This window comes from Lactobacillus kimbladii (assembly GCF_014323605.1).
GTDB classification, from domain to species: Bacteria; Bacillota; Bacilli; order Lactobacillales; family Lactobacillaceae; genus Lactobacillus; species Lactobacillus kimbladii_B.
The window spans coordinates 1-115,343 of the sequence record NZ_SCMB01000004.1 but is presented as its reverse complement, the minus strand read 5'-3'; the positions used below and the strand labels follow the sequence as shown (position 1 = coordinate 115,343).

Genomic DNA, 115,343 nt, shown 5'->3' with positions numbered 1-115,343 from the left:
TATGCTACTTGAACCAATAAACTGACGTATTACTCTTTTTGAAATCAATAAATTACTATCTAAATCATAAAAACTCATAAGGTTGCAGTACAATCTTAAACTATCAGAATTAAAATGAGAAACGTCAAACGTTCTTTCTTTCAATCTATCTATAACGCCACTATCAATACTGGAAAGATTTTTGTTAATTATTGCAATAAAGATATCAATTATATCTAATTTATCTTTTTTATTTGGAAAATCACTTTCTGCAACAAAATTTCGTATTTGCTGCAGATCATGCAAAGAATTTTGATAATATGCTTCATTAACCATCCTATCAATTTCTAGATTTTCATCATGTACAGTCTTCGCCTGGTGGTTTAACTTATCGAAGAAATCAGTTAATGAAATTTTGTTAACGTTTAATAGCTCAATTAAATTATCTGTTGAAATGCTGCTTAAATTTTTTTCAACTTTTGCATAAAATGACGGGCTTACCACATCATTAGCCCATTGCCTTTGTGTTTTCTTTTGCTGAATGCGATAGTCTTTTAGTAATTCACCAATTGTCATTTAAATTTCCTCAACTATTTGATTAACTATCAAATATTAAATTTTTTAATTTTATTATAATCTATTATAATCAAAAAATATAAAAGTATCATTAAATTAAAAATGAAAATTATATAATGCTGAGGTAAATTGGGTTATTATCTATCTGACTACGACAGGCTCTTATCGTTAAATTGGTATTGATTAAAATCAACAACTACATCATACTTTTGCAGTTCTTCTGGATCGTAATGATGAATAACTTCAACAAAAGTAAAGTTTGAATCAAAAATATATTGGTGAATTGCCTTTGATGAAGTTTTATCAAGTGAAGCATTAATTTCATCCAGTAATAAAATTGGTCGATTGGCTAAAATAGCCCGTGCTACCTCAATTCTGGACAATTGGCCACCAGATAGTTGATCTGCATTGTCACCTAATTGATAATCAAATCCCTTTTCTTTAATTAATTGTCCTAACTGTAGTCCTTGACATACCTCAAGAACTTTTTCTTTAGCTATATTGGCTCCTAGAGTTAGATTAAACCAAAGCGTATCAGAAAAAATAACTGCACTCTGGCTGGAATAGGCAAACAACTTAGTAAACGATCCTGCCGCTACTTCGTTATGATCAAGTATAATTTTTTTAGATTTACCATACTTACCATACATTAGAAACTGTAACATCGTAGATTTCCCTGATCCTGAGGGTCCGATGACCGCAACTTTTTGGCCAGACTTAATATCAAGATTAATATGTTGTGCTAATACCTTATCCTGACGCATTAAATCTAGGTCTTGCACTTGTAGTTCATTAAATGTAGGATCATTGGTTTGTTCACGCTCCACATTATCTGCTTTTTGTATATATTGCTTTATCTTTCGAACAATTGGCTTTGTAGTAGACAAATTATTTCGTTCTTGCAAAATTTGTAAAATTGGATTTACAAATGAATTAGATAATTGCGTTATTGCAAAAAGAGCACCTAAAGTAGTTTGACCTTTAATTACTAATGCAATACCAATTGCAAACGGCAATAAATAAGTACCCATAATTGCAATTGCATTAAGAAAAGCGCTGGTATTAATATTAAGCACATTCATCTTGGCTAATTTTTCTTCTAATTGGTTAACTTTATACTGATTTTGTTTAACTGCATTATCCTGCTTATCATATAAATTAAAGGTAGCAGTACCAGATAACAAATTTTTAGTTTGATTAACATATTTATCATTAGCATTTGTCCAAGCTTCTGCAGCATTTTGAATAGGCTTTTGGAAAAAGGTGGAAACAATTGTTGGTATAACCGAACCAATAAAAAATATTATTGTAAGCTGCCAATTTAGATACAAAGCGAATACCATAGCAAATACGACGGTGTATGAATAAATCAGAATTCCTATTTCAGCATCATAGCGATTTGTTTCCAAAAGTTTAAAATCATTAGTTAAAAAACCTAAATTAGAAGCATCTTCTTGCTCATCCGAGAGCATACCCCTCATCACTTTAAGCCTTAACTTAGTATTGACCTGCTTAGCAGCGTCTGCTTTAAGATAATCAAAAATTAAAGTGGCGACTAAAATTAAGATCAATAACAAAATATTTTTACCAAAAAAGACTGGAATAGCTGCAAAATTTTTAGCTGTTGCCAAATTAATTAACGAACCAACAATGTATGCTGTAACAATATTCTGCATACTGGAAATTAATCCGAAAATATTTAAACAAAAAAACTTAAAGTGCGAGTAGTATTTGTAAACCATGATTTTCTCCTTAATTTGCTTTAATCTCACTTTGCATGTAATGGAAAAATACCTAAATACTTCCCAATAAGTTTCTTTTCCATTACTACATGTAGAGTATTTACCTTCATGTCTCGACCACGCTGTATGTTGATATAAATAATATAATTGCCTTTTTATTTTTATTAATAAAACTGTCATATTTGACATAAATAAGCTGGATATGACAAATCCAAAAACTAACAGAATTTATTTCCTATCCACTTTCACCTGTACCAAAGCAACTTAACATAATGCCATTATTATTATCAGCATCGTGTCTACATATGAATTAAGCAAGCAAAAAGGCAAGAAATTTTCATGAAATTTCTTGCCTTTTATTAAAAGTTAAAACTTTAAAACTATTTATTCGGCTCCGATAATTTCGGCCCAACTAGATACTTGATATCTGAGGCTTTAAAGAAACATCTAGGATTATCTGCCTGCTGATAATATAGCTCCTCTTTTTTGCTATCTGGATTAATTATTTTAACAGCCGTACTTACTGATATGCTTGTTCCTTTTCGAAGGAGTGTACCCGTAAATGCTTTGCCATCTTTATCATAATATTTTACTACAATATTAGCATGTCTATAACAAGGTACGGGCTTGATTACATGATTAATAGAAGGATAGCCTATAGCAACTAATAGATAATCAATCTAATAAAAAAGCGACAGCCACTATCTGACTATTACTCCTTCTTATCTTGATTTTATATTCTCTTTGGCACGTAACAAATAAAACATTGCCGTGCATGGCAATGTTTTTAATACTATTGGTTATCACACAATTATTTACTTTCGTGTGATTTTTTACAGGAAATTAGTTCTTTTCTAAATAAAGTTATATTTGAAAAAACCATAGTGGGCTAGTTCTAAATAATTTCGTTATATCGATATGTCGATTTCTCCTTTCTAACGTTTTTTAATTGTATTACTTTATAAAGTGATGATTTTAAATTCTATCAGCACTCCATTTGTAATTACCTGATGTTTGATTTTTCGTCGTTTTTTTTTCATCCTTGTTACTCAGCTGTGAATGATAACGACCCAACCAAAAGTTGATGTACTTCATCTCCTCTGTTTTAAACTTTGTAGCTTAAGTATATTTTCAATTTAACAGAAGATAATAAAAAAGTCGTATTTGAATTTTAAATATCAAATACGACTTTTTTAATTTTTCCCATATTTATCAAGAATATCTTTCATATCTTTACTATACTCCGGCATGCCTAACGAACTAATGTGATCAATTGCCATTCGAGCTTTATTTAAATACTCATCTTTTCTTCCATAGTGATAATTCACTATATTTTTAAGTATAAAAATGCAGTTTTTATAAAAAAACAAGTTCGGTTTAGTACTAATTTGATCAGCTGCCTGAATAAAGAATTTTGTTTCTTCATATCTACTTTTTTCAATACACATAATTAACATGTTTATCGCTATTCCTAATATTGTTTCTTGAACATTCGAACTTCCAGAATGGCGAAACTGTGTGATCACTCGCCGACTTATTAACAAGTTGCTATCGAGATCATAAAATGGCATCAAGTTACAATACAAATCTAATTTATTTTCGTCAAAATTAGAAATATTAAAAATCTTTTCTTTCAACTTAATTCGTTCTTTTTCATCAAGATCTTCTACGTGATTACCAACTAAAGCTATTAGTGCATCTATAAATAGCAACTGATCTTCTTTATCAACTATTTCGCTATTTGCAATGACATTTTTAATATCCTTAAGCTGATCCTTATCATTATGATAAAACGCTTCATTAATTGCCTCGCCAATGTCTCTGTTTTCGTCATATTTTACTTTATCTTCTTGACTAAGCTTGCCAAAAAATTCCCACAATTTAATGTTATTAGCACGCAGTAATGCAATCAAATCCTCAGCTGTAATTCTGTGCTGATCTTTTTCAACTTTTGAATAATATGATGTACTAATCGTATTACCAGCCCATTCTTTTTGAGTTTTCAAACTCTCAATTCGATATTGCTTTAGCAATTGTCCTATTGTCATTAGTGATCCTCCTTAATTTCATTCAAATTTGGCGTTTAACATTCAAATACGACATTTTTGATATTCCTTATTATAACCACGTTATAACTTAATATATAAAATATTTAATTTAGGAGTTATAAAATTATGGACATTTTTATAAAGAACAAGGATTATAGAAAATTTACAATCGCCAGTTTTTTATCTGGTGCAGGCAATATTTTGTTTTACTTAGCACTTATTACTTATGCAAGTAAATTAAGAAATTACGCCTTGGCTATTTCATTGATTTCAATTTCAGAATCAGTACCTCAAATTTTTCAAGTTTTTAGTGGATATTTAGCTGATCGTACAAAAAACAAATTCAAGCTAATGGTTTGGTTAGCCACTATACGGTTTGGACTCTATCTAATCGTCGGATTACTTTTCGCTAGTGGATTTGCTGGCTGGAACCTTGTTTTAACTGTTATTGGCATTAACTTAGTATCGGATATTGCTGGCTCATACTCTGGTGGCCTTCAAACGCCTCTAATTGTTAACATTGTCGGAAATGATGAAGTTGCTGAAGCCGAAGGATTTGTTAGTGGAATCAACGGTATTATCAATATGATTGCACAATTCATTGGTTCTGGTTTATTACTTTTCATGTCTTATTCCAGCCTAGCAATCTTCAATGCCTTAACATTTCTAGCGGCAGGTGCCCTTTTTGCCAGCGTCGGTCGTAATTATTACAAAACTCGTCCCCAAGAAGAAACTACTTCAGTTAATGAAGAAGGGTTCTTTAAAACAATTGCTTTATCATTCAAACAAGTAAAAAAAGCAAGGGGATTGTTATCAGTCGTTCTAGTAATTGCTTTATTAAATGGAGTTTTAGGAACAATTGAACCTTTAATTTCAATCGTAATCGCCGGCAATAAGTCTTCTATGGTCATTGGAACATACAGTTTTACGATTGCCCTAATAGGAGCTGTAATGACTGCTGGTATGGCACTTGGTAGCATTGTAGGCACAAAATTATTCAAGAACATGTCATTATTCACTATCGCAATTATTTCAACAGCTTTAAGTATCGCAGTTATTGGTACAATGCTTATTAAAAATATTTTCATTTGTCTGCCTGTCATGGCAAGCCTTGCAATATTTATTGGTACGGCTAGCCCTAAATTAACACAGTGGCTTGTTGAAGCAGTCGATCAAAACATTTTGTCATCAACTATGGGAATGCTTAACACGATTTTAATAGTGACTGCGCCAGTTATGACAACTATTTTTACTACAATTACTGCTTCGTTCGGCATTACTATCGCATTAACACTATTATGTATAACTTGTTTAATTATTTTAGTAGCAATAGTTGGGGTAGCCTATTCTACTAATAAAAATGCAGCTATTAATGAGGCATAACTAGAAACAAATTTATTACATTTACCTGTCCTTAATTTATGCCAAAGTAAAATAATTCCATATATATCAAAGCAACTTAATATAATGCAATAAAAGAGCCAGTTAAAAAAATGAACACTGGTGGCCAAAAACCTTTAAATAATTGGGCATAAGATCTCCAGACATGTTAAAATCGCCTCTAACTGGTTTATAATTATTCGCTAACAATAGAGAGCTTAACGTTTAAAAGTAATGTATTCAAAATTATTTTGACAATAATTGCACCTACTATAATGATGATTTCTACTGTATTTTTAAAATAGCAATCAATATTTCAAATGACTTGTAAGAGTCATTTTTATTTTGTCTTTTAGTTATTAATCTTTGAAAAATTTGATAATTTTATATTATCAAGCACAAATTAACTGGATATTTAACGAACTATATGTTTATATATACATGATTATTTTTTAATATTATTTATTGACAAATTTTAATACCGAACTATGGTTTTAATATCAATGTCGACATTGACCAAAAATATTATGAAAGGCGTACTATTATGAAAAGTACCATTAAAAAATTGGGAATTTCTCATGCAGCAGCAAGTTTTACAGGAACGACTATGGCAACAACTGTAGTAAATACATTTGCTGCTACGGATAACTCCGTAAGTACTTCCAATGAAAATCAAAATGACAGTTTATATGCGGCATTGTATGGGTTCATTAACTAAAGATCAACAAGATGAGTTTGATCAAATTGTTAATGGTACTGGACTTAATGAGGAGCAACAGAATACTCTCTTACAAGACAAAATTACTGAACAAAACAATAATCTGACGCGTAGTTTAAAGTTAGAAACAATTAAAAAAATTGCCAAATATGTTGCTAAAATTACTGGTAACAGTTTAAAAGCTAAATCACTAAAAGCTTTTATAAACTTTCTAACTAATTATGAAGGTAAAGCTGAAGACGGTTACGGTATGCACTAATTCATTATCTTCACTTTAACAGCACAGTCGCTTACTGGACTGCACGAACAATCGTATTTATTTATCTTTAAAATAATTTAAAAGGTGTGACTATAACATGAATACTACTTTAGTAATAATAATTATTTTAGCTTTAGAGCTTCTGCCAATTGATACTTGGCTTATTAAGTATAATATAGTGATTGCTAAACCTATATTTTTTAGTTTAGCGTTGATTGCCGTGTTTGTTCTCTCTAGTAGGCTTTTCAAAAGCTTTTCATTGGTATGATTATCTATTAGCGGTTATTGCATGTATTTATGAGTGGATAATATTCTTCAGAAATGCCAAAAAATCAGCAAAAACAAACTAATTAGCTATGCTAAAGATGATAGATTTAAATTTTATCTTGTTTAGATAATTTAGACATAAAAATACTCCCAAATTTGTCCTAAATTTGGGGGTTACTTCAAAATCAAACATGACTTTTTTAAGTTTATTTATTTGCAACTAAAAGCTCTTCTAACTCCTTACCATAATCTGGCATTCCAGCTAATTTGATACTTTTAATTATTATTTCTGTTTCATCCAGATATTTTTTATCATGATTATCTTGATATTTAACTATATTATAAAATGCCGGTATCAGCAGCTTATAAAAGAAAACCTCCGGTTTTGTTTTTATTTGATCCGCATAATTAATAAATACCTCAGTTTCTTCAAATCGCTTATTTCTAATGCAAAAAATCAGCATATTGATAATGATAGCCAAAATTTTGTCTTGTATTCTGACACTGCTTGATCCAACAAGCTGTTTTATTATCCTTTTAGATAGCAATAAGTTGCTATTCAAATCATAAAAGCTCATGAAATTACAATATATAATTAATCCATCTTCATCAAAATTAGAAATATTAAAAACTTTTTCTTTCATTCTGTCTATAACTTCTTTATCTAGCATTGTAAGGTCTTTACTAATTACCGCAATATAGGCATCAATAAGGAGTAATTCATCATTTTTATTAGGCAAGTCACTTTCAGCGATTAAGTCTCGTATCTGTTGCAACTCTTCTTTCGAATTTTGGTAGTAAGCTTCATTAATTAGTCGATTTATTTCTAATTCTTGTTGATGAAAAGATTTATCTATTTGATTTAATTTACTGAAAAAGTTAATCACTGGAATTTGATTAGAATGAGGTAATTCAATTAAATCTTCTGCTGATATCCGACTTAAATTTTTCTCTACTTTCGCATAAAATGAAGGGCTTATCACATCTTTTGCCCATTGTTTCTGCGTCTTTTTTTGACTTATCCGATAATCTTTTAGCAACTCCCCAATTGTCATTTTTATTCCTCCTAGTTTTATGCTGTCAAATATGACATTCCCTCTTTTTCATTATAGCCAAAATATATCGTTAAGTTATGAAGAGAATTAAAAATGTGACCATCTTTTTAAAGAATAAAAACTACAGAAAATTTCCCACCATAGCTGGCACAATCAATGTTAATTATGCCCTGTACGGTATCTTGGGATTTAGTGCAATCGTCTTCACTGTTACTTTAACTGTAATGATAAAAGTCAACAAAACAAAACAAGCTAAAATTGCATAAAAATTTATTGATGTTTTTACCTAAAAAAATCCAGATTAATCCAACATTAAATAATGGAACCTATACCAATTTTTCGCATACTAGGGATAAAAGCTTCCCCCAATTAAGATTTTGTGAAATTAAAGTCTTTTTTACCGGGTAATTTTGCACAATTTGAACAATTAAAAAAATCGTATCCAAAAGGACACGACTAGACGAAAAAAATAAGCATTAGTCTAAGCGACTTCTGCTTATTTTTTCATGAGATGTTGCGTGAATTCCCACCAATTAAAGAGTTACTATTTTGATTTTGAAAATTTATTTCAAAATCCGGTCTTTTTATAATTATTTATTTGTGAGTACAATTTTTTCATATAATGTAACTGTTAACAAGTAATAACCCAGATAAAGCACAATAAAAATTGTAAATGGAATCCAGATATTATGGTATGGAGATATCAGCAATGTTTTAAACAGTTGTAAGCCACAAAGGACATCTACTATGCCTAAAATAGCAGGCATGGTGAACAAAGTACCAATTTCTTTTCTGATTGAACTGCGCAATAATTGTGGCCTGGCTCCAATTTCATGTAGCATCTGGTAGCGTACCTTGTCACTGGCGGCACCACTTAAAACTTTAAACATTAACGTTGAAGCGAGCATAGTCAGAAATGCTATTCCTAAGAAAAAGCCCATAAATTCAAACGCACTGGTAAAACCAATCATATTGCTATAGTTATATGATTTTGAAGAAAGGTAAATATCCTGGTAATTGCGATTTTCCTTCAGTTGCTCTTTTTGAATTTGTTTAATCACTGGAAAATCATGGACAAAGTCTTTGACATTAATATAACTGACGAATTTTTTCTGACCATTAAGTGTATTCCATCTTTGCTGTGAAACTAGCTTAATTTTTTTAGGAATGCCGTTAGGCACCATTTGGCTAAAAATGCTGTTGGCAGCTGTTTCCGGTTTATCCAGTTCGGCAGTAACCAGTGTTTTCACTTTATATGTAGGTAAATTGTCTTGATTGTTATGAAAATAGATTTCTATTTCTTTCAGCGGCTGTTTTTTAAATTCCGCGCGGTTAAAGTAGAGGTGCATCCCCTTTTCTTTGTAGTGATAAGTCTGCTTATTGGTAATGGTTAACTTAGCTTCTGCTTTTTTAACTGCTGGCGTCTGACTAACAATTGTAGCATCATAATAAAAGCTTTTTTGCGTCTCATCCTTCATGGAGCCAAAATTAAGTCCCACGGTAATTGCACCTAAAGCCAAGGCAAACAGAATTGAAATCATAGTTAATATCTTGGTGTAGCTTTGCAAACGAAATTTCAACTGACCAAGAGTAAATTCATTAATACCACGATATGAAAAAGATTTTTTATTAAGTAAATAATTAATTATAGCTGTAAAGACGCCATTAAAGACGAAGAAAGAGCCAGCAATAATTGTTACTAAGGCGGTGGGAATAAGAAAGTAAATATATCTGGTGGACAGAGTCATTACATAGTAACCGACTGCTAGCAAAAGCACACCGCAAATTGCTTCAATTCCCCGCAAAAGTGGATGATGATTAAGATTAATTGGAGTTTGATCTTCGTGTAAAAGATCAATTACTGGAGTATGTGTAAGTTTGTGCACATTGCTCAGTGCACCCAAGAGAAAAATAATAACAAAGAAAAGCAAAGTCCCTATTATTGCGCTGGGTAATATTGCCTTAAAGTGAGTAATTTCCAGCCCTAGTTTACCTATCAGCACCTTGGTAACTATTGTGGTCAACCCTAGCCCCAGTAGTATTCCCAGCAGAACTGCTAAAAAGCCGGTTAGCAGAGTTTCAGAAAAAATTAGTAAACCAATCCGCGTGCTTTTGGCTCCAAGCATCATATACATGCCATAGTCATGCTTACGCATACTTAACAAAAACGAATTGGCATAAACAAGATAAACCGATGTAATGATTACTAACAAAATAATGCCAAAGGTAAAAATATAAGTCAGGTATGCCGTTCTACCGTAGACATCTTTACTAATAAATACAGGGTTAGTAGCAATTGACAAGAACATGTAGAAAATCATGCTGGCAACAATTAAACCAGAAAATAATACCAGATAATCTTTTAGTCTATTCTTAATCCCCGTCACAGACAGTTTCCAAATCATTACTGCTCCTTTCTTTAATTAAAAACAAGAATCTATTTACTGCTCCCAATTTTACTCACGTTCCAGGACGATTTTTTCATATAGTTTTACGGTTAATAAGTAATAAATCAGGTATAGCACGATAAAAATTGTAAAAGGAATCCATAAGTTCTGGTATGGGTGTGGCAAGAGCAACTTAAACAGCCTCAACCCAAAGAGCACATCAATTACGCCTAATACGCCGGGCAGAAGAAACAGCACGCCAATTTCATTTTTAATAGATTGACGCAAAACTTTTGCCCTTGTGCCAATTTCAAATAACATTTGGTAACGCACCTTGTCACTAGCTGCGCCACTTAAGACCTTGAACATTAAGGTTGAAGCCAGCATGGTCAGGAAAGCGAAGCCTAAAAAGAAGCCCATAAATTCAAAACCGCTGCTGAAATTCTTAATTAACTGGTAACTGCCAGCCTTGCTGGAAGTATAAATATACGAATAAGCAGAATTTTCCTTCAGTTGTTGTTTCTGCAATTTTAAGATGGTGGGGAAATCCTGATCAAAGTTTTTCACTTTTACAAAGCTGACAAACTTGTCTTGTCCTTTTTTCTCGGTCCATTTTTTTGGTGAAACCAGGCGAATGATTTTAGCAATACCATCAGGAACCATAGCACCAAAGGCATTATTAGCGTATGTTGCTGGGACGTCTAATTTCTCAGTGGGCAAATTGACCTTCTTGTATGCCGGTTTACCATTTTTCATGTAAAACTTGACGTTTTTGACCGGGTTATTGTTAAATTCACTGCGGTTAAAATACAAATATTTACCCTGCTCTTTATAATGATAGGTTTGCTCACGAGTAATCGTCAGTTTGCTTTTAGCCTTTTCAACTTTGGGAGAGTCACTGATAATAGTAGTGTCATAATAAAAATTGTCTTCAAGTTGCTCACTGAGCGTGCTGAAGTTAAGCCCTACAGTAATAGCTCCAAGTGCCAAGGCAAAAAGCAGTGAAGCAACTGTCAAAATTCGCGTATAATCATGCAATCGAAATTTCAACTGACCTAAAGTAAATACCCGAATGCCATGATAAGAAAAGCTTCTGCGGTTAAGCAAAAATCCGATTAAGGCGCTGAAAAAAGCGTTAAATGTGAAATAGGAACCAGCGACTATTGTCACCAGCGCCGCTGGAATAATAAATAAAATAGCACCGCCTGGAAGACCCAAAATAAAGTAGCCTGCAGCTAAAAGTAACAGACCCAGTATTCCTTGAATCCAGTGCAAGACCGGCCGGTGTTTGTAAGCAACTGGCTTTTGGTCATCGCGTAATAGTTCAATTACTGGCGTCTTGGTTAATTTACGGACATTTTTCAAAGCTCCGAATAAGAACATGATAATGAAGAAGATAATCGTCCAAATGATAGCGTTTGGTAAAACAACAGCAAAATGTTTCACCGTCAACCCTAAGCGAGATATCAACAGCTGTGACACTATTGCAGTCAGACCAAACCCGAGCACAATACCCACTAGTGTAGCTAAAATGCCAGTTATTAGAGTTTCCAAAAAAATTAATAACCCAATTTTGGTACTCTTAGCTCCCAGCATCATGTACATGCCGTAATCGTGTTTGCGCATGCTCAACAAAAAAGAATTGGCATAAACAAGGTAAACCATGGTAATGATTATCAGCAAGATAATACCAAAGGCAAAGGTGAACCGAACATAGTTACTTGGTGCTGAAATATCATTTTTGATAAAAGTGGGGTTAATTGTGATCGTAAGGAACATGTAAAAGATCATGCTGGCAACAACCAAGCCGGAAAATAAAACCGCATAATCTTTAAAACGACTTTTGATTCCCGTTAAGGACAACTTCCAAACCATTTTAGTTCTCCTTATTCGTCAGTATCTAAGTGGTCAATTAATAGATGGTAAAATTCTTGTCTGGACTGACCGTTTTTCAACATTTGCTCACCAATCTTGCCGTCTTTAATAAATAAAATGCGACTGGCAAAGCTGGCAGCAAACGGATCGTGCGTAACCATCAGAGTGGTAATACCATCGTTTTGATTCAAATCAGCCATAGTATAGAGCAATTCGCGGGCGCTCTTTGAATCTAAGGCACCCGTCGGCTCATCGGCAAGCAAAATTGCAGGTTCATGTACTAACGCCCTGGCAGCTGCCACTCTCTGCTTTTGCCCACCTGATACTTCAGCGGGATACTTGGGCAAGATTTCTTTGATGCCTAGTCTAGTTGCAATTTTGTCAACCAGCGGATCAATTTTTCTGGGAGAAATACCCCTTAAACTTAAAGGCAAGGCAATATTTTCACGATTAGTTAAATTTTCCAGCAAATTAAAGTCTTGAAAAATAAAGCCGATTTGCTTACTTCTAAAGTCAGCTAATTGATTGGCATTTAAAGTGCTGTTATCCTCATGGTTAATAAAAACATTGCCTGTTGTCGGTTTGTCCAAAGTTGACAAAATGTTAAGCAAAGTTGTTTTACCGGAACCAGAGGCGCCCATAATGGCTACAAATTCACCTGAATTAACCGCGAAATTAATGCCTTTGAGAGCCTGATACTGCTTTTCGCCATGCTTGCCGTATGTCTTAGTAACTTGGTCTACTCTTAAAATTTCAGTCATTTGTAAGATCCTCTTCGCAATACTTCTGTACTATTTATCTAATACACTAATTCTATTATTAACTTTTGTCAATAAAAAAATAAGCCTTTCCGATTTTGAAAGACTTATCTGAATACTTTTTCCTTGTTTTTAGCGGTCAATTAAGAATATTAAGTTTTTCTTAAAAACACTTCTATTTTCTTAGCCTACTCTGCGTAATACCTTGTTGAGCGGCGTCACAATAATTGGCGTCACAATTGCAGTGAATACTGCCTCAACCAGACCATTCAGACCCAGGGCAATTATTAACGCTGTAATTAAAGGCGTCCCCTGAGCGAAGCTGCCCAAATGGCCTAGCAGTTTGGCAGAGTTGCCCATGAAAACCAGACTGGTTAATAGAATTACAAAAACAGTGTTAGTTAAAGAAGTCACTGCTCCCGCAACCGTGTAGCTTACTTCTTTAATGCTATTTTTCTTTTTAGCAGTTAATTTTCCAATCAGTCCTGGAAAAAGACCCGCCAAAACACTAGGAATTACGGCAATCGCAAAGTTTTGAAAGAGCATTAAGCTGACAATATCCCCAGGTTGCGTATATGCCTGCACCATACGCGCAATACCCCAGAAAATACCAAAAAATGTGCCGGCAATTGGTCCCATAAGCAAAGAATAAATGGAAACAGTCAAAGGAATAGTAGTTATAGCCGGCAAAGTTGGCAATATGCGAATATAACCGATATTAGGAATGAAAGTTTGCAATAAAAAGATTGCGACAAATATGGCAGTAATAGCCAGGTTCTTAGTTTCTTTTCTGCGCATTTGCGTCCTCCTTAAAAAAACACCTTGCTATTATATTGCTTAGAATTATTTGTCGCAAATATTATCTCTGCTAAGTATTAGTTTTAGCAATAATTACTTCAATAAAAGCTATATTTTAAATCCTTTCTCTAAAACTGATCCAGACTCAAAAAAGCGCTTGAATTTTTCAGCTTCCGTAAGTAATTTTTCCCGATTATCTACCTGTGAAAGCTTATAGCCGACAAAATATGGCGAAGCTGTGTAGCGTAAAATCAATTTCGCACAAATCCCCTGATCAAAACGAGGATAAAAGAACAAATTGTAGGAGTCACAGCGACCATTGGACAAAACTTCCAGCATGTATTTAGCACCACTTTGAATCCAGTCAGACCAGTCATCAATACTTTTTTCGTCAAGCAGATTAAAATCTAATTCGATATAGCCTTGAATCGGATGGGTGCCAACGTTAACCTCCAGCCCGTTGTTGTTAAAAATACTAATGCCTTCAAAATTATTGGGCTGCAGATACTTATAGCCGTTCATCTTTTTCAAGCCAACGATTTGCATGTGTGGGTGCTCAAGTGAACCTCCAGAATTTTTGCCAAAATTCTTGTACCACAATACTGATCCGAACTCAGGTGAATCATTCATTTGCTTAAAACATGACAGTGAAAAGCGCATCAAAGCCCGATTATATTCAGGTGAATAGGTAGTGATATCTCCCGCATGTTTATTAGATTCAATCAAAACTGTCTGAACAGTATCCAGCAATGTGGGATATTTGTTATCAAGCCAAATCATCCCTCCCTGCCTTTTTATAATATTAGTCAGTTCCGCCACATTACAAAAGGGACAACCAGAATTGTTTTTCACTTTACGGTAAGAATTAGGCTTTTCTTTAGCTATGTTAACATCAAACACTAATGGGTCATTTTCCATTGGGCAATCCCTCCTAAAAAATTTTCTTAAATCTTGCATTTTACTAGAGCCGCAATAGATGGTAAACTGTAACCGCAATTATTTTTTAAAAAATTCCAACGGTGGTAGAACTATGCAATCAAAAAGAAATTTAAAAAAATACAATAACCGCAATAATATGTTTCTGATTATTATCGGAATAGTTCTGATTTTAGCAGTTATATTTGGCGTGGTTCTATATAATAATCACGTTGAATCGCAAAAGCAGGCTAAAGCATTCGCTATTAATCATTTTAACCCTAATGTTAATATTTATGGAGTTGAAGTTGGAAACTTAACAATTAATAAAGCAACGGCCAAGATTAATCGGAAAGCCAACAATATCGTTTCCCTAGAAAATGGTAAAGTTGCAATTGAACGCGATCCTAACATTGATACGATTAAGAAAAAGGAAGTTGCGAATTACTTTAATAAGCAGCATACAACGATGCCAGATAAGCAAAATTATGAATACCGCAATACTGATTTAGATGCTGCCAATAAAAAACTGCAGGCTGTGAGTCACGCTGTAGTCAATTACCATGTAGCCGGCAAAGACTATCAGCTTAAAGCTCAAAGTCTCATTAATCAGGCAATTTACAAAAAAGGCAAATATTCGTTTCTTAATTCAGAAAATTTAACAGCAAAACTCAATAAAATTGATCAGGAAGTTTCAACTATTCACCAAAGCTACAAGTTCACTGTGCCAAAGTGCAACAAAGTTGCAGGAAGCAAAATTACCGTCAAAAACCAAAGCTATGGCTGGGGTGTTCATGTCAAAAGGGCTCAAGCCGCTGTCGAACAAGCATTTTTAAACGGGACTAAAAATCTTGATGGTAAAGATTACATCTATGGCCTGGGTTATAGTACTTATGGTTTAGGCTATGGTAAAAACAATCATGGCATAGGAAATAACTATATTGTTGTTTCACTTAAAAAGCAGGAAATGTGGATTGTAAAAAATGGCAAATTAGTCGTACATTTGAATGACATTGTCACTGGTACGAGAGATGGCGTTAAGGGTAACAGTACCCCTCAAGGTGTTTGGTATATTCACTATAAGCAAGGTCATGCTGTATTGCGCGGACGCAATAACGACGGCTCTAAATATGCCTCACCAGTCAGATACTGGATGCCGTTTACTTTAAGTGGCTGCGGTTTCCATGATGCGAGCTGGCGCGGCGATTGGAGTAAAAAAGCATATCTACGTGGGGGTTCTCACGGCTGCGTTAATATTAAGCCTAGAGAAATAAAACAAGTTTGGCATAATGTAAGCAAGCATGAACCGGTAATTGTATATGATTAAGTAATTTAATAAGAAATTAAAGGACAAGAATTTAAAAAACTTGTCTTTTTTTGTTATGCAAAAACCTGTTAACTTAATATCAAGTTCACACTCGCTTTAGTTAACAGGTTTTGCAATTTTAAATATTAAATAATTTTTACTTATAAAGCTTCCTTAACAGCCTGATTGACAGCATCCTTTTCAGCATTAATCACGTCAACCTTGGATTCGATATTCTTGGTATCCATTCTGATCTCACGGCCAAGACCCGGCTGATCAACCTTTGGCTCAAAGAATTCTTTGAATTCTTCCAATCTCTTTTCAGTATGGAAAATGTTTGAAGCCACAGTAATATAAGTGGTAAATTCCATATCACCACCGACTGTTTTTTCCAGCCATGACCATTGGTCCCGTAACCAGTCCCAAGCAAATTGTTCGCCTTTTGGATTGGCTAAGACATTCGCAAACCAAGAACGCAAATCTTGAGGCTTAACAACTGCAGCATTCTCAAAATTCTCAATAAGTTTCTTGATTTCAGATGGATTCTTGGTGTTGGTAATACCATCAGTAAGATCGTCCTTATAGTTAGGATCGATGGCAGCTTGATATTCTTTCAGCAAACGATCAACTAGACCCGGTTTATTATAGTTTTTAACTTCATTCATTAAAACATACGGCCGAACTGAAGCATCAATTTCGTTTAAGTTTTGATCGTGCTCAACAAAAATTTGGTGACCATCTTTTATCACAGCAGGATTTTCGGCATACAAAGCTAAGGCTATTTCTAGTGGTCGAATCCTCTTATCATCATCTGTATCAGAATCTTCTGCTTGCCAGCCTAAACGTTTAACTTGCTCTTGGGTTAATTTATTAACAAACGCCTTCAAATCTTTTTCTTGAGCTGAATCAGGTGTAACAAATTTAAATAATGAACGGATACTAGATAACAAGGCACTAATGACAATGTATGATTTAGAATCCGCAAATTTCGGCAGCAATGGTACAATTTCAGCGTATGAGATTTGCTTGCCTTCTGCTAAAAGTCCTAAATCTTGCAATAGTTGTAATTGATCTACCGGTTTAAGCTGATCAAATTCAGCCATAATATCGTTCATCAAGGTTTCATCATAATTAACAATGAAGTGTGAACTATTGCCTACGTTTACACGCAAAGCGTGACCAGCTGCACTGCGTAATTTTTTGTAATCTCCCAGATCCAGTTCTCGTTCAGACATAATCTGCGGTGCCTCAAAGTTTGCGTTCAAAGGAATAGCCCACTTGCGTCCAACTTCTTTGCCTTCACCAACGAAGAACTGCTTTTGACTCAAAATTAAGTGACCAGCTGAGTTTACTTTAGCGGAAACAACAGGGTAACCGGGTTGATCAAGCCAAGTATGCATGATTTTACCAATATCTAAATCAGTGGCAGTCGAAAGAGCATTCCACAAGTCATCACCCGTAGCGTTGCCATATTGGTGCTGTTCAAAGTAATACTTAAGTCCCTTACGCAAAGCATCATCTCCCAAGAGTGCCCGTACCATAACTAGCATTCTTGAACCTTTAGCGTAAACAATCGCACTATCAAAAATCGAATCAATATCAGCTGGATGCTCCACATTAACGTGAACGGATTGGACACCATCAGTGGCATCACGTTTTAAAGCTGCTGGCACCTCAGAAATTTGGTAAAGATTATCCCAAACATGCCAGCTCGGCTCCAAAGCATCAACTGAAACATATTCCATCATGTTAGCGAAACTTTCATTGAGCCACAAGTCATCCCACCACTTCATGGTAACTAAGTCGCCAAACCATTGGTGCGCCAATTCATGAGCGATAACCGTTGCCACATACGCTTTTTGATAAGGAGTAGCATTATCAGGGTCAAGCAAAATTGCGACTTCACGGTATGTGACTAAGCCCCAGTTTTCCATTGCTCCGGCAGAAAAGTCAGGCAGCGCCAATTGCCAAGAATGTGGCAGCGGGTACTTGGTTTGATAAAATTCTTCGTAAAATTCAATTGCCCGTTTTGCGATATCCAAAGCAAAGTCTAATTCCTTGGCTTGATGTGCTTTAGTCGCAAAAACTCCCACTTTAACGCCGTCTTTGGTTTCGGTGATCTTTGATTGTAATTCACCAAAAGCAAAGGCAATCAAGTAGCTGGACATTCTAACCGTTTGTTCGAAGTAGTGCACGCCATCTTCAACTTTAACTTCCGGCATGTTGGCAATCGTAGTTTCACCTTCATGCTCATCATACTTAAGTGCTAAAGAAAAAGTAGCTTTGGCTTCCGGCTCATCAACACATGGAAAAGCCTGACGCGCAGCTGTTGTTTCAAATTGAGTACCGATAATCTGTTTTTGAACACCATCAACTTGATAGTATGACGGATAAATTCCCATCATAGAATCAGTCAGCGGTGCCGAATACTTAATCTCAACTGTGACTTTACCGGTTTGACCCAGTTCAATAGCAATTGCTTCTTTGTCCTCATTGACAGTGAACGGTACATCCTTGCCCGCACTGGTAACAGAAGTAATTTTCATATACTTCTGATTAATTAAAATAGTATTTTCGAGTGCCTCACCTGTAATTGTTGAAGTACCGTTAATAGTTTTCTGTGCCCGATTAATATCTATGAACAAGTCATAGTGTTCAGGGTGAAAAGTTTCATAAAAATGTTTAGCAGCCATATTTACCTCCTAAAATAATAGTTACTATCAATTTTAACAGACATATATGGAAATAACATTAAAACATAATTGCGCCTAGGATTTGTTTCTCGGAGAATAGCAATACCATTACGGTAGTTTCATGTAGTATACTGATAAAAGAAGACAGCAGTTTACTCTCAGTTCGGTTAGGTGCCTTTCTGCCTGTGAAACAATTAATTTTTTATTATAAGGAGTGAAAAAAATGAAGAAGAATAAATTATTCCCCAAATTAGCAATTGCTCTTTGTGGTGTGACTATAACTACAGTTAGTGCAACTGCTATCATTAATAACACTGTTCACACTATTAATGCTACAACTAACCACAAAGGCTATAATAATTGGATTCAATATGGAACGTTAAAATATGCTCTCAAGGGACCAGCTGGCATAGTTTATCCTGCTGGTACACAAGTTGCAAGGTACATGGGTACTCTGAAGAAACCTACTAAACTTTCCTATCCTGGGCGAGCCTTTTTATTATCATTAAGCATCACTCCTTCCCCAGTAGGTATTACACAATTTGGTGGTGGTGAAATTGCAGAAACTTACGTCAATTATGAAGATTGGCAAACATTTCCTGACCCAGATTTAGACAGCTTTGGTATTGATATTGTTGAAAGCTCATCTGATATGACTGATCTGGCCTCTGGTGATTTTCACCCTGTAGATAGCAGCAAGCCTGATGTACCTTATGCTAATACCGACAAATTACATGCTGCATATAACAATTTGGATACAACAGTTAAAAAAAATAATACAAAAAAGGATTATAAAATTCGTACTACATTAACTAACCGCTATCTTGCGGCTACAGCAATGGGAGTTACTCAAGAAAGTGTAGATAAGTTAACACAAGATATTACTAAAGCTATTGCACAATTCAAAAAAACTGGTCATTTAGCCGGTTACAATAAATATAGTAATTCTAATTCAAATACAAATACCAATAAATCATCTAAAAATAAGAGAAAATCGAAAACTATAACTAATCCTGTAAAACACAAAGTAAAAACTCGTAAAGTAAGATTACTTAAGTCCTCTTATTGTTATGACCACAATGGTAAACGTGTATCCGATAAAAAACTCACCAAAGGTATTATCATTCAAATTAACCGCAAGATTTACCACATTAAAGGTAAAAAATACTACCGTATTATCAAGAACCTATACATTCGCGTTACCAATGTTGTAAAAAAATAAAACTTAAATAAAGCAACCTACTACTATAATTAGGATGCTTTATTTTTCAATAGTGGCAAAATTATTAAATTTTTAAAAAATATTGTAAGAGTTGCGTGTTCTTTCTGTAACAACAATGACACATTGACTGTGTATTATTATCCATAGAATTAATACAGTTAATTGTGGGGATTGAAATATATTGAAGAACAGTAAAAGTTTAATACTTAAGTTAATTACAGCACTGGCGCTTTCATTTAGTTTTGTCACTGCTATAAATAATGAAACAAACAATAATAACTCGTGTACACAAACAGTACAAGCCGCTCGTAAAAAGTCAAAAGCTGAACGTGCAGCTAAAAGATGGATTGCTATGCGTGAATCAGGTGGTAATTATTACGCACGCAATGGTGTTTGTTATGGTAAATACCAACTAAATATTGCTTACCTAAACGGTAATTACTCTAAAAAGAACCAAGAAAGAACGGCTGACACATACGTTTACGGTCGTTATGGTTCATGGGTTAACGCCAAGAACTTTTGGTTAGCCCACCACTGGTATTAATAAATATCTCTTTAATACAAATATCCCATTATAAAAAATAGCCTAACAATTAGTTAGGCTATTTTTTATATGAATTTAGATGTTAAAACAAAAGAAATTTAATTTTCTTCATTATGAGTCTTTGACAAGAACGGTGCCAAGGTCTTTAACTCTGGTCCCTTACCGCTGGGAATATTTTCTGCACGAGAGACAATAATTGGATTAAGTCCTGTGTGAGTCAAAATGTAGAATTTATTTTCTTCTAATGCCTTGAACACAATTCCAGGTATTTTATCTATTGGCATGCCCGTCACAATATCTTGTTTAGCACGTTCTTGACCTTCCTTAAATGCTTCACTTGAATAGTAAGGATCATTTTTATCAGTGTATTTAGCTGGTCTGTGATTTTCAGTATGATATAAGTCTGTCTGGACAAAGGCAGGACAAAAGACGTGCATGCTAATGTTAGCTTTTGCAACCTGCATATCATATTCCACTGCCTCAGTCAGTCCCACAGACGCAAACTTAGAAGCAAAGTATGATGGCATGGAAGGACTGGCAACTAGTCCAGCAATTGAAGCTACATTAATAATGTCACAATGATCTTTTTGTTTACGCATAATTGGTATTACGCGTTTTAATGCCCAAACCTGACTCATTAAGTCAGCATGCAAAATCCATTCCCAATCACGAGTAGGAAGTTCACAAATACCACCAGGTACCGCAATCCCGGCTGAATTAATTAATAAATCAATTTCATGATATTCAGCTACTGTCTTTTTGACCATGGCATCAACTTCATCTTCATCGGTTACATCAGTAGGTATACTAATAACATCCGCTCCTAAATCTTTGATATCAGTTTTTGTCTTGCTCAACGCTTCATCATCTATATCAGCAATAGCAAGTTTCATCCCTCTTTTTGCTGCTTCTAATGACAGTGCTCGTCCAAATCCATGCGCTGCACCAGTAATTAATGCAACTTTTTCTTTAAATTCTTTCATAATGCAAGCCTTTCTATTTAATTGTTCAATACTGAACTAACTTACATTATTAATATTAAGCGCTTACTGTATAAATAAAAATATATAATATTTAAAGTTTGTTAGATATTTAACAATTGTGCATATCTATTAGGCAAATTAGCTTTTATGACTTTGATTAGCCATCTTTAAACAATGAACTATTACATCTTTTTGTGTTCTGTGAAACATATCTCTCATTTCCTCTGGAGTCTCTTTTTGTCCATTATTAAGCCAGTCAATAATTATTTCTGTAAAGCCACCAGTAAAGAAATGGGCTATAAAGTCACGGTCTTTCTGACTTACATTTAATTTTTCTTTGCTTATTACTTCATCAATATAGCCAAGAAGTATACGATTTTGTGGTTCCCTAAAAATTGCATTAAATTGTTTAATATCTAAATTTTCATAAATGGCTCGTCCCAAGGTTGGATTAACAGCAAAATATTGAAAAATTTGATATAAATCGTCGTACCATTTTTCATAACCTTTTGACTGCTCTAATAAATTAATTATCTCATCCTGGACAGTCCACTTGATTAAATCAGGTACATCCCTAAAGTGATAATAAAAAGTAGGTCTACTTTTATTAGTTAAAGTAAGTAATTCACAAACAGTAATTTTATTTAAAGGCTCTTTTTTGAGCAACTTCTTTAATGCCCGCGCAAATTCTCTTTTTGTATTTAGTGAAATCTCTTTATTTTTCATTTTATTTGCCACACTGTAACCCAATAATAAAAATTTCCAGCAATTATTTGTTACTTGCCACTATTTTTTTTAATTTTTGCAAAGCGCTCATCCCACTCGTTAACAATTAAATCATCATATTCCTGCTTTAATAAAAAGTTGAGCAAGTCTTTTTTATCAGGCCGGTCTAAAAACAGGTAGCTTTGCGGAATAACAATCTGAGGCAAAACAGTGCGCAACTGGTTAAGTGAAATCTTTTTAACAGCACAAGATTTTAAAATTGGAATAATACAACCATCATCTTTAGGCATAAAATAGTCATAAATTTCGTCATAATCATCATTTTGAATTTCCCGACCTATTTGAGCTAATGTCGTCGCATTGTTACGAATCAAAGGGGCGCACTTGATAAATAACTGAATTCCGCCATTATTGCCTGTAGTATAAACAAAGGCTTGAAAACTATCTTTAAAAAATCTCTTGCGATATTCAATTATTTTTTGTCCCGTTAAAATTTCTTTGACATACTCCTTATGCAAAGAAGTTAGTAAAGTAGGTAAAAACGGATCATAAACTTCATCTTCTATCTTACACATTAATTATTTTCCTTTTCTTTGTTCTTACTTGTGCAAATACTTATGTTTATCATAAATATCTTCGGTTAAACAAGCAACTGAATATTTAAAATACCAGATTAGAAAAACTGAATTATTTTAGACACAAAAAAGCTGAGCTGCACTTCAACCATTGAAATACAGCCCAGCTTTTCTAATCATCTTACGCTCTGTGTTTTAATAAATGAGCCTTTGCAGGTTCACCTTTTAACCAAGTCGCAAAGAATGCATAGCCGAAGACCATCAAAGCAACTACAGCTGCCAAAATAATCATATTATTATTGTTCAGCGTAATTGTCTGTTCCTCATCTAGCAGATTCTTTGACTCATTAACTTGATTGCATAATCCAAAGAATAACATGATTAGACTGCTTAGAGTTAGTAAGCCATTAACTGCCGTTAAAATTTTCATTTTCGTTAACTTCAAAAAATCATGTCCTTTCTTTCGATTTAAATACCAGCATTATATACCCTTTAAAAATAAATGCAAGGCCTTTGCTTAAAATAATTTAAATTTTTTGTTTCCAATATGAATATTATTATAATTTTATAATCAAATCTTCTAAAACCCGAACAAAAAGGAGTACAGCATCTGTACCCCTTTTATTGCCATTCACTTGCCAGCCATTCCTGTGCCAGTTCGAACCAGTGGGCAGCATGTGGATTCTCTTGCCATTCTCTACCCTTAACCACCATATCTTTACGAGCTAGAGAAAAGCCGTGACCACCACGATTGAATATATGGGCTTCACAGGGAACCTTCTTGTCATGCAAGGCTTCCACATATTCAAACGTATTGATTACAAGTACAACTGGATCATCCCAAGCATGGAAGATAAAAGTTGCCGGAGTATTTGCAGTTACACCTAATGAACTATCCTTAATAAATTCATCTTGGGGTACTTTATCTTGTTCATCTTCTGGAATGTCAAAGCCAATTTTAGTCAGATTAATTAAGGGATAACCCAAAATAGTCTTATTAGGCAGAACTTCTGCACTCTTAAAACCAAACTCTTTTTGATATTTTGCAGAGTTAGCCATACTGTTGGCAAAACTGGCAACGTGGCCACCAGCAGAAAAGCCGATTGTGACTATTTTATCTGGATCAATCTGATAGTCTTGCGCATGCTCACGAAAGTATTTAACCGTGCTTAAGACATCAAGCCCGGCATCCGGATAAATGTCACCTTCGTCTTGCACGAGGTTGTATTCCATGACCACGCTGTTAAAGCCGCAATTATTGAAAGCCAAGGCAACCGGCTCTCCCTCTCTTTTAGACAAATGGTCAAAACTGCCACCTGGAACTACTATCGCCAAAGGGTGTTTTGGAGTTACCAATTCACCAATTGAACCCAAGGTGTATGTGTGCAGATTGAACTTGCGCTGGTTAAAATTAGTTAACGCTAAATCATTTACTTTCATTTTCTTCCCCCACTTTTACCATATTTTTTGCTAAAAATGTTGTTGCTAATGGTACTGTTAATAATACACCAATTAGAGAGTACATTATAATCAAAGCCTCATTGACAAACATTTTTTCGTTTAATACCTCACCTAACGTATAATTCAAACGAATGTACCATAAGAATAACGAAAGAAAGCTGCCGAACATCCCAAATAAAATAGTATTCATAGCTGTCCCCAGAACATCGTTGCCGATTTTAGCTCCACTTGCTTTGAGATCGTCATATGATATATCTGGATTATGCTTTTTAATTTCTAAAAGTCCTGAACTCATAGCAACAGCGGATTCGGCTACAGCACCCAGCGTTGAAAATATAGCTACCGCAACTGCAATTAAAGGATAGCTTAACCCCGGCATCTGGGACAATCCTACCAAAATTTCACCTGCTTCAGGTCCAAGACCAGCAGCTTGCGCCAACCATTCAAAACCCATAATTATTACACTAGTTGCCAGGCACACAATCAGTGAAGAATAAAAAGAGTTTTTAGCAACTTGATAATCATGCGTTCCTAAGAAAATAATGGTTACCAGCTTTAACGGGACAAAAATTAAAATCAGAAGTGGAATATTAATCCCCCATGAAATCAGAATAGCAACTAAAATTAATAAGAAAGTATTGATTAAAACACTAAAGAAACTGCGAATCCCTGTTTCACCGCCAACAACAGTCATCAAGATTGCAAGCACAATTAGTAAGGCAGTTAAGGTACTCATTTTTTAATCCCCGCTTTCCGCTTTTTTTCTTCTAAAAACAGCAGGCTGCAACCCGTGGCAAAGACCACCGTCAAAACAATCCCAATTGCGGAAATGATACTTTGTGTGACACCGAGGGAAAGGGTGAAGCCAAAAGTGGATCGCAAGCTGTTGTTATCCCGCAAATAGATAATCGTCATTGGCAATTCTTCTGACATAAAGATTAATACCAAAACGTTAATCAATGGTCCCATTATTTCTTGTCCCATTGTGCGTCCGCTTTGAATTAACTGCTTGGCAGTTAAATCGACCTTAGTCTGGATCAATTCATAAAGACTGGAAATAATGTCGGTGGCTTCGTCCATCACGGCTCCTAAAATTCCCAGTAATGTTTGTGCTAAAAAGATGCCACGAGGATCCTGCGTCGCATAATCTCCCGTTTCGTATTTAATTTCCGATTCTCCTGTCAAACGCATAATTAAGTAGCACAATGCAAAAGAAACAAAAGTGCCTAAAATTGTTGCCAGCCACGTTGCCAGCATCTTGCGGTTAAAACCTTGGACAACCAATAAACTAAAGAATGAAAAAACAATATCAGCTAAACCAAAGAGTAGAACGATATAAGAGCCATTTAGTTTAATATCAAGCATAATCACAAGGTAGAAAATTACCCAGCTGAGTATCATTGATGCAATTAAACCAAACGACTTTTTACCTGAGACTGCCACCATCATCGTGGACATTACTGTCATTGCCAAAACCAAAACCCAGTCTCGTTTAGGATCCTGAATAACCGGTTCACCGTGTTTAACACTGACAAACAGGCGCTGACCTGCACGAAACTTTTGTGTGACTAACTGCGAAGGATAATACATGTTAGTGGTTTCGTAGGTTTGACCTTTAAACTTACCAGACAGGACTTTTAAATGAAGGACCTGTTTTCTAGTTTCGTCTTTATTACCATAGACATCCGTACTTTTTTCTTCCAAAGTATCCTTAATCTTAGTATCGGTAATTACAGCCACATCATTTTTAGAATAAATATCTGTTGCAAAATAGGTGCAGGTAGTTAAAATTAACCCCACAACTGCTATTAATACCGCAAATAAGTAGCGTTTTTTAATTTTTTTCAATCAAATCATTCCAATCGATTTATACTTACCTACTGTAACTTAAAAACAGTTATCAGACATTAATTTTAAGCTAAATTTGTAAAATTTAAATATTATAAAAACCGCTGCCACCAGTGAGTTTTTTCCGGTTCGATCTGCATATCTGCTAACGTGCGGTGGGCATTGGCATTTGCACTTTTTTCAGCATTTTCCTTAGCTTTAGCCAAAATCTCTTCATGCATCTGCTCACTTGATTTTCCCTCATCCTGCGCTACCTGAGCCCGTTTTTCGGCTGCGGTTAGAGGCTTCGTCTCTGGCATTTCCTGCACATCAGTTATGTCATCACCGTTATCGGTAACAATTCCTGAAATATCCGGTAAAATGCTAAAATCTTCTTCAGCATTAGTTTTTTTAGCTGCAGGCTGCTGTAATTGCTTTTGCTCTTTGAGCAGCTCTTTATTCTGCTTTTCAATCTGATCCAATTGCTTTTGCAAGTTACTCAGTGCTGTATTCTGCTGACCAATGGTTTGTTGCAAAGCATTCAGCAATTTCACCATCTGAGAAGTAGACATTACCTCCTGCTTTTTACCGGCATCCTTATGCTGCGATCTGTCTTTTTTATCAGTAACAGCAAAAACTTGTTGAGCAGCCTCTTGCAAAGTCAAGCCATTATCTTGCGCTAATTGGTGAAAGTCTTGGAGGTCTTGCACATCCTGCTTGCTATATAAACGTGCATTTTGCTTAGTCCGTGCATAGTAATCCGATTTACCGGTAACCTTTTCTACAATCAAAGAATATTTACGTAAAGTGGCAACACTAATGTGTAATTTTTTAGCCGTCGCAGAAGGCGCGGTTAATTCTTCAAAATTATGCTTATCTTCGTTCATTAGATATACTCCCCAGCACAACCAAATTAACCAATTTTGTGTAACAAATTTTTCTTATGGTCAAAACGCTCCTGCGCCTTGACAATTAAACGAGTAATTAGTTCAGAATAAGAAATTCCTGCTTCTTCAAAAAGTTTAGGATACATACTAATATTGGTAAACCCAGGCAAGGCATTAACTTCCGTCAGGATCACCTGCTGATCACTTTCACGCAAAGTGGAATCAACCCGGGCTAAGCCACTACATTCTGTGACTTGATAAACTTTTAAGGCGTTTGCTCTTACCTTATCTACAATTTCTTGAGGTAATTTGGCAGGGATTTGCAAAGTAGTGGTGGAATCATCGTCGTATTTATTTTCATAACTGTAAAAAGTACCCGCCGCATTAATAATTTGTCCTACACCGGAAACGATCGGTTTGTCATTGCCTAAAACTGCAGTTTCAACTTCTGTACCATGAATGGTTTCTTCAATTAAGACCTTATCATCATATCTAAAAGCGTCAGCCAGAGCTTCAGCAAATTCTTCTTTATTAGTAACATGATGAACCCCAACTGAAGAGCCTTGATTAGACGGTTTAACAAAAAGGTCACTGCCCAGTTTAGCACTCACTTTGTCATAATCACGTTTGGCATTATTGGCATCTTCATATTCAAAACGCTTAATTGCTATCCAATCAGCCACGGGCACACCAACAGTTTGTGCCAAAATTTTAGTAAATTCCTTATCCATGGTCACGGCAGAAGCCAGCACGTCGTCACCAACAAAAGGCTTGTTTAAAATTCTGAACAGTCCTTGCAAACAGCCGTCTTCACCTAAATTGCCGTGCACAATCGGAAAGAAAACATCAATTTCCGGTAAATTCTTTAGTTGAATTAAATTTGAAATGTTGGCCACTTCATGCGGATTCTCAATAGTATATTTTGGATCCTTTAAGACTTTAAAGGAGTCCTCTTCACTGGCTAAATAACCATCATTGGTAATCCAAATTGGATGGACGTCAAACTTATTTTGATCGATCGCATTATAAATGTTGTGGCCGGACATAATTGAGACTTCATATTCGGATGAATTACCACCAAAAATTAAACCAACTTGTGTTTTCTTAGTCATTATTTTTACCTCTTAGTCATTGTTTCTAACTTTTAATTATACGGCAAGAAAAACCCGAAGAACTGTAAATTAGACAATTTTTTAGGAATATTTTTTATTATAAGCAAAAAGTCTTGTATAAAGCAAAATCAGTAAGCAAAAATTTATACTATATTAAAAATTGTTACTCGTTTCCCAGGTAATTTTATAAAGTTGATTGATTTTGGTTGGATGTTTGCCTAAAGCGGTGGGATCAAAGGACTGATGATAGGCTACGGTTAAATAAAGGTCATTAGCTGCAACTAGTTGAATGCCCTCAAGCTCAGTATAATAGCCCGGAATTTCCAGTTTACTTTCATTGGCTAAATTTACCAACTCCCAAAAAGCGGGATCAACTGCTCCCCAAGGGATTTTAACAATTTTTCTATTTTGACCTAGCTTGTTGTCCGCAAAATGACTGGAAACATAGATTGTGCGGTTATTATCAATGGCAAAACCTTGCAGCGAACCAATTAAGCCGACTCGTCCAGAAAATTGTGGTATTTTAAAGGCGGCTAAACTGTTTATTGTTCTGATATCAACGTATTTGCTTGCAGTTGCAGCTTCATCAAGCGCCTTATTAATTTCAGCTAAATAATAGAGTGCAAAATAACCAGTATAGTCGTTATCACCATAAGCGAGCAGAAAATAACGCAAATCTGGTGAAACTGCAGCTTCTACCCGGGCAAATTGATTGCCTGCACAGCCTACGCCTAAATCAGCTCCCGCATAATTTAAATTTGATAATCGTGGTTGCATTTTGGTATTAGCTGCAATCCTAAAATAATGCGGAATTTTTATGCGCGCAATTTGTTTAGACCAAGTAGACCAGGTGGGATTTAAGTCGTTTGGCTTTGTGCCTACGAACCACTGTCCTGGTCTTCCAGCATACTCCAGTGTTTGAGTATGACCTGCAGCAGTGCCGGTTAAATGCAAAACAGGAATTTGCTTATTAAAAGAGACATTATTACCATTTTGACCGCGATAAACAAAGTTGTCTCCTGCTACGTGTTGCAAAACATAAGTATAGCCGTCAATAATGCTGGTTTTCTGCACTACCACTTGGCGCAAGTCCTGATCTACTGGTCCAGTTACCCCATCCCAGTCGTCTAACTTGCTTAATAAAGCAATTTTGACGTTTTGTGCTGCCTGCATCTTTTCCTCATTAGCCAAGACTGTCATTTCCTCACTAAATTTTTCCAAAAACTCAATCAATTTATTAAATATAATTATTATTTTAAAAATTAAATTCTACTCAGTTTTATTTTGCCTTATAATTTAGGCTAAAGAAAGGAGAGCATCTTAAATGATAAAAAAATTTTACACTGCCCTCTTCTGTTTGCTTTTCATTTTTCCTTTTAGCAATACGCAAGTTTTCGCTGCAGAACTTACTCCAAGTGAAATGAAGGAAGTGAGTCGTTTGCAGCAGGAATATGCACAACTTGATAACACTATTTATAATCTTAATAACCTTTATTTAAACAAGCCACGGTTTAAAACTAAATTTAAGGCGGGCACACTTGTGCCGGACTATCTTAACAGTCAATTGGCATATACAAACTATTATAGAAAGTTATTTAATTTGACTCCTGTTAAAGAAAATTTTCAAGATAATATTGCCGCGCAAAAAACTGCTGCCGTTTTAGCCGCTCTCGATGCTAATCCGATGGTCAATCAGCATAATTTGCCTTACGAAAAAAGGCCGAAAATAATTAATAAAACTACTTGGCAATTAGCCCGCAACATTTCCAGCAAGGCCAATCTTAATTTTAATACCAGTGACCAGACTGCAGGTGAAGTTATCACTGACTTAATTACTGATCGGTACAACTTGACCGGTGCTGACACCGGTCACCGTGCATGGCTGCTATCAACGCGCTTAACTACGACAGGCGCAGGTGCTGCTTACGGCAAAAATGGTTATCGTTATTCTGTGCAAAAAGTTTTTAACCCTGCTGATGTCTTTCGTACTCCCAGTCGAGAAACCGTAACTTATCCCAATAGGGGCGTCTTTCCCATTGAGCTTTTACAAGGTCAAAATATTGCCTGGTCAATTTATTTCTCTAATAAAATTTATGCAGGCACACCAAAAATTACCATTACTGATAAAGATACTGGCAGAACTTATCAAGCAGAAAATGTACGTAATTATAGTCATACAGGCTATGGCAATTTTGAAACTATTATTACCTATTATCCAGGCTCAATTCCACTAGTTCTCGGTCACGAATATGAAGTAAAAATCACGGGTTTAACTAGTTACACCTTTAAGCTGTTTCAACTTCAAAACAAGTCAACAGAATAATAAAAACCTCGAAGAATTATTTTCCTTCGAGGTTTCGTATGTTTTATTATGTGAACTGAGTTAATTTTAAATATAGTTGGCTACGGCAGCTAATAAATCTTTTTCATTATTAACTATGGTGCCATTAAGTTTGATCAGCCCAGTAGTATACAAGTTAACATAATGGAATTGGTTTTCAGCAATTTGGGTCAAAGCTTGTAGCTTCTTTTGGTTAGTAGCTCCCTGCTGACGAGTATCTGTGTATAAACCAATTATCGGAATTTCTTTTGCATAAGCTACGCCTATTTCACTCGCTACACCATTGTCAATGCTGAGGCCGTCAAGAACGGCAATCATCAAATCGCTATTAAGCAGCTTTTCAGTATCAGCTTGAGCAATCATTTTAGAATCAGCGTAAGCCTGTTTATCATTAATTGACGCGTTTTCCTGGGGCAAATATAAATCAATTGAATTATCTATTTGACGTATTTTGGCCGCTAATTGCGCGTTGTAATTAATTTCTGCTTGCGAAAACAGAGCATTTGCAAAATAAATTTTCATATATGTTTCCTTTAAAAAACGATTAATTATTTTAAAACAGAGAGCCTAATTGTTTGGAGAACTAATTTCCCACGGAATTGCACTTAAAATATAAAGAACAACTCCTACAATAACAAAGTCCAGAAAGATACTGCTGCTTATTTCTAACACAAAACCTAATACAGCTAACCCTTCAACATTAAAAATTACTGGAATAATAGCCAATATGCCCGCAATTAATATTAACCAAAAACCTGCCCACATACCACATGCGGTAACTTCGTGAGTCAGCATTTTGGAATTGAAAAATAACTTCATATCACTTATTAATGAACGTAAACTAATAATAGCCATTATCAGTATAATTACATTAACAATTAATAAGACAAAAGCAATATTGCTTCCAAGAGTAATTGTGTTCAGATTAAAAGTATCGATTACATCAAATGGAGCATTATTTTCCTGCTCCTTTAATTTTTCTTGTACTAACTGGGCATCACTAGATGCACCTTGATCAATGTTTAAATCAATGTCATGTAAAATTTGCTTGGCCAATTTCATATTACTAAACTTGAACCAAGGACTCCCAAGAGTATAGTCAATAATATGATCAGCAATTGGTTGAGTTTGCTTAGTAGTCAGCAGATTGGCATTCCCATTTTTATTAGCTCCAATTGTTTCTGCTAGTGCATCAAAATGTTTGTTTACTTGTCTAACTACTACAACCTCATTACTACTGTTTCTAATTTGTCCCTTCATAAAAAAGGGATTAAGGAAAGTCGCGGTAATCATGGTTAGCGATACAATTAGAAAAATGATAAAGGACAGAACCTGTTTGTATTGGTTGTTCTGTTCTTGACTTATTCTGTGCAAACCATCTCGCACGCCATTTGCCATATTTTTCCTTCCTAACAGACAATCTCCTTGTCTTCATCAAACATCGTATCTATTGCATGATGAATGGTCTTAATGTCAGTAGATTCAATAATCTCATGACCCTCTTTAAGCGCCTTTTCAATAGTTGGTTTTGAGGAATGTAAAAAACTGTACATAAATGCTTTGGTACCATAATCAGCTATCTCTTCAGGAGAAACTCCATATTGTTTATTATCATAATAAAGACGCCCTACACCAGTTACGGAAAAGGCAATCCCCATGCGAACTTCTTTTGGATCAAAGTCAAAGTGATTAAACAACTGCTTTTCTTTCAACCAGTCGTTGATAGTTTTACTCCAAAAATCTAACGATTCGTTACTCTTAAATACCTCAGTAATAATACGTTTAAGACCTTCATCATAAACTCCAAGCATTTCAATTGTATAAATAAAAGCTTTAGCGCGAGCCCATACTTCGACTTCCTTGCTAACACTAAACTTTTGCACTTGCTTATCTAATGTATTGAGAATATTCCGAACTACATCAGCAATTAAACTTGCTTTATGTGGATAATATGATTGCAATAAAGATTTGGAAATTCCAGATTTTTCTGCGATCATTTGAAATGAAACACTGTCCATGCCATTTTCTCTAATTAAGTGAAAAGTATTACTTAAAATTGTACGTCTTCTTTTATAATTTTTACGTCGTGCCATAATATTTTCTCAGCTCCTATACATTTGCCTTAATTATACCAATGATATTGAATAAATAAATAAAAATGCACCGGTATATTATTGGCTGATAGTATTTACTAAAGAAACATATACTAAAATAAGCCGTTTATCTACGTAATTACTTTAATTTGCTTTCACTTAACAAATGCATTGAACGGTCATTATATACATAATTAATTCCACGCGCTAAAAGCAAATCGACTGAAATACGAACCATTCTATCTGGATAATGACTATGTTTAATTGTATCAGTTACCACTATTTGTTCGATTGGCAACTCATTCAGAACTTCAGTTGCATTTTGTGATAATAATGCGTGAGTTGATGCAACGTAAACTTTCTTTGCACCTGCTGCTAAAACGGACTTAGTTGAAGAAGAAATTCGCGACCCCGTATCAATTAAATCATCTACAATAATACACTTTTTATCTTTGACGTCACCAATCATATCATGTACATCAGCGTCATAACGTGCATGACGCTGATCAACAATCGCAATTGGAGCATCAAAGTACTGACCAAAATTACGAGCTAGTTTAGCTCCAGAATGATCTGGAGAAACAACCACAATATCGTCTTCTTCTTTAGTAGCAATACCGTTATCTATAAAATACTGTGCTAAAAGTGGCATAGCATGCAAATGATCAACTGGCACATTATAAAATCCTTGAATTTGCGAAGCATGTAAATCAAGTGCAATTAAGTGATCCAGACCAGTAATTTGTAATAAATTAGCTATTAGTTTAGCAGTTATTGGTTCCCGCGAACGAGTTTTGGTATCTGAACGTGAATAAGCCAGGTATGGCACTACCACATTGATTCTGTGTGCTGAAGCGCGATGCAAAGCATCCAAAACAATTTCCAGTTCCATAAAGTTTTCATTTACAGGATCCTGAATTGACTGAATAACGAAAACATCACATCCTCTGACACTTTCACCAATATTAACTTGAATTTCACCGTCACTGAAATGTTGCACAGCAGTTTCAATTAACGGTTTTTTCAAAATTTGCGCAATTTTTTCATTTAATGCGGGATTTCCGCCCAACCCAATCAGCTTCATCGGGTGCAATATTTGAAGAAGTTCTTCCTTGTTCATGACTACCTCGTTTTTTAAAAATTACAATCTTTGCAAGTCTATTATAACCAAAAAAGTCCCCAGTGCCTAGAAAAGTAAAAATTCAAAAAAGCCGAAACTAATATCGGCTTTTAAATATTATGTTTGAAACAAAAATATTCTTAAACTAAATAAACTACTTAAAAAAGTCTTCCATTAAGTTTAGCAGTTTAAAACTCCTAACTGCATAACCTTCATGCTTTTGTCTAGGCATAATCAGAAGCTGTCCTTGAGGAATAATTTGACTGTACCAGCGAACATGTTCTACTTTAACCCAGTCTTTTTCTCCCACGACACAATAAGTCGGTATCTTGATTGCCTTCAAGCTGTCAACAGACATGAAACTTTCTGACAATTCAACTTTACTATCACGGTTCATGCGCAAGAAGCGCAGAAAGCCTTCAGTCAAATAATGATATGATTTGATACCATTGCCATTTACAAAGACACCGGCTACCATGAGCTTTTTAAAGATATTTTGATCCTGACTTGCAAGCATCATTGCCACCAAACCACCGGCATCAAAGCCAAAACAATAGCAGCCTCTGATATTCACCTGCTTAATAAAAGCAGCCAAGTCTTCAACTTCTGTTTGATAGTGCTCGGCAGGTTCTCCCTGACTGAGACCATGGCCTCTCATATCTAGAACATAAACCGTATAGTAAAGAGAAAGCGGGGCAACAATCTGGTCAAACATGCCACCATCTAAATGATGTCCGTGTAATAAAAGCAGCGGGGCACCCTTGCCTAACTTACTGTAATAAAGCTCGTTACCATTAACTTTTTCTCTCATCTTTGGTCTCTTTCACTAGCTTCTACCAAACTTTGATTAGAATTTTTTTCTTTCTTATGCTCATGCCACAAACTGCGAACAATGATCTTAGCAATAATATAGTTAGCTTTAAAATTATCAGGAATCATTTTGGCGTTAAAGTGATGAACCATGCTGTCCTTACGCTGCCAATAATGGTATATAGGTTTACTATCACAATAAAAGCCTTCTGTTAAAGCCAAATATTGCACATTAAATATCTGATCTTCCATGAATGCCAAATTTTCCATGAAGTGAAGATGATTCCTCCGCACGACAGATAATTTATAGCCCTTGTTCCAGGTATAGCCTTTGACTGGAGTAGCCAGGCAATGATTATCACACAAAGAGCCTAATGGGTTGCTGATTAACTGGTAAGTTCTAGCCTTGCCCTTCATACCCTGGACAATTTTTTTGGTAACAGGGATTGAGCCTGGTTTCGTTTCGTAGTCAAGCCAAAAGCCACAGGAAACCATTGCCGCATCCGGATGGTTGTGAAAAGCATTTACAAAAAATGCTGTATAATCGGAATCTACCCAGTCATCACCATCATGAAATGTAAAATATGGCGTATCGACATTGGCAATACCGACATTACGTGCATCAGACAAGCCACCATTGTGCTTGTTTATTATCTTAAAGTAACGGAATCTTTCACGATAGCTTTCTGCTATTTTTCGCGTATTATCCGTTGAACCATCATTGACAATTAACAACTTAAAATTCGGATCGTCTTGCTTAGCTAAATGTTCAAGTGCCCGATCTAAATATCTTTCGACATTGTAAACAGGCATAATGACAGTTAATTCAGGTTGCTGAATCATAGCTCCCTCCTTCAATTTGCTATTATACCATCTTAAATATTAAAAATAACGTAAAGTAAGTAGTACATAACTATAATTTAACCTTTTGTTTTTAGCATTTAGTATAATTAGGAACAGTCAAAAGGAGTTAATTTTTTATGAAAAAAGCAAAAACAATTTCAACTATTATTACACTGTTATTTTTTAGTTTGCTTATGTGCGGCGCTGTCACACAAACTGTTAAAGCAGATGAATTGCCAGTTGTTTGCCTTGGGACTTCTTTGACCGCTTCCCAAAGAAGCGGTACACTGAAAACACTCAGCGAACCGCTAAATGGCAGTAGTTACCAAACAATTACCATTACTGGTGAAGATTTAGTCAAATACCTTAATCCTTCAGGTGCAAACTTTACCACCCGCTCTGGTGTCTGGTCCAGTGCCATGATTGAAAAAGCTGGACAAGGTAATGGCATTAATGTCCACATCCTTGATTATCAGGGGCGTAATAATATCACAACAATTACAGCTGATCAATATAAAAATGCTGCTTTAACTGCCGGTATTTCTGATGCCAATATTTATGTTACGAGCGCTGTTCCAATCGATGGCTCCGGTGCTTTAGCAGGTGTTTATGCTGCCTACAACAAAACTGGAGAAAATCTAAATCAAAACCAAGTTAATGCGGCACAAGACGAAATGAATACCTTAAGTAAAATTACTAAGGAAAATCAGGATAAAAGCGGTTATAGCGATGCACAATTAAATAATGCAGTCGCCGGCGCTAAACAGGAAATGGGTAAAATCGGCAACAATGTGTCAGACAGTCAAATTCATGATATTGTAAACAATCAGATCAATATTAATCATCTTGGTGATGTCATTAATAATAATCAAAAACAGCAAATTATTAATGTCTTAATTGAAGTCCGTGATTCCGGTGCTTTAAAAAATCACAAATTTAAGGATCAGGCTGATGCTTTGTCCAAAAACATCAAGAAGAATGCCAAAGGAATCTTCGATAAAATAAACACTCCAGAAAATCGTAACTGGTTTGAACAAATTTGGCATAATATTACTTCATTTTTCAGCAATCTTTTTAGTGGCCTGATTATTGTTAATTTTAATTAATTACATTTGATCCATAAATTTGTTTAATGTATGATCAACAAATTCATTACCGCGATTATTGGCGTGTCCTTTAGTCCATTCGAATTTAGCTTGAGGAAATTTATTTAAAAGCTGCTCCAGCTCCTGCCAACACTCAAGGTTGGCAATTGCACCTTTCGTACTCTTTGTCCATCCCCGCTTTTTCCAGCTTTTAAGCCAGCCTTTAGTAATTGGATTTAAAACGTATTGTGAATCTAGCACAAATAATAATGGTCTTTCATTAAAGCCCAACTCGAGCAATTTTTTGAGCGCTTCTATTAAAGCTGTTAGTTCCATCTTATTATTAGTAGCCCCAAATTCACCGTTTGAATCATAAGTAGATTTTTTATGACCCTGATCTTGCCATTCTATTAGATAAGCCCATGCAGCTTTATCAGTTTCTCGCACATGACCACCCTTAAAATTACCGGTGTTGCGGGTACCGCCGTCAGTATAAATAGTGGCAAAATAATTGCCGGAATCTGCTGGAAGTAATTGATCAGTTGCTTTTGTCACTTTTTGTGTATTGTCAATGGCAGGATTTTGCTTGATTTTGCGACTTTCTTTTTGAATCTTGGCAATGGCTTTTTGTAATGAATCCTCGTCTTTTTGAAAAACTTGATGAACTGTTTTGCGATCCCAATCTAAATATTCAGTGGCGTCAGTTATTTTGGTAAAGGATTTGTATTCAGCACCAGAATAGCCTTCAACTTGTTTCCGGGCCTCATCCCAGGTGCGATAAACGCCTGGCTTGTGGCCTTTTTTTACTGCATAAAATTTCATATGTCCCCCCATCACTAAAATTCCCAGTCAATGCTAAAATATAAGTAGTTCTATTTTTAAGGTGGTATTATGTTCTTCAATACTAAAAAATACAAGGAAGAAGTGGAGAAAAACCACAAGCGCGACCTTGCAAAGGAACCAAGCAGACTAAGCATGGTTTTCTTGGCTGCCTTGGCAACTTTTGCACCTACACGTATTTTCTTGCGTTTGCACAAAAAGGGGATCGAAGATGACGCCACTATTGAACCAAAAAAAGGCAACTTTGACCAGGTACCTATAATTTATTTTCATGGCTTTCGCGGCGGTGACTACACTACAAAGGCAATGGTTAAACAGGCACTTGCCGATAAAGGCAATCCCAAATATCTCAAAGTTACTGTTGATTTACTGGGAAACTTTAAGTTAGAAGGGACTTGGACTGGTGATCCCAATCCAATAGTGCAAGTTGTTTTTCGCCAGAGACTCGTCGGCGTATATGCAATTGACTACTACCTGCGTTTTACACTGCCCTTTTTAGCTCAAAGGTACCACTTTTCGCATTATTCAGCAATTGCACATTCATTGGCATGTCCCTGCATAGTACGGACTGAAATGCGTGAATACCGAAAGAAAAATTTCCCTCATTTAGTCAAATGTGCGTTTATCGCAGGTCCTTTTGACGGTGTTGTTTATTTAGGAGATATCCCAAATGTAAATGCCTTTAACCAAAAAGGTCGTCCAGCTGTAGTTAATCTGCACTATCTGTATCTGTTGCTCAGACGCAAACGGTTTAATCCTAATATTTCAGTATTAAATATTTATGGTAATGTTTTAGATAACACTAATAGTGACAAATTTATTTCCGTCACTTCTGCTAAAAGCATCCGCTATATTCTGGCTCCTTATGCTAAATCTTATCATGAAGTTGAAATTCGCGGTAAAAAATACGCTGAACACAGCTGGATGCACGATAATCCATTTGTAATCGACATTATTGATAAGTTTATTGGTATTAAGAAGTAATTTGATTTTTGGAGGAAATACGTGTGATTCTGCTCCGCGACATAGGACGTATCATCATTATTACTAATACTATTCTAGCCTTTTATATCGTCTTTCATAGAAGACGTTCTGTCTCAACTACTTGGGCCTGGCTGATTATTCTGCTGGTTTTCCCAGTTTTAGGGATGATCATTTACGGCTTTTTTGGTCGGGGAATTTCACAGGAAAATATTTTTGCCATTAACAAGCAACATCATATTGGGTTGCGGAATGTGCAAAAATCTATTACTGCTGCACCTAAGAAAATTAGTACATCTGATACATCAAATAAAGCCAAAATGGTGGTACATTTTTTTGATCATGATGGCGAATCACCATTGAGTAAAAACAATCACGTTAAGCTCTATACTGACGGCAAAATAATGTTTCATGACATGATGGCTGACATTAATAACGCTAAGCAATCAGTAAATGTTGAATTTTATACCTTTTATAATGATGAAATCGGCAACGATTTTCTAAATTTACTGATTAAAAAGGCACAAGAAGGCGTGTCAGTGCGTTTGTTATATGATGCTTGGGGGTCTATGGGCGCAACTAAAGCCTGGTTTGATCAGTTAAGAAAAGCCGGTGGCGTAGTCCTGCCCTTTATTACTTCTCGCAACATGATTACGCGGTACCGGATTAACTACCATTTGCACCGTAAAATTGTGGTAGTTGACGGTAAAACCTCCTGGACTGGCGGCTTTAATATAGGGGATCAGTACCTGAGTCGCAAGAAAAAATTTGGTTATTGGCGTGACAGCCAAGTGAGGATTGTCGGATCTGCTTCTTTATTATTGCAAGAGCGGTTTGTGATGGATTGGAATGCCTCTATTCAAAAAGAAAATCAGGTTATTGCTTTCAATACTATCCTTTTCCCCAACTTGGATGAAAACGAGATTCATCCTGGTGATGTAGCAACACAAATAGTTTCAGACGGACCTGACCGCTATAATGCTAATATGCGTAATGGTATTATGCGGCTGATGTCTTTAGCAAAAAAACGGCTCTGGATTCAGACACCATATTTAATTCCTGATGATGCAATGTTTGCCACTTTGCAAACAATTGCCCAGTCAGGAGTAGATTTACGGATTATGATACCGTGTAAACCAGACCACCCATTTATTTACCGCGCTACCCAATGGTATGCCAATGAATTATCCCGTTATGGCATTAAAATTTATATTTACAACAAAGGTTTTATTCATGCCAAAACAATTGTAGTAGACGATACTTTTTCTACAGTGGGGTCAATGAATCAGGATTACCGCTCATATGATCTTAATTTTGAAGATGTTGCAGTTTTTTATGATAAAAATTTCACTCGTGAAGTTGCCAAATCATTTGAAGACGATATGAAAGTTTCTTCATTATTGACTCCTGAGGATATTGCCAAACAGGGTCGCTGGCTTAAGATTTTGCAAAGTTTTTCACGGATGCTTTCGCCAATTTTATAAATAACAAAAAGCCTTCCAAGACGGAAGGCTTTTAAAATGCGCTCTTATTATTTATTCCGCAAAGTGATAAACAGTTTCAGCTGGGTAGCGAGTTGTTTTAGCCATAGTTTCTTCGGTTTCATTGCTCTTGCCAATTACTATTGCCATTACTGGTAAGTAGCGTTTTGGCTCCAAGTTAAAGGTCCTGGCAATTTTAGATTCATCATAGCCAGCAATTGGGTTAGTGTCGTAACCATGGTTGCGAGCAACAAGCATAAACTGCATAGCAGCAAGTGAGCAAGACCTAATGGAATCAATTGCACAAGAATAATATGTGCCATTTTCATAAGATGGCAAAAAGGTTCTTAAGACTTCGTCTAATTTTTCCTTAGTGATGTTGCCTGTCTCATATTCTTTAGTCCAATTTTCACGATACTTTTTATAAGCATAAACATCGGCAAAGACTTGCACAACTGCGGCACAGCTGTCCATCTGGGGATCGTTAAATCTCAGCATGTATTTCTTAACTTTAGCAATAGTTTCCGGGGTGTCTGCTACTTCAAAGTGCCAACCTTGCAAATTGCAACCGGAAGGAGCAGTTACTGTTTCTTCAAACATTTCTTTAAATTCTGAACGCGGAATTTTAACACTTTTATCAAAGTGACGTACAGAATGACGATTTTGTACTACATCATTAAAATCATTATTACGCATATCTTCACACTTTCTAATATAAATATATCTCTACTATGTTAATTTTACTACATATTGTTATCTTTTTCACATATTTTTTGAAAAAATTAGCAGTATAATAAAATTTAAAATAATACTAGTAAGAAAGGCTCATCAAAATGAAAAAATTAGTTAGAGATAAAATACCAGAATTTGCGCACTATGCTACTTACCGTGAACTTGCTCCCGCAGAAAGAGAACCGGCTTTAAAGCAAAAATTAATTGAAGAAACTAATGAAGTTCTGGCTGCTAAAACTGAAACTAATTTAATTGAGGAATTAGGTGATGTTTACGAAGTCATTTTGGCATACCTCAAATTTAAAAATGTTGATCAAGCAACTTTTTTAAAACAAGTAAAAGAAAAGCGCGCCCTTAAGGGTGGCTTTACCAAATATCTGGAAATGAACTGGGAAGAAAAATAAGCCCATTAAAAAAGCCACGTTAATTGTGTGGCTTAAAAAATATCTTGAATTTCAATCCTAATATCATGGTGAATATGATTTTTAAGTGCCTCGACAATTTGTGCTACGCCGTAAGAAAAGCGCAGGTAATATTGTCTGTTCTTCTGGGTTGTTAAAATACAAATTACCTGCTTTTTCTTAGGATTAGGCACCTTAATTAAAGTGACCATCGCAATCTCTGAATATGAGACGGTCCGACGAAAGTAACCTGAAACAACAGCTCTTTTAGGTGCCAGACCCGTAAAACCATCAATAATACCAATCAACAAGAAGATTGCCAGGAAAATACTAAGACCCGGATCGCCCTTTTCAATTAATTGCCAGGCAAAACCGATCCAAATAAAAATTACGGCCCAAATAACTGAAGACGAGCGATAATGTCCCTTTAAGTCAATATTTGCCTGCCAGTACCAACTATAACAAGTGTAGCCTAGAAGCAAGGCATCCAAAATTAGATAAAAAACTACCATATAACTCTCCTCAATTGTATTTTCATCTATTATAACAGATTGACAGACGTTAGATATTTTATTCAACATTAATGATATTTTACTTGCATTTTTATTAAAATCATGATTAAATTATTATCAAATTAAATGCAATGAAAAAGACGAGTAGATAACTTACTTCTTTAAGTGAAACGGTGATAGTGGAAAACCGTTAGACCCTGGGTTATTGAAAAACACTTTTAGCAGCACGCTGAAATTTTTGTAAAAGTAGGTTGTGTCGTCTCCAGTACGTTACCACGCTGGTGAAGCATGATAGTGCTTCATGAGTTGGCCCAGAATGTGGGCAATTAAGGTGGTACCGCGGAAAAAGCCTTTCGTCCTTGTTTTTATTAAAAACGGGACAAAGGGCTTTTTCTTTTCCTTAAATTTACAGGAGGTCAAAACAATGACTTTAATTTTACCGGAAGATTATCATCCAACTCTCACAATTCGCGATACCGAAGCAGCAATTGTTTATATTCGTGAAGAATTTCAAAAGGTTTTAGCTAAAAAATTACATTTACAACGGATGTCGGCCCCACTCTTCGTCGAAAAGCATACTGGGCTTAATGATAACTTAAATGGCGTTGAGCGTCCAGTTGCTTTTGATGCCAAGGATTTACCAACAGATGACACACTCGAAATAGTGCATTCACTTGCCAAATGGAAAAGAATGGCACTGAAGAAATATGGCTTTAACATGCATGAGGGTCTTTTTACTAACATGAACGCCATTCGCCGCGATGAAGATTTAGATAACTTTCATTCAATTTATGTTGACCAATGGGATTGGGAAAAAATCATTGCCAAAGAGGAGAGAACGATAGAAACTCTTAAAAGTACCGTTACCAAGATTTTTACTGGTATTAAGGAAATTGAAGCTGGCTGTGCTTTCCGCTATCCTGCTTCTACTTACCGTTTGCCAGAAAAACTTTACTTTATTACTACACAAGAATTAGAAGATCGCTGGCCGGACATCAGCCCTGAAGAAAGAGAAAACAAAATAACTGCTGAAGAAAAGGCTGTCTTTATAATGAAAGTCGGCGATAAACTGAAGAGAAGCGGCAAGCCACACGATGGTCGTGCACCCGATTATGATGACTGGGAATTAAACGGTGACCTGATTTTCTGGTATGAACCGTTAAAGCAAAAAATCGAAATTTCTTCGATGGGGATTCGCGTTAGTCCTGAAAGCCTGCACGAACAACTGAAGAAGGCTGATTGCCTTGATCGTGAAAAACTGGAATTTCACCGCATGTTGCTTGATGGAGAATTACCTTATACCATTGGTGGTGGAATTGGTCAATCTCGCTTATGTATGCTTTTGCTTGGCAAAGCTCATATCGGTGAAGTTCAAGCCAGTGTCTGGCCTCACGATATGATTACTAAATGCAAAGAACATGACATTCAAATTCTATAATAAATGAAGAAAACCATACAGTTAAAAAGAAACTGCATGGTTTTTTATTGCAATAACCCTATATGTTAGACAAAATCTTGTAGTAAACTAGCAGTAGCAGAATTAGTTTTAAGAAAGGCAAAATTATGATTGATGCAAATGAAATAGCTGAGTTAAAAAATGATATTGATCAGGCACGCCACATTACTTTTCTGACTGGTGCCGGAGTTTCAACTCATTCTGGTATTCCTGATTATCGCTCTAAAAACGGTATTTATGATGGCGTCTCTGAAAGTCCGGAAACGATTTTAAGTGAGGAAACACTTTATCAGCGACCAGAATTCTTCTACAAATTTGTGATGGATAATATGTATTTCCCTGAAGCCAAGCCAAATGAAATACACCAGAAAATTGCCGAGATTTGCAACGAAAAAGGCGATCTAATTACACAAAATGTTGATGGCTTGGATACCAAAGCCGGCAATAAACACGTGACCGAATTTCATGGCTGTCTTTATAATATTTACTGCACTAAGTGCCATAAACCAGTTTCATACGCTGAATACGCCAAATCTTACCAGCATGAAAATTGTGGCGGTATTATCAGACCGGGAATTGTTTTATACGGTGAAGCCATTAACGGAGACAGTTTAGCCAAATCTGTCAATGCAATGCAAAATTCTGACCTCGTAATTATTTCAGGCACCAGTTTCGTCGTGTACCCTTTTGCCCAGCTTTTATCTTACAGGCAGTCTGGAGCTAAAGTTTGGGCAATTAATAAAACTGCCATTCCAGCAGAAGGAATTTCTTCCATTATTGCGGATGCACTAGATGTTTTTAAACAGCTTTAACTAGTTTTTAAAAAAAGTCTTTATGTTATTAGGATTGTTTTTTACCCGAGCACCACTATAATACTTGTTAAAACTTGACACAGTAATCAAAAATAAATCTGGACTAGAAAAGAGCTTTTAATTAAATGGCAATTTTTAAAATGTATGCTCCCTTTTTCAGTGGAAGTAATTGGATTCACGTACTGACCAGTGGCAAAGATTGGCTCGTCATCTTAACCCTGATTCTAATGGAATGCTTGCTTTCTGTTGATAATGCAGTTGTTTTGGCAGCTCAAACCAAGATTTTGCCTGACAAGAAACAACAGGAAAAGTCATTATTCTATGGTCTTTGGGGCGCATACATTTTTCGCTTCATTGTGATTGGCATTGGTACTTATCTGATCAATTTTTGGGAAATTAAATTAGCAGGAAGTCTCTATCTTTTCTATTTATCGTTCAAGTTTTTCTACGAGCAAAGGCATCCCCAAAAGGCTGCCACTAACGCAAAGATTGAAAGTGCAAAAATTACTAAGCACACTCCCAAAAAGGGCAAACATTTTCTGTCACTTTTCTGGCGGACCGTTATTTCAATTGAAGCAATGGATATCGTTTTTTCAATTGATTCAGTTTTAGCTGCTCTAGCGGTTTCCAGTAATCCGGTAGTGGTATTAATTGGTGGCATGATCGGTATCTTGTGTATGCGCGGTGTTGCCGAAATCATAATCAAATTGATGGACATTATTCCTGAACTGCAACCGATGGCTTACGTTTTAATTGCTATCATTGCTCTTAAACTTTTATTGTCTTTGCAACCGTTACATTACGAACTGCCTAATACAACTTTTGCCCTTATTGTGTTCGGTATTCTTCTCTTAACTATTGCTTTTCATTTTATACGAGCAAAAAAGAAAAGACGGAAACTATAATCTTTGTTCAACGTATTCTTTGAGCACAACTGCCTGGTTGTGCTCTTTATTCTTTGCACCATAAAGAAAAAGGACATCTTGTTTTGCAAGTTCGTCTTTCACTCGGGTGATAAAACTGGCAGTCACAGGATTATGTTCTAATTCAGCAATGTACTTTTGCCTAAACTCAGGATATTTAGTATCATCGTGATTGAACCACTTACGCAATTCGGTGCTGGGACCAATTTCTTTGACCCACTCATCCAAGTTAGCATCTTTTTTGCTTTTGCCTCGTGGCCACAGACGATCAACTAAAATGCGGTAGCCAGCAGGCTGCTCATGGTCGTAAATGCGTACTAATTTTATCTTTGTCATTGTAATATCTCCTTTTAGTTTAAGTTTACTACACGGAAGAAAAAATGAATTATTCAACTTATTTCTCTAATAAATCAACTGCTGCTATTACTAAAGACTTGATTGGCAGACCATTAACATATAATGATGGCCAGAATATAATGGGTGGCTATATTGTGGAAGCTGAAGCTTACTTAGGCGTTAAAGACCGAGCAGCACATTCATACGGCGGTCATCGCAGTCCGGCTAATGAAGGTCTTTATCGTAAAGGCGGAACTATCTACATTTACGCCCAAAGACAGTATTTCTTTTTCGATGTTGCAACACAAGAATATAATGAGCCGCAAGGAGTTTTAATTAGAGCCATCGAACCAGTCTGGGGCATAGAGCAGATGATTAAAAATCGTGCCGGCAAAAATGGGGTGCTTTTAACTAATGGTCCTGCGAAAATGATGCAGGCTTTTGGTATTCACAGTAAAAAGTGGAATTTACACCTCTTATCTGACTCTCCATTTAAAATTGATTTAGATGATAATCATAAAAAGTGGGCTAAGGAAATTAAAACCAGTGCCAGAATTGGCGTGAGTCAATCCGAATTAGAATGGGCCAATAAAAAATTACGTTATTATACAGCAGGTAATCCCTATGTTTCCAGAATGAAAAAAAGTGCTTATCAAAAGGATAATGGCTGGTAGTGAGAGCAGGATCACCGTGCCCTTTTAAAATAGTAAAAGATAATAAATGAGATAATTATAAAATATTTTTTAAATAAAATTATTGACAAGTCACTCTTAATAGCCTATTATTTTTCTAAGTTAAATAATTTCCAATGCAATAGAGGTCGCGGTCGTTACGAAACTAATCTGAGTGAGCGAACACTTTGAAGATTAGCGTAAGAATTACCGCCGAAACAAGAATGTTGTTCGTTTCAATCTTCTTGTTGGGCTGCAAGAGAATATTTTGCAGACTGTCCCGGTTAGTCCCCGGGGAGCGCTATATGATTTGTTTAAAAAAATAGATTATAACCTCGTTGTTTTGTGTAACAGCGAGGTTTTTATTTACGCTTTTATTGTATTGGCTTTATTTGAAACATATTTTGTGGAGGTTTTCAAAATGAAGTCAAGATTTAAGTGGTTGGCTACCTTAGTTGCCTTATTCACTTGTTTGGGCATTGGGGCTAATTTTAGTCTAAATGAAGTTAACGCCAAAAAGGACGATGGTACGCTAAAAGTCGCCATGGAAGCTAATTATCAGCCGTACAATTGGACACAGACTAATAATGCCAATGGTGCTGTGCCAATTGAAGGGTCGAAAGAATACGCCAATGGCTATGACGTTAAAATTGCCAAAATTATTGGTCAAAAATTACATAGAAAAGTAGAAGTTGTTAAGACCGAATGGGATGGTTTACTCCCCGCTTTGACCAGTGGCAAAGCTGATTTGATTATCGCTGGGATGAGCCCAACAGCTGAACGTGAAAAGGCCATTAATTTCTCTAAGCCATATAGAAACAGTACTTTTGTGGTAATTACCAAGATTAACAGCAGATATGCCAACGCTAAAAAGCTGACCGACTTTAAGGGTGCCAAATTAACAGCGCAGCAAGGCACTTTCCACTATGATTTAATCAAGCAGTTAAAAGGTGCTAAGAGACAACCGGCTATGCGTGATTTTGCGGCAATGCGGCAAAGTTTAATTTCAGGTACCATTGACGGCTATGTTGCCGAAGACACTGAATCAACTTCCTTTAAGATGGTTGACCCTGACATTAAGTCAATTCCTGTCAGCAAAATGGCTGGTTTTCACGCTACTAAAGAAGAGTCTGTTACCTCAATCGGAATTGCTAAGCCTAACAAGGCACTGCTCAAGAGTGTCAACCAAATTTTAGCTACTATTCCTCAAGCAAAAAGGGTTAGGTTAATGACTGAAGCTGTTAAGCAGCAGCCTAAAACTGATAATGATAAAAGAGGTAAAAAGGCTAAGTCAGAGCCTTGGTTAGTATCTATGTGGCGCCAATATGGCGGCATGATCTTAAATGGTATCGGCATGACGCTTCTTCTGGCTTCTGTAGGTACCATAGCAGGCTTCTTTATTGGATTGGCCGTTGGTATTGTGAGAACTATTCCTACACCAACAACCGGTGGTAAAAGATGGCTGCTCAAGTTTGTCAACTGGTTGCTTTCAGTTTATATTGAAATTTTCCGGGGTACGCCAATGATGGTTCAAGCTGCTGTTATTTACTATGGTATTGCCCAATTCTGGCACTTGAACATTGACAGAACCATTGCCGCACTAATCATTGTTTCCATCAATACTGGAGCATATTTAGCCGAAATCATTCGGGGAGGAATTATTTCTACACCCGAAGGTCAATTTGAAGCAGCCAGCGCGTTGGGAATGACTCATAATCAAAGAATGTGGCATATTATTTTGCCACAAGCGATCAAGAATTGCCTGCCTTCAATTACTAACGAATTTATCGTTAATATCAAGGATACTTCAGTCCTGAGCATCATCTCCGTATCAGAGTTGTTCTTCGTTGGTTCAACTGTTGCTAGTCAGACATTCAAGTTCTTCCCAACTTACCTGACAATTTCTGCTATCTACCTCATCTTGACCTTTACTATCACGAGAATTTTCAACTTAATTGAAAAACACCTCCAAGGAAGTAAGAATTACAACTTAATGGCAAACCAAGTTCAAGTGGGCACACCTAAAGACATGGAGGCTAAGAACTAATGACTGAAACAAACGAAACTATTTTAAGTTTAAAGCACATCAAGAAAACATTCGGTGAACACCAGGTTTTGAAAGATATCTCTTTTGACATTAATAAAGGTGAAATTGCCACCATTATTGGCCCGTCAGGTGGCGGTAAATCAACAACTTTGCGCTGCATCAATTTGCTTGAGGAACCCACTGCTGGTGAAGTTGATTTTCACGGCAAAAATGTTTTGGCACCAAACTACAATCGCAATATTTATCGTGCTAAAGTCGGCATGGTTTTCCAACAATTTGACTTGTTTGAAAACAAGAATGTTTTAGCTAATTGTATGGTAGGTCAAGAGTTAGTATTAAAACGGTCAAAAGACGAGGCTCGTAAAATTGCACTTGCTAATCTGAAAAAAGTAGGTATGGAGCAATACGTTAATGCTCGTCCCAACCAACTTTCAGGTGGACAACAACAACGGGTTGCGATTGCCCGCGCTATCTGCATGGATCCTGAAATTCTGTTATTTGATGAGCCTACTAGTGCTTTGGATCCAGAAATGGTCGGTGAAGTTTTAAGCGTCATGAAGAACCTGGCCACTACAGGTTTAACGATGATTATCGTAACGCACGAAATGGCATTTGCTAAAGAAATTTCTGATCAAATGTTTTTCATCAGCGACGGTGTAATAGCCGAACAAGGTAAACCTGATCAGTTATTCAATCACCCGCAAAATGAAAAAACCGCGAAGTTTTTAAGTAATTTTCAGAATAACTAATAAAGTCTAATTAAACATAAAAAACTGGTAAATCTACGTGATTTGCCAGTTTTTTAGTTTGCTTGTGGTTCTAAAAGTCTAATAATTTCCTGATTAAATTTAGTTGGCTCTTCCCACTGCGGGAAATGACCAGAATGGTCAAACCAAATCAATTTGCACGAACTAGTAATTTTAGCAGCATATTCTGCAGTCAACTGCGAGGACACATGATGGTCATGCCTGCCCTCACAAAAAGTGATGGGAACGGCAAAATGCACGCTGTTTTCGAAATTTACGGCCATCAGTTCTTCCCAAAAATATTGAATTGATTGCTTCGAGCCCTGCAAACGATGAATTAAGTCTTTAAAAGAATAATCTTTAGCGGATATAAACGGCCAAATTAATTTACGGTAGTTTTTAGCGCCATAGATCGAGCCGCCATAAGCCACAATCATTTTAGTTAATTTCAGGCTGGCTTTAGTTGGTTCTTGTACAAAATCAAGTTGATCAAGTTTGGCAGTATTTTTCATTTTTGTTTGTAAAAAAGCTTTTTGTAAAACAATATTCTTTTTCATATTAACGACTTGACCAATTCCGATATATTGCGTAACTAGGTCTGGATACATTTGAATAAAATAGAGTCCTAAAACCGTACCCCAAGAATGACCCATAATAATCAATTTATCTTGTTTTAACCGTTTTAATAAATAAAGCACAAACTGATGTATATCTGCCAAGATGGTATTAATGGACAAGTTTTCTTCAGGTGAAAATTTGTAATACGATAGTCCACTGCCCCTTTGTTCCAAATTGACAAAGATAAAATGATCTTCCAGTTCGCTATTAAATTTTTTAGTCAAGGGGATGCAGGCATCGCCCGGTCCACCATGCAAGTATAAAATGATTGGTTTCCGGCCTTGCTTTGAACTAATTGAAAAATAAAGTTTAGTGCCGTTAATTATGACGTTTTCTATCACTGATGTGCTACTCATTTTTTGCCTATATTCATATAATCGATTATTATTATGCATACACTGCTACTTTATTTAAGTATATTATTAATGTCTCTGCTTTGTAAATTACAAATTATATTTACAAGACTGAAGTAATTTTTATCAAATAAAAGTTCGTAACTTTTACCACTCTAAACTAAAAAAACTATTGGAAGAGACAACTAAAAAACCGATATATATCAAATAGTCTGACGAACTTTATGCTAGAAAAAAAGTACTAAGCATTTTAATAGCCTGGTACTCAAATTATGTTAAATTTTAATCATTTTTATCTTCAACTTTGTAAAATTTAACTCGATTAATTAAATAGTCAAGTAAGAACACACAGATTAAATTTAAAACAATAATAAAGAGTATCAATAACGGGTGGTCTTCTTGCTCATCTGTCATATTTAACAAATATAAAGTTTCAAAACTAATAGGTGCGCCTTGTAATACCATACAGTAAATTAAGTCATTTTCGACTTGGTCAATAAATGTATCTTCTTTTACCTCAAGCCAAGCTGTAGCAATTATTGTCATGATGAACGCACTAATTGACCATATTAAGTTAAAATTCGGCTTATTGGAGAAAAAAAGCGCCATTCCAAATGGACACAACAATAATAAAGCAGCTCTTGCTAATTTCATTTTCATCTCATTTCCTATAACCTTTCTTTCTTGAATTTTTTAATTATTATATAATTATAAATGAAATATAATGTTAATCAACAGTATAATCAGTAATTGCGATTAAATCATAAAAAATAATAAGTACTGCGCTTATTCTTATAATATTTGGCAATAAATTTAATTTATTTTTAATTACTCGCTTTACATCTTAATAGTTATGTACTAACCTATAAGTTATTATTATCATAGGTATAACTGAAATTTTAAGTTAAATTAAAACTGCTTTTTTTTATCTGAAAAAAATTCAGAGAGACATACAAAAGTTGGTATCTGTGAAAAATTTAATATTGCTTTGTGCATAATAAATCTTGGCAATATCATGATTGGAGCTATTAATAATGATCAAAAACCAGACTACGATGAAAGAACAACTGCTAATAGATCATGGCTATAAATATTTATGGTTTATTGTATTAGGCGCATTCTTATTGGTTTTAATCTTACCGTTTTTCAAATCTGTTGATTTAAGCGTTGGCGCCTTAGGTCTTCTACTATCAGCTTTAGCGGAAGTATTGACAACATTTTTTCAACACAAACATATTACCTTTATTATAAGTTTGGTTTTAGGTTGGCTATTAGCTCTAATAATTTGTGTTATTCTGTTTTTTTACATTATGTGGGCTTCAGGCAACATGCTTTTCGTTAAATAATGAATTTAAGTAAATATTGCCACAGAAAAGAAAGAGCACGAAAACAGGCAAACCACTCAAATTGTGGTTTGCCTGCTTTTTAGTTGATGCTCAAATAGCAGTGTCCGCTTAATTCATCATCCAGCTAATCGATCTGTTATATTATTCTTTTAGTGTCCCGGTAATTAAAACTAATGAGGTTAGACTTTAAAAGCTGAGCGCTATTTATCGTGTTCTTTGTGCCATTCTTTAATTTGTTCCAGCCTCTTTTTAAAGCGGTCTTCATGACCTTGCGAGGTTGGCAAATAATATTCGTGTCCCTCTAAACTTGGTGGCATAGTTTTCATTGTCGTTAACTTGTCTTTAGCATAATGCGCCAGCTGGTAACCTTTGCCATAACCTAAATCTTTCATCAACTTGGTGGGCGCGTTGCGGATCTGCAGCGGCACTGGTTCATCAACAGTCTTTTTGACATCTTCTTCAGCGGCTAGTCTAGCCTTATAAACTGCGTTTGACTTCGGCGCGAGCGACAAATAAATCACTGCTTCCGTCAAATGCACATCACATTCCGGCATCCCTATAAATTGACAAGCCTGAAAGACGTTGACCGCCACATTTAGTGCATTAGTATCTGCCAAGCCAATATCTTCACTGGCAAAACGCACTAGTCTACGTGCTATATAAAGAGGATCTTCTCCCCCTTCAAGCATTCGCGACAGCCAATAAATTGCCGCATCTACATCGCTGTTACGCATCGATTTATGCAAAGCGGAGATGATATTGTAGTGTTCTTCTCCGTCTTTATCATACAGGACCGACTTTTGGGTAATTAATTGTCCCAAACTGTCCATAGTCACAGCAATCGTATTACCACTTTTGTTGCCGTTTAAGACTGCCATCTCCAGCGTATTTAAAGCAGTTCTGGCATCACCGTTGGCAAATTTGGCAATGGCTTTAATCTCTTGCTTACTGATTTTAACGGTTAACTTGCCAAAACCGTTAGGGTTGCGTAAAGCATTTTGTAATAACTTAATGATATCTTTGACTTCAAGCGGTTTTAAGACAAAAACCTTACAGCGTGAAAGCAGCGCCGAGTTAACTTCAAAGGAAGGATTTTCGGTCGTGGCGCCAATTAAGGTGATACTGCCACGCTCAACGTAGGGTAAAAAAGCATCTTGTTGTGCTTTATTAAAACGATGGATTTCATCTACAAATACCAGCGTTTTTTGCCCCACTTCGTGTTCTGCTTCAGCCTGCTTCATAATTTTGCGAATTTTAGTGATGCTACTGTCAACCGCACTAAAATTAAAAAAGCTCGCTTGACTCTGCCGGGCAATTATTTCAGCCAAAGTCGTTTTGCCGACTCCCGGTGGTCCCCAAAAAATCATTGAGGAAACTTGGTCATTATCAATGATTTCCCGCAGAATTTTTCCCGGTCCCAGCAGCTGTTCTTGTCCTACAAACTGAGCTAGATTTTGGGGCCGTACGCGGTTAGCCAAAGGTTCATTTTGCCCACTATTTGCAAATAATGATTCTTGCTTCATCATTACATCTTCTTTATTTACTTCTAGATACTTACTAACCTAATTATACAAGTATTTGTCCGCTAGCAAAAATAAATGAACGTCTGTTTGCTCTGATTTTACTAACTAGTTTACGTTATAATTATATTAGGTACAAAATCATAGATAATGAGGTGAAGATATGAAATTTTTCAAGAAAGTTGGCATTGGCTTAACAGCCCTGGCTCTATCCACCACTCTATTTTTACCATATACCGCTAACTGCCAAACAGTAGAAGCTGCTCAGAAAACCAAAGGAAAAGTCATGCTGCTTGAGAGCGATTATGTTTACAACCCGTCAGGCCATAAAATAAAATTGAAGCAAAATCGGGGTACACATAGCTATAACATTCCTAACGGCTTTAATGCTGATTCCAAGGGCTATTTAACTACAGAAATGATAGTTTATGATGATGACAGTAGAACCAGTTATCCCTACTACGGCACTAAAAAAATTAACGGACAAAAATTTTACCACTTAGGGCATAACTATTACATTAATAATGCTAATGTTTTAAAAGTCAATGGGCGCAATATCACACAAGGCAAATTGACTATCAAACACGATGCACTGATTTACACCAAGACTGGCAAAACAACGGGAAAGAAACTAAGAACTAATACAGTTGTTAAGTACCAAGGAAAAGCTAAGACTGCTACTAAAACACCCAAATATTTTTACTACCTTAATGATGTCGCAAGGTACTTCCAAGCCAAATACGTACCTGCCCACAAAATAAAAGGAAAATATTTTTACTCCTTAGGACATAACAGTTACATTAAAGCAGCCAACGTCGGCTATATTAACGGTCACATTGCTCGCTACAACGGTGTTTCGTCAGCGACTGTTCTTAAGAACACCGCCAGCATAACGGTAAATTATTCTGCCGTTAAACGTAAACTGAAAAAAGGACAGAAGATTAAACTTGATTTAACTGTTATTCCTTACCAAAATGATGGCTTTGAGGGTTATCTTTACAGACTGCACGACTATCCGGATGAATATGTTGATGAAGACGATGTTAAATTGAAAAAGAATTTGCCTATTATTGATTATCGCGACTTAGTTTATACTTACGTTACGCCAGTGACAGATAACAGCGTTGAACTTTATGACACATCTGGCAAGACAATTGGTAAACGTATTATAAAGCCACAATACAGTAATCTGACAGTTGATGGCTTAATGTACCTCTGGGTACCTGAGGAAAACAAGGCGGAACTGTTTTATCATTGTTTAAATTACAGTGACGCTAGTGTGATTGATGCCAACCAACCAAACCTGGTGCCAAATTCAGAGCCAACTTACCCTGCAAAAAAGCAAGCACTAATCTATGGCAATAACTTTATTAAGGTGAACGATGTGAAATACGTCAGCGGGTTAAAGTTAAAATCACTGAATACGATTGAGCAAGCTGAAAATGGGCAAAAGATTGCGACAGGAGCTGACAAACAGGAACTACTCACACTTTTTAATGAAGGAAAAGATCTAGCACAAAATAGCGCTTATCATGATCTTATGTCTAATTATGATTGTGCCTTAAGAAACGCTTCTGCTATGTTAAGGTCTGATAAGGCAACTGTCACGCAGGTAGATGAAGCTGTCTGGTATGTAAAAACCGCTAAAGAGCAGCTGACAACTATGTCTACTCCACCGGGTGATTAAATGGCTACTGGCCGGAGCAATATTAGTTTTACAAAAATAGTCCAAGCAAATATAATAGACAATATGTAGAGTCTGGCGAAAACGAGACTATCAGTTTAATGCCGATTTATCAGTTACTGATTATTAAAAAATAGCTATAAACTGACAAAACGTGATGACCAGCCTAACGATAAAGGATATTGAAATCAAATTTAAAGGAGTAAACCAAAGTGAAATTACATAAAAATATTATTGTTGCAGCTGTCGCGGGTATTACCGTTTTAGCGCCAGTTATTAGTCAAACTTCAGCTGTTTTAGCAGATGTCGCTGCAACTGACCAAACAAATACTAATACCAACACTAATACAAATAATCCAGATACAAGTGCAACAGATAAAACTGAAACTCCTGTAGCTGAACCAATTTCGCAACCTATCCAAGATAATGATCCCGAACCAAAGACCAATATCCACAAAACTAAGAAAACTTGGTCAAAACGCCACCAAAAAGCAAATAATTATTTCAATAAGAACGTCAAGAAGGGGCAGAAGCTAACGAATAAGACTAAAAAATTAGCCCTTTACAAGAAGATCTTGAAGCATTTTAAAAATTATAAGTCTAAGTATGCCAAGACTTTCAAGAAATATCTTAATGCAGAAATTAAATGGTTAAACAGACAGATTAAATTGGAAAATGTTCCTACTACTAAACCATCAGGCGATTTAAAGCCACAACCTGTACAAAAGCCAAAGAAAGCAAAAGCACCTACAAATGATCATGGTGGGTGGTCTGACACTATCATTTATAAGATTTATTTGCAAGATTATAAATATTATAAGAAATATCCTACACTTTATAAAAAAGATGTAAAAAATGATATTAAAGCTTTGAAGAAACGAGGCTACAAGTTTAATGCTGATTTGTCTGATAAAGGTCATCAAGCACATAATAAGAAACTGGCAAAACGTGATTCTCAATTAATGGATGAAGGCAAATTAAAATAATCTTCAGTGTCCTCACTAATAGAACAAAAGACTAATTCGCAGTTAAAGCGAACTAGTCTTTTTTATATTATTTAAGTTTGAACCCTTTAGGCAGCTGTGGTCTTTTGCCATTATACATGACATAAGTTTCCTTGGGACTCTTTTTAGCCGAATTGTTATACAGTTTTAGCAATTGTTTTTCCGTATATTTCTTGCCTTTAGGCTTCCTAATTGTCCCTTTACCCACTGCTTGGATATGCTTAAATCCTTGACCCACTCCCGAACTCTTACGTAAGCGGTAATGCCCGAGCTTGACAACAAAGCCTTTTGGATTACCAGCTTTGAGCAAAATCTGACTATTATGGATATTAAAATGACTTAAATCAACTCCAACTAATTTTTTATCGTTTTCAAACATTATAGTTGAAGATTTTAATTTCGGTAAATGCCAGCCACTTAAATTCACATACATCAGATTAGTACAATCATTAAACATACCAGTCGTACTAGTAACATTAGTCATTCTGAAATGCGAAAGATCTATGCTAATCAAACTCTTATTATCAGTAAACATATAAGTCATGTCTTTAACATTCTCAGTATTCCAGCCATCCAGGTTCAAATTGGTTAAAGAATAATCTCCAGTAAACATCCCCCACATGGTGGTAACTTTTGCAGTATTTAAATGACTTAAATCTAGACTTTCTATAGTAGGATCTTCCGCAAACATTTCCCGCATATTAGTTACATTTGATGTATCTAAATGATTTAAATTTATACTTTTTAAATTAGGATTTTTTGCAAACATTTCCCGCATATTGGTTGCATTTGACGTATCTAAATGATTCAAATTTATACTTTTTAGATTAGGATTTTTCGCAAACATTCCTCTCATGTTTTTAACATTATGAGTATCAAGTTTGGCTAGATTTAATTGCTCTATCTGTGAAAAGCCCTCGAACATGTATGACATGTTTGTGACATTCGCCGTATGCAATTTGCTCAAGTCAACATCCGTTAAATTAGGACAGTCAGCAAACATATACGACATATCTGTTACCTTATTGGTGTCCCAATTGTCTAAAACTAATTTTGTTATTTTGCTTGAAGCAAACATATTTGACATCTTAATAACATTACTGGTATCTAATGAACTAAGGTCCAGAGTCTTTACCCCAGTTGTTCCTGAGAACATGTATTCCATGTCTGTAACTTTACTAGTATTGAGTTTGGCAAAATCTAAATTAGAAATATCAGCCCGCTCAAACATTCCTGACATATCAGTCACATTGCTTGTATCAAGGTCAGCAAAATTAAGATTTTGAAGTTTGGTTAGACTAAACATATCACTCATTTCAGTAACGCGACTGGTGTTAAAACTACTCAAGTTAATGCTTTTGGCAGTGCAGCCATTGAACATATAATCCATTTTAGTGACATTACTAGTATTAAAACTGGTCAAGTTAATGTTTTCAGCAGTGCAATTACTAAACATATAATTCATGTTAGTGACATTGCTAGTATTAAAACTGCTCAAATCTAGCGTTGATAGTCCTGTAGACTCAAACATTCTACTCATATCAGTTACTTTATCAGTTTGAAAGTGACTTAAATCAAGCTCAGTCAGAGCCTGATCCATATCAAACAAGCCACTCATGTCAGTGACTTCACTGGTGTCAACTAAGTCCAGTCCCTTAATGTCTTTCAAATTATTTAGCTCGCTAAACTTATATTTTGAATCTGCAGGAAGTTTTACGGGGGAGGCAAAAACAATATGGGTAATATTATTCCCCCAACTCCATTCTTCATTAAACGGGCGACTCGAAAGAGTGCTATTTTTCTGAGTTCCTTTAATTGTCAGGGTTCTGGTAACAATATCATAATTCCAGCTGCAGTCGCCATCTTTGCCTGACCAAATACCTGGTATTTCTTGAATATCATTATTCACTTGATCGCTAGCATTAGGTTTATTAGTTGCAGCAGAAACCGGCTTAACAGCAGCTGCCATTAAGTTCAGACCACAAAAAGCAAGACTGCTGCTAATACCAACTTTTTTAACTAAACTTAAAATTTGTCTTGAATGGTTATGATTCATTATCATGACCTCCTTTTCATTAACTTAATTATAAGCCGTTTCAAACCCAAAATATAATTTTCCTAGTTGTTAAAAATAATGAAAGCCAGAAAAATCCATTAAATTCACCAGATAAAATAAATTTGAGTTTCATTTTGGGTTACGATAACATTAAACTATAAGCTCATCTTTGTAAGGTCATAATTTGTGAGGTCATAATATGAAACGTTTTAAGAAAATTTGTATTGGACTAACAGCCTTATTATTAACTGCTAGTCCATTATTGCCAAATATCACCAATTCCCCAACAGTAAAAGCTGCTCAGAAAGCCAAAGGAGAAGTTACGCTGCTTAAAAACGATTATGTTTACAATCCTTCAGGTCATAAAATAAAATTGAATATTTCTCACGGCTTTACCGTTCCTGAAGGTTTTAGCGCTGATTCCAAGGGCTACGTGATTACTGACATGGAAATTGATGAATACAGCGATGGCAGAACCAGTTATTCCTACTACGGTACTAAAAAAATTAACGGGCAAAAATTTTACAACCTTGGTCATAACTATTACGTTAAAAATGCCGATATTTTAGAAGTAAAAGGTCATAATATTAAAAAAGGCAAACTAGTATTAAGTCACAATTCATTGATTTACACCAAGACTGGCAAAGCAACTGGTAAGAAATTAAGAACTGATGCAATTGTCAAGTATCAAGGAAAAGCTAAGACTGCTACTAAAACACCCAAATACTTTTATTATCTTAATGATTTAGACAGATACTTCAAACCCAGATATATACCTACTCATAAAATTAAAGGGAAATATTATTACTCTTTAGGACATAATCGCTACATTAAGGCAGCTAATGTCGGCTACATTAACGGTCACATTGCTCGCTACAATGGTGTTTCGTCAGCGACTGTCCTTAGGAACACCTCCAGCACAACGGTAAATTATTCTGCTGCAAAGCGGAAACTGAAAAAAGGACAAAAGATTAAACTTGATTTAACTGTTATTCCATACGAAATTGATGGCTTTGAGGGTTATATATACAGATTGCACGATCACCCAGACGAATATGTTTCAGAATACGAAGTTAAACTGAAAAGGAACCTGCCTATTATTGATTACAGTGACTTAGTCTACACTTATGTCACCCCATTAGCAGGCAACAGCGTTGAACTTTATGATACTTCTGGCAAGGCAACTGGCAAGCATATCATGAAGCCGACACATAGTAATCTGACGGTTGATGGCTTAATGTACTTGTGGATTCCTGAGAAAAACAAGGCGGAACTGTTTTATCACTGTCTAAATTACAGCGATACTAATGTGATTGATGACAAGCAACCAAATCCGATACCAGATCAAGATTCAGTAACCCACAGTAATAACCAAAAATTAAACTATGGCAATAACTTTATCAAAGTTAGCGATGTTAAATATGTCAGCGGGTTAAAGCTGAAAGCACTTAATACGATTGAGCAGGCCAAAAATGATCAAAGAATTGCAACGACTGCTGACAAGCAAGAATTACTAGCACTTTTTAATGAGGGCAAAGATTTAGATCAAAACGCTAAATATGATACGGATCTAATGAATAATTATGATTGCTCCTTAAGTAATGCCTCTGCCATAATAAGATCTGATAAGGCAACTATCGCCCAAGTTGCTGAAGCTGTCTGGTATGTTAAAACTGCTAAAGAGCAACTGACAACTATGTCTGTTCCTCAGGGCGATTAAATCTTTTAGACTAATAGAAAAAGGCTAATTCGTTTTTAATTACGAACTAGCCTTTTCTTATCTATTTGAGATTAATCCCTTTAGGCAGCTGTGGCTTTTTGCCATTATACATGACATACGTTTCTTTAGGACTCTTTTTAGCCGAATGGTTATACAGTTTTAGCAATTGTTTTTCCGTATATTTTTTGCCCCGAGGCTTGACAATTGTGCCTTTGCCAACAGCTTGAATATGTTTAAAGCCTTGACCTACTCCCGAACTCTTACGTAAGCGGTAATGACCGAGCTTGACAGCAAATCCTTTAGGATTACCTGCCTGATTTAAAATCCTACTGTTATGAATATTAAAATGGCTTAAATCAACTCCAGCGAGCTCTTGATCATTAGTAAACATTTCCGTTGAATCATACATTTTTGGTAACCGCCAGCCACGTAAATCAACAAAAACAAGATTATCACAGTCCATAAACATTTGGCTGACCCTGGTAACCTGACGTGTATCCCAAGTATGCAGGTCAAGCTGCTCAAGACTTTTTGCACCTTTAAACATCCTAAGCATATCAGTAACTTTGGCAGTATTAAAGTGACTCAAGTCAATGTCTTTTAGACTGCTGTCGCCACTGAACATTGAATTCATCCAGCGTACGTTCTTGGTGTTCCAGCCCGTTAAATTGAGTTTGGTCAAAGAGCTGTCTCCAGAAAACAGCGAGATCATATTAATAACGTTGCTGGTATCAAAACTACTTAAATCTAAACTAGTAACAGCTGGATTGTCTGCGAACATTTCTCTCATATCTTCAACTTTACTCGTATCAAAGTGACTGAAATTTAGCTGATCCAAATGGGCGAATTTTGCAAACATCCCCGACATGTCTGTAACATTACCGGTATTAAAGCCGCTTAAGTCAAGTTTAGTTAAGTCAGAACACCCTTGGAACATATTTTTCATACTGGTGACGTTTTTGGTGTCCCAATTAGCCAGGTTTAAGTGAATAACTGTACTGCCCGAAAACATTTCCGCCATATTAGTCACTTGACTGGTAGCAAAATTACTCAGATCAAGACTTGACAAATTTGAGGTACTGGAAAACATATCAGACATATTATTAACTTTTCTGGTATCAAAGTGCTTAAGATTTAGTTCAGTAACTTTTATTCCAGCAAACATACCAGCCATGTTAGTGACATTACTAGTATCAAAATTAGCTAGATTAAGTTCTGCCACATCGCTATCCGCAAACATCTCTGCCATATTGGTCACTCGGCTGGTAGCAAAACTTTTCAGATTAAGATGTTTCATCGGGCTGTTTCTAAACATGCCGCTCATATTTGTGACTTTGCTTGTATTAAAACTGCTCAAATCTACTTCTGTTAAGGCTGTGTTGTCAAACATTCGTTCCATGCTAGTCACTTGGCTGGTATCAAAGTGACTCACATCAGCTTTAATTAGAGCTTTGTCATTAGTAAAAAGCAAAGCCATATTTGTCACTTGACTAGTATCAACCTTGTCGAGGCCCGTAATATCCTCCAAATACTCAAGACCGGAAAACTTTTCTGCCGAATTCGGAGCCATTTGAATCGGTGTTTCAAACACAATATGCTCAATATTACCAGACCATTTAAACTGCTTTAAAAATGGTGTGCTGGATAATTGACTGCTCTTTTGCGCGCCACTAATCCGCAAAGTTCTACTAATAACATCGTATTGCCATGTGCAGCTGCCATCAGTGCCAATCCAAAGACCGGCATCAGATGGCAAACCTGTCGCACTAATTGGGACAACAGCAGGAGTTTCTGTTGCAGCAGCCACATTTACGTTTGTTTGCACCGTTACGACTAAACCTAATGCCATTGTTGCAATACCTATCCCAGTTTTTTCAAACTTGATTAAATTTGGAAGCTTCATCTTGATACCTCTTTTCTCTTACCCTAATTATACGGGTTTTTTGCTTAAAACTTATTAATGATTTGAAACTTAAGCTAAACTTTGTCAGCCTTTATTCTTTTACTGTATGACATGTATTGTGGCACCTATATTAGGTTATAATAAATTCAGTAGAAAGGATTAGTAAGGAGGTAAATCATGAAATTAACCAAAAAAATCTGCTTGGCGATCACGGCTTTGGCATTGGTCGTCACACCTTTTTTAGCAAATTGCAATCAAATACAAACAGTTGCAGCTGCCAAAAGCAGTAAAAAGACCGCAAAAGGTAAAATCACGTTAATCTATGATGCCCATCTTTATAATAAATATGGTCATAAAATTAAAAACAAGAACAAATATCTGCCTTATGCTGAAGATGATGCCAATGGCTATAAGTACATTCCAGGATTCAATGCAGATGTTATGCAATATTACGGCTCCAAAATAATTAATGGGCAAAAATTCTATAACATTGGTAATGGCTGCTACATTAATGCCGCTGATGTCAAGGAAGTTAACGGTAAAAACAGTAAAAAGGGCAAAGTTGTTTTATTACAAAAATCAGCTGTTTATACTAAGGCCGGTAACAAGAGTGGCCACACTTTACCTAAGCGAGCTATCGTTAAATATCAAGGCAAAGTTAAACAAGTTAAGTCAAGACCAAAATACTATTATAGTAAATACTTTAAATCAGATAACGATGAGCATATTTTCTATCTGCCACTCACAAAAATTAAAGGGAAAAAATATTATGCCATTGGTAAAAATCGCTATGTCAAAGCCTATAATGTGGCAAGTTTAGATGGTTATCCTTTAACTTACAATGGGGTTACAACGGCCACCGTTCTCAAAAAGACAGCCACTCAGACTTTAAACGAAATGAAAACCAAACATATTTTAAAAAAGGGGCAGAAAATAAAAGTTGATTTAGCCGTTGAACCTTGGGCAGAAGATTTTGAAGGCTATATTTTCCGCCTGCATAATCATCATGATGAATACATAGATGAAAACTGTATCAACCTGAGAAATTACTTACCAACGACCGACTACTCTGATTTAACCTATAGTTTTGTTACTGCAAAGACTACCGCAAACGTTAAACTCTATGACGTCACAGGAAAACCCGTTGGGATTAGTTTTAATACTGCAAAGCAGTCTGACTTTAATGTTGACGGCTTGTTCTATATTTGGAATGCGGCTACAAACAAAGCTGAGTTGTATTATCACCTTCTGAGTAACAATTTAGACAGAAAAGCCCTTATCAACAATGATGGCACACAACTAAAGGCCCCGGCGACTGACAAAAAATATGGTCCAATCACTCTAACCACCAGTGAAAAAATAATAGCAGCTAACAGTTTCGTTAAAGCAAGTGATGTGAAATTTAGCTGGGGCATAAAACTTTCTCCTGTAAACACTTCGTTAGCAGCTGAGCAGAAACAAAAAGTAGCAACCGACAGCGATAAAGTGAAGCTCCAGAAAGACTTTGACTCTGGACAGCAAACTATTAACGAAAGTGTCCATTATGATGGACTTATGCAGAGCTATGACTATGCTTTAGCTAATGCTGCTGTTGTCTTACGGTCGAGCAAAGCGACACTGGCACAAGTAGATCAGGCAATCTGGCTGTTAAAAACCACTAAAACACAGATAAAAACTTTAAACTTCCCTGAATTTGCCTAAAGTTTACTAGAAAGACAAACTAAAAAGGATTAGTTCTGAAATGTGATGTGAACCCAAAAATTAGGTCACACCAATGAGCTAATCCTTTTATTTTACTAAAAATCAAAAATGAAATGATTTTGGTAACTGTGGTTTTTTACCGTTATACATGACATAGGTTTCTCTAGGACTCTTTTTGGCAGAGTGATTATACAGCTTAAATAACTGCTTTGCAGTATATTTTTTGCCTTTCGGTTTTCTAATTGTTCCTTTGCCTACAGCTTGAATGTGCTTAAATCCTTGACCTACACCTGAACTCTTACGCAAACGGTAATGGCCCAGCTTCACAGCAAATCCTTTAGGATTGCCTGCCTGATTTAAAATCCTGCTGTTATGAATATTAAAATTAGTCAGATCAACCCCCGCTAATTTCTTGTCCTGCATAAACATATCTGTCGAATCAGTCAGTTTAGGCATGTGCCAGCCGTGTAAATTAACATTAGTAAGATTAGGACATTGAGCAAACATCTCACTTACTTCAGTTAATTTACGGGTGTTCCAATTATGTAAATCAACAGTTTTGAGACTCCGATCATTTTTAAACATCTCATAAGCTTCAGTGAGACTATTAGTTTTAAGATGACTTAAATTAATATTGACCAGCTGCGGGTCGTTTTTAAACATGCGACTCATACTCCTGACCCGTTTGGTATTCCAGCCTTTCAAATTAACCGTCTTTAAGTTGTCATCATCACTAAACATTTCAGACAAATTTTTATTGGACTTAGTATTAAAATGGCTTAAATCTAAGCTGGTAATTTTTTTCATACCAGAAAACATATAGCTGGTGCTAGTGACCTTGCTGGTATCAAAATTACTAATATCAAAATCAATTAAATTTTCAGCACCCTCAAACATGCCAAACATATCAGTTACCTTGCTGGTATTAAAGTGCTTAATATCCAAGCTGACCAAATTCTTTAATCCAGCAAACATAGTGCTCATATCAGTAACATTGGAAGTATTCCAGCCCGTTAAATTAAGTTGTTTTAATGCTGTATCGTTTGAAAACATACCTGACATATTAGTTACTTTACTAGTATCAAAATTACTCAAATCCAAATTGGTCAAATTGGAATCTCCAAAAAACATAGCTTTCATATTTTGAACATTACTAGTATTAAAATTGCTCAAGTTTAAAGTTGTTATGTCCATACTATGAGAAAACATATTGCTCATGTCCGTTACGTTTTTGGTATTAAAGCCTGAGCAGTCGAGCTGTTCAATCAGGCAATTATTGAACATTCCGCTCATATTTTGTACTTTACTGGTATCAAAACTATCTACATTAATCGTTTCTGCCTTGGTACCGGAAAACATATTTGCCATATCGGTTACTTTGCTAGTATTAAAGTTTTTTAAATCCAGCTTTTTAAAATTGGCCGCCACAAACATGCTGTTCATAGTGGTTACATTTGCGGTATTCAATTTACTCAAATCTATTGCTATAGCAGTAGCATTATCCATACCTAATTTAAAGAACATGTTACTCATATCTGTAACTTTACCGGTATCAAACTTACTAATATCTAAGCTATTAAGGTTCATATCACCGGCAAATAAACCAGACATATCGGTTACATCACTGGTATCAGCGTTCTCTAAGCCCTTAATATCAGACAAATATCTCAAATTGGCAAATTTTTCTTTTGAATTTGCAGGTAACTTAAACGGATTTTCAAAAACGATATGCTCAATACTTCCAGCCCATTTGAATTCTTTGGTAAAAGGTGTACTTGACAGTTGTGCTCCTTTAGCACCACTAATAGTCAGCGTATTAGTAAGGACATCATATTGCCACGTGCAGCTGCCATCTGTGCCAGTCCAAAAGCCTAGCTGATTATTGACAGTACTGGTTGCAGTTGGTGTTGTTTTTGCAGTTTGATCGTTAGCAGCAGGTGTTGCAGAAGCTGCCAAAACATTCTGGACCAGATTAGCGCCACTCATCATGCCCAAGACTGCGGCAGCCATACTGATCCCCAATTTTGCTAAAATATTTTGCTTGAATTTAGTTGACTTCATTTTTTGACCTCCTTTTCCTCTTAATTTCATTGTAAGCCTTTTAAAAATTAAATAATATCTTCTTTCTCATTTACTTGCGCTAGTTTCCAGCCAGTCATAAAATGCTGCTCGCGTAAAGAACGCAAGTCAGTATAATCGCTCTCCAAGCTATCAATTGCATCCTGCAATTTTTTGTTTTGCTTACGAATCTGGTCAAGTTCAGGATCATTAACAACGCCTTTCAGATGCATTTTAGCCGCTAATTCACGCCGTCTTTCCTCAAATTCACCCTTCAAAGTAGCAAGAGCATTTTCATATTTGACCAGTTTGTGGTTAACTTCAGGAATTTCATTATTTAAACTGACAAACAATTTATAGGGCATGTTGGACTTGATGCGATTGCATTCCGTGCAGGATAAAATCAGGTTGTCAAAATCATTATTATGTGACAGCGAAACCGGATCTTTGTGATCAACACTGCGTCCGCGCCTGCCACAGTATTGGCAGCGGTAATGGTACTTGGCCCGAATACGCTCGCGGTCAATATAATCCACTTCATTGAGTTTAAAGTCGACGTTTAAGCCTAATTTACTTAGGTTTTCAGCAAAAGTAAATTCGCTGCTGGGTATAAAGTCAGTTTGACCCGTCTCACTGTCAATTACCGCCTGATTAAAATCATGTGCTGATAGCTGTTGCTGGGCCAATTCATTGCCGTCATAATCCTGAATAAAGGCTTCATAACGCTTGCGCACGTCATTTTTGGCAATTAAAAACGTAGGATTATCTGAGTCTTCATCTTTTCCGACAAAAGTAAACAGCAGACATTGCGCAAAGACTTTCACTGCAATATTAGCAAAATTCTCCGGTGCTTCTCCTCTTTGGATACACAGATCGCAAATACTAGTTAATTTAGGGTTAATCAAGCCCGTTTGTTTAAAATGTTTGGCATTGATGCGCAAACCGCATGCACTGCATTGAAATTTCACTTTTAAGCGTTCTCCTTAGAGCAAAATGTATGTATCATTAATCTAATTCTACTCAATTTAGAGCAATAAAAAAAGGCGGACGAAAACTTCATCCACCTTTTAGTTTTGTTTAAAAACAAACTATTTATTTTCGTCTGCTTTGGCCTTGTTCAAGAAAGCAACGACTGCTGCCACGTGCGCAACGCGTTTTCTGCCGTTCTTCTTGTTCTTAGGTCTTTGGTTTGGTTCACAACCAGTGTTGTAATTTTCACCTTTACGCATAGTACTATACTTCCTTTCAAGATTTTCGAAAATCTTATATAGTTTAACACTTAGGACTTTTTGAAGCAAGATGCGCTCATACTGAACCGTTCTGTTTTGCCATTTAAAATAAAAAGCGCTCCATTCTGGAACGCTAAAAATAAAGTTATTTTTGAGTACATATTATTAGTTAAATGCACTAATTATTTTCACTAACTGTCATGGCAGCATCAATTACGCCACTGTCATCGGCTAAACTAATGGCCGCATTCTTTTCATCTACTACCAAATCGTTGCCTAAATATTGCATTTCTGCAGGACTGGTGTATAAATTTAAGCCAATATTATTTTCAACTTTAAGTGAAAAGTCTGGGTCTTGCTGATCCAAGACTACAAATTGAAAACGAGTCCCGGCAGCACAGCTACCGGCAATGTTAGAATATTTGTTGGAACCGTCATTTAATGAAAGCAAAACAACTTGTCCGTCTTTCACACTTTTCTTGATTTTATCAGCTGCACCTGCTTTAACATTCATTTTAACTGATTCGGAATTACTCATTTTAATATTTCCTCCTAATCCTTAGCAATTTTCTCCAGTATAGGATATATTAAGTTATAGTGTCAAAAATTATGTTTATAGTAAAAGTGCTTTTCACCATGAAAAATTTATTATTGCGTATAACAAAAAAAAAGGTCAAAATGTATATAGCGATTATAGATGATTATAACTTGTGAAAGGGGACATTTTATGACCGTCTTGAAAAAGGTTTTTAGTGATAAAATCCTGCAGATTACTTTTGTAATAACGATTATCAGTCTTTTTTTTGCTAGACCGCGGCTTGAGGATATTAACTTACATACTATTTTTTCAGTCGCCGCGATGCTAATCATTATTCAAATATACGCTTACTTGCACGTTCTGGACGTGTTGGCGTATAAACTGACCAGTATTGCCGACAATATGCAGAAATTAAACATCTTGTTTACGCTTCTAGCGATTATTGCTGGGATGTTTCTCGGCAATGACATAACAGCGCTTACATTGATTCCCCTGTATTTAAATATTGCCAAAAGATGTGACTTGCCACAAATTTTACCTGTCACTTTAATTGGTATGGGTGCAAATATTGGAGCTGCTTTTACTCCGTGGGGCAACCCCCACAATATTTTTTTGGTCAGTAAATATTCTGTTAATGCCCTGCAGTTTTTCTCCTGGTCTTTGCCCTATTTATTAATGGCATTAGTCATCACGTTTATTATTTTTTACTTTATCCCTCGTAAAAAAATTCCCAGACAAGATATTAAACAGATCAATATCAGTTTAAGGCCTACAATCATTACTACAGCAGTATTTGCATTATTTTTCTTAGGGGTATTTAAGGTGATTAATGTTGCAATTCCGATGATTGTTGCAATTATCTTAGCCTTATTAATAAACCCGAGAATTTTGCTTAAAGTAGATTTTGCTTTGCTATTAACCTTTACCTGTTTCTTCATCTTCATTAGTGATATTCAACAGATCCCGATGATTGTCAGCATCATTCATACGATGATTAATTCGGAAAGTTCAACCTACTTCACTTCGATTATCTCCAGTCAGATTATCAGCAATGTTCCTGCAACTATTTTAGTTGGTAAGTTTACTCCATACGCGGAAGCACTATTTTTAGGTTCCAACATAGGCGGCTTTGGCTCTCCTATCGGTTCAATGGCCAATATGCTGGTCTTAAAAACATTTACCCAAAACGCCACCGTTTCAAGAGGAGAATTCTTCAAAAAATGGTCAGTAATGCAGTTCATCGGTCTGATTGTTTTAACCGTTGTGGGCTGGGGACTTTTATTAATTTAAGATACAATTTAGTAAAGCTTTGCTAATGAAAGATAGTATAAGCTTCTTTTTTATATTCAAAAGGTCCTTAATCAGTTATAATTAAGAGATACATATAAGGAGGAATACTATGAATAGTTTAACTTGGGTAATTGTAATTATTGTTGTTTTATTAATTGCACTTTATATTACAGTTTACAACAGTTTACAAAAAGCCAAAGTATACACCGATGAGTCTTGGAGTCAGATTGATGTACAACTAAAGCGGCGTAACGACTTGATTCCTAACTTAGTCGAAACAACTAAGGGCTATGCCAAACACGAAAAAGAAACATTGGAAAATGTTGTACAATTGCGTAATCAGTTAACAAATATTCCCAGCGATGATCACGCCCAAACCTTAAAGGTTTCTAATCAAATTTCTGATGCCCTTAAATCAATTTTTGCCTTATCAGAAAACTATCCGGACCTTAAAGCCAACCAAAACTTCTTGAAACTGCAAGAAGAATTAACTAACACTGAAAACAAAATTGCCTATTCAAGACAACTTTACAATTCTTCTGCTGCACTTTACGACCAAAAGCTGTTAACTTTCCCGTCTAATATTGTTGCTCACATTCACGGTTTTAAGAAAGTTGAGTACTTACAAACTAATGAATCGGAAAAAGAAGTACCTAAAGTTAAGTTTTAAATACCAGGTCAATTTTTATGTTATTTCAACAAATTGCCAGCAATAAACGTAAAACCGTTGGGATTATGGGATTATTTGTCATTATTTTGGCACTTGTAGGGGCAGGACTTGGTTATCTTTTTGGCGATCGGCCTGTTTTAGGATTAATTACTGCTGTGGTTTTTAGCTTGATCTACATGCTAATTGTCCTGCCTAACCCGGCCAATATGGTTATGAGTCTTAATCATGCTCAAGAAGTCCAAGAGCAAGATAATCCTGAACTGTGGCATGTTGTACAAGATATGGCACTGGTCGGTCGGGTGCCAATGCCGCGAGTTTTTATTATTGATGATCCTAGTCCTAATGCTTTTGCAACCGGACGTGATCCCAACCATTCTGCTGTGGCAGTTACTCAGGGCTTACTTGACATGATGAACCGCGAAGAACTGGAAGGCGTTTTAGGTCATGAGATTTCTCACATTAGAAACTATGATATTTTAGTTTCTACTATTGCCGCAGTATTAGTTGGTGTCATTTCTTATTTATCAGGTATTGCCAGTCGCTATATTTGGTGGATTGACGATGATCGCGACAGCGATAACGACAATGGTGGTACTATTGTTGTCATTTTTAAGATCGTGGCTATTGTATTTGTGGTAATTCTGGGTCCTATTTGTGCCAGTTTAGCGCAAATGGCATTATCGCGAAATCGGGAATATCTGGCTGATGCCTCTTCAGTAGAATTAACTCGCAACCCGCAAGGACTGATTTCTGCTTTAGAAAAGATTGACGGTTCCGAGCCCATGAAAAAAGCCGACCCTAGCAGTGCCGGCATGTATATTGAAGATCCTGTACGTAAAAAGCGCAGTTTTGCTCACTTATTTGACAGTCACCCGCCAACAGCTGACAGGATTAGCCGCTTAGAAAAAATGTAATAAAATAAAGCAACCTTTTTTAGTCAAGGTTGCTTTTTATTTTAAGTTGATGTTTGCCTGTCTAAATAATTCGGCCCGCATTTGGACTGGCGTTTCATGATAATATTCACTAAATTTTTTATAAAAGAAGGACTTGCCACTGTAACCTACCCGTGCAATTATTTCTTTTACGGAAATATCTGGTCGGGCAAGCAAATTTCGCGCCTCTTGCATACGCCTTTCATCAACATGTTCGACGAAACTTTTACCAGTTTTTTGTTTAACCAAACTTGAAAAGTAATTAGGATTAAAGCCAAAATGTTTAGCAGTGTCATTAAGTGTTATGTCAGTAAAGTGCGCATCAATATAATTTTCTAAATCAGTTTGAACAAATTGATGGTTGGTCACAGGTGCTGTCGCTAAATCTTGATTTCTAACTGCAGCAATTAATAACAAGTTTAACTCTGCTAAAATTACCTGACGGGTGTAAAGATCCTGATTAAGATATTCATCAATTACTTTTTTTAGTACGTTTGCAGATATAGACAGTGCTGTACCATTCAAAAATAATAAGCGTTTTTGATTATAAGCGTCAGTAATTGCCTTAAAAACCTTTTTTTCACGTGAATCCATGACAGAATAGTTTCCCAGAAAATCCAGCATCTTAAAATTACGGTTGAATTCCAACTTAACTAATATATCATTTTCGCCCTGCTGCAATATTTCATAATTACTTTTTCTCTGTAAAAACACGATATTGCCAGCTTTAAGCAAAAAATTCTGATCATTAATTCTGGCTTTTACCGATCCCCGAGCTTCATATAAAATAGTTGAAGCTGTAGTTTGGTAGCGATGAACTCCAGTATTGCGATTTTCCAAAAATACTCTAAATAAATCAAAATTAATATTTTTTGGTTTTATTTTTACTTCATTAGTGTCGGACTTAGTTGAATCCAAAATACTGGCTAAATATTGTTCAAGTTTAACTGCTGCCATTATTTCACCTTCTTATTCAAATTTTAGAATATATAGATTTATTATATAGCAAATTTTCATCTTACTAATAGAATTTTGTTATTTAAATTAAGGAGAGAATACTAGTAAATGTAGACATCTATTTTTCTTTTATGTATAATGAATTTAACATCGGGGTGCCGCAAAGGCTGAGAACAGACCCGTCGAACCTGCTATGGATAATGCCAGCGAAGGGAAAACGAAAGATTTTACATCGTCAGGCATTGTCCTGACGATTTTTTTGGTAACTAAATTGATTAAATTAAACAATCTGAATTTTTCATACGATAAGCAAAACAAAATTTTATCAAATATTAATCTCACTATTCCTACTGGAGAACTTTCACTATTAGTTGGTCCAACCGGCTGTGGTAAATCTACTTTATTAAAAATTTTAGCGAATTTATATCCCGAATTTGCGGGCCAATTAACCGGTACCCTAGATTTAGGCGGATTAAAATCAGCTATGATGTTTCAAAATGCCAGTGAACAGTTTACGATGACAACGCCACGTGAAGAAATTATTTTTGCACTAGAAAATCTGTGTCTTAATAAAACTCAATATACAAAACGCTTGAATGAAGCTGTTCAGTTCACGCAAATTGATTATTTGCTTGATCAAAAAATTAACACCATGTCTGGTGGTGAGCAGCAAAGAGTTGCTTTAGCTGTACTTGTTGCGATGAATGTCGATCTTTTTTTGCTTGATGAACCCTTTGCCAGCTGCGATCCAGCTGCTCGCAAATTCTTAATTACTAAATTAGCTCACCTGCGCGATCAGGGAAAAACAATTATTTTGAGCGATCATGTGTTAACTGACTATGAAGGCCATTGCGATAACCTGTTTCAATTTCAAGGTAAAGATTTGGTACAACTTTCTCCCAGTGAAAAAGAAAAACTGTTGCAAAAAAATACGGAATCTGTTTCTTATACTTTTGCCATCCCTAACGATGACAAAGAAATTTGTTTTAAACTCAAAAATACGGAGATTACACAAAACCGCTTACTTTTACAGCAGGAACATTTAAATATCTTTTCTGGTAAAACTACTCTTATTACTGGAGCAAACGGAGTTGGCAAAACATCACTTTTTAACGCACTGACCAAAATGATCCCTTATGCAGGCAGTTTAACTTATCACAAGCAGGAAATCAGTAAATTATCAGCTCGCAAGTATCTCCTTAAAGTGGGGCAAATTTTTCAAAATGCGACCGATCAGTTTATCAATGTTTCTGTTGCGGATGAAATCAATTTAAGCAAAAAGCAGCGAACCAACAATTATTTCACTGATGACAAAATAAATGAGGCTTTAATCTCCCTTAAACTTGATTCACTGCTTGACCACGTGGTTTATTCATTATCTGGCGGGCAACAAAAGAAACTGCAAATCTTACTAATGTTAATCTCTGATCAGGATGTATTGCTAATTGATGAGCCCCTTAATGGCTTAGATGCAGATTCCGCTAAGAAGGTAATGGCTTTATTAAAAGAAAGTCAGATAGCGCGCAGTCAAACGCTCTTAATTATTAGTCATGAACTAAGGAATCTGGCAGATTGGTGTGACTATCACCTCATCTTTAAAGACCAGCATTTAACCTACGTGAATAAATGAGGTGTGATCATGAATCCCAGCTTTAAATTTTTTCTAGCACTGATTATTTCGATAGAAATATCTCTTAAATCTAGCTTGTTAACCAATCTTTTAATCATCTTTTTTACCATAATTTATCTAATCTACAAACATATCAAAGTAAAGAACCTGCTTTTAACTTTATTAATGCCGCTAATTGCTGCATTTACGGTTTTTGCTACTTTATATTGGTTTGCACCTCAGCCTAATTTGCAAAATGCACTGAGTTTATCCAGTCGGATTTACGTCTATACCCTGACTATCTACTGTGTATCAATAGGAACTACTGCCACAGAATTAGCACGCTCTTTTGAGCAAAATTTCCATTTACCCAGTAAGTTTGCCTATGGAGTTTTAGCCGCTCTTAACATCGTCCCCAGAATGAAGGAAGCCGTTAAACAAATACGCACTGCCGGCATGATGAGAGGAGTTTATTTAAGCTTTTGGTCACCTGTTTTATATTTTAAAGCTATTCTGGTTGCGCTTAATTCGGCAGAAAATTTAGCACAGGGTATGGCATCTCACGGCTACCGTGAGAACGCCCAGCGCTCAATTATCGTGCCTGTGCCCGTTCAAAAAAGTGACTGGCTTAAGTCGATTGTTATCCTGTTTTTAGTTAACATGGCACTATTTACATTAAAATAAAAAAGCGGACCTGCGTGTCCGCTTTTTCTATGGCCTAAGTTATTTTGCCAAAGTATAGCCTATAATATTTACTTTGACTGACTGATCTGCATTGACCAAAATCTGAGGTGTTTCAGAAGTATAATACCGTTCTGAAAATACCAGCTCACCGTCATTTAAGAAAAATTCAATTGAACTGGTATCAATAAATACCTGGATTTTCAAATTGGGCTTTGGTCTCAATCTGCCATAACGTTGAGAATCATCTGCCGGCTTATCAGCTCGAGTTAAAACTACTTCGTTATTCCTTTTGTTCCAAGTTAGTGTTACCAAATTTTCCTGCTCATTTTTAAGTATAAAATTAATCTCACTGCCAGACCAATTTTCAGTTTCAACTGTCAAAAGCAATTCCAAATGCTGTGAATCGGAAACATTAATCTGCTTTAACGAAGTCATCAACTTTTCATCAATTACTTTTTCTTGCCGCAGCTGTTTTAATTCTTTAACCGGCTTCATATATAGCTGATTATTCTTTAAAGTTAGTTCTCTGGGCAAGGTTAAAGCACCACACCAGCCATCAGCCTGTTCAGGAAAGTCAGCGTGCCACATATCAAGCCAGCCAAAGACAATGCGCCGATTATCAGGTGTTAACATGGTTTGCGCTGCGTAAAAGTCGTGGCCATGATCAAGTTCTTGAAACGCTCCGTGTTCAAACTGGTTTTTGTGATAATCCATCTTGCCGATAAAATATCCCGTTTGATAAAGATTAAGATACTTTTTACCCTTTGCTGCAATCCCCTGTGGTGAACACAACAGAACATCTTGCCCATTTAGTGAAAAAAGATCCGGACACTCCCACGTATATCCTTCATTATCTCTTCCCTGAGAAACTGCAATTGGTCCTAAATATTCCCAGTGCAATAAATCAGTTGACTTATAAGTAATTGCACGACCCAATCCTGCCTTATCTTGACTGCCAACAATAATATAATATGAATTCCCATGTTGCCATACTTTCGGATCACGAAAGTGCTGTGAGTTATCAGCCGGCGGCAAGGCGATCACTGGATTACCACTGTATTTTGTAAAATGAATACCGTCATCACTATATGCAACATTTTGCGTTTGGCAAAAACGGCTGTGATCATTCACATCATAATAATGATTACCAGTATAGATCAGATATAAACGACCAGCTTTTGCAATAGCACTGCCGGAATAACAGCCATTGTCATCTTCAGGGCTGTCTGGTGTCAGCGCTATTGGCAGTTCTTCCCAGTGAATCAAATCTTGACTGCGATAGTGTCCCCAATGCATAGGTCCTCTTTCAGCTGAATAGGGATAATACTGGTAAAAAATATGGTAGTAGCCTTGATAATACGAAAAGCCATTAGGATCATTCATCCATCCGGAAGGTGTTGAGACATGATAATTAAGGCGATAACGCTCATTGGTAATTTTTGCTGGAACCCGCATTCTTGTTTCTTCCTTATTCTTATAAATTTCAGTTCGCTTACTTGTTTAATTGCAAAATCAAATTGCCGTGATTTACTTCTGTATCCTTATTCTTGGTGGTAAAGCCATTTTTATATTCAGGAAATAATACCATGACAGCAGTTTGCTTACCAGCTGCTTAAATAGCTTTTAAATCCATCTATGCCTGTGGGTCAACTGCTGCAATTCTTGACCATCTTTTACCAAAATTGTGAAGCCGTAGCCGTTAAAACTTGTGCTTCTTCGGTAACTTAGCAGATTCCAATTTTTTTCATGCTAAAATTCCATCTTAAATATAATTTTAAAAATTAGACCTGCGTAATGATTAAAATACAGCATTAGAACTATTTGGTCTACTTATGATAAGGACTACCACTATTAATCATAAAGCCGCGATAGATTTGTTCAATTAAAACGACCCGCATTAACTGATGTGGCAAAGTCAGCTTGCCAAAACTCAGCAGATCATTGGCCCGCTTGTTTACTTCCGGGCTGGTGCCCAAACTGCCTCCAATTACAAAAGTCAAATCCGAATGTCCGTAGGTGGCCAGATCCTTTAGTTCCCGCGCGAATTTTTCACTGCTTCTCTGCTTTCCCTTTATTGCAGTCACAAAAACATATTCTTTATCCTTGATTTTACTCAGGATTCTTTTTCCTTCTATTTCTTTGACGCTATTTTGTTCTGCTTGACTAAACTTTTCCGGTGCCTTCTCATCGGGCACCTCAACCAGCTGTACTTTGGCAAACCTACTCAGCCTTTTTTGATATTCAGCGATTGCATCTTTAAAATATTTTTCTTTTAACTTGCCTACACAAACAATTTTAATATTCATAATAGCTATTTTATCCCCCAATTCCCAAAGTTTCCACTTGCTTTTTCCACAGATGTGTAAAGCTCAAAACTACATTTTGTGGTTTTGACCTTTAGTAAGCGAACAAATTGTGTTTTAAAAATTTTTTGGTATTTATTATCCTTAATTTACCCACATACAGATTTTTCATAGTTGCTTTTCACAAACTTTTGGACCTCAAATACTGCTGTTAAGCCTTGAACAACTGTTTGTACTAATTAAATTTCACTATTATTTACACACAATTCACAGGTTATCCACAATTTATCCCAACCGCTTTTGCGCATTTTATGCACAATCCACAAAGTTATCCACAGTTGTCAACAAGATTTTTACCTATGTTTTTTGCTTGACAGCAATAAATTTCGAACTTTTTTATGTTTCCCAGTATTAATGTTAAGAAAAAGACTATACTTATGTTTGAAATCGCATAGTATAGCCTTTTTATCACTTAATTCTAGAATATTATTTGCTTAATCAGATTGTAATTTTACGCGTAAATTAATCTCTTTGCCGTTACGGTTAATAGTCAAATTGATGGTATCTCCGACTTTGTGATTATACAAAATACTGTGTAACGAAGCTACATCTGACACAGATTTGTTGTCAACTTTAATAATTACATCACCAGTTTTAATTCCTGCCGCAGACGCTGCACTGTGCTTAGAAACTGAAGCAATGTAAATGCCATTTTTCAGATTGGACTTAATGTTAAGTTGCTTTCTGTTACTGTAAGGTATGCCTTGCAAAGCAATCACTTTAACACCTAGTTGCGGACGGACAATCTTGCCTTTTTTAACCAGTTGATTAACTATAGTTACCACTTCATTGGACGGAATGGCAAAACCCATGCCTTCAACTGATGTACCGTCACTTGATTGCGAAAGCTTCATTGAGTTGATACCAATCACTTGCCCCGCAGAATTGACTAGGGCACCACCCGAATTACCCGGATTAATAGCGGCATCCGTTTGAATAACCGTCTGCTGATTAGCAGAAGAAGTAGTGATACTTCGTGCCGGAGCCGAAACTATTCCTTGAGTAACCGTAGAAGCGTATTCGCTGCCAAGGGGTGACCCAACTGCAATAACCGTTTGACCTGCCTGTAAACTCTTAGAGTCACCAAATTCAGCTGTTTGAGTTACATAGCTGCTATCTATTGAAAGAACAGCTAAATCTGTTGTTGCATCCGTACCCACAATACGTGCATTAACAGTTTTGCCATTGGACAGCATGACTTGCACTTTGTCACTGCCAGAAACAACGTGATTATTAGTTACAATATAGCCTTTATTGCCAGATCTCTGGTAGATTACGCCAGAGCCCTCGCTATAGGTCTGCAATTTCCCCTTGCCTTTATTGTCATCGCCAAAAATATCGAAAATCGAGTTGCTGCTGCTTGATTGCCGTTTCATATTAATAACTGAAACCACAGCACCTTTGACATCATTATAAGCCGGCGTCATTGTTCCGCTGGTTTTGGCACTATTTCTGGAAGTCTTGGCACTATTTGAACTAATACTAGTTTCAGCATTATTATTCATATTAGCGTTATTAATTTGATCTAAGGCCACATATGAAGCTCCACCACCAATTAGTCCGGCTACAACACCAACAATAGCAGTTTTCATAATGCCATGTTGCTGATGACCAGAGTTTTGATTATTCATCATTTAATCTCCTTTACACATCTTTTTACTATACTAACAAATCTTGAAAAAAGATAAAAAGTTTTCTTAAATTTGTACTAAATTAGTTGGCTGGATCGGATCGGTCAGAACAATTTTAACATCACTCGGCAAGTTAGCATCCCCGTCAACCATTATTTTTTTAGCAGCATTATAAGCCAATTTTGCTGTATTATTATGCTGACTTCTATGTGCTAAAAAAATGTGTTCGGTTTTACTTGTCACCACATCGAGCAAAGCCTGCCCAGCATCATCATTTGATAAATGCCCGACATCTGACAAAATGCGTTGTTTTAAGCTCCAGGAATATGGACCATTGCGCAACATCATATCATCATAATTAAACTCCATGAGATAGGCATCCGCATCTTCAATCACGCTTTTTACCTTACTGGAGACATAGCCGGTATCCGTTAAAAAAGCTATTCTCTTGCCACCACTGGTAAAAACGTAATATTGAGGCTGTGCTGCATCGTGGCTAGTCGCAAACGCAGTCACATCCAAATCACCGAAAGTCTTGGTTTGTCCCGGTTCGATAATATTAATTTGTTCAACCGGTATTTGCCCAATTTTTTGTGTTTCAGTTAAATATTCCCAAGTGCCACTGTTGGCAAAAGCAGCAATTCGAGGGTAACGGCGCATTAAAACCCCCAGTCCTTTGCTGTGATCTGAATGATCATGACTTAAAAAGACCATGTCAATGTCTTTAATATCAACGCCAACTTGACTTAACAAGGTTTTGATTTTTTTACCTGATAAACCTGCATCCATTAAAATTTTATGCTGACCAGTTTCAATTAAGCTGGTGTTACCAGTTGAACCACTGGCTAAAACAGAAACCTGCACCGCATTATCCCTTCCTAATTTTTCTGTACATTAACATTATATGAGCTGCCTTGCAAGATTTGTGCTGTAAATGCATTAACTCTTTTAACAGTAATATTCTTAGTCGTCTTATTTTCAACTTGAATCAGCCACGTAGGTAGCAAAATTGTACTACCGCGAACATCGGTTAATTTAGAATAGCCTAAACTAACTCGCATTACTCGAGAGTTGTTAGCAATTTCCCTGTCAGTATACATTGCTTTAACAGCGTGCCAAGCACTGATAATTAATTGCGGTTCACGAACTGCTTTAATAGGACCCATATAGGAAATAGTATAGTTAATAATTTGATCATTGCGCACATTAATTGTTAACTGAGCATCACTGTCATAAATACGACCATAATCGGTATTTTGCACATAACAATATGTATTGTCACCGGACATGCTGGGTTCAAACTTAAAAGTTTTACCATAGGGTACATTTTTAGGATCGTTTTTAAAATCTTCCAGCTGCTGCATATTATTTTTACGGTTGCCACTAAGTAAAATCATGGATTTAGGCGTCCCGGTCAAAGAATTGTCGCTTTTGGAATAATGGGTTGTAACTTGTGTAAGACTACTGCTTTTACCAGAAAGATAATCACGCTTTTTAACAGCTAAATAATAACCAGATTGTTGCTTATGTGAAATATGCAGGGGCACGTCAATTCCGTCAGCTCGCATCTCGGCACGAATGCTTGTTGCAGTAGAGCCGGAAGTATTGCTCAAGCTAATAGGCGAACGCCAAATTTCAATTCCTAAATAAATATCGATTAACAAGAAAATGACGAAGAATAACCATTCTATTCTTTTACGGTCCATCTTATTTCCCTTCTTCCGTTAATGTCTGCCTATATTTATTCAGAGCCAGAAAATCTATTTTCTCCCATTCGGCTAAACTCTTCCATTGACCATATGCTTTAACATAATATCCTGGTACCAGGTTAACCAAGTGGTTGTGTGAATTATCCTTTTCAACTTTAAAAGCCACTATTATACGTTGAATTTCATCTTTTCTCATACCGGCATTTATTAATCTTTGCATTACTGCTGCACTTGTCGGCAAAGTTTTCGTTTGGCCATCAAAAGGTATTGGTATTTGCAAATCTGTATTATTAAAATCAACTTTTACTGCATCCTCAGTGAAAGTTGTCGCTACTTGTGAATTGCTTTTGTCCCAAAAGACCGGTATGCCTTCAATATAGTTAATATAGCTTATAGAATCATTTACAGTATCAAAGTAACGCAAATCCTGCTCGCTTAAACCTAGTTTATGAACAAAATCTACGCTCTCTAAAAGCTGATCATTAAGTGATATGTCTTTACGTTTCTCATACCGAGTATAGTGAAAATCATGTCGTTCAGTTTTAGCCTTAGGAGCTCGTAAATTGGTATAGTAATTAAGCGAGTACGTAGTCCAGCCTTTTTTATTAGAGCGGGTCGTCACGTTAGTGGTGCCAAGCAGCCGAGATACAAAATATGAATCAGTTTGGGTATTAGTAAGGTAGCTGTATATTTTCCAATGGTCTTGTTTAGTGAAGAATACCTCATAACAATTTTTGAGACGTACGAACTCCACTGGAACTCTTCCTTGAGCTCTGCTGGCATAATTGCGTAGTTTAGAAAAATTGCCTTTTATTAAATGAACACGGTAAACGGTATAAGTCTTATCGTTTCCAAGATAAAGGTAATTATTGCTGTCTGACACAAAAACGCGTCGAAATTGCACATCATCTTTTTTAACGTTTTTTCTAGTAAACAGATTGATGCTAACTTCTTTAGGAAAGCTTAACTGAATACAATTTTCATCATGCAGCATTTTTTCATACTGCGTTTTACCGGTACTGATTTTATTAATACTGCGGTATTTTACCCCTTTTACTTCTTTGACAAACTCCAGTGGCAAGTTCTTTTTAGCATCATATAAACGATATAGCTGACCATTTCTAAATCCGTATGAGTTAGTAGGAATGTAGAGGTTGGAAACAATACGATTACGTCTGTTTTTTGCCTGTTCAGTCACTCTGCCCGTTTGATTAATATGATTAAAGTACTGGTCATTAGTCATGATAAAAATCCAGAGAACGATTGAGAGAACGAAAACAGCCACCGTCCCCAGTAAAAGCAACGCATCGCCGAGTTTAAATTTAGACTTCATCCCAATCATCCCCTTCGCTCATTGGTTCATAAGGCAGTGCAATATAAAAAGTAGAGCCGTTGCCTTCACTACTATTGGCCCAAATATGACCGTGATGTTCCTCCACAATTTCTTTAGCAATCGCAAGACCTAGACCAGTGCCGCCTTGAGCCCGTGAGCGAGCTTTATCAACGCGGTAAAAGCGATCAAAAATTTTAGTTAAATCTTCTCGCGGTATACCCAAGCCCTGATCGGCAATACTCAAAACAATGCGCTTTTGCTCTGAATGCAATTTTACTGTGATCACGCCACCATCAGGCGAATATTTAATTGCATTATTCATAATATTATCGATTACTTGGGCAAACTTATCTGTATCGATTTCTACCCACAATGCCTGTGTCCCCAACTCACGCTTAATAGTATATTTTTTGTTTTCTTTTTTATCCGTTTTGACAATCATGTCAAAGCGATCAAGGATATGAGCTACAAAGTCATTAAAGTTAACCCATTCCACATCAACTTTAGAAACTCCTCTATCCATGCGCGACAAGCTGAGAAGCTCACTAATCATCCTAATCATGCGCTCTGTTTCTTCTTGCGTTACCTGTAAAAATTTAGGAGCAACATTGGGATCTTTCCAAGCACCTTCATTTAAAGTTTCAATGTATGCATGCAGACTAGTAAGCGGTGTACGCAACTCGTGGGAGACATTAGAAACAAATTGCTTTTGCGAATTTTCATTTTTCTGTTGTTCGGTAATATCGTGCAAAACGCAAACACTACCGGAAACAAAACCTGTCACCCTTTTAATAAGAGAAAAGCTGGCATGTAAAATGACCTCATCACGTGTTCCCTGGCCAATTGTAATCACAATTCCCTTTTGGCTGCCAATCAGATCCTGTGAAGACTCTTCCAGACCTAGGACTTCAGCAATCGGCTTATTAATAATTCCATCTTCTGTTTGGTTTAAAAAGTTGAGCGCCATTTGATTAACAACGTTAACATTGCCGTGCCTGTCAGTAGCAAGAACCCCGTCACTCATATGAGACAGGACGCTGTCTAGTCTGCGTTGCTCACTTTCAGATTCTTCTTGTGAGCGTTCAATTCTGACAGATAACGTATTAAAAGCCTGTCCTAATTGACCCAGCTCATCATTTGAATAGATCTTTACTTGACTTGAATAGTCACCGTCAGCAATACTAAGAGCTTGCCTTTGCATTTCTTCAATCGGTTTAGTAATCGCATGGGAAACAACTAGCGATAAAATGGCACCCATTACTGCCGCAATTAAAGAAGTAACCAGGAACATCAGTGAAATATTGCGCAAGTCATTAAAAACTCCCTGCATCGACGCTCGCACATAAATTGCACCAACAGTATTAGCAGATCCGTTGCCCGCATTCAAAGGGGTAACCTGCACCATATAATCGCCATGATCATTAACTACTTTAGTTGCCTGCCTGCCAGTGGAAGTTACCTGCTTTACCAGCGTATTATTGACTCGCTGACCAATACGATTCTTATCATTTAAGTTTGAAACTGCACGAATAATATCCTTATTATCCACTATGATGATTTCACTGATTGTGCCAATACCATTACTATAGTCGTTAACAATCCTATTCAAATTGCTGTCAGTATGCTTATTGTCTTTCAATAATTGCGTTGACAACTGATTAGACACAATGGGCAAGACTTGAATTGAAGATTGGAAGTTTTCAATACTGTTTTGCTCTAATTGGCGCGTAAAATAAGCACCAATAACTTCAATTGTGGCAATAATCATGGCCATAAACACGATGGCTAAAGTAGTATTAATAGAAATAGTTAAATGTTTAAACTTATTCTTGATTTTTTTCATAATTTTTGTAGTGATTAAATAAAAAGAAAGCCGCGCTTGCTAAACATTGCGGGCTTTCTTAATTAGTCTTCATTAGGCTGTTTTACATAATAGCCAACACCGCGACGAGTTACTAAAATCTGCGGCTGAATAGGATTATCTTCAATTTTTTCACGCAAGCGGTGTACAGTAACATCAACTGTCCGAACGTCGCCAAAATAGTCATAACCCCAAACGGTCTGCAAAAGATGCTCTCTGGTCATTACCTGATCCATGTGCTGCGCTAAATAATACAGCAACTCAAATTCACGGTGAGTCAGCTCAATCTTTTTGCCTTCTTTTTCAACAATATAGGCATCTGGCATAATAACCAGATTACCGATGGCAATATTTTTTGTAGAACTACCATCATTGGCACTTTCATCTTTTTTGACGATATTGCGCCGACGCAAATTAGCCTTTACTCTTGCTACTAATTCACGGTTAGAAAAAGGTTTGGTAACATAATCATCTGCGCCCATTTCCAGACCTAAAACTTTATCAATTTCAGTATCTTTTGCTGTTACCATAATGATAGGCATATCATGAGTTTGTCTTACTTCACGCGCTACATCCAAACCATCTTTTTTGGGTAGCATCAAGTCTAAAATCATTAAGTCAGGATTATATTCGTCAACTTTCTTGATAGCCTCTTCGCCATCATACGCAGTGTCGACGTCAAACCCTTCTTTTGTCAAATTAAATTTAATAATATCAGAAATCGGTTTTTCATCATCAACAACGAGAATTTTCTTTGACATCGAAAAGCCCCCTTTTGTTATCATTATACTGGTTTTTAGTTTATTAGCCAAAAAAGTCATCAAAATTTAATAAAAAAACTTGCATTTCACTGAAAATAATAGCATAATAGTCTCCGTTGGTTATTTGTAATAACGCTTATGGGTGGCTAGCTCAGCTGGCAGAGCAACGGACTCTTAATCCGTGGGTCCAGGGTTCGAACCCCTGGCCACCCACTAATAATAAAGGTAGTAATCACTTGGTTGCTACCTTTTTTGTTTGTCAAAAGACATTAAACCTTTATATAATATCAGATCAGTTTCATTTGTCAATTCTATTGTATTTGTTATTGTTTTAAACAATTAATCCAGCACTTTTTCAACAAAAGCATTGATTCAACAGTATTTTATCTACTCACTTTACTTTTGTAGAACCTCATGAAATTAACAAATAAAAGCAACAAACTATAGCTTCATAACTACAAATTCTGCCCTAAGCAAATGTTAAGCAGAATTCTTTATACTTTTTTATACAAAAGCCTTGTCAAAAGCCGAATTAATTGTTATCATAATTAACTGTCAACAGAAATGGTGACGGGTGGCTAGCTCAGTTGGCAGAGCAACGGACTCTTAATCCGTGGGTCCAGGGTTCGAGCCCCTGGCCACCCACCATAATAAAAATAGCACTGCAAGTAGTCGGTGCTTTTTTTATTGCTTTTAAAAAATTCAGTTTGGAGGAGACTTTCTAGTCTCCTTTTTTGTTTTCATAATCTGCAATATCCGTCAAAATCTGTTCTGCCAGTTCTTTAACAGTGGCACTTGTCAGCTTGTGCTCTTTTTCGCCAAGTGTATCTTGTTCAACCCACCATTTCTCGAGAGTCTCAAGCGGAAAAGGAATTTCTTTTTCTTCATTATTTTTTACGGTTTGCGCAAAAGAAATATCTAAGTAATAAACAAATGCTCCTGCACCAAATTCATGAATTATTTTAGTTAAAGTTGTGCCATAAATCCTTTTAGGCAGTATCCCTTCCAATATAATTACAGGGTAGTATTGTTTGCCCCATTCAATCATTAATTCTATCAGACTGGCAGTTGGCGCCGTCTTTTTTTCCTTAACATGCAAAATATCAAGGCGCAATAAATCTTCATGCAAAAGCAAACATCTTTGGTAGCCAAAATGATTTTGCAAGCAATTGGCTAAGACAGTTTTGCCACTACCAGAATTTCCTCTAATTAAAATAAAAATTGGTGTCATTGAATATTTTTCCTTTCAATACCGGTAACTAAAGAATTAACGCTACTATTTAAATTATATTATTAAGCTTTTATATTTTTAATATTAGAATAATGCACATAAGATATAATTAATACATTAAATTATCAAAGTAGGCAATATTAATGAAGAAAAAATGGTTAATAGGAGTATGCAGCATTTTAGGCTTACTCTTAGTTACAATTGTCCTGTTTCACACTTATGAACAAAAAAGTTCGCATACGGATACGGAAGAAGTCAATTCTGGCAATACGAAAAAAGCTTATTTTAAAGCTACGCCTACCATTTATTTACATGGCTATGGTGCTGGTGTTCACTCGAGTGCAGGAATGATTGCATATGCCGAACAGCATAATGATGCACACAAGGTATTAACAGCTAAAATTTCTCCGGCTGGTAAGGTTGAATTACAGGGAAATTGGCCCCGCAAAACTAAAAGACCACTTATTCAAGTAATTTTGCAAGATAACAAAAACAGCAACTATTACGCAACGCGTGAGTGGTTTCACAACCTGATATTATGTTTAAAGCAAAAATACCATATTAAACAATATAATACCGTAGCTCATTCTATGGGAAATATCATGACTCTGTCTTACCAACTAAAATACGGACAGGATCGCAATTTGCCTCGATTAAAAAAGCAAGTCAATCTTGGTGCACCATTTAATGGTATTATTGGTTTAGATGAGAAGCCTAATCATAATTATTTGCTTAAAAATGGCAAGCCAAAATATATGACCCAATCCTACCAGTATTTTTTAACGCATCGTCATAACTTTCCGAACAATGTATCAGTGTTGAATATTTTTGGCAATAAAGAAAATGGTACCAATTCTGATGATGATGTCAGTTGCGTTTCAGCCCAGTCTTTACGATATTTGTTGCGTGGCAAAGTAAATTACCATGAAATTGAAATTAAAGGTGCAGGTGGACAACACAGTAAGTTGCACGACAATTCCAAAGTAGATCAGATTATCGGTCAGTTTCTGTGGGCTAATTAACTATTAATTCTATAAATTATTTTAATATTTCTTTCATAAATTATGGCGTATAATAAAAAGAAAAAGGATATTTTATAGTGACAGGAGAAGAACGATGACTCCACTAATTGAAAACTTCATCTCAAAATTGGCTCTGAATTTGACATCTTTATCTAAATTAGAGCAAAAATATACGCTTGCTTTCTACCGTGATTTTCTGCTCGACGGTGATTTTCAAACAAAAGAAGAAATAGTTAAAGAACTAGGTACTCCAGATGACCTGGCAAAAGAAATTAAGCAAGACTACGTTAAATTTTTAACAGCAGTTACTGCCTCTGCTAATGACCCCAATGCCAGTGATAATTATTTTAATGGCTTGCGTGTCAAAAGATATCCCCGCAGGGAACGTACCATTACCCTTGAAAACTTCAATCAAGTAAAATTGGCAGTTAAGACTACAGATGTAATTATTCATCAAGGCAGTCAGTTTCAAATAACAGTAGCGGATTACAGCAGCAGACCGGTAGAGGTAAATTTAGTCAAGCAAACGCTAGTTGTTGAAGAGGCTCCTGTTGAGAAAAAAAATCATGTGATCATGTTCAACAGGCTCACTAATGCCAGTCGCGTGGAAATTACTGTTCCTAAATTAGATTCTTTATCTAAAATTAGCGGACAAAGTCACAATGGCGACATCATGTTGCAAAATCTCAAGCTTAAAAACATTATACTTAACCTTCATAATGGCGACATATACATCAATAATGTTCAGGTCTCAGATGAGTTAATTTTTTCTGGCAGAAACGCGGACTATTTCATTACTCAGTCAATAATCGCTCAATTATCCAGCAAAGATCGTAACGGTGATGGCAGTTTAAAACGCAGTATCCTTAAGCAAATAATTGCTCAAACAAGTGACGGAGATATAGAACTTGTCCAATGTCATGCTAACATCAGTCTGGAAACACGAGATGGAGATATTCAGATCAGGCAAAGTCAACTAACCAGCCAAAATATTGTTAAGGCCGCAAACAGCGACTTGAAGTTAAGCCAACTTGCCCATGATATCAGTGTGCAGCTTAAAGTAAACGATGGCGACATTATTTATCGCAATTCCAGTATTGGTAATAGTTTTAACAGTCAAAGCATGCAAAGTGACACGTTAAAAGCAACCCTAAATGATGGAGATATAATCATCAAATAAAAATAAGACTCAGACGAGTCTTATTTTTTTGTAGTATTTATCAAAAATTTCGGTTTAATACTTGCTAATTCCTTAAACCTAAATTAAAATATTATATATCATATAATATTAGGGGAGGCAAAGCATGGCAATCCAAATACCGACTCGTTTGCTAGATGGTGCGGTTTTAGCTTTTCTAAAACAAGATGATCTGTATGGCTACGCTTTGACACAAAATGTGCAAAAGATTTTTTCTATCTCCGAGTCAACTATCTATCCTGTTTTACGCAGACTAAAAAAGAATAACTGCTTAACAACTTATGATGAGCCTTATCAAGGACGCAACCGGCGTTATTATCATATTACTGACGAAGGGATAAGGTTGCTAAATACAATTCAAGATGAATGGCAAGATTTTAGTGCAAGAGTTAATCAAGTATTAGGAGGGCAAAATGACCAAAGTAATTGATGATTATATTTCCGAACTAGAACAAAACTTAGCTGATTTGCCTGAAAAAGATCGCGAAGATGTTGTCGAATTTTACCACGAATTTTTATTGGACGGTGACTTCATCAGACGTTCTACCATCGAAGCTGAACTAGGAACGCCCAAACAATTAGCAATCAATATTTTAGCCGATTATTCAAGCAAAGATGATTCTGTTTCTCCAAGAAAGGAGACTCCGAAGTCAAACCTAAAGGCCAGCTGGTACATTTTATTAGGAATTTGTGCTGCTCCAATTGGCATCCCACTCGTTTTAGCAATTTTATTCGTACTCTTCTTTATACTCGCAGTTTTCTTTGGCTTATTTTTTACGATAATAGCCTTTTTGTTTAAATTTTTTGTAGGTGGCGGCCTAAACTTTCTTAAATCTTTATCCCTGCTATTCACTAACAACTGGCCAGTTGGCTGTCTTTACTTGGGTAAATCCTTAATTTGCATTGGCATTATTCTTTTATTACTCCCATTTATTATCAAGTTAGGGAAAATTTTAATTGCCAAGTGTACCCAGTTTATGCGTAACCTTGGTAAAAATATTTTAAAGAAAAATTATTTTCAAACTAGTACCGGAAAAAATACAGATAAGGAAAAATAAAAATGAAAAAGTTTTATAAAATTTGTGGGCTAATCTTTGGACTGCTATTACTTATTGGGCTGATCCTACTAGTCGTATTCAGATTAAATGATAACCCGTCACATGATTATAATGGTAAACACGCTCATTATAATGAAAGCAAAACTTTTTACGTGAACAAGTTCGACAATATTAAGTTAGCCTGTTACAGACCTGATATCCGAATTTCACTTAAGGATATTAACAAGTTTAAAGTGGTTGTTAGAGGGGGGCACGGAGCAGACATCAAAAAAATAAAAACTAAAGTTGATCATAATATGCTCACTATTTCGGATCAGCCTGAACATGATTATAACGATGGTTATTATAGCGTTGATGTTTATGTTCCTGCTAAAAGCGCCATAAAAAAGATAACTGGTTTTTGTGAAGAAGGCGATTTCTATATCAATAGTTTAAACGTTCCTCGCATCAATTTGACAATAGAAGATGGTGACGTTTTGATTAATAAGCTTACTGCGAAAAGCCTTGACCTAAATTCAAATGATGGTGACCTCAAAGTAAACCAGTCGACTTTTTCACGTAGTTCACTAAAACTAAATGATGGCGATGTTAAGATTAGCGACTCTCAAATACTAAATAACAGCTCAATTATATTGAATGACGGCGACTTTTCAATGTCAAACGCGCCTAAGATCAACTATGTATTGACAAATCACTCGGATGATAAAATCATTTTTAAAGGTTCTTACCATTCCAATCATTTTGCGAAAAAAGTTAAAAATAAACCCGTATTAAAAGTTACCAGTATGGATGGCGATATTCTAATTAATTAGTGGGCAAGTAAACTTTACTTAGATGTTTTCTTGGTTAGTAATACCCATTTTAAAATTAAAAACTTATCTAAAACAAGGAGAATCAAAATGAAAAAGTTTTACCTAATCAGTGTTGCCACCATTACTATCGGTATAATTTTGCTTGGTATTGGTGAAACTAACGGTGGCAGAGAAGATATCAATAATATCCATTCAGGCATAACAACCAATATTGAAAACTTTTTTAATCGTAATCAAACTCACGCAGACTCACATCATGTACCAGCAAAATCCCGTACTTTCAACGTAGGCAAGTTCTCTAAAATTAATATTGACGCTGAAGAACCCAACATCCAAATTGTTAAAGGAGACAACTTCCAAATTAAAGTTAGTGGTCCTAATGTAAAAAAGATCAGTACCAAGGTTCATGGCGAGAAACTGACCATTTCAGACAATGGTGCTTATGAGGATGGTACTTATAAGGTAATTGTCACTGTTCCAGAAGCAGACTCGCTAAAAGAAATAACTGGATCATGTTCTGAGGGCAATGTTCATTTAGCTGATTTGACAGTTGCCAGCATCAATTTACAATCAGAAGATGGCAATATTACTACAGATAGTATTAAAACGCAGGAAGCCAACTTTGACCTTGATAATGGCGATTTGAAAATCTCTAATTCAACATTAACAAGCAGTTTCCTCAACATGAGTGAAGGCGACCTGATTGTTACCAGTAGTCACTTTAAAATCAAGGCTACCTTAGGTGACGGTGATGCTAAGATAAATAATTCTAATTTACTTGACAACAGCTCATTTAATCTAAGCGAAGGCGATTTTCAAATGAGCAGGTCTCCCAAGATCAGTTACCAACTTTCAACCGCTTCAGATGATGATCTTGTCTTTCATGGCAATAATCATCGCAAACACTTTTCTAAAAAATTAAAGGGTTTGCCTTTACTTAAAGTTACAAGTGGAGATGGGGATATAGTTATTAATTAAAAATTCCAAAAGACTTGAGTTGGGAAGCTTTTGTCACATTAAAATAAATATAAGAATAAAAAAGGTATTATTTTTTATTTCTATATTGTCTGAATCAAGTTGCGGTGCTAATATTTATTAAATATAATATTAGATCTAGATTAAAGAAAGAAAATTACAATGAAAATTAATTTTAACGGGTCACTTGAATTTCAAAATAAACCGGATCCTGAACCACATAAAATTGACCTATCTTCATTTACCAACATCACAATGGATCTTTATGCTTTTAGCATTGATATTCATTCTGGAACAAATTATCATGTAACGATTTGTGGTAATGACAAAGACTATGTAACTGCTGAAGTTAAAGAACAAACTTTATTTATTAGTGAAAAAGGACATAATTCTAATAGTTTTACTTTCAATCATTCTTTCAAAATAAATAAAATAATAGTTACTGTTCCAGAGGGTGCACCGCTTAACACACTGCAAGCAAATGAACATGCTGGAAGCGTCCTTTTATCTGACCTTAATATGCAACAGCTTAAATTGAAAAATGAAGCCGGTTCAACAAAATTGCTTAACGTTACTATAACTAAAGAAGCAAAACTTAATCTAGAAGCAGGCAGTTTATCAATCAGCCACTGCAATATAAACCTAAAAGCAAAACTTTCTGCTGGTTCGGTTAAAATTGATAATTTGCAAGGAAAAAGTCAATTCGTACTCTCTAGCGGATCATTTAAAATGACTGACAACAATAATATTAAGACTGGTTATGATTTATCTGCTAATATCGGGTCAATATATTTTCACGGTAATAGAGAAGGTCAGAGCTTTTATTGCCTAGGTGACGATCAAAACCAGGTAACTGTTCAATGTGGTGTGGGATCAATCAAAATTGTATAAAAAAGTCTTACCTTAACCTATTCAGGCAAAGGTAAGACTTTTTTGATGCAAAAATTAGCGCTGAACATCAATTACAAAAGAATTAATGTCTCCTCTATATTTAGCAATTGAGTATTCAATTGGTTGTTCATCAGCCGTAAGACCCTGAGTATGAAAGTAAAATATCGGCTTATTGACTGCAATATTAAGCAAGTTCGCAGTAGTTTCATCTGCTTCCATTACTTCCAGCTTTCTGATTACCTGCGTTACTTTTAAATGATATTTTTCAAGAGTACTATATAAAGAATCCTGGGCAAAATTATAATTAATCAGCTCAGGTATCCTTTGTTTGGGCACATAGGTTGTAACCAGAACAATTGGCTGATCATTAGCATAGCGCAACCGTACTAGCTTAAAGACAAGTGCTTTTTCAGGCAACTTTAAATTTTTGCTTACTTCAGGTGTGGCTTTTTCTTCATCAAAATAAAGCAGATTGGTTTTAGGATAGATGCCTTTAGCACTCATTTCTTCGCTATAGCTTTCAATCAAATGGGTAAATTCCTGCTCGATTTTAACCTTTTTAACCAGTGTGCCCCGTTTACGACGCCGCTCTAAATAACCTTGATTGACCAGCAATGAGATCGCCTGACGCATTGTTGGCCGACTTACCTGATATTTATCCGCTAATTCAGTTTCTGGAGGAATAATTGTATTTTGCGCATAAATGCCAGTTTGAATTTTATTCAAAAGATCGTTGGCAATTACTTGATATTTAGGGAGTTCTTTTTTTACCAATTAGTCCCACCACTTTCATCTTACTAAATTATACCATTATAAGAATACTATACCATGCAAAAAACCGGTGTAAAGAGCTAAATAGCCCTTATTTACACTGGTTTTTTTGACACTATTTTTATTCACACTTAAATTTCAATTGCGTTGATGCCATCTTTTTCAAATCGCTGTTTAAGAGTTTCAATGATTTTTACGCCCGAGCTCGTGCCTATCCGTTCTGCTCCGGCTGCGATCATTGCTAAAAAATCATCAGTATTGCGAATTCCACCTGCAGCTTTGACTTTAACATCAGGACCAACATTTTCTTTCATCAATTTTACATCTTCTACTGTTGCACCAGCTGTCCCAAAACCAGTTGATGTCTTGACAAAATCAGGTTTTACTTCTTTTGCAATTAAAGCCAGCTGCTTAATTTCTGCCTTAGACAAGTAGCATGTTTCAAAAATAACCTTACATGGAACATGGTGATCACGGCAAAGATCAACCATCTGAGTCATTTCATCTTCAATATAAGACCAATTATGAGCTTTCACTTGCGTTAAATTAACAACATAATCAATCTCATTAGCACCATTTTGTAATGCATCTTTAGTTTCTGCCAACTTGCAAGCTACTGTTGTTTGACCCAAAGGAAAGCTAATCGCAGCGCCAGTATCAATATCCGTCCCTTTTAACTGTTGGGCACAAAATTCCAATTGGACTTCATTAATTGCTACCATCTTGAAATGATATTTTTTAGCTTCATCGCATAACTTTTTCATGTCTTCTTCAGTCGCATCCGCATGTAAGTTAGTATGATCAATTAGTCGCGCAAAATCATCTATTGTATATTTCATTGTTATTCTCCTTTTTGTATTTACATAAATTGATTTTACCCACAGAAAGTGATAATGTCAACCGCTTACTTTTTAATGTAAAAATAGTGTTTGACTTATATAAAGCGATTACATATAATTGGGTTGTAAATTAATATGTATTTACAAAATTGGTGATTTTAGTGAAAATATTATTAACTTCACATGGACATTTAGCACAAGGCATCGCTTCTGGCTTTGAATTTATTGCGGGCAAATCAGACCATATCATGACACTTGAATTAGACGAAAGAGGAATTGGTTCATACCGTAATCGTCTTCAAGAGCTGCTTGACGGTGAAACAGAATCAGTCTTAATTTTGGCAGATCTAAAAGGTGGAACTCCATACAATGAATCCTTTAAGTACTATTTAGCTCACACTGAAAAAACACGTGTAGTAAGTGGTCTGAACTTACCCATGCTTTTAGAGCTTGTCCCCCAATTATCTGACAATACAACACTTGATGAAGCCGTACAGACAGTTTTACAGGCGGGAACAAACGGTATTGCTGTTGCTCAAGCCTTAGAGAAATGTTATTAACTTTTTGTCCAAGTTTTTGGACTCAGTACATAAGTGTGCTCTTTTATATAAATTCATCTTTATAAGTAAGTAATTACTTACTATAATAACTTTTATATGTGTGATTATCCACTTATGAAGAAAGCAAACCCTCCTATCAACCATAGAGAAATACATATCTAAGGTAAAAATTATGACAAATAACCTATATGGCACCCTTTTTAATCTTGAGCAATTCATGATAAAATTACTTAATGACGTTATTGAAAGAAGGGTTCGATGGGCAAGCGAAAATACTTCTATCATCATTTAACAGATGATTTGGTGGTTAGCCTGAACCAAGATTATCAGTTACCAAATAGTTATGCTATTTTTCCGAAATCATTAGGTGGGAAAATCTGGTCTAAGATTGTACGCCCTTTAGGACGTTTAATTAGTATAGTCTATATTAATTTGATCCTCAGGGTACGAATAATTGGCAAAGAAAAGTTGCGGGTTATAAACAATCAGGGGTATTTTATCTATGGTAACCATACTCAAACTTTTGGCGATGTGGTTTTGCCACTCAGTATTGTTCCTGCAAAAAGTTACTATGCTATTGCGGCACAATCAAATTGGGGCATCCCTGTTTTAGGAAAACTGGTTTTACCATATTTTGGACTTCCTGTTGGTCAAAACTTAGAACAATCTGTAAAATTGATTAAAGCAATCACTGCGGTTATTAAAGCGAAAAAAGTAGTTGTCATTTATCCTGAATCACATGTTTGGCCTTATTACACTAAAATCAGGCCTTTTCCAGTGAACAGCATGCATTTCCCTGTTGCACTTGACTCTGCCAGCTTTACTATGACTACAACATATTCTAAACCCCGGTGGGGTAAGAAGCCGCAAATAACGGTCTATATAGATGGACCTTTCTTTCCAGATAATCATCTTACTAAAAAGCAGGCGCAAGAAAAGCTGCATCAGCAGATTTATCAGACAATGCAAAAACGAGCCTTAACAAGTAATTTCGAATATTGCATGTATCAGAAAATAAATTAAGGAGTTCTCAATGAATATTCTTTTTTGTGGCGATCATAACGCAGAAGATGGTATTCTTATCGCTACGCTTTCATTAATAAAAAATAGTGGCGCAAAGGAGCTCCATATCTACATTCTAACAATGTATACTCAAAGCTATCACAAGAAATTTAAGCCTTTCAGCAAACATGCTGCGGACTATTTAAAAGAACTTTTGGTAAAACAAAATCCTCAAAGTACGTTAAAATTAATGGACTGTACGGGACTTTTCGTCAGAGAGCCACTAATAGCTAACATGAGTACTCATTTTACTCCTTATGCTATGCTCAGGCTCTTCGCTGACGAAATACCACAGTTGCCAAATAAAATACTATACCTTGACGCTGATGTAATAGTCAGGCGAAGTCTCGTTAGTTTTTACCAACAAGATATAACTAATTACGAATTCGCCGGAGTCCTTGATTACTGGGGACGGTTCTTTTTTCATAACCTGCATGAGCATAAAGTTTTTGATTATATTAATTCCGGCGTGTTGCTGCTCAATCTCCCAAAAATTAGGAAAACTAAATTATTCGCCAGAATCAGGCACCTTCTGCAGACCAGAACAGTATTAATGCCTGATCAAACTGCAATTAACCGTTATGCCAGAAATAAGAAAATTGTCCCGCGTCGTTATAATGAACAGTATAAATTACAGTCGGACACTGTAATTCAGCATTTTACTACCAGTTTCCGTTTTTGGCCTGTGTTTCATACCCTGACAGTTAAGCCGTGGGATGTTAAGCGAGTACATAACGTACTAAAATTGCACGAATATGACGACATTCTGAATTACTATCTCAATGTGAAAAGCAATTTAGTACAAAAATAATGTTTGGAGAAAATAAATATATGACAATTCCAGTTTTTTATGCAATTAGTGATGATTTTACAAAATACGCAGCAGTTTCGCTGAACTCTTTAGTAAAGAATGCCGCTACTGATAAAGATTATACAGTTTATTTTTTAAGTCAGGATTTATCAGCGCAGCACAGACAGGACCTACAAGAAATAGGTTCTTCTAATGTTCATGTTAAATTCTTTAAGATTAACGATGAAATAGTTGCACCAATTCAAAATCGTACGGAAAACTATTTACGTGCTGACTTCTTTACAATGTCAATTTTTTACCGCTTATTTATTCCCGATATGTTTCCCCAATATGATAAGGCAATTTATATCGACAGTGACACAATCGTAAATGATGATATTGGTAAATTGTATGATACAAAGCTTGGCAAACATCTCTTTGCAGCTTGTACTGATTCCTCCATTCAATTTGTGACGAAAATGGTTGCCTATATTGAGGATGTATTAGTTCTTGATCCTAAAAAGTACATTAATTCTGGGATGCTGGTTTTAAACTGCAAAGCCTTTCGCGATGAAAATTTCATTGACCATTTCATGCATTTACTCAGCAAATATCATTTTGACTGTATTGCCCCTGATCAAGATTATTTAAACGAAATTGGCGATAAGAGAATTTTACATTTAGACCCCAAATGGGATACAATGCCAAATGATAATACTGAACCTTTAACTAACCCCAGCCTGATTCACTACAACCTTTTCTTTAAACCATGGCATTTTAAAAACGTTCAATATGAAGAATATTTCTGGAAGAGTGCAAAAGAAACTAAGTTTTATAATGATCTGTTGACTGAACTAAATACTTACACTGATAAGCAACGTGATGAAGACCGGAATAAATTAGATCACATGCTGGCTAAAGAAGATAAAACTATTAATGACCCTCATAACTGGGCAAATGTGAAAAAGCAAGGACCTGTCAGTTTATGATTATTGGTGACAATCGTGAACAAGTTATCCAGAACATTGAAAACGCGGTAAAAAGCGGTAACTGGAATGCAAAAGTCGAAGTCGGTGATCCAGTTTTATCTCTGAATGAAAGTAAAGATCTAGTCAACAATTTTTGGCAAGAGCAAAAAACCATTAAAGGCAAGATAAATGACCGGATTGGCCACTTATTCTTTAATAGCTTGACCCATTTTTTAACTTCATCTACTACGTTCACCGGTCTGGAAAATCTGGCTAATTTGCCACAAGGTGGAGCAATTATCACTGCCAATCATTTCAACCAAATTGATTCCTTGCCTATCAAGCACCTGGCAAATAAAACACATCATTCTTTAACAATTGCAATTGAAGATACCAACTTAAAATTACCCGGAATTTTATGCTACTTAATGAACTACGTTGGCACTATTCCCCTAATTCAAGTTCCAAGCTATGTGGGTACGGAATTTCCTCGTCATCTGCATGATGCGTTAGAGCAAAACAGCTGGGTTTTGATTTTTCCAGAACAGGAAATGTGGTGGAACTACCGTAAGCCCCGGAAATTAAAGCGTGGTGCCTATTATTTTGCTGCTAAGCAAAACGTACCAGTAATCTCAACTTTTATTGAAATACAATCAACTGCAAAAATAGAAAAAAGCCACCCCAACTTTTACCAAACCAAATATGTAGTCCATGTTTTACCGCCGATTTTCCCCGACGTTAAACTAACTGCTAATGAAAATTCCAAGCTCATGATGAAACGCGACTATCAGCAAAAAGTTGCAGCTTATGAAAAGGCTTACCAGCGTAAGTTAGATTCAGCTTTTACCCCCTGGGATATTGCTGGATGGCGTTTTAACTATCAAAAAAAGTCAAAGTAAAAGTTAGACTTGTTGATTCTTTGAGCTATAATAGAGGTGACAATAAGTAAGTGTATTTGGAAAGGGGATATTTCCAATGGAGAAGTTTACAAAAGAATCTTTAGCAAAATATGATGGTAAAAATGGCAACCCAGCTTATGTTGCTATTAAAGGTGTTGTTTATGATGTTACTGGCAATCCACACTGGACTGATGGCGAACACCATGGCAATTTAGCTGGTCGTGACCTGACTGTTGCAATAGGACAATCACCTCATGGTGAAAGTGTCTTAGGCAATTTGAAAAAGGTCGGTACCTACGAAGATTAATTAGATAATAAAAAAGAGCACAATTCAAAATAAGAGTTGTGCTCTTTTTTTACTATCTAATATTATTTTTCTCAGCCAATTTGGCTGCAGCAGCAATACTTTGCTGTGCGGGCAAGGGGATCCTTCCTAAACCATCAAGCCCAATATTTAATAAATAATTGATACCTAAACTATTTAAATATTTACGGTTGTGATAAATAGTTGCAGGAGACTTCCAATTTTGATCACGGTAAGAAAAGCCCCAAGAATCATTAGTAGTACCGGCTGACTCATATAAACCATATGGTGAAGGTTTAAGGCCATTAAGTGAGTTAAAATTATTATTTTTAGTCACCTTTTCTTTTTCACTGGGAATTTCATTATCGCCAAGGGAAACATAATCATATTTGCCATTACCAAGACGTGAATTTATTAGGCAATTTGGCTGCAATTTTTTCACTGTCTCATAAATTTTTTGACTTTGGCTTGCAGTTAAGGTCATCGGTACATCAAACCAGGCAACAACTATCTCGCCATAATTACTCATTATTTCTTTAATCTGAGGCAGAATTTTGTCTGTAAAGCACTGATCATAATTCTTATTTTTCTGCGGAAAGTCCCAGCTATTGTCCCAAGTAGTGCCAGAGGATTCAATATCATTTGAAAGGTAGCCTCCCCCATTTGGTTCATGCCAATCTAAGTCTTGGGAATAATAAAGACCCAGCTTTAAGTCGAATTTTTGGCAAGCTGCTGCAAGTTCACCGATTACATCCCGCTGAAATGGTGTTGCATCATACACATTATATGAATCTACTTGTGAATGGTACATTGCAAAGCCATCATGGTGTTTAGTTGTAACTACCAAATATTTCATACCACATTTTTTAGCAAATGCTACGATTTTTTCGGCATCAAAATATATTGGATTAAAAGCGGTAGCAAGCTGGCGATACTTTGCAACAGGTATTTGCAGTTTAGACTGAATCCATTCAGCGTAATTGCTTGCAGATTTTCCCTCATACTCACCTGCAAGAAGTGAATACAAGCCCCAGTGAATCATCATGCCGTATTTAGCATTTTTAAACCATTCAATATTCTCGTTTGCAGTCATACATTCCTCCATTACTAAACTTACGCTGGAAATACATAGTGTTGTCATTAAAAAGTTTAACACTTATTTTTAGTATAAATTTGATTTAACCAAAAAAGAGTTAGCCTTAATACTTAAAGCTAACTCAAAATATCTATTATCTTAATAAAATTTACTGTAATGCTAAGTAATTTTCCGCATTACGCAGATCCTCAATTGACAACTGACCAGGTGCAGAAGTTTGACCAACAGCGCCAAAGGACAGACTTGAGCCGAAAACCTGGCCTGCTACTCTAGTGACTTTACCGATATCGCCCATGGCCATAGTAATCAGGGGATTAGCAATCTCTTTGTTCATTTCTGTCGTTGCTGTTAAAAGAGTTAAAACGTCAGAAGCACTATGCGGCATGCAAGCTAACTTTGGCACATCAGCACCAAGTTGCGCCATTTTTCGTAAGCGAAATTCAATTACATCTTTAGCTGGCACTTTTTCAAAGTCATGGTTACTCATAATTACAACAACATTGTAGTTATGAGCTAAAGTCACCAAAGACTTTATTCTTTTTTCATCATGAAAAAGTTCAATATCAACAGCATCACCCAACCTGTTGGTAATTACATATTCTACTAAATTTAAATACTGATCCTCGTCGAGCTGACAAACTCCACCTTCATTTTTGGTACGAAAAGTAACTAAAACTGGTAACTCGTCCACTTCTTGTCGCAATTTTTTGGCAGTAGTATTTAGTGTATTAAAATCCTTAATCCCTGCAACGTAATAATCAATGCGCCATTCCATTATATCCGGTTTAGCAGCCTTAATCTTCTTAGCTGAAGCTATAATCTCTTTTTCAGTTGAACCAACATTTGGCACAGCAATTTTTGGCAGACCTGCACCTAAAACAATATTTCTAATCTTGACAGTAGCCATTATTCAATACCTCAACTAATTATTATCATCAGAAAACATAATTTCACGAATATAATCAGTTGGCATCTCTTTACCTGTCCATAACTTAAATGAGGCTGCCCCCTGATCAATCATCATGCCAATACCATCAAAAACATGCTTAACGCCAGCTTTTTGAGCCACTTTCATTAATTTGGTAGTTCTAGGAGCATAAACTGTGTCAAACACCACCATATCTTCATGGAACCAGGAAGGATCTGAAACTAGCGTCTTATCCTCAAGCGGCTTCATACCAACGCTGGTGGCATCACAATAAATATCGCTTTCTGCAATTGATTGTTTAAATGCTTCTTGATCAGTCAGCTCAGTTAAAGAAACCTGGCAATCAGTTTTTTCTTGAATAGTTTTGACGTTCTTTTCAGCTTGAGCCCATTTATCGTCTTTAATATTAAAAATTCTGATTTCTTTAGCACCGTCTAAAGCTGATTGAACAGCTATTGGGGTTGCAGCACCGCCGGCACCAGTCAAAGTCATCACTTTACCTTTAATGTCAATGCCTTCATCCTTAAGCGATTGGACAAAGCCAATGCCGTCGGTAGTGTAGCCAGTCAAAACACCATGATCGTTCACAATAGTATTAACCGCATCACACATTTCAGAAGCTGGCGATAATTTATCAAGGTACTGGATTACCTCTTTTTTATTGGGCATCGAAACGTTTGAGCCACGCATATCTAAAGTGCGGATAGCGTCAACTGCACCTTTTAATTTATCATTGCCAATTTCAAAACAGAGATAAGTATAATTCAAGCCCAACTTAGCAAAGGCATTGTTGTGCATTGTAGGTGACATTGAATGCCGAATAGGATATGCCATTAAGCCAATTAAGTAGGTATGACCATCTAGCCAGCCAGTAATCGGACCATTAACACCAGTAATTTTATTAGCCATCATTTTTCTCCTTTATTAAATTTAAAAATAAAATAATTAATCAACGTTAACCTTTAGAAGCACCGGACACTGCATCAGTTGAATCAGATGCAGTCTTTGCCAGTTTTTGGTAGTTAGCATTATCAGCAGCCTCAGTTCCGGCCACAAAACCTGATGCATAGGACCAAGAATTCATCATACTTGGCATTGAATCATGACCATTTGCACCACCAACAATCTCCCCGGCGGCATAGAAATTGTCTAGTGCTTCGAAATCTTCGTCTAATAGTTGCATATGCTGGTTAGTTTCATAGCCACCAAGAGTAGTACAGAAGCGCAATTTCTGTTCAATCACAAAGTAGGTATCGCCTTCATATTTATGCATAAACTGAGAAGGGCGACCAAACTCAGGATCATTACCTGAGGCGACATATTTATCGTAGTCAGTTAAAGTCTTCTTTAGGTTTTCATAATCAATGCCAGCTTTTTGAGCCACTGTTTGCAAATCTCCGCTTACTAAAATCGGACTCTTCTTGCCATCAAGATCAAAGAAACCTTGAACTTCATCTTTGGTAAAACCATATTTAAGAAGCAATTCATAGAATCTGCTCCATGTTCTTTCATCCATCACTACAAAGGCAATTTTATCCTTTTGTTCTGCAATAGCATCCCGAAAATGAGTATACGGAGCTGATTCATTTACAATTCGCTTACCACTAGTATTAACAAAAATAGCACCCATATCAGTCGCTTCTTTTGTTGAATAAGTGGTTAATTTGGCAATGCCAGGTTCAACTTCTAAACCATGGGGGTAAACTTTATACCAATCAAGATTGCGTGTAGCCAGATTCATATTTTTAGCAAAATCGAAATAATCACCAGTAGAAGTCATTGGACCGTAATAAGGAATATTGGTCTTATGCTGCCGGTAATCACGAGCGCCCCAGCCACCAGCCGCCATAACTAAGGACTTAAAGTTTACAGTAACTGTTTCATGTTTGCTTTCAGCAACTAATGAGACAAGCTGGCCCCGTTTGTTTTTATTAAGTTGTTCCACCCGAGTTTCAAGTAAAATTTTGCCACCCTTTTTGATAAAAGCATTTGCCACTTTAGTTATCAATTCATAAGAACTTTCAGTTGGCATTTCAATTTGCCGGTCAACGGAATGCTCAATAGTTTGTGTTTCAGCTTTTTGATAAGTTAGGTCTGCAAATTCAGTAATAAAATCAACTGCTTTACTAATATTTTGAGCAAGTATATTTGAAAGTAGCGGATAATTTGTCCCCCGACATTCACGGACAATATCTTGGACCAAGAGCTGCGGAGAATCTTTTTTTGCTTCCTCACCAAATAAAGCAGCTGCTAATTTTGAACCTGTACCAACGACATTTGAACCATTAAGAATTGTAGCTCCACCGAGATAGCCATTCTTTTCAAGTAAAAGAACATTTTTACCCATTGATAGTGCCCGAGAGGCTGCCATCAAGCCAGCCATACCCGAACCAATTACAGCTACATCCACATCATAAGTTATATCTTGATGTGACTGCTCGCTAGGCTGAGAAATAATATTTACACCATTTGCTTTTAAGGCTTTCTTTCCAGAATCAAGCATGGCTTGTGTCATAATGGAGGCACCAGAAATGGCATCGACATCAAAACTTTGATTATTAATAATATTCTTTTTTAACTTACATACCACCTGGTTAAAGATACCTGGCGTTTCTGCAGTTTTTGTCACATTAATATCTGCAATGTGATTATTTTCAACTTTGATATCAAAGTCGATTTCACCATTTCTTCCTTCTGCCGTTGCTTTAATTGTTTTTTCTGACATAACTCCACCTTCTGCTTTATATTAATTTTTGATGTTGAAATTTTTACCACGACTAATTAAGACAACACACAGAACTACAGAAATAATCGTTATCACTGTAGTTATCCAAAATACCATTAATGTACTTGCAGCATTGGCCTTTAACACAAATGCAGCTACAAGTGGTGCTACGAAGTAAACCACGGCTGGTGCAAAACTGTAGTATGATGTGATCTTTCCGTGACTTTGGGGGAAATAAGAAGTTAAAACTGAAAGTCCAACTTGCCATACTCCTCCTGCAGTAAAGAAGCCAACAGCTAAAGCACCTATTTCCCCGGCTAGCAGGGACGGCTTTAAGACCATAAATAGCAGACCAAGAGCAGTAATAGCTGAATAAACCATAATTAAATTCAATCTTTTTACCTTAGTAACCAAAGCTGATGTAACAAACACAGATATTAAGGAAGCAATTGAATACCATGATACAAGTTGATTGGCATTAGCAGCAGATTCATTTAAAACGTACTGTCCGTAGTAAGGAGCATAGAGTGAAAAAATATAAAATGTGAAACAAAGCGTAAAGCCCAAACCAATGATCATTAGCCCATCAACAGCCAATTTAGGTTGGTTTTGACCACTTACGCTGGCTTCTGATTCTTCTACTGTTTCAGTAGTCTCTTTTGCCTCAGCTTGAGGAGCAAAGGCCGTCTTCATTGTATATACAACATCTAGTAAAATAATAATGACTAATATAAACGCTGTAATCTTTGGATTTTTAATTAGTTTTACACAAAAAGGAAACAGCATCTGCATCACTTGCATTGCGGCTTTAACAAATGAATTCATTGTAGCTGTTTTATCTGGAAAAGCATCTGCAAGTGCAGGGTAACCGGCTGTGTCACCAAATGAATTAGTTGCCCCGAAAAACATTGCCGCTAAGCCGGCAACCCAGACATTGTTAGCAAAAACAGCGCCAAGAAGGAAGATTGCGTCACTGAGCAATGCAATCAACAAAGTTCTTTTTCGGCCTATCTTATCTGAAATAGCACCAGCAAATAAAATTGTAATAATTCTGCCTAAGCCCACCATTGCGATTACCAGTGAAACTTGGGTCGCACTGGCATTCCAGGAATGTGCCAGGATTTCTCTATATTGACTAATAAATAAGGTAGCTGCTCCTACAACCGCAAAATGGATGTACACGGAGGCAGCAACGCCAACATACCTTTTTTCTTTTTTCATAGCTTTACCTTTCAAAATTAAGATTTGCTAATAATTTCATAAATAAATATAACTTATTAAAGTTGATATGAATAATTATTTATGAATGCCAAATTATAAAAAATAACTATAATTACAAGCATTGATATAGCAATGCTTTCTTGCTTTATAAAAAAGTTAGAGTCTTGATTTTGGTGTTTATTGTAAAATTAATCGCTTTATCTTGGCTCAACATCTATTAAATAATTTAATACTTAAATAGTTATAATTAATAGTTATGCTAATAAACAAATTAAACTGGGACCCCAACTCAAAAACAATCCTATTTAATGCCAAATCTCTTTTTAACTGAGTCAATATATTCTTTTTCTTTTGCATCAGTAACATGGTATTGCTCAATAGAGCCTGAGATCGGCTCCAAGTTTGCATTCACTGCAACATAGGTAAATACAGCTTCACCGATTAATTCCGAACTTGAATTATCAAGAGAAATTCTATTAACTTCCGCATAAATAGTCATTGTCTTTGCTGTCGTTTTTAATAAAGTTACGCAAAAGCAAATATGATCACCAGCATAACTTTTTTTATGAAAAATAAATTTATCTATTCGACCAGTTAACGTACGTGTATGACAATATGAATTTGCAAACAAGCCCATTGCTGAGTCTGCATTATCTAAGAGCGTACCACCATGAGTAATTTCCATATGGTTTAGCATCCTTGGAGTTACAAAATAATCTGCCATTTGACGTTTAAAAAATTTATTCTTCATTTACTTTTTTACCTTCCAGCCAATTTTTTAAAAGATACTTTTTTATTTTGCCATTTGACGTTTTTGGTAATGAATCAACAACCCATAACTTTTCAGGCCATAATTTCTTATCAACGTGCTGCTTTTCTAATTCTGAAATCAACTCAGCTTTGGTTAATACTTTTTGGCCATGATTTAGAACAATAAAGGCACCAATTCTCTGTCCTAAACGAACATCTGGGACTCCTAAAACGGCCACTTCCTCAATATTTTGGCAGCCCTTGATCTTGTCTTCAACCATATGAGCGGAAATATTTTCACCACCACGAATAATTTTATCGCTATTGCGTCCATCTATTTCTAATAAGTTATCTTCATTATAATGACCAACATCTCCAGTAACAAACCAGTCACCATCAAATGCTTTAGCCGTTTTTTCAGGATCAGCCAAATAACATTTAAAAATGATCGGTCCAGCAACTTCGATTTGCCCTTGCTTGTTGCTATCTGTAATTATATTTTTGTTCTTCACAAGTCTGACTTTAATATTGGCCATTGGCTTGACTGCCGTTGTCATTGCACCTTTACTTAAATAATAATCTTGAGGAGTATAACTAAATGGAACTGCTTCTGTCAGACCATAACAGTTGTAAAGGGGAACATTTCTTTTTTTAGCCTGAACTAAAATGCTTTCTTTAATTTTGTCACCACCGCAAATGAGCATCCGCAGTTTACCCAAATTTTGAACTTTGAATAGCAGATCATACATAATTGTAGGCAAACTATCAATATATGTAATTGGTTCTTCTTCAAGCATTTTTGCCACTTGTTCAATATTATAATGTTTAATTATTGCCAAATGACTTCCAGCCATAATCGTTGAAATTAAGCCATGATGAAATCCAATTGCATGATACATTCCCGAAAGAATTAAAGTCATGTCATTTTTAGTGATGCCAAAAGCATCATTATATGCACTTTCTGCACTAATAATATTTTTATTGGTTAAAACTACTCCTTTATAAAGCCCACTAGTACCCGAAGTATTGAGAACCAGTGCAGGAGCATCTGATCCATCACCTCCAATGAATTCAGATGGTAAATGCTTTTCTCTGGTAAAAAATACCAGATCCGCGATTTTTTTAGTCTGATAATTATCCAAATTAGCAATATTACTAATAGTGTCACGACCACGCACAGATTTTTGCGAAATGATAGCATATGGCTTAAACCTATTAATCATGCTATTAATCTCATCAATATCAAAATGCGGGTTTAGTGGATTAATAACCACTCCCATTTTGATACATGCAATAATCGTTACAATATTTGCCAGATCCAGTTCGAACTGAATTGCTATTAAATCACCTTTCTTGATGCCATTATTCCAGAGCAACTCCATCTGCTTATTGGCTAAAAAATCTATTTCTTGATAACTGTATTTACGACCATCTTCAGTGACAAAAGTACTTTGAGCACTTTGCTTTAAGCGCTCCTGCCATAAATCATTTAAGGTTGGCACCTTTTTAATAGAAGTCATTTTTTATACCTTACAAAAGCTCATTTAATTGCTTTATTACTTGGTTAGCATCCCCAACAATACCGTAATTTGCTAATTTAAAAATTGGTGCTGCTTCATCAGTATTGATAGCAATGACACATTTTGATTTAGTCATACCCGCAGTGTGCTGGACTGCTCCCGAAATGCCAAAAGCATAGTAAACATCTGGTGCAACAGACAAATTCGATATTCCAATCATACGGTTCTTATCAATCCAGCCTTGATCTGTAACTGCTTTAGTTGCTCCCACGCTAGCATTTAATTTTTGGGCTAAAGTAGCTAACGGCTTAAATTTATCTGGGGAACCCAGGCCTTTGCCTCCGGCTACGATCACCTTTGCATAAGCCAAATCATTGCTAGAGTTAGCTTCTGGTACATATGCGGCTGCATTAGTTTCTGCACATTCCCAGTCAATTATGTCAACTTCATTCTTACTATGGCTCAAGACCCCATTACAAGAAAGCGATATTATCGCCTTATCATTCAGTGTGATTTTTCTTAAGGCCTGTGTTTTGCCGATATCCTGGTTAACTATTATATGATCTTGATCACAGCAAATATCTTTGGCATTATAAATAAATGGGACATTTAGTACAGCAGCTAATTGACTGCCAAGACTATTACCTAAATTGCACTTATCAAATACTATTAAACTATTTGCCTTATCGACAAAAATTTTTCTAAGTGTATTAGTCACAGCTGGCAAGTTTGTCACACTAAAATTCTCATTTTGGTATATGGTAGTTTTGACTCCTGAAGAAGCATATTTATCCTTAATTTCAGTAGCATGATTACTGAAAACCAGTACTTCTTTCTTACCTTTAAAATTGCTGTCAAGGCCTGCTAAGTTATTACTGTTATGACCTTCATCAATATTCTTATCTTCTAACTGAATATAATAAATTGGTACCATTTTTCTACCTCAACATCCCATTTTGCTTAAGTATTTCAACCAGTTTTTGCGTAGCTTTAGGATCTTGATCCAGATTGAAAATAGCTTTTTCATTTTTAACTGGTTTAGCTACAATTTCACTTGTAACGCCTTCATCACTAGTTTTAAAACTTACGTTATTAATACTTGAATTTATTGCTGTACTTAACGACGTGAAACTAGCAAGACGCGGCACATTGATTGAATCTAACGTGGCAATTACAGCTGGCAAGACACATTGCCCAGTAATTTTGCCTTTTTCAAGTTTCATTTCATAATTGAGGGAAGTATCAATCATAGAAACATAGTCATAAAATGATATTCCTAATCCTGTAGCAATAGCAGCCGGAAAAGCTGAAGATGTTGTTTTTCCTGTTAAAATCAAGTCATAATTTTCATTATTTTCTTTTAAGTAATGGACAAATTCACTTGCAATTTGATTTTGCAGTAAAGGATCATTGATATTACCCGCTGAAACTTTAGTAGCTGTTGTTGCTCCCATAGCCAGTGCCTCATGCAAAATCCGTTCAGCTGCTTCATTTTGTTCAAACGTAAAGACATCAATAGTACCTTTTTTTAACTCTGTTAATTGCAGGGCAAATTCTAGGGCACTTTTGTCTTCCTCACTCAGAAATAAATTTTCTGGATGATAAGTTACTTTGTTCTTATGAGAAGTATAAGTTTTAGGATTATCTGCCTCAGCCTTAGCAATTAATGCGATTTTCATTATAGTACCCTCCTAGTCCTGATATTTTTTGCTAACTTCACGTGCAATTGTCATTCTCTGAATTTCATTAGTTCCTTCCAGAATTTGAAATCCTTTGACATCACGCATTAGCTTTTCAACCGGATAAGCTCGGGTATAACCATAACCACCAAGAATCTGAACTGCATCAGAAGTTACTTTTTGTGCTACATCAGTGACATAAAGCTTGGTCATTGCTCCTTCTTGACGTACAGACAAATCTTTATCCATCATTTTCATTGTGTTGTTGACTAATAAGCGGGCTGTTTCAACTGCCGTTGCCATATTAGCAAGCATATTTTGCACAGATTCAAATTGAGAAATCGGTTGATTAAATTGTTCACGCTGATTGGCATATTTGGCAGCTTCATTAAGTGCCCGTTGCATAACACCAACGGTCAAAGTAGAAACATAAGCACGTGAGAGGTTAAGGCTGTTTAACGCAATATTAATCCCTCTTCCTTCTTGGCCAATCAGATTTTCGGCCGGCACGTGTACGTTTTTAAATCCTAACGGTACTGTATTTGATAAACGCAGTCCCATTTTATCTTCATGCTTTCCTACCCAAATACCTGGCGTATTTTTATCAATCATGAAAGCAGATAAGCCATGATTACCATTATTAGAAGTTCTAAAAATTCCAATAAAAATATCTGCAATTCCACCATTAGTAGCAAAAGCTTTATTTCCGTTTAAAATATATTCATTGCCTTGCCGAACAGCTCTTGCTTTCACAGAACCTGCGTCAGAACCAGCATCAGCTTCTGACATTGTAAAGGCAGCAAAACGTCCCGGTCTGATCACATCGGCAAATCTTTGTGCTTGTTCTTCAGTACCGGCTAGCATTACGCACCGCAGTGCAACAAATGAGGTAATTAAAGTAAGTGCATAACCTGCATCATATTCAGCCAGTTTTTCAAAAACGAGGGCAGAATCTTCATAAGAAAGGCCAGCACCACCATATTCCCGCGGGATCTCAAGCATATGAAGGCCAATTTTAATTGCAGGCTCAAACAAGCTGGAAGGACAATCACCTTTTAAATCGTATTTCTTAATAATTTCAGGGGTTAGATACCGATCACCAAATTCTTGTGCTAAATGAATATATTCTTTTTGTTCTTGTGTATAAAGTAATGTCATTTTAATACCTATTTAATTGGGTCTCCTATATGACGCAGGCCACTGGCAGCACCACTGGCAAACATCTCACTGATTTTTTCATCGCTGTAGCCTAACTCATCTTTGAGTACTTCGCGTGTATCAGATCCCTGAGCACGAGAAGGAGTTAGCGTAGGCTTGCCTTGAGACGAAAAGCGTACTGGATTAGTGGGAATAAATCTCTTATTTCCAGATGGAAATTCCATCAGTCTAATTTCGTCATTATCCAAAGCCTCAGGATCCTGATATATTTCCGTTGGTATCTGACAAGCCTCAAGCGGTAAGTCTTCCTTATTAAAGAGGTCTATCCAATACTGCAACGGTTTTTTCTTAAAAGCATCTTCTAAAATGGCAATTACTTCATTGCTGGTACCATTAGCATTCAAAGTGTCCATTTTGTTATATCTTTCATCGCCTTTGACATCATCACGACCAATGTCATGCATTACTTTGTCAAAATCACGGTCATATTCGGGAACGCATAGTACAAACCAGCGATCATCAGAGGTTTTATAAGTGTCATTAAAAGGATTAGTAACTTCTTTACGACTCTTAGGATATACATTGCCATATTGTGCAGAAACCATAGCGATATTTTGCATAAATATCGCTGCGTGATTCAAGTTAACGACAACCTTATCACCCTTACCGGTTCTTTGAGCTCTCAGTAAGGCTGCACAAATACCTGCGGCTAAGGTCATTGATACTTGGAAATCACCATAGCCATTTACTGGATTATATGGATTCCCTCCTTTATCTACCGTTGTTCCCTGAACTCCGCCACGTGCTTGATAAGCAGTTGCATCATAGCCGGCAGAATCTTTTTTAGGACCAAATTCACCATATCCGCGATCTTGTGCAAACACTAATTTAGGAAATTCTTTATGCAGCTCTTCCCAAGTGATTCCCATATGAGCTAAGCTCTTTGTTCTCACTGAGGTTAAAAATACATCTGCGGTTTTTAATAGGTCTTTAAAAGCTTGCATCCCTTCAGGAGTTTTCATGTTTAAAGTAATGAATCTTTTATTCATATTAGAAACATCAAAGCCCAAATTCTCATCATCTTCATACTTCATGCCAAAAACTGCACCTTGGGTTCTTCCAGCATCACCCTTAGGAGCTTCAACTTTAATTACATCAGCTCCCCATTCTCCAAGGACTCGTCCTACGGTTGGGGCTGCCAAAAATTGTGTGAGATCAATAACTCTTATTCCTGATAATATTTCGTTAGCCATCTTTTTCTCCAAAACTATATACAACAAAGAGGATTGAACCTTGCAAAGTAAATTTTAGATTCAGCCCTCCTTGATTTATTTACTCAAGTTAATTTAATTGATTGCCTTAAAGACTTGTTATTGGTGTATTGCCACCGTCTTTAATTAATAAACGACCTGCAGTTAGTCTTTGAACGGAACGAGGTCCTTCTTCTAACCACATAGCACGACAATCACGGTAAAGTCTTTCAGCAGGTCCATAAGGATTGTCCTGGAAGTAACCAATACCACCAAAGATTTCAAGCATGTAATCAGAAACTAATTTGACAGTATTGATGCTTTCTAGTTTTGCTAGAGAAGCTTTTTTGGTAATATCCTTTCCTTCGTCATAATCTTTTGCCAAGTCCCACAACATTAATCTAAGGGCATGAATGCGCGCACCCATGTCAGCAATTTCAAAAATGATTGATTGCCGTTTGCATAGTGGCTTACCAAAAGTTACACGATCTTTAGAATAAGCAATGGACATTTCTAACATCCGTTGAGCCATTCCTAAGTTGGAGTCAGCAATATGCGCACGAGAAAGTGAAAGTGAAGAAATAGCTACTTTCATACCCTCTCCTCTCTTGCCAAGCATGTACTTATCGGGTACTCTCATATTAGTGAATTTTAAATCGGCATGTCCGGCACCACGACAACCCATCATTAAAGGCATCTCATTAGATTCAAATCCAGGTGTATTTGTTGGTACAAAGAAAGCTGATAATCTTTCATCCCCTTCTTTATCTGGGTCAGTAACTACAATTAAGTAAGTAAAATCTGCAACATCTGCATGAGAAATCAAAGTTTTTTCGCCGTTGATTACCCAGTCATCGCCATCCTTAACAGCTAAAGTATGAAGGTCTGCTCCAGTACCACCGCTCTTTTCGGTTAAAGCAAAGTTGGCATAGATTGATTTGTCTTGAAACTTGTTCATATACTTGTCTTTAAGTTCTTGACTACCAAAATTATCCAATATCCGCCAGTTCATATCTGAAGCATGGTGCAGGTGCATTCGAATTCCACCCTGGGTTCTTGAAAATTCTTCTTGAACTTGCAGGATTTGCTTTTCACTGAGGCCCCAGCCGCCGTATTCTTTAGGCAATGCAAAACGATATAAATCATGTTTAATTGCAATTGGGAAAAAGTCTTGCGGAAACTTGCGATTTTCCTCTATATATGGGGTCATCCTGTCAAACTCGTTTTGTGCCAGGTGACGAATTTCTTTTAAGTAGTTTTCAAAGTCTTCTTCAGGCATTGATTCACCCGGTTTAGTTTTGTGCATAATCGGAGTTTCTTCATATGGTGGTAATACATGCAACTTCTTTTGTTCTGTCATAATACAATCTCCTTTTAAACTTTAATAATGCTTTTGAAAGCGTTTTTCCATCAACAGTTGTATTATGTTTTAAAAAGTTTAGATTGTAAAATTGATAACAAAGTCAGAACTATTAATTTTATAAATACTCTTATGGCTATATATATTAAAAAAAGCGGAATTATAAGATTATTAACTGCAATAATTAAAAAGACTCACCAAATTTGGAGAGTCAAATCACAATAAAATCAACACTAATAAACTAATATTAATTTTATCAATATTATTATAAATAATTTTTGTAAGCGTTTTATAAAAATAGGTATAGCATTTATTTATATAGGTATTGAATATTAAAATAATTTTTGAGGTAATATCATGAATTTAAATCAACTTTACTATTTTCGTGAATTGGCAGATCAAAAACAATACACTAAAGCAGCAGACAGCTTATTTATCAGTCAGCCTACCCTCTCAGTATCAATTAAACAGCTTGAAAAAGAACTCCACTGCCAACTGTTTAAACACAATGGTCATTACGTGCAATTAACTGAATATGGACGTATTTTTTACGATACTGTAACCAAATCTTTAGACTCTTTAGATCGCGGTAAAAAGAAAATTGAACAGCGTATCAGTCAGGACCATGGCAATATACACATTGCTGGTATACCTACTGCAATTGGAACCATCTTGCCTAACTTAACTAAGCAATATCAACAAGAAAGTAATATTTCACCTCATTTTATATACCACGATAACCCTTCATATCAGATTTGCGAAGGTATCAAAAATGGCTGGTATGATATCGGAATTTCTTCATTCGTACCGGAATTTAGTTATTTTACTTACATTCCCCTTTATACTGAAGAAATCATTGCCATTGTTTCAAAAGAAAATGACCTGGCAAAAATAAATGAAATCTCTCCTGAAGAACTACAGGGTGAGTCAATTATTACCTATTCTAAAAAAATTCAAATTGGAAAAGACATCACTAATGCTTTACTGGCCAATGCCTCTGATCTGAATATTACAAATAGACTTCATGACGAGCTGGCAATTGCAGGACAAGTTTTGACCAACGATATCGTGGGTGTAGTAGCAAAAACTATTTATTTGAGCGGCTTCGACATCCACATAATCAAACTTGACTTGCCTAAAAATACTCGTCAGGTTTACCTGGTGTATGATTCAAGTCAAAACTTTTCACCAGAAATAGTTGATTTTATTGACTTTCTTAAAAGTCATAAACCAGATATTCAGAAAATTGTCGATAATATTCCTGTCAAATAAGATTTTAAAAAGGTATAAAACTAATGAATAAAACTTGTCAATTATTGGGAACAAATTACCCTATTGTTCACGAACCTATCCACACCTTAACAGATGGCAAACTAGTTGCTGCTATTTCAGAATCTGGTGCACTGGGCATTTTAGGTATTAATGCAGGCTATAAGGTTAGAAGTGACGCGACATCAAGCGCTTCTATTTCTAATTCAAATAAAATAGGTACTATTAGCAACAATTCTTTGCTTGATGCCATGACAGAAAGAAACTTGATGAATGAGCAAATTGATCAAACTCTATCTAATACCTTTAGGTCTTTTGGAGTGGAAATTGCCAGCACCTCATCTAACCCGGAAGATGATCATAGAGCAACCGAATTAGTAGAATTAATGCGAAAAAGAAGGTTGACTATTGCACTGTTTGAAGGTTTTGGAAGAGTTGCATCTAAAGCATGGGTAAATTTGCTACATAATAGTGGCATTAAAATTATGCAAGTTATTAATAATATTAATAATATTCGTGCAGCTCAAAGTAATGGTATTGACATTTTAATCTGCAAAAGTAACATCGAGCTGGCAAATTTTGTTCATCAAGCAGGAAAAACACCGGTTTTAGCTGGGTATGATACTACTGACTCGCATGTTTTGAAAGACGCATTGACAAAAGGTGCACAAGGGGTTTTTCTCAAGACAGTTTTTGCACTTGCTAAAGAAGCTCCAACTTCACCAATAATCAAAGACAAAATTATAAATGCACAAAAACATGAACTAATTAGTTTTAAAATGAACTCGCGGACTATCTATTCTTTACCTGGAAAATTGCCCCAGAAACTGGCAAAATTAACACAGGATAACGAAGACGAAAAGCAAATTTTTACTGCTGCAGACGGTTATCAGGGATTAATAAACGGTATGGCAAAAGGTGATCTTGAAATGGGGTATACTGATATTGCAGCAGACAGTTATAACATCAAAACTATTAAAACTGCTCATGAAACTATTGCAGAATTAACTAATAACAATTAAATTTATACATATGACTAATTCAATTACAAAAAATGCTCTACGCTCACTCTTATATGAAGTTGTTACCGCACCAAAACCTGGTTTAGTAGACCCTATCAGCCAAGGTCCGCATCCCGACATGAATATTTATACTTTTATCGACAGCAGTTTAAGCCTGGAATCATATTTTTCTGCTGCTGTTGAAATTGGGCAAACCTTTCAGTCGACTGATTTAGCGCAAATGTTTTTTAAATTAAGGCAAAGAGGCATCACTGCAGAAAAAGAAATGTTTACTGCAACGCACGGTGCTAATACACATAAAGGAGCAATTTTTGCTTTAGGTATTTTTGTCTGTGCTGAAAGCTACAGTATGACAAACAATACTGAATTGTTCCTTACTATCACCGAGATGTGTAAAGGACTTGTGCAACATGATCTGATTCAAAATAATGAGTTACAAACAGCCGGTGAAAAAGAATTTGAACAGTATCATATTGGTGGGGCTCGTGCTCAAGCGGAACAAGGCTATCCCATTGTACGTGAAGTTGCTTTACCCTTTTTAAAAAACACTAAGGGAACGCTCCAAACGAGACTCCTTGATACCTTAATGAAGATAGCAACAGTTACGGTTGACAGTAATTTGATTAAACGAGCTGGAAATTATGATGTAATTGATTGGCTGCATCAAATGGCCACAAAATACCTAGATTTAGGTGGTTATGTTTCTCCAGCCGGTAAAAAATGCCTGCAAAAATTAAATGATGACTGTTTAGCCCACAATTGTAGTTTAGGTGGCTGTGCAGATTTGTTAATTGTTACCATTTTTGTAGCTCTAGAACGCGGATACATATAAAAAAGGAAGGCCACAAGCCTTCCTTTTTTAAAAGCAAAATAATATTTATTCTTTTGATGCACCTGTCACTGCATCATTATCTGCAATTTCACTGCAAGCAGTATCGGCAGCGATTCTACCAAAGGTGAAGATATCAGCTAGTGAATTACCACCAAGACGATTACCAGCATGTAAGCCGCCAGCGACTTCCCCTGCTGCATAAAGACCGGTAATTACTTGACCATCTTTATCTAATACCTGTGCTTTCGGATTGATCTTCAAGCCGCCCATTGTATGGTGAATAGCCGGCTTACGCGGGGTAGCGTAAAACGGCGCAACTTCACATTTAAGGTTAAACGCACTCTTACCAAATTCTGGATCATTACCTGCATCAACATATGAATTATATTTTTTAATAGTATCGACCAAAGTAGCAGGATCCATACCGGCTTTTTCAGCTAATTCTTCTAATGTATCAGCTTTTAGAAGAGTGCCCGCCTTAACTTGAGCTTCGAGTGATTCTTCTGTGGTGTTGTAGGCTGTCTTTTTAATTTTATCGTCTGCAATTAAATAAAATAGAGTTCCATTAGCAATTGCAGCTTTAGCTAAAGTGTCACGCTCAGCGAACTCGTTTACAAAACGTTCACCTTTTTGATTGACCATAATAAAGTTTTCGGGTGGAGTTTGAATACCAGTAAATAATTCACCAGTCTTAGGATCAGAAACTGGCATTAATTGAATAAAGCCCATACCCACTAAATCAGCACCAGCCTCTTGACCTAAGGCAATGCCGTCACCAGTAATTGCTGGCGAATTAGTAGTAGCAATATCATCATCAATGTGTTTCCAATAAGTGTTATACTTTTGCACCATTTTAGTGTTGGCACCAAAGCCGCCAGAAGTTAAAATCACTTTTTGCGCATGAATGGTAACTTTACTGCCCTCACTAGTTTGGGCTACAACACCGGTAACTTTACCATTTTCAATAATTAAATGTTGGGCGCGGGTTTCAGTTAAAACTGTAGCACCATGAGTTTTTACCCAATCACCTAAAACATGAATAAAGGCATAACCCATTGGCTCAACTGGCTTATGGCCGCGGCGCCATAAAGCGCCAACCGGCATGGTGACATCAGAGCGGTCAAACTTTACGCCTAAATCAGTCAACCATTTAACTGAATCAAGTACGGTATTGACAAGCTCAGTAACCAAAGCATAATTACCATGAATTTCATTACCATTTAGGTCAGTTCTTTTACCACCTAAATAAGTTTGTATCTCGTGTAATAATACCGAGTCAAAAAGATAATTTTCTCCAGAATCCACATAAGCCTTAATTTGCTTTTGCAATTCTTTAAAGTCATCACGATATTCTGGATCAATTTCAGCAATCGGAGTTGCAGCTAATTTTTCCAAGCTTTCTTTTTCACCTGGTAAAGCTTTAAATTGATTTTGCCACTCAGGTTCAGCAGCATTTAATGGTCCACCTGCTCTAGTAGTATTACCACCAATTTGAGGGAATTTTTCCAGTACGATTACCTTTTTACCATTTTGAATTGTTCTCGCAGCTGCAGTGAGACCGGCACCGCCGGCACCAATAACTACAACATCAGTCTGGTATTCTCTGTCAGAAGTATCAGCAGTTTTCGGCTTTGGTCTGTTGAGCCATTCTCGTGCGTCTCCACCAGCTTTTGTAATCGCCTGAGCCACACCATCTATCACGCCATGACTGGAAATTGTAGCTCCACCAACCGCATCAACATTTAAGGTTTGATTAGCAATAATTTGCTTGGGCAGACGTTTAAAGACCTCATCTGCTACTCCAGCAGTTTCGCCACTGGAATCAATATTTATTTCCTTGATTTTGTCTTCAGAAAGTTTCACCTTCATAGGCATAAAACTAGAACCATGACCCTTAGCTTTTACTTCATAAGTTCCTGATTTCATCATTAATATACTTCCTTTCTTTCAGTGCTCATTAGTTAAATTTTACTAACTTTTCTGATTAAAATGAAATAGTTTTCTAGTAAACGGGCTATAATAAAATTGTTATTGGAGGCAAAATATGAATAATTCTGAAACTGTCTTACATTTTATTGATGTGCTATTAAAAGAAAGTAATTTTACTAGAGCGGCTAGTGAACTATATATATCACAGCCATATTTGACTCAACTAATTAAGCGAATTGAACATAAATTGGGAACTGAAATAATTAATCGTGAGACGATCCCATTTACATTAACGGAAGCTGGGGTAATTTATTACAATTATCTGGAAACAAAAATTAGTAACAAGCAAAAGTTAGCTGAACAGTTAATTCCCTATGCATCACCGAATAAAGAATTAATCCGGATCGGAGTTTTAGAAAGCCTGGGAACATTTTTATTGCCAGAGCTTTTACCTCACTTTATGTTTACACATCCAAATATTAAAATTCAGCTATCAGAAAACTTTCCTAGAGTAAGTGAAGCTCATCTTTTACATGAGCAAATTGATTGTTATCTGGGTTAAACATCTGAGTCTCTTAATCAAGGATTGGATTTTTATGTTAACGGTGGAGAAGACTATTTTGTAATCATTTCACCAAGATCAAAATACTTTAAAAAAGGTCGATTTATACTCGAGCCAAATGAATATGATATTAAAGACATTTTACAAGAGCCGTTCGTTGTTAGTTCAAGCAATTCTGCAATCCGCCATCAAGTTAATGGTGCATTTCAGAAATTTCATATCAAACCTAATATTATATTGGAAAGCAGCAGTATTATTACTGCAACTAATTTAGCAATAAAAGGAGTAGGACTATCTATTTCAGCTGCCAGCATTATCAAGCGAATGGCTCAAACACCTAATATAAGTTAATTATTAAATTTAAGCACAAAAAAAGAGGACCTTCAGGTCCTCTTCTCTTTGCTCGCTCCGGCTGTCAGACTCGAACTGACGACATCTTGATTAACAGTCAAGCGCTCTACCAACTGAGCTAAGCCGGATTGCTAAAAAGCACGGCAGCGTCCTACCCTCGCAGGCAGTCTCCCACCAACTACTCTCGGCGTGAAGAAGCTTAACTGCTGTGTTCGGCATGGTTACAGGTGTTTCCTTCTTGCTCTTGCCACCGTACTTTCTCTTTCTTTGAGCTTTTACACTCAAAACTAAATATAATCCTTTTAAAAAAACCTTGATTGCCATTAAGCTCTGGTCAAGTCCTCGACTGATTAGTACTGGTCCGCTCCAAGCCTCGCGGCTCTTCCACTCCCAGCCTATCTACCTCTTAGTCTTTGAGGTGTCTTACTACTTACGTATGGGAAATCTCATCTTGAGGG

The 115,343-nt window shown here is 36.1% G+C and carries 108 protein-coding genes, 3 tRNA genes, 2 rRNA genes, 1 pseudogene, 2 riboswitches and 1 other annotated feature (1 of these 117 running past the window's edge); of the genes and pseudogenes, 47 read left to right on the top strand and 67 right to left on the bottom strand.

The features are described from left to right. From ERK18_RS06995 to ERK18_RS06985, 3 genes are all read right to left on the bottom strand, one after another. Positions 1-555, bottom strand: the 5' portion of a protein-coding gene (locus ERK18_RS06995) for a helix-turn-helix domain-containing protein (RefSeq protein ID WP_187154855.1). 294 nt of this gene lie to the left of the window's left edge; only the first 555 of its 849 coding nucleotides appear in the window; its start codon is at positions 553-555; its stop codon lies off the left edge, out of view. Between the two features lie 149 nt (positions 556-704). Beyond that, a complete protein-coding gene (locus tag ERK18_RS06990; protein WP_187154854.1) occupies positions 705-2,297 on the bottom strand; it encodes an ATP-binding cassette domain-containing protein in 1,593 nt (530 codons plus the stop codon). A 1,193-nt stretch (positions 2,298-3,490) separates the two neighbouring features. Further along, positions 3,491-4,345 carry a helix-turn-helix domain-containing protein gene (locus ERK18_RS06985; protein ID WP_109585776.1) on the bottom strand — a complete coding sequence of 285 codons (855 nt, stop codon included), beginning with the start codon at positions 4,343-4,345 and terminating at the stop codon, positions 3,491-3,493. Positions 4,346-4,471: 126 nt separating this feature from the next. Here ERK18_RS06985 and ERK18_RS06980 point away from each other — a divergent pair, with 126 nt between their 5' ends. The 3 genes from ERK18_RS06980 to ERK18_RS06970 all read left to right on the top strand — a co-directional run bounded on the left by ERK18_RS06980 (position 4,472) and on the right by ERK18_RS06970 (position 6,702). After that, a complete protein-coding gene (locus ERK18_RS06980) occupies positions 4,472-5,728 on the top strand; it encodes an MFS transporter (RefSeq protein ID WP_187154853.1) in 1,257 nt (418 codons plus the stop codon). Positions 5,729-6,269: 541 nt separating this feature from the next. Then, positions 6,270-6,443 carry a hypothetical protein gene (locus tag ERK18_RS06975; protein WP_162542308.1) on the top strand — a complete coding sequence of 58 codons (174 nt, stop codon included), beginning with the start codon at positions 6,270-6,272 and terminating at the stop codon, positions 6,441-6,443. Beyond that, the gene (locus tag ERK18_RS06970) at positions 6,427-6,702 is read left to right on the top strand and encodes a hypothetical protein (protein ID WP_109585774.1); all 276 of its coding nucleotides are present in this window, start codon (positions 6,427-6,429) and stop codon (positions 6,700-6,702) included. The genes ERK18_RS06975 and ERK18_RS06970 overlap by 17 nt, the downstream gene beginning before the upstream one ends. A 473-nt stretch (positions 6,703-7,175) precedes the next feature. Here the strand turns inward: ERK18_RS06970 and ERK18_RS06965 are convergent, their stop codons facing one another. Beyond that, positions 7,176-8,024 carry a helix-turn-helix domain-containing protein gene (locus ERK18_RS06965; protein WP_187154852.1) on the bottom strand — a complete coding sequence of 283 codons (849 nt, stop codon included), beginning with the start codon at positions 8,022-8,024 and terminating at the stop codon, positions 7,176-7,178. Between the two features lie 95 nt (positions 8,025-8,119). On the opposite strand from ERK18_RS06965, the gene ERK18_RS06960 reads away from it, so the two are divergent. Further along, positions 8,120-8,290: a hypothetical protein gene (locus ERK18_RS06960; RefSeq protein ID WP_187154851.1), complete on the top strand. Its 171-nt coding sequence runs from the start codon at positions 8,120-8,122 to the stop codon at positions 8,288-8,290. Between the two features lie 324 nt (positions 8,291-8,614). On the opposite strand, the gene ERK18_RS06955 is transcribed toward ERK18_RS06960, so the two are convergent. The 5 genes from ERK18_RS06955 to ERK18_RS06935 form a co-directional block, all read right to left on the bottom strand. Further along, positions 8,615-10,429, bottom strand: coding sequence for an FtsX-like permease family protein (locus ERK18_RS06955; protein ID WP_187154850.1), 1,815 nt, complete (start codon positions 10,427-10,429; stop codon positions 8,615-8,617). Positions 10,430-10,480: 51 nt separating this feature from the next. Beyond that, the gene (locus ERK18_RS06950; protein WP_187154849.1) at positions 10,481-12,286 is read right to left on the bottom strand and encodes an FtsX-like permease family protein; all 1,806 of its coding nucleotides are present in this window, start codon (positions 12,284-12,286) and stop codon (positions 10,481-10,483) included. 11 nt (positions 12,287-12,297) lie between these two features. Further along, entirely contained in the window at positions 12,298-13,047 is a 750-nt protein-coding gene (locus ERK18_RS06945; protein ID WP_187154848.1) for an ABC transporter ATP-binding protein, read from the bottom strand. A gap of 180 nt (positions 13,048-13,227) precedes the next feature. Beyond that, positions 13,228-13,842: an ECF transporter S component gene (locus ERK18_RS06940; protein ID WP_081945394.1), complete on the bottom strand. Its 615-nt coding sequence runs from the start codon at positions 13,840-13,842 to the stop codon at positions 13,228-13,230. 108 nt (positions 13,843-13,950) lie between these two features. Beyond that, on the bottom strand, positions 13,951-14,760 hold the full coding sequence (locus ERK18_RS06935) for a DUF4931 domain-containing protein (protein WP_122051830.1): 810 nt from the start codon (positions 14,758-14,760) through the stop codon (positions 13,951-13,953). A 112-nt stretch (positions 14,761-14,872) separates the two neighbouring features. Here ERK18_RS06935 and ERK18_RS06930 point away from each other — a divergent pair, with 112 nt between their 5' ends. Continuing rightward, positions 14,873-16,084, top strand: coding sequence for a L,D-transpeptidase family protein (locus ERK18_RS06930; protein ID WP_187154847.1), 1,212 nt, complete (start codon positions 14,873-14,875; stop codon positions 16,082-16,084). 140 nt (positions 16,085-16,224) lie between these two features. Here the strand turns inward: ERK18_RS06930 and ERK18_RS06925 are convergent, their stop codons facing one another. Then, positions 16,225-18,756 carry a M1 family metallopeptidase gene (locus tag ERK18_RS06925; RefSeq protein ID WP_187154846.1) on the bottom strand — a complete coding sequence of 844 codons (2,532 nt, stop codon included), beginning with the start codon at positions 18,754-18,756 and terminating at the stop codon, positions 16,225-16,227. A 223-nt stretch (positions 18,757-18,979) separates the two neighbouring features. Here ERK18_RS06925 and ERK18_RS06920 point away from each other — a divergent pair, with 223 nt between their 5' ends. Continuing rightward, on the top strand, positions 18,980-19,978 hold the full coding sequence (locus ERK18_RS06920) for an SLAP domain-containing protein (RefSeq protein WP_187154845.1): 999 nt from the start codon (positions 18,980-18,982) through the stop codon (positions 19,976-19,978). 178 nt (positions 19,979-20,156) lie between these two features. Beyond that, positions 20,157-20,522, top strand: coding sequence for an aggregation-promoting factor C-terminal-like domain-containing protein (locus ERK18_RS06915; protein WP_187154958.1), 366 nt, complete (start codon positions 20,157-20,159; stop codon positions 20,520-20,522). A 98-nt stretch (positions 20,523-20,620) separates the two neighbouring features. Here ERK18_RS06915 and ERK18_RS06910 read toward each other — a convergent pair whose 3' ends face one another. From ERK18_RS06910 to ERK18_RS06865, 10 genes are all read right to left on the bottom strand, one after another. Further along, complete coding sequence (locus tag ERK18_RS06910) at positions 20,621-21,505, bottom strand: SDR family NAD(P)-dependent oxidoreductase (protein ID WP_187154844.1); 885 nt, start codon at positions 21,503-21,505, stop codon at positions 20,621-20,623. A 138-nt stretch (positions 21,506-21,643) separates the two neighbouring features. Then, on the bottom strand, positions 21,644-22,231 hold the full coding sequence (locus ERK18_RS06905) for a TetR-like C-terminal domain-containing protein (protein ID WP_187154843.1): 588 nt from the start codon (positions 22,229-22,231) through the stop codon (positions 21,644-21,646). A 50-nt stretch (positions 22,232-22,281) separates the two neighbouring features. Continuing rightward, a complete protein-coding gene (locus tag ERK18_RS06900) occupies positions 22,282-22,806 on the bottom strand; it encodes a hypothetical protein (protein WP_187154842.1) in 525 nt (174 codons plus the stop codon). Positions 22,807-22,987: 181 nt separating this feature from the next. Then, positions 22,988-23,236, bottom strand: coding sequence for a hypothetical protein (locus tag ERK18_RS06895; RefSeq protein WP_187154841.1), 249 nt, complete (start codon positions 23,234-23,236; stop codon positions 22,988-22,990). 191 nt (positions 23,237-23,427) lie between these two features. Continuing rightward, the gene (locus ERK18_RS06890) at positions 23,428-24,246 is read right to left on the bottom strand and encodes an alpha/beta hydrolase (RefSeq protein ID WP_187154840.1); all 819 of its coding nucleotides are present in this window, start codon (positions 24,244-24,246) and stop codon (positions 23,428-23,430) included. After that, positions 24,233-25,003, bottom strand: a complete 771-nt coding sequence (locus ERK18_RS06885) for a YibE/F family protein (protein ID WP_187154839.1) — start codon at positions 25,001-25,003, stop codon at positions 24,233-24,235. Before ERK18_RS06885 ends, ERK18_RS06890 begins: the two co-directional genes overlap by 14 nt. Then, positions 25,000-26,115: a YibE/F family protein gene (locus ERK18_RS06880; RefSeq protein ID WP_187154838.1), complete on the bottom strand. Its 1,116-nt coding sequence runs from the start codon at positions 26,113-26,115 to the stop codon at positions 25,000-25,002. The genes ERK18_RS06885 and ERK18_RS06880 overlap by 4 nt, the downstream gene beginning before the upstream one ends. A 92-nt stretch (positions 26,116-26,207) precedes the next feature. Beyond that, entirely contained in the window at positions 26,208-26,981 is a 774-nt protein-coding gene (locus ERK18_RS06875; protein WP_187154837.1) for a MerR family transcriptional regulator, read from the bottom strand. Between the two features lie 26 nt (positions 26,982-27,007). Next, a complete protein-coding gene (locus tag ERK18_RS06870; RefSeq protein WP_187154836.1) occupies positions 27,008-28,093 on the bottom strand; it encodes a D-alanine--D-alanine ligase family protein in 1,086 nt (361 codons plus the stop codon). Positions 28,094-28,246: 153 nt separating this feature from the next. Then, complete coding sequence (locus tag ERK18_RS06865) at positions 28,247-29,293, bottom strand: class III bacteriocin (protein ID WP_261982450.1); 1,047 nt, start codon at positions 29,291-29,293, stop codon at positions 28,247-28,249. A 124-nt stretch (positions 29,294-29,417) separates the two neighbouring features. Here ERK18_RS06865 and ERK18_RS06860 point away from each other — a divergent pair, with 124 nt between their 5' ends. Further along, positions 29,418-30,416, top strand: a complete 999-nt coding sequence (locus ERK18_RS06860) for a CAP domain-containing protein (RefSeq protein ID WP_187154835.1) — start codon at positions 29,418-29,420, stop codon at positions 30,414-30,416. A gap of 66 nt (positions 30,417-30,482) precedes the next feature. On the opposite strand, the gene ERK18_RS06855 is transcribed toward ERK18_RS06860, so the two are convergent. The 6 genes from ERK18_RS06855 to ERK18_RS06830 all read right to left on the bottom strand — a co-directional run bounded on the left by ERK18_RS06855 (position 30,483) and on the right by ERK18_RS06830 (position 35,300). Further along, complete coding sequence (locus ERK18_RS06855; RefSeq protein ID WP_187154834.1) at positions 30,483-30,956, bottom strand: nucleoside 2-deoxyribosyltransferase; 474 nt, start codon at positions 30,954-30,956, stop codon at positions 30,483-30,485. A 45-nt stretch (positions 30,957-31,001) separates the two neighbouring features. Continuing rightward, a complete protein-coding gene (locus ERK18_RS06850) occupies positions 31,002-31,832 on the bottom strand; it encodes a hypothetical protein (RefSeq protein ID WP_187154833.1) in 831 nt (276 codons plus the stop codon). Positions 31,833-31,843: 11 nt separating this feature from the next. Beyond that, positions 31,844-32,527, bottom strand: coding sequence for a TetR/AcrR family transcriptional regulator (locus ERK18_RS06845; RefSeq protein WP_187154832.1), 684 nt, complete (start codon positions 32,525-32,527; stop codon positions 31,844-31,846). Between the two features lie 139 nt (positions 32,528-32,666). Beyond that, positions 32,667-33,647, bottom strand: coding sequence for a ribose-phosphate diphosphokinase (locus ERK18_RS06840; RefSeq protein WP_187154831.1), 981 nt, complete (start codon positions 33,645-33,647; stop codon positions 32,667-32,669). A 154-nt stretch (positions 33,648-33,801) separates the two neighbouring features. After that, complete coding sequence (locus ERK18_RS06835; RefSeq protein WP_187154830.1) at positions 33,802-34,458, bottom strand: alpha/beta fold hydrolase; 657 nt, start codon at positions 34,456-34,458, stop codon at positions 33,802-33,804. Further along, positions 34,455-35,300: a glycosyltransferase family A protein gene (locus tag ERK18_RS06830; protein WP_187154829.1), complete on the bottom strand. Its 846-nt coding sequence runs from the start codon at positions 35,298-35,300 to the stop codon at positions 34,455-34,457. The genes ERK18_RS06835 and ERK18_RS06830 overlap by 4 nt, the downstream gene beginning before the upstream one ends. A 137-nt stretch (positions 35,301-35,437) precedes the next feature. Here ERK18_RS06830 and ERK18_RS06825 point away from each other — a divergent pair, with 137 nt between their 5' ends. Then, complete coding sequence (locus tag ERK18_RS06825) at positions 35,438-36,406, top strand: DUF1002 domain-containing protein (protein ID WP_187154828.1); 969 nt, start codon at positions 35,438-35,440, stop codon at positions 36,404-36,406. Here the strand turns inward: ERK18_RS06825 and ERK18_RS06820 are convergent, their stop codons facing one another. Continuing rightward, positions 36,407-37,207: a ribonuclease H family protein gene (locus tag ERK18_RS06820; protein WP_122051815.1), complete on the bottom strand. Its 801-nt coding sequence runs from the start codon at positions 37,205-37,207 to the stop codon at positions 36,407-36,409. A gap of 69 nt (positions 37,208-37,276) precedes the next feature. Here ERK18_RS06820 and ERK18_RS06815 point away from each other — a divergent pair, with 69 nt between their 5' ends. Beyond that, positions 37,277-38,209, top strand: a complete 933-nt coding sequence (locus ERK18_RS06815) for an alpha/beta hydrolase (RefSeq protein WP_122051814.1) — start codon at positions 37,277-37,279, stop codon at positions 38,207-38,209. A 17-nt stretch (positions 38,210-38,226) separates the two neighbouring features. After that, complete coding sequence (gene cls / locus ERK18_RS06810) at positions 38,227-39,690, top strand: cardiolipin synthase (RefSeq protein ID WP_390885863.1); 1,464 nt, start codon at positions 38,227-38,229, stop codon at positions 39,688-39,690. A gap of 51 nt (positions 39,691-39,741) precedes the next feature. Here the strand turns inward: cls and ERK18_RS06805 are convergent, their stop codons facing one another. After that, positions 39,742-40,383 carry a nitroreductase family protein gene (locus ERK18_RS06805; RefSeq protein WP_034980832.1) on the bottom strand — a complete coding sequence of 214 codons (642 nt, stop codon included), beginning with the start codon at positions 40,381-40,383 and terminating at the stop codon, positions 39,742-39,744. 137 nt (positions 40,384-40,520) lie between these two features. Between ERK18_RS06805 and ERK18_RS06800 the strand changes: the two genes are divergently transcribed. After that, positions 40,521-40,823, top strand: coding sequence for a nucleoside triphosphate pyrophosphohydrolase (locus ERK18_RS06800; protein ID WP_187154826.1), 303 nt, complete (start codon positions 40,521-40,523; stop codon positions 40,821-40,823). Positions 40,824-40,855: 32 nt separating this feature from the next. Here the strand turns inward: ERK18_RS06800 and ERK18_RS06795 are convergent, their stop codons facing one another. Continuing rightward, positions 40,856-41,332, bottom strand: a complete 477-nt coding sequence (locus ERK18_RS06795; protein WP_034980835.1) for a hypothetical protein — start codon at positions 41,330-41,332, stop codon at positions 40,856-40,858. 122 nt (positions 41,333-41,454) lie between these two features. Further along, positions 41,455-41,696, top strand: a binding site (T-box leader). Between the two features lie 60 nt (positions 41,697-41,756). Between ERK18_RS06795 and asnA the strand changes: the two genes are divergently transcribed. The 3 genes from asnA to ERK18_RS06780 all read left to right on the top strand — a co-directional run bounded on the left by asnA (position 41,757) and on the right by ERK18_RS06780 (position 44,505). Further along, positions 41,757-42,770, top strand: a complete 1,014-nt coding sequence (asnA, locus tag ERK18_RS06790) for an aspartate--ammonia ligase (protein WP_187154825.1) — start codon at positions 41,757-41,759, stop codon at positions 42,768-42,770. Between the two features lie 125 nt (positions 42,771-42,895). Beyond that, positions 42,896-43,600: an NAD-dependent protein deacylase gene (locus tag ERK18_RS06785; RefSeq protein ID WP_122051811.1), complete on the top strand. Its 705-nt coding sequence runs from the start codon at positions 42,896-42,898 to the stop codon at positions 43,598-43,600. 125 nt (positions 43,601-43,725) lie between these two features. Continuing rightward, a complete protein-coding gene (locus ERK18_RS06780; protein ID WP_187154824.1) occupies positions 43,726-44,505 on the top strand; it encodes a TerC family protein in 780 nt (259 codons plus the stop codon). Here ERK18_RS06780 and ERK18_RS06775 read toward each other — a convergent pair. Further along, entirely contained in the window at positions 44,500-44,859 is a 360-nt protein-coding gene (locus ERK18_RS06775; RefSeq protein WP_187154823.1) for a DUF488 domain-containing protein, read from the bottom strand. The genes ERK18_RS06780 and ERK18_RS06775 overlap by 6 nt on opposite strands. Positions 44,860-44,903: 44 nt before the next feature. Here ERK18_RS06775 and ERK18_RS06770 point away from each other — a divergent pair, with 44 nt between their 5' ends. The 3 genes from ERK18_RS06770 to ERK18_RS06760 all read left to right on the top strand — a co-directional run bounded on the left by ERK18_RS06770 (position 44,904) and on the right by ERK18_RS06760 (position 48,326). Continuing rightward, on the top strand, positions 44,904-45,533 hold the full coding sequence (locus ERK18_RS06770) for a DNA-3-methyladenine glycosylase (RefSeq protein ID WP_187154822.1): 630 nt from the start codon (positions 44,904-44,906) through the stop codon (positions 45,531-45,533). 132 nt (positions 45,534-45,665) lie between these two features. Beyond that, a riboswitch (Lysine riboswitch) is annotated at positions 45,666-45,842 on the top strand. 109 nt (positions 45,843-45,951) lie between these two features. Further along, entirely contained in the window at positions 45,952-47,577 is a 1,626-nt protein-coding gene (locus ERK18_RS06765; RefSeq protein ID WP_187154821.1) for an ABC transporter substrate-binding protein/permease, read from the top strand. Continuing rightward, positions 47,577-48,326, top strand: a complete 750-nt coding sequence (locus tag ERK18_RS06760) for an amino acid ABC transporter ATP-binding protein (protein WP_187154820.1) — start codon at positions 47,577-47,579, stop codon at positions 48,324-48,326. Before ERK18_RS06765 ends, ERK18_RS06760 begins: the two co-directional genes overlap by 1 nt. A 53-nt stretch (positions 48,327-48,379) precedes the next feature. Here ERK18_RS06760 and ERK18_RS06755 read toward each other — a convergent pair whose 3' ends face one another. Then, a complete protein-coding gene (locus ERK18_RS06755) occupies positions 48,380-49,297 on the bottom strand; it encodes an alpha/beta fold hydrolase (RefSeq protein ID WP_222710125.1) in 918 nt (305 codons plus the stop codon). A gap of 279 nt (positions 49,298-49,576) precedes the next feature. Next, the gene (locus ERK18_RS06750) at positions 49,577-49,948 is read right to left on the bottom strand and encodes a hypothetical protein (protein WP_187154818.1); all 372 of its coding nucleotides are present in this window, start codon (positions 49,946-49,948) and stop codon (positions 49,577-49,579) included. A 380-nt stretch (positions 49,949-50,328) separates the two neighbouring features. Here ERK18_RS06750 and ERK18_RS06745 point away from each other — a divergent pair, with 380 nt between their 5' ends. Then, on the top strand, positions 50,329-50,640 hold the full coding sequence (locus tag ERK18_RS06745) for a hypothetical protein (protein WP_034980868.1): 312 nt from the start codon (positions 50,329-50,331) through the stop codon (positions 50,638-50,640). 200 nt (positions 50,641-50,840) lie between these two features. Here ERK18_RS06745 and ERK18_RS06740 read toward each other — a convergent pair whose 3' ends face one another. Continuing rightward, entirely contained in the window at positions 50,841-52,163 is a 1,323-nt protein-coding gene (locus ERK18_RS06740; RefSeq protein ID WP_187154956.1) for a replication-associated recombination protein A, read from the bottom strand. A 160-nt stretch (positions 52,164-52,323) separates the two neighbouring features. On the opposite strand from ERK18_RS06740, the gene ERK18_RS06735 reads away from it, so the two are divergent. Both ERK18_RS06735 and ERK18_RS06730 read left to right on the top strand, forming a co-directional pair. Further along, complete coding sequence (locus ERK18_RS06735) at positions 52,324-53,847, top strand: SLAP domain-containing protein (RefSeq protein ID WP_187154817.1); 1,524 nt, start codon at positions 52,324-52,326, stop codon at positions 53,845-53,847. Positions 53,848-54,056: 209 nt separating this feature from the next. Further along, positions 54,057-54,830: a hypothetical protein gene (locus tag ERK18_RS06730; RefSeq protein ID WP_187154816.1), complete on the top strand. Its 774-nt coding sequence runs from the start codon at positions 54,057-54,059 to the stop codon at positions 54,828-54,830. Between the two features lie 67 nt (positions 54,831-54,897). Here ERK18_RS06730 and ERK18_RS06725 read toward each other — a convergent pair whose 3' ends face one another. Beyond that, positions 54,898-56,904, bottom strand: a complete 2,007-nt coding sequence (locus tag ERK18_RS06725; RefSeq protein WP_187154815.1) for a BspA family leucine-rich repeat surface protein — start codon at positions 56,902-56,904, stop codon at positions 54,898-54,900. 199 nt (positions 56,905-57,103) lie between these two features. Here ERK18_RS06725 and ERK18_RS06720 point away from each other — a divergent pair, with 199 nt between their 5' ends. Further along, the gene (locus ERK18_RS06720) at positions 57,104-58,624 is read left to right on the top strand and encodes an SLAP domain-containing protein (RefSeq protein ID WP_187154814.1); all 1,521 of its coding nucleotides are present in this window, start codon (positions 57,104-57,106) and stop codon (positions 58,622-58,624) included. Between the two features lie 61 nt (positions 58,625-58,685). Here ERK18_RS06720 and ERK18_RS06715 read toward each other — a convergent pair whose 3' ends face one another. Next, positions 58,686-60,527: a BspA family leucine-rich repeat surface protein gene (locus tag ERK18_RS06715; protein WP_187154813.1), complete on the bottom strand. Its 1,842-nt coding sequence runs from the start codon at positions 60,525-60,527 to the stop codon at positions 58,686-58,688. A 177-nt stretch (positions 60,528-60,704) separates the two neighbouring features. On the opposite strand from ERK18_RS06715, the gene ERK18_RS06710 reads away from it, so the two are divergent. Beyond that, complete coding sequence (locus tag ERK18_RS06710; protein ID WP_187154812.1) at positions 60,705-62,228, top strand: SLAP domain-containing protein; 1,524 nt, start codon at positions 60,705-60,707, stop codon at positions 62,226-62,228. A gap of 102 nt (positions 62,229-62,330) precedes the next feature. On the opposite strand, the gene ERK18_RS06705 is transcribed toward ERK18_RS06710, so the two are convergent. The 4 genes from ERK18_RS06705 to ERK18_RS06690 form a co-directional block, all read right to left on the bottom strand. After that, the gene (locus ERK18_RS06705; RefSeq protein ID WP_187154811.1) at positions 62,331-64,289 is read right to left on the bottom strand and encodes a BspA family leucine-rich repeat surface protein; all 1,959 of its coding nucleotides are present in this window, start codon (positions 64,287-64,289) and stop codon (positions 62,331-62,333) included. A gap of 47 nt (positions 64,290-64,336) precedes the next feature. Then, positions 64,337-65,254: an HNH endonuclease gene (locus ERK18_RS06700; protein WP_187154810.1), complete on the bottom strand. Its 918-nt coding sequence runs from the start codon at positions 65,252-65,254 to the stop codon at positions 64,337-64,339. A gap of 120 nt (positions 65,255-65,374) precedes the next feature. Next, positions 65,375-65,515, bottom strand: a complete 141-nt coding sequence (locus ERK18_RS06695) for a hypothetical protein (RefSeq protein ID WP_122051793.1) — start codon at positions 65,513-65,515, stop codon at positions 65,375-65,377. A 178-nt stretch (positions 65,516-65,693) separates the two neighbouring features. Beyond that, positions 65,694-66,053, bottom strand: coding sequence for an iron-sulfur cluster biosynthesis family protein (locus tag ERK18_RS06690; RefSeq protein WP_187154809.1), 360 nt, complete (start codon positions 66,051-66,053; stop codon positions 65,694-65,696). A 189-nt stretch (positions 66,054-66,242) separates the two neighbouring features. Between ERK18_RS06690 and ERK18_RS06685 the strand changes: the two genes are divergently transcribed. From ERK18_RS06685 to htpX, 3 genes are all read left to right on the top strand, one after another. Beyond that, positions 66,243-67,343, top strand: a complete 1,101-nt coding sequence (locus ERK18_RS06685) for an SLC13 family permease (protein ID WP_187154808.1) — start codon at positions 66,243-66,245, stop codon at positions 67,341-67,343. Positions 67,344-67,452: 109 nt separating this feature from the next. Continuing rightward, entirely contained in the window at positions 67,453-68,013 is a 561-nt protein-coding gene (locus tag ERK18_RS06680; protein WP_187154807.1) for a LemA family protein, read from the top strand. Between the two features lie 17 nt (positions 68,014-68,030). Further along, complete coding sequence (htpX, locus tag ERK18_RS06675; RefSeq protein ID WP_187154806.1) at positions 68,031-68,927, top strand: zinc metalloprotease HtpX; 897 nt, start codon at positions 68,031-68,033, stop codon at positions 68,925-68,927. Positions 68,928-68,963: 36 nt separating this feature from the next. Here the strand turns inward: htpX and ERK18_RS06670 are convergent, their stop codons facing one another. Then, complete coding sequence (locus ERK18_RS06670; RefSeq protein ID WP_187154805.1) at positions 68,964-69,902, bottom strand: AraC family transcriptional regulator; 939 nt, start codon at positions 69,900-69,902, stop codon at positions 68,964-68,966. Between the two features lie 141 nt (positions 69,903-70,043). Next, positions 70,044-70,134: riboswitch (TPP riboswitch) on the top strand. On the opposite strand from ERK18_RS06670, the gene ERK18_RS06665 reads away from it, so the two are divergent. Together ERK18_RS06665 and ERK18_RS06660 are read left to right on the top strand one after the other, a co-directional pair. Next, entirely contained in the window at positions 70,096-71,532 is a 1,437-nt protein-coding gene (locus ERK18_RS06665; protein WP_187154804.1) for an ATP-binding cassette domain-containing protein, read from the top strand. (Overlaps the previous riboswitch by 39 nt.) Before the next feature lie 9 nt (positions 71,533-71,541). Further along, positions 71,542-72,195, top strand: coding sequence for an energy-coupling factor transporter transmembrane component T family protein (locus tag ERK18_RS06660; RefSeq protein WP_187154803.1), 654 nt, complete (start codon positions 71,542-71,544; stop codon positions 72,193-72,195). 39 nt (positions 72,196-72,234) lie between these two features. On the opposite strand, the gene ERK18_RS06655 is transcribed toward ERK18_RS06660, so the two are convergent. The 8 genes from ERK18_RS06655 to yycF form a co-directional block, all read right to left on the bottom strand. Then, the gene (locus tag ERK18_RS06655; protein ID WP_187154802.1) at positions 72,235-73,650 is read right to left on the bottom strand and encodes a glycoside hydrolase family 32 protein; all 1,416 of its coding nucleotides are present in this window, start codon (positions 73,648-73,650) and stop codon (positions 72,235-72,237) included. A 371-nt stretch (positions 73,651-74,021) separates the two neighbouring features. Beyond that, positions 74,022-74,501: a 23S rRNA (pseudouridine(1915)-N(3))-methyltransferase RlmH gene (rlmH, locus tag ERK18_RS06650; protein ID WP_187154801.1), complete on the bottom strand. Its 480-nt coding sequence runs from the start codon at positions 74,499-74,501 to the stop codon at positions 74,022-74,024. A gap of 491 nt (positions 74,502-74,992) precedes the next feature. After that, positions 74,993-76,192, bottom strand: coding sequence for a S1C family serine protease (locus ERK18_RS06645; RefSeq protein WP_187154800.1), 1,200 nt, complete (start codon positions 76,190-76,192; stop codon positions 74,993-74,995). Positions 76,193-76,255: 63 nt separating this feature from the next. Next, entirely contained in the window at positions 76,256-77,053 is a 798-nt protein-coding gene (locus ERK18_RS06640; RefSeq protein WP_034980917.1) for an MBL fold metallo-hydrolase, read from the bottom strand. A 14-nt stretch (positions 77,054-77,067) separates the two neighbouring features. Beyond that, positions 77,068-77,895 (bottom strand): two-component system regulatory protein YycI, encoded by an 828-nt coding sequence (locus ERK18_RS06635; protein WP_122051783.1) that lies wholly within the window; start codon positions 77,893-77,895, stop codon positions 77,068-77,070. A 1-nt stretch (position 77,896) separates the two neighbouring features. Further along, the gene (locus tag ERK18_RS06630) at positions 77,897-79,231 is read right to left on the bottom strand and encodes a hypothetical protein (RefSeq protein ID WP_187154799.1); all 1,335 of its coding nucleotides are present in this window, start codon (positions 79,229-79,231) and stop codon (positions 77,897-77,899) included. After that, positions 79,221-81,074: a cell wall metabolism sensor histidine kinase WalK gene (walK, locus tag ERK18_RS06625; protein ID WP_187154798.1), complete on the bottom strand. Its 1,854-nt coding sequence runs from the start codon at positions 81,072-81,074 to the stop codon at positions 79,221-79,223. Before walK ends, ERK18_RS06630 begins: the two co-directional genes overlap by 11 nt. 62 nt (positions 81,075-81,136) lie before the next feature. Next, positions 81,137-81,853, bottom strand: a complete 717-nt coding sequence (gene yycF / locus ERK18_RS06620) for a response regulator YycF (protein ID WP_187154797.1) — start codon at positions 81,851-81,853, stop codon at positions 81,137-81,139. A 140-nt stretch (positions 81,854-81,993) separates the two neighbouring features. On the opposite strand from yycF, the gene ERK18_RS06615 reads away from it, so the two are divergent. Continuing rightward, positions 81,994-82,066, top strand: a tRNA-Lys gene (locus ERK18_RS06615). A gap of 359 nt (positions 82,067-82,425) precedes the next feature. Then, a tRNA-Lys gene (locus ERK18_RS06610) sits at positions 82,426-82,501 on the top strand. 73 nt (positions 82,502-82,574) lie between these two features. On the opposite strand, the gene ERK18_RS06605 is transcribed toward ERK18_RS06610, so the two are convergent. Next, positions 82,575-83,084 (bottom strand): zeta toxin family protein, encoded by a 510-nt coding sequence (locus ERK18_RS06605; protein WP_187154796.1) that lies wholly within the window; start codon positions 83,082-83,084, stop codon positions 82,575-82,577. Between the two features lie 143 nt (positions 83,085-83,227). Here ERK18_RS06605 and ERK18_RS06600 point away from each other — a divergent pair, with 143 nt between their 5' ends. The 7 genes from ERK18_RS06600 to ERK18_RS06570 all read left to right on the top strand — a co-directional run bounded on the left by ERK18_RS06600 (position 83,228) and on the right by ERK18_RS06570 (position 89,040). Further along, entirely contained in the window at positions 83,228-84,106 is an 879-nt protein-coding gene (locus ERK18_RS06600) for an alpha/beta hydrolase (protein ID WP_187154795.1), read from the top strand. A gap of 94 nt (positions 84,107-84,200) precedes the next feature. Continuing rightward, positions 84,201-85,286, top strand: a complete 1,086-nt coding sequence (locus ERK18_RS06595; protein ID WP_187154794.1) for a DUF4097 family beta strand repeat-containing protein — start codon at positions 84,201-84,203, stop codon at positions 85,284-85,286. Positions 85,287-85,410: 124 nt separating this feature from the next. Then, entirely contained in the window at positions 85,411-85,734 is a 324-nt protein-coding gene (locus ERK18_RS06590; protein WP_187154793.1) for a PadR family transcriptional regulator, read from the top strand. After that, a complete protein-coding gene (locus ERK18_RS06585) occupies positions 85,718-86,362 on the top strand; it encodes a DUF1700 domain-containing protein (RefSeq protein ID WP_187154792.1) in 645 nt (214 codons plus the stop codon). The genes ERK18_RS06590 and ERK18_RS06585 overlap by 17 nt, the downstream gene beginning before the upstream one ends. A gap of 2 nt (positions 86,363-86,364) precedes the next feature. Continuing rightward, a complete protein-coding gene (locus ERK18_RS06580) occupies positions 86,365-87,174 on the top strand; it encodes a DUF4097 family beta strand repeat-containing protein (protein ID WP_034980931.1) in 810 nt (269 codons plus the stop codon). An 87-nt stretch (positions 87,175-87,261) separates the two neighbouring features. After that, entirely contained in the window at positions 87,262-88,152 is an 891-nt protein-coding gene (locus ERK18_RS06575; RefSeq protein WP_187154791.1) for a DUF4097 family beta strand repeat-containing protein, read from the top strand. Positions 88,153-88,311: 159 nt separating this feature from the next. Beyond that, on the top strand, positions 88,312-89,040 hold the full coding sequence (locus ERK18_RS06570; protein WP_187154790.1) for a DUF4097 family beta strand repeat-containing protein: 729 nt from the start codon (positions 88,312-88,314) through the stop codon (positions 89,038-89,040). 54 nt (positions 89,041-89,094) lie between these two features. On the opposite strand, the gene ERK18_RS06565 is transcribed toward ERK18_RS06570, so the two are convergent. Together ERK18_RS06565 and deoC are read right to left on the bottom strand one after the other, a co-directional pair. After that, a complete protein-coding gene (locus ERK18_RS06565; RefSeq protein WP_187154789.1) occupies positions 89,095-89,814 on the bottom strand; it encodes a GntR family transcriptional regulator in 720 nt (239 codons plus the stop codon). 128 nt (positions 89,815-89,942) lie between these two features. Beyond that, positions 89,943-90,650, bottom strand: coding sequence for a deoxyribose-phosphate aldolase (gene deoC / locus ERK18_RS06560; RefSeq protein ID WP_187154788.1), 708 nt, complete (start codon positions 90,648-90,650; stop codon positions 89,943-89,945). A gap of 161 nt (positions 90,651-90,811) precedes the next feature. Between deoC and ERK18_RS06555 the strand changes: the two genes are divergently transcribed. The 6 genes from ERK18_RS06555 (at position 90,812) to ERK18_RS06530 (ending at position 95,236) form a co-directional block, all read left to right on the top strand. Continuing rightward, positions 90,812-91,210: a PTS sugar transporter subunit IIA gene (locus ERK18_RS06555; protein ID WP_187154787.1), complete on the top strand. Its 399-nt coding sequence runs from the start codon at positions 90,812-90,814 to the stop codon at positions 91,208-91,210. 258 nt (positions 91,211-91,468) lie between these two features. Next, a complete protein-coding gene (locus ERK18_RS06550) occupies positions 91,469-92,233 on the top strand; it encodes a lysophospholipid acyltransferase family protein (RefSeq protein WP_187154786.1) in 765 nt (254 codons plus the stop codon). A gap of 10 nt (positions 92,234-92,243) precedes the next feature. Continuing rightward, positions 92,244-93,083, top strand: a complete 840-nt coding sequence (locus ERK18_RS06545) for a glycosyltransferase family 8 protein (RefSeq protein ID WP_187154785.1) — start codon at positions 92,244-92,246, stop codon at positions 93,081-93,083. Positions 93,084-93,103: 20 nt separating this feature from the next. After that, on the top strand, positions 93,104-94,051 hold the full coding sequence (locus ERK18_RS06540) for a glycosyltransferase family 8 protein (RefSeq protein WP_187154784.1): 948 nt from the start codon (positions 93,104-93,106) through the stop codon (positions 94,049-94,051). Continuing rightward, entirely contained in the window at positions 94,048-94,929 is an 882-nt protein-coding gene (locus ERK18_RS06535) for a lysophospholipid acyltransferase family protein (protein WP_187154783.1), read from the top strand. The genes ERK18_RS06540 and ERK18_RS06535 overlap by 4 nt, the downstream gene beginning before the upstream one ends. Positions 94,930-95,005: 76 nt before the next feature. Next, positions 95,006-95,236, top strand: coding sequence for a cytochrome b5 domain-containing protein (locus ERK18_RS06530; RefSeq protein WP_034981697.1), 231 nt, complete (start codon positions 95,006-95,008; stop codon positions 95,234-95,236). Positions 95,237-95,288: 52 nt separating this feature from the next. On the opposite strand, the gene ERK18_RS06525 is transcribed toward ERK18_RS06530, so the two are convergent. The 12 genes from ERK18_RS06525 to ERK18_RS06470 form a co-directional block, all read right to left on the bottom strand. Continuing rightward, positions 95,289-96,326: an alpha-L-fucosidase gene (locus ERK18_RS06525; protein WP_187154782.1), complete on the bottom strand. Its 1,038-nt coding sequence runs from the start codon at positions 96,324-96,326 to the stop codon at positions 95,289-95,291. A 151-nt stretch (positions 96,327-96,477) separates the two neighbouring features. Next, on the bottom strand, positions 96,478-97,236 hold the full coding sequence (aroD, locus tag ERK18_RS06520; protein WP_187154781.1) for a type I 3-dehydroquinate dehydratase: 759 nt from the start codon (positions 97,234-97,236) through the stop codon (positions 96,478-96,480). A 15-nt stretch (positions 97,237-97,251) separates the two neighbouring features. Beyond that, positions 97,252-98,166, bottom strand: a complete 915-nt coding sequence (locus ERK18_RS06515) for a shikimate dehydrogenase (RefSeq protein ID WP_187154780.1) — start codon at positions 98,164-98,166, stop codon at positions 97,252-97,254. A gap of 46 nt (positions 98,167-98,212) precedes the next feature. Next, positions 98,213-99,982 carry an FAD-dependent oxidoreductase gene (locus tag ERK18_RS06510; protein WP_187154779.1) on the bottom strand — a complete coding sequence of 590 codons (1,770 nt, stop codon included), beginning with the start codon at positions 99,980-99,982 and terminating at the stop codon, positions 98,213-98,215. A 21-nt stretch (positions 99,983-100,003) separates the two neighbouring features. Further along, complete coding sequence (locus tag ERK18_RS06505) at positions 100,004-101,203, bottom strand: MFS transporter (RefSeq protein WP_187154778.1); 1,200 nt, start codon at positions 101,201-101,203, stop codon at positions 100,004-100,006. 301 nt (positions 101,204-101,504) lie between these two features. After that, the gene (locus ERK18_RS06500) at positions 101,505-101,954 is read right to left on the bottom strand and encodes a hotdog domain-containing protein (RefSeq protein ID WP_187154777.1); all 450 of its coding nucleotides are present in this window, start codon (positions 101,952-101,954) and stop codon (positions 101,505-101,507) included. Next, positions 101,944-103,473 (bottom strand): AMP-binding protein, encoded by a 1,530-nt coding sequence (locus ERK18_RS06495; RefSeq protein WP_187154776.1) that lies wholly within the window; start codon positions 103,471-103,473, stop codon positions 101,944-101,946. The genes ERK18_RS06500 and ERK18_RS06495 overlap by 11 nt, the downstream gene beginning before the upstream one ends. A 10-nt stretch (positions 103,474-103,483) precedes the next feature. Next, the gene (locus ERK18_RS06490; protein ID WP_187154775.1) at positions 103,484-104,407 is read right to left on the bottom strand and encodes an electron transfer flavoprotein subunit alpha/FixB family protein; all 924 of its coding nucleotides are present in this window, start codon (positions 104,405-104,407) and stop codon (positions 103,484-103,486) included. Positions 104,408-104,411: 4 nt separating this feature from the next. Continuing rightward, positions 104,412-105,152 (bottom strand): adenine nucleotide alpha hydrolase family protein, encoded by a 741-nt coding sequence (locus tag ERK18_RS06485; RefSeq protein ID WP_187154774.1) that lies wholly within the window; start codon positions 105,150-105,152, stop codon positions 104,412-104,414. Positions 105,153-105,164: 12 nt separating this feature from the next. Continuing rightward, positions 105,165-106,310 (bottom strand): acyl-CoA dehydrogenase family protein, encoded by a 1,146-nt coding sequence (locus tag ERK18_RS06480; protein ID WP_187154773.1) that lies wholly within the window; start codon positions 106,308-106,310, stop codon positions 105,165-105,167. Between the two features lie 8 nt (positions 106,311-106,318). Continuing rightward, positions 106,319-107,563: a CaiB/BaiF CoA transferase family protein gene (locus tag ERK18_RS06475; RefSeq protein ID WP_187154772.1), complete on the bottom strand. Its 1,245-nt coding sequence runs from the start codon at positions 107,561-107,563 to the stop codon at positions 106,319-106,321. Between the two features lie 106 nt (positions 107,564-107,669). Then, positions 107,670-108,920 carry an acyl-CoA dehydrogenase family protein gene (locus ERK18_RS06470; RefSeq protein WP_198213430.1) on the bottom strand — a complete coding sequence of 417 codons (1,251 nt, stop codon included), beginning with the start codon at positions 108,918-108,920 and terminating at the stop codon, positions 107,670-107,672. 357 nt (positions 108,921-109,277) lie between these two features. Between ERK18_RS06470 and ERK18_RS06465 the strand changes: the two genes are divergently transcribed. Genes ERK18_RS06465 through ERK18_RS06455 form a run of 3 tightly spaced genes read left to right on the top strand, consistent with a single transcriptional unit; the run spans position 109,278 to position 112,043 of the window. Continuing rightward, positions 109,278-110,192, top strand: a complete 915-nt coding sequence (locus ERK18_RS06465; RefSeq protein ID WP_034981642.1) for a LysR family transcriptional regulator — start codon at positions 109,278-109,280, stop codon at positions 110,190-110,192. Positions 110,193-110,215: 23 nt separating this feature from the next. Then, a complete protein-coding gene (locus ERK18_RS06460; RefSeq protein ID WP_187154771.1) occupies positions 110,216-111,211 on the top strand; it encodes a nitronate monooxygenase in 996 nt (331 codons plus the stop codon). Positions 111,212-111,221: 10 nt separating this feature from the next. Then, complete coding sequence (locus ERK18_RS06455; RefSeq protein WP_187154770.1) at positions 111,222-112,043, top strand: triphosphoribosyl-dephospho-CoA synthase; 822 nt, start codon at positions 111,222-111,224, stop codon at positions 112,041-112,043. A gap of 45 nt (positions 112,044-112,088) precedes the next feature. Here the strand turns inward: ERK18_RS06455 and ERK18_RS06450 are convergent, their stop codons facing one another. Then, complete coding sequence (locus ERK18_RS06450) at positions 112,089-113,969, bottom strand: flavocytochrome c (protein WP_187154955.1); 1,881 nt, start codon at positions 113,967-113,969, stop codon at positions 112,089-112,091. A gap of 118 nt (positions 113,970-114,087) precedes the next feature. On the opposite strand from ERK18_RS06450, the pseudogene ERK18_RS06445 reads away from it, so the two are divergent. Next, positions 114,088-114,873 (top strand): annotated as a pseudogene (locus tag ERK18_RS06445) (LysR family transcriptional regulator); the annotation flags it as partial. 67 nt (positions 114,874-114,940) lie between these two features. On the opposite strand, the gene ERK18_RS06440 reads toward ERK18_RS06445, so the two are convergent. The 3 genes from ERK18_RS06440 to ERK18_RS06430 all read right to left on the bottom strand — a co-directional run. Beyond that, positions 114,941-115,013, bottom strand: a tRNA-Asn gene (locus ERK18_RS06440). 10 nt (positions 115,014-115,023) lie between these two features. Then, positions 115,024-115,140, bottom strand: a 5S ribosomal RNA gene (gene rrf / locus ERK18_RS06435). A 75-nt stretch (positions 115,141-115,215) separates the two neighbouring features. Continuing rightward, positions 115,216-115,343: ribosomal RNA gene (locus ERK18_RS06430) — 23S ribosomal RNA — on the bottom strand; the annotation flags it as partial.

Bases quoted from the DNA above. Each gene is read 5' to 3' on its own strand.
- ERK18_RS06990 (WP_187154854.1), bottom strand. From the start codon at position 2,297: ATGGTTTACAAATACTACTCGCACTTTAAGTTTTTTTGTTTAAATATT.
- ERK18_RS06985 (WP_109585776.1), bottom strand. From the start codon at position 4,345: ATGACAATAGGACAATTGCTAAAGCAATATCGAATTGAGAGTTTGAAA.
- ERK18_RS06980 (WP_187154853.1), top strand. From the start codon at position 4,472: ATGGACATTTTTATAAAGAACAAGGATTATAGAAAATTTACAATCGCC.
- ERK18_RS06975 (WP_162542308.1), top strand. From the start codon at position 6,270: ATGAAAAGTACCATTAAAAAATTGGGAATTTCTCATGCAGCAGCAAGT.
- ERK18_RS06970 (WP_109585774.1), top strand. From the start codon at position 6,427: ATGGGTTCATTAACTAAAGATCAACAAGATGAGTTTGATCAAATTGTT.
- ERK18_RS06965 (WP_187154852.1), bottom strand. From the start codon at position 8,024: ATGACAATTGGGGAGTTGCTAAAAGATTATCGGATAAGTCAAAAAAAG.
- ERK18_RS06955 (WP_187154850.1), bottom strand. From the start codon at position 10,429: ATGATTTGGAAACTGTCTGTGACGGGGATTAAGAATAGACTAAAAGAT.
- ERK18_RS06950 (WP_187154849.1), bottom strand. From the start codon at position 12,286: ATGGTTTGGAAGTTGTCCTTAACGGGAATCAAAAGTCGTTTTAAAGAT.
- ERK18_RS06945 (WP_187154848.1), bottom strand. From the start codon at position 13,047: ATGACTGAAATTTTAAGAGTAGACCAAGTTACTAAGACATACGGCAAG.
- ERK18_RS06940 (WP_081945394.1), bottom strand. From the start codon at position 13,842: ATGCGCAGAAAAGAAACTAAGAACCTGGCTATTACTGCCATATTTGTC.
- ERK18_RS06935 (WP_122051830.1), bottom strand. From the start codon at position 14,760: ATGGAAAATGACCCATTAGTGTTTGATGTTAACATAGCTAAAGAAAAG.
- ERK18_RS06930 (WP_187154847.1), top strand. From the start codon at position 14,873: ATGCAATCAAAAAGAAATTTAAAAAAATACAATAACCGCAATAATATG.
- ERK18_RS06925 (WP_187154846.1), bottom strand. From the start codon at position 18,756: ATGGCTGCTAAACATTTTTATGAAACTTTTCACCCTGAACACTATGAC.
- ERK18_RS06920 (WP_187154845.1), top strand. From the start codon at position 18,980: ATGAAGAAGAATAAATTATTCCCCAAATTAGCAATTGCTCTTTGTGGT.
- ERK18_RS06910 (WP_187154844.1), bottom strand. From the start codon at position 21,505: ATGAAAGAATTTAAAGAAAAAGTTGCATTAATTACTGGTGCAGCGCAT.
- ERK18_RS06905 (WP_187154843.1), bottom strand. From the start codon at position 22,231: ATGAAAAATAAAGAGATTTCACTAAATACAAAAAGAGAATTTGCGCGG.
- ERK18_RS06900 (WP_187154842.1), bottom strand. From the start codon at position 22,806: ATGTGTAAGATAGAAGATGAAGTTTATGATCCGTTTTTACCTACTTTA.
- ERK18_RS06895 (WP_187154841.1), bottom strand. From the start codon at position 23,236: ATGAAAATTTTAACGGCAGTTAATGGCTTACTAACTCTAAGCAGTCTA.
- ERK18_RS06890 (WP_187154840.1), bottom strand. From the start codon at position 24,246: ATGAAAGTAAATGATTTAGCGTTAACTAATTTTAACCAGCGCAAGTTC.
- ERK18_RS06885 (WP_187154839.1), bottom strand. From the start codon at position 25,003: ATGAGTACCTTAACTGCCTTACTAATTGTGCTTGCAATCTTGATGACT.
- ERK18_RS06875 (WP_187154837.1), bottom strand. From the start codon at position 26,981: ATGAACGAAGATAAGCATAATTTTGAAGAATTAACCGCGCCTTCTGCG.
- ERK18_RS06870 (WP_187154836.1), bottom strand. From the start codon at position 28,093: ATGACTAAGAAAACACAAGTTGGTTTAATTTTTGGTGGTAATTCATCC.
- ERK18_RS06865 (WP_261982450.1), bottom strand. From the start codon at position 29,293: ATGACAGTCTTGGCTAATGAGGAAAAGATGCAGGCAGCACAAAACGTC.
- ERK18_RS06860 (WP_187154835.1), top strand. From the start codon at position 29,418: ATGATAAAAAAATTTTACACTGCCCTCTTCTGTTTGCTTTTCATTTTT.
- ERK18_RS06855 (WP_187154834.1), bottom strand. From the start codon at position 30,956: ATGAAAATTTATTTTGCAAATGCTCTGTTTTCGCAAGCAGAAATTAAT.
- ERK18_RS06850 (WP_187154833.1), bottom strand. From the start codon at position 31,832: ATGGCAAATGGCGTGCGAGATGGTTTGCACAGAATAAGTCAAGAACAG.
- ERK18_RS06845 (WP_187154832.1), bottom strand. From the start codon at position 32,527: ATGGCACGACGTAAAAATTATAAAAGAAGACGTACAATTTTAAGTAAT.
- ERK18_RS06840 (WP_187154831.1), bottom strand. From the start codon at position 33,647: ATGAACAAGGAAGAACTTCTTCAAATATTGCACCCGATGAAGCTGATT.
- ERK18_RS06835 (WP_187154830.1), bottom strand. From the start codon at position 34,458: ATGAGAGAAAAAGTTAATGGTAACGAGCTTTATTACAGTAAGTTAGGC.
- ERK18_RS06830 (WP_187154829.1), bottom strand. From the start codon at position 35,300: ATGATTCAGCAACCTGAATTAACTGTCATTATGCCTGTTTACAATGTC.
- ERK18_RS06825 (WP_187154828.1), top strand. From the start codon at position 35,438: ATGAAAAAAGCAAAAACAATTTCAACTATTATTACACTGTTATTTTTT.
- ERK18_RS06820 (WP_122051815.1), bottom strand. From the start codon at position 37,207: ATGAAATTTTATGCAGTAAAAAAAGGCCACAAGCCAGGCGTTTATCGC.
- ERK18_RS06815 (WP_122051814.1), top strand. From the start codon at position 37,277: ATGTTCTTCAATACTAAAAAATACAAGGAAGAAGTGGAGAAAAACCAC.
- ERK18_RS06805 (WP_034980832.1), bottom strand. From the start codon at position 40,383: ATGCGTAATAATGATTTTAATGATGTAGTACAAAATCGTCATTCTGTA.
- ERK18_RS06800 (WP_187154826.1), top strand. From the start codon at position 40,521: ATGAAAAAATTAGTTAGAGATAAAATACCAGAATTTGCGCACTATGCT.
- ERK18_RS06795 (WP_034980835.1), bottom strand. From the start codon at position 41,332: ATGGTAGTTTTTTATCTAATTTTGGATGCCTTGCTTCTAGGCTACACT.
- asnA (WP_187154825.1), top strand. From the start codon at position 41,757: ATGACTTTAATTTTACCGGAAGATTATCATCCAACTCTCACAATTCGC.
- ERK18_RS06785 (WP_122051811.1), top strand. From the start codon at position 42,896: ATGATTGATGCAAATGAAATAGCTGAGTTAAAAAATGATATTGATCAG.
- ERK18_RS06780 (WP_187154824.1), top strand. From the start codon at position 43,726: ATGGCAATTTTTAAAATGTATGCTCCCTTTTTCAGTGGAAGTAATTGG.
- ERK18_RS06775 (WP_187154823.1), bottom strand. From the start codon at position 44,859: ATGACAAAGATAAAATTAGTACGCATTTACGACCATGAGCAGCCTGCT.
- ERK18_RS06770 (WP_187154822.1), top strand. From the start codon at position 44,904: ATGAATTATTCAACTTATTTCTCTAATAAATCAACTGCTGCTATTACT.
- ERK18_RS06765 (WP_187154821.1), top strand. From the start codon at position 45,952: ATGAAGTCAAGATTTAAGTGGTTGGCTACCTTAGTTGCCTTATTCACT.
- ERK18_RS06760 (WP_187154820.1), top strand. From the start codon at position 47,577: ATGACTGAAACAAACGAAACTATTTTAAGTTTAAAGCACATCAAGAAA.
- ERK18_RS06755 (WP_222710125.1), bottom strand. From the start codon at position 49,297: ATGAGTAGCACATCAGTGATAGAAAACGTCATAATTAACGGCACTAAA.
- ERK18_RS06750 (WP_187154818.1), bottom strand. From the start codon at position 49,948: ATGAAATTAGCAAGAGCTGCTTTATTATTGTTGTGTCCATTTGGAATG.
- ERK18_RS06745 (WP_034980868.1), top strand. From the start codon at position 50,329: ATGATCAAAAACCAGACTACGATGAAAGAACAACTGCTAATAGATCAT.
- ERK18_RS06740 (WP_187154956.1), bottom strand. From the start codon at position 52,163: ATGAAGCAAGAATCATTATTTGCAAATAGTGGGCAAAATGAACCTTTG.
- ERK18_RS06735 (WP_187154817.1), top strand. From the start codon at position 52,324: ATGAAATTTTTCAAGAAAGTTGGCATTGGCTTAACAGCCCTGGCTCTA.
- ERK18_RS06725 (WP_187154815.1), bottom strand. From the start codon at position 56,904: ATGAATCATAACCATTCAAGACAAATTTTAAGTTTAGTTAAAAAAGTT.
- ERK18_RS06720 (WP_187154814.1), top strand. From the start codon at position 57,104: ATGAAACGTTTTAAGAAAATTTGTATTGGACTAACAGCCTTATTATTA.
- ERK18_RS06715 (WP_187154813.1), bottom strand. From the start codon at position 60,527: ATGAAGCTTCCAAATTTAATCAAGTTTGAAAAAACTGGGATAGGTATT.
- ERK18_RS06710 (WP_187154812.1), top strand. From the start codon at position 60,705: ATGAAATTAACCAAAAAAATCTGCTTGGCGATCACGGCTTTGGCATTG.
- ERK18_RS06705 (WP_187154811.1), bottom strand. From the start codon at position 64,289: ATGAAGTCAACTAAATTCAAGCAAAATATTTTAGCAAAATTGGGGATC.
- ERK18_RS06695 (WP_122051793.1), bottom strand. From the start codon at position 65,515: ATGCGTAAAGGTGAAAATTACAACACTGGTTGTGAACCAAACCAAAGA.
- ERK18_RS06690 (WP_187154809.1), bottom strand. From the start codon at position 66,053: ATGAGTAATTCCGAATCAGTTAAAATGAATGTTAAAGCAGGTGCAGCT.
- ERK18_RS06685 (WP_187154808.1), top strand. From the start codon at position 66,243: ATGACCGTCTTGAAAAAGGTTTTTAGTGATAAAATCCTGCAGATTACT.
- ERK18_RS06680 (WP_187154807.1), top strand. From the start codon at position 67,453: ATGAATAGTTTAACTTGGGTAATTGTAATTATTGTTGTTTTATTAATT.
- htpX (WP_187154806.1), top strand. From the start codon at position 68,031: ATGTTATTTCAACAAATTGCCAGCAATAAACGTAAAACCGTTGGGATT.
- ERK18_RS06670 (WP_187154805.1), bottom strand. From the start codon at position 69,902: ATGGCAGCAGTTAAACTTGAACAATATTTAGCCAGTATTTTGGATTCA.
- ERK18_RS06665 (WP_187154804.1), top strand. From the start codon at position 70,096: ATGGATAATGCCAGCGAAGGGAAAACGAAAGATTTTACATCGTCAGGC.
- ERK18_RS06660 (WP_187154803.1), top strand. From the start codon at position 71,542: ATGAATCCCAGCTTTAAATTTTTTCTAGCACTGATTATTTCGATAGAA.
- ERK18_RS06655 (WP_187154802.1), bottom strand. From the start codon at position 73,650: ATGCGGGTTCCAGCAAAAATTACCAATGAGCGTTATCGCCTTAATTAT.
- rlmH (WP_187154801.1), bottom strand. From the start codon at position 74,501: ATGAATATTAAAATTGTTTGTGTAGGCAAGTTAAAAGAAAAATATTTT.
- ERK18_RS06645 (WP_187154800.1), bottom strand. From the start codon at position 76,192: ATGATGAATAATCAAAACTCTGGTCATCAGCAACATGGCATTATGAAA.
- ERK18_RS06635 (WP_122051783.1), bottom strand. From the start codon at position 77,895: ATGGACCGTAAAAGAATAGAATGGTTATTCTTCGTCATTTTCTTGTTA.
- ERK18_RS06630 (WP_187154799.1), bottom strand. From the start codon at position 79,231: ATGAAGTCTAAATTTAAACTCGGCGATGCGTTGCTTTTACTGGGGACG.
- walK (WP_187154798.1), bottom strand. From the start codon at position 81,074: ATGAAAAAAATCAAGAATAAGTTTAAACATTTAACTATTTCTATTAAT.
- yycF (WP_187154797.1), bottom strand. From the start codon at position 81,853: ATGTCAAAGAAAATTCTCGTTGTTGATGATGAAAAACCGATTTCTGAT.
- ERK18_RS06605 (WP_187154796.1), bottom strand. From the start codon at position 83,084: ATGACACCAATTTTTATTTTAATTAGAGGAAATTCTGGTAGTGGCAAA.
- ERK18_RS06600 (WP_187154795.1), top strand. From the start codon at position 83,228: ATGAAGAAAAAATGGTTAATAGGAGTATGCAGCATTTTAGGCTTACTC.
- ERK18_RS06595 (WP_187154794.1), top strand. From the start codon at position 84,201: ATGACTCCACTAATTGAAAACTTCATCTCAAAATTGGCTCTGAATTTG.
- ERK18_RS06590 (WP_187154793.1), top strand. From the start codon at position 85,411: ATGGCAATCCAAATACCGACTCGTTTGCTAGATGGTGCGGTTTTAGCT.
- ERK18_RS06585 (WP_187154792.1), top strand. From the start codon at position 85,718: ATGACCAAAGTAATTGATGATTATATTTCCGAACTAGAACAAAACTTA.
- ERK18_RS06580 (WP_034980931.1), top strand. From the start codon at position 86,365: ATGAAAAAGTTTTATAAAATTTGTGGGCTAATCTTTGGACTGCTATTA.
- ERK18_RS06575 (WP_187154791.1), top strand. From the start codon at position 87,262: ATGAAAAAGTTTTACCTAATCAGTGTTGCCACCATTACTATCGGTATA.
- ERK18_RS06570 (WP_187154790.1), top strand. From the start codon at position 88,312: ATGAAAATTAATTTTAACGGGTCACTTGAATTTCAAAATAAACCGGAT.
- deoC (WP_187154788.1), bottom strand. From the start codon at position 90,650: ATGAAATATACAATAGATGATTTTGCGCGACTAATTGATCATACTAAC.
- ERK18_RS06550 (WP_187154786.1), top strand. From the start codon at position 91,469: ATGGGCAAGCGAAAATACTTCTATCATCATTTAACAGATGATTTGGTG.
- ERK18_RS06545 (WP_187154785.1), top strand. From the start codon at position 92,244: ATGAATATTCTTTTTTGTGGCGATCATAACGCAGAAGATGGTATTCTT.
- ERK18_RS06540 (WP_187154784.1), top strand. From the start codon at position 93,104: ATGACAATTCCAGTTTTTTATGCAATTAGTGATGATTTTACAAAATAC.
- ERK18_RS06535 (WP_187154783.1), top strand. From the start codon at position 94,048: ATGATTATTGGTGACAATCGTGAACAAGTTATCCAGAACATTGAAAAC.
- ERK18_RS06530 (WP_034981697.1), top strand. From the start codon at position 95,006: ATGGAGAAGTTTACAAAAGAATCTTTAGCAAAATATGATGGTAAAAAT.
- ERK18_RS06525 (WP_187154782.1), bottom strand. From the start codon at position 96,326: ATGACTGCAAACGAGAATATTGAATGGTTTAAAAATGCTAAATACGGC.
- aroD (WP_187154781.1), bottom strand. From the start codon at position 97,236: ATGGCTACTGTCAAGATTAGAAATATTGTTTTAGGTGCAGGTCTGCCA.
- ERK18_RS06515 (WP_187154780.1), bottom strand. From the start codon at position 98,166: ATGGCTAATAAAATTACTGGTGTTAATGGTCCGATTACTGGCTGGCTA.
- ERK18_RS06510 (WP_187154779.1), bottom strand. From the start codon at position 99,982: ATGTCAGAAAAAACAATTAAAGCAACGGCAGAAGGAAGAAATGGTGAA.
- ERK18_RS06505 (WP_187154778.1), bottom strand. From the start codon at position 101,203: ATGAAAAAAGAAAAAAGGTATGTTGGCGTTGCTGCCTCCGTGTACATC.
- ERK18_RS06500 (WP_187154777.1), bottom strand. From the start codon at position 101,954: ATGAAGAATAAATTTTTTAAACGTCAAATGGCAGATTATTTTGTAACT.
- ERK18_RS06495 (WP_187154776.1), bottom strand. From the start codon at position 103,473: ATGACTTCTATTAAAAAGGTGCCAACCTTAAATGATTTATGGCAGGAG.
- ERK18_RS06490 (WP_187154775.1), bottom strand. From the start codon at position 104,407: ATGGTACCAATTTATTATATTCAGTTAGAAGATAAGAATATTGATGAA.
- ERK18_RS06485 (WP_187154774.1), bottom strand. From the start codon at position 105,152: ATGAAAATCGCATTAATTGCTAAGGCTGAGGCAGATAATCCTAAAACT.
- ERK18_RS06480 (WP_187154773.1), bottom strand. From the start codon at position 106,310: ATGACATTACTTTATACACAAGAACAAAAAGAATATATTCATTTAGCA.
- ERK18_RS06475 (WP_187154772.1), bottom strand. From the start codon at position 107,563: ATGGCTAACGAAATATTATCAGGAATAAGAGTTATTGATCTCACACAA.
- ERK18_RS06470 (WP_198213430.1), bottom strand. From the start codon at position 108,920: ATGACAGAACAAAAGAAGTTGCATGTATTACCACCATATGAAGAAACT.
- ERK18_RS06465 (WP_034981642.1), top strand. From the start codon at position 109,278: ATGAATTTAAATCAACTTTACTATTTTCGTGAATTGGCAGATCAAAAA.
- ERK18_RS06460 (WP_187154771.1), top strand. From the start codon at position 110,216: ATGAATAAAACTTGTCAATTATTGGGAACAAATTACCCTATTGTTCAC.
- ERK18_RS06455 (WP_187154770.1), top strand. From the start codon at position 111,222: ATGACTAATTCAATTACAAAAAATGCTCTACGCTCACTCTTATATGAA.
- ERK18_RS06450 (WP_187154955.1), bottom strand. From the start codon at position 113,969: ATGAAATCAGGAACTTATGAAGTAAAAGCTAAGGGTCATGGTTCTAGT.